Source organism: Paenibacillus sp. AK121 (assembly GCF_019042715.1).
Lineage (GTDB): Bacteria > Bacillota > Bacilli > Paenibacillales > Paenibacillaceae > Paenibacillus > Paenibacillus polymyxa_C.
In genome coordinates this window covers 346,029-461,371 of sequence record NZ_JAHPJM010000003.1, presented here as the reverse complement: position 1 = coordinate 461,371, position 115,343 = coordinate 346,029, and the positions used below count along the sequence as shown (strand labels likewise).

101 protein-coding genes, 1 pseudogene and 1 other annotated feature (2 of these 103 cut by a window edge) are annotated in these 115,343 nt (G+C 45.6%); of the genes and pseudogenes, 84 read left to right on the top strand and 18 right to left on the bottom strand.

All coding sequences use genetic code 11. The annotated features are described in order from the left end of the window. Nucleotides 1-906 carry the 3' portion of an acetate--CoA ligase gene (acsA, locus tag KSP24_RS08470; RefSeq protein ID WP_216974897.1) on the top strand. The gene continues 810 nt to the left of window position 1, outside the view, so 906 of the gene's 1,716 nt are visible here — the last part of the coding sequence; its start codon lies beyond the left edge, outside the window; the stop codon is at nucleotides 904-906. Between the two features lie 123 nt (nucleotides 907-1,029). Here the strand turns inward: acsA and KSP24_RS08465 are convergent. Beyond that, nucleotides 1,030-4,053, bottom strand: a pseudogene (locus KSP24_RS08465) (transglycosylase domain-containing protein). Between the two features lie 135 nt (nucleotides 4,054-4,188). Then, nucleotides 4,189-4,455, top strand: a binding site (T-box leader). 65 nt (nucleotides 4,456-4,520) lie between these two features. Between KSP24_RS08465 and tyrS the strand changes: the two are divergent. Continuing rightward, entirely contained in the window at nucleotides 4,521-5,774 is a 1,254-nt protein-coding gene (tyrS, locus tag KSP24_RS08460; protein WP_013371875.1) for a tyrosine--tRNA ligase, read from the top strand. A gap of 196 nt (nucleotides 5,775-5,970) precedes the next feature. Further along, entirely contained in the window at nucleotides 5,971-6,837 is an 867-nt protein-coding gene (locus tag KSP24_RS08455; RefSeq protein WP_025675462.1) for an AraC family transcriptional regulator, read from the top strand. A 76-nt stretch (nucleotides 6,838-6,913) separates the two neighbouring features. On the opposite strand, the gene rpsD is transcribed toward KSP24_RS08455, so the two are convergent. Then, nucleotides 6,914-7,513, bottom strand: a complete 600-nt coding sequence (gene rpsD, locus KSP24_RS08450) for a 30S ribosomal protein S4 (protein ID WP_013371873.1) — start codon at nucleotides 7,511-7,513, stop codon at nucleotides 6,914-6,916. Between the two features lie 435 nt (nucleotides 7,514-7,948). On the opposite strand from rpsD, the gene KSP24_RS08445 reads away from it, so the two are divergent. The 5 genes from KSP24_RS08445 to KSP24_RS08425 all read left to right on the top strand — a co-directional run bounded on the left by KSP24_RS08445 (nucleotide 7,949) and on the right by KSP24_RS08425 (nucleotide 12,882). Further along, the gene (locus tag KSP24_RS08445; RefSeq protein WP_216974896.1) at nucleotides 7,949-9,934 is read left to right on the top strand and encodes a sensor domain-containing diguanylate cyclase; all 1,986 of its coding nucleotides are present in this window, start codon (nucleotides 7,949-7,951) and stop codon (nucleotides 9,932-9,934) included. Nucleotides 9,935-10,103: 169 nt separating this feature from the next. Next, nucleotides 10,104-10,925: a hypothetical protein gene (locus KSP24_RS08440; protein WP_216974924.1), complete on the top strand. Its 822-nt coding sequence runs from the start codon at nucleotides 10,104-10,106 to the stop codon at nucleotides 10,923-10,925. A gap of 76 nt (nucleotides 10,926-11,001) precedes the next feature. Next, a complete protein-coding gene (locus tag KSP24_RS08435) occupies nucleotides 11,002-12,117 on the top strand; it encodes an aminopeptidase (protein ID WP_013371870.1) in 1,116 nt (371 codons plus the stop codon). 91 nt (nucleotides 12,118-12,208) lie between these two features. Next, on the top strand, nucleotides 12,209-12,451 hold the full coding sequence (locus KSP24_RS08430; RefSeq protein WP_013371869.1) for an HPr family phosphocarrier protein: 243 nt from the start codon (nucleotides 12,209-12,211) through the stop codon (nucleotides 12,449-12,451). Nucleotides 12,452-12,591: 140 nt separating this feature from the next. Further along, a complete protein-coding gene (locus KSP24_RS08425) occupies nucleotides 12,592-12,882 on the top strand; it encodes an Fpa/YlaN family protein (RefSeq protein ID WP_007431028.1) in 291 nt (96 codons plus the stop codon). Nucleotides 12,883-13,111: 229 nt separating this feature from the next. Here KSP24_RS08425 and cax read toward each other — a convergent pair whose 3' ends face one another. After that, nucleotides 13,112-14,182, bottom strand: a complete 1,071-nt coding sequence (cax, locus tag KSP24_RS08420) for a calcium/proton exchanger (protein WP_013371868.1) — start codon at nucleotides 14,180-14,182, stop codon at nucleotides 13,112-13,114. A 191-nt stretch (nucleotides 14,183-14,373) separates the two neighbouring features. Here cax and KSP24_RS08415 point away from each other — a divergent pair, with 191 nt between their 5' ends. Continuing rightward, entirely contained in the window at nucleotides 14,374-14,739 is a 366-nt protein-coding gene (locus KSP24_RS08415) for an Asp23/Gls24 family envelope stress response protein (protein ID WP_013310912.1), read from the top strand. Nucleotides 14,740-14,966: 227 nt separating this feature from the next. Here the strand turns inward: KSP24_RS08415 and ftsW are convergent, their stop codons facing one another. After that, a complete protein-coding gene (ftsW, locus tag KSP24_RS08410) occupies nucleotides 14,967-16,229 on the bottom strand; it encodes a putative lipid II flippase FtsW (protein ID WP_013371867.1) in 1,263 nt (420 codons plus the stop codon). Nucleotides 16,230-16,477: 248 nt separating this feature from the next. Between ftsW and KSP24_RS08405 the strand changes: the two genes are divergently transcribed. From KSP24_RS08405 to KSP24_RS08365, 9 genes are all read left to right on the top strand, one after another. After that, the gene (locus KSP24_RS08405; protein ID WP_040103402.1) at nucleotides 16,478-17,683 is read left to right on the top strand and encodes a M20 family metallopeptidase; all 1,206 of its coding nucleotides are present in this window, start codon (nucleotides 16,478-16,480) and stop codon (nucleotides 17,681-17,683) included. 84 nt (nucleotides 17,684-17,767) lie between these two features. After that, a complete protein-coding gene (locus KSP24_RS08400) occupies nucleotides 17,768-18,196 on the top strand; it encodes a CBS domain-containing protein (protein ID WP_013371865.1) in 429 nt (142 codons plus the stop codon). Nucleotides 18,197-18,355: 159 nt separating this feature from the next. Then, a complete protein-coding gene (locus KSP24_RS08395) occupies nucleotides 18,356-20,179 on the top strand; it encodes a DNA repair helicase XPB (protein WP_216974895.1) in 1,824 nt (607 codons plus the stop codon). 6 nt (nucleotides 20,180-20,185) lie between these two features. Further along, on the top strand, nucleotides 20,186-22,171 hold the full coding sequence (locus KSP24_RS08390) for a helicase-associated domain-containing protein (protein ID WP_216974894.1): 1,986 nt from the start codon (nucleotides 20,186-20,188) through the stop codon (nucleotides 22,169-22,171). A 107-nt stretch (nucleotides 22,172-22,278) separates the two neighbouring features. Further along, entirely contained in the window at nucleotides 22,279-22,719 is a 441-nt protein-coding gene (locus KSP24_RS08385) for a YlbF/YmcA family competence regulator (protein ID WP_013371862.1), read from the top strand. A 34-nt stretch (nucleotides 22,720-22,753) separates the two neighbouring features. Then, the gene (locus tag KSP24_RS08380) at nucleotides 22,754-23,014 is read left to right on the top strand and encodes a YlbG family protein (RefSeq protein WP_017427798.1); all 261 of its coding nucleotides are present in this window, start codon (nucleotides 22,754-22,756) and stop codon (nucleotides 23,012-23,014) included. Between the two features lie 227 nt (nucleotides 23,015-23,241). Next, nucleotides 23,242-23,679, top strand: a complete 438-nt coding sequence (locus KSP24_RS08375) for a hypothetical protein (RefSeq protein ID WP_013371860.1) — start codon at nucleotides 23,242-23,244, stop codon at nucleotides 23,677-23,679. A 202-nt stretch (nucleotides 23,680-23,881) separates the two neighbouring features. Beyond that, on the top strand, nucleotides 23,882-24,799 hold the full coding sequence (locus tag KSP24_RS08370; RefSeq protein WP_040103406.1) for a selenium metabolism-associated LysR family transcriptional regulator: 918 nt from the start codon (nucleotides 23,882-23,884) through the stop codon (nucleotides 24,797-24,799). Between the two features lie 35 nt (nucleotides 24,800-24,834). Next, complete coding sequence (locus KSP24_RS08365) at nucleotides 24,835-25,704, top strand: PHP domain-containing protein (protein ID WP_040103407.1); 870 nt, start codon at nucleotides 24,835-24,837, stop codon at nucleotides 25,702-25,704. A gap of 92 nt (nucleotides 25,705-25,796) precedes the next feature. Here KSP24_RS08365 and KSP24_RS08360 read toward each other — a convergent pair whose 3' ends face one another. After that, nucleotides 25,797-27,545, bottom strand: coding sequence for an Rqc2 family fibronectin-binding protein (locus KSP24_RS08360; RefSeq protein ID WP_216974893.1), 1,749 nt, complete (start codon nucleotides 27,543-27,545; stop codon nucleotides 25,797-25,799). A gap of 230 nt (nucleotides 27,546-27,775) precedes the next feature. Here KSP24_RS08360 and KSP24_RS08355 point away from each other — a divergent pair, with 230 nt between their 5' ends. The 19 genes from KSP24_RS08355 to spoVM all read left to right on the top strand — a co-directional run bounded on the left by KSP24_RS08355 (nucleotide 27,776) and on the right by spoVM (nucleotide 50,292). Next, entirely contained in the window at nucleotides 27,776-30,574 is a 2,799-nt protein-coding gene (locus tag KSP24_RS08355; protein WP_216974892.1) for a calcium-translocating P-type ATPase, SERCA-type, read from the top strand. A gap of 109 nt (nucleotides 30,575-30,683) precedes the next feature. Beyond that, nucleotides 30,684-31,514 carry a diaminopimelate epimerase gene (gene dapF / locus KSP24_RS08350; protein WP_216974891.1) on the top strand — a complete coding sequence of 277 codons (831 nt, stop codon included), beginning with the start codon at nucleotides 30,684-30,686 and terminating at the stop codon, nucleotides 31,512-31,514. A gap of 157 nt (nucleotides 31,515-31,671) precedes the next feature. Continuing rightward, nucleotides 31,672-32,697, top strand: coding sequence for a hypothetical protein (locus KSP24_RS08345; RefSeq protein WP_216974890.1), 1,026 nt, complete (start codon nucleotides 31,672-31,674; stop codon nucleotides 32,695-32,697). A gap of 156 nt (nucleotides 32,698-32,853) precedes the next feature. Next, on the top strand, nucleotides 32,854-34,740 hold the full coding sequence (locus tag KSP24_RS08340; RefSeq protein WP_064962881.1) for a bifunctional homocysteine S-methyltransferase/methylenetetrahydrofolate reductase: 1,887 nt from the start codon (nucleotides 32,854-32,856) through the stop codon (nucleotides 34,738-34,740). 35 nt (nucleotides 34,741-34,775) lie between these two features. Continuing rightward, a complete protein-coding gene (locus KSP24_RS08335; protein ID WP_216974889.1) occupies nucleotides 34,776-35,663 on the top strand; it encodes a YicC/YloC family endoribonuclease in 888 nt (295 codons plus the stop codon). Nucleotides 35,664-35,719: 56 nt separating this feature from the next. Next, on the top strand, nucleotides 35,720-35,980 hold the full coding sequence (gene remA / locus KSP24_RS08330) for an extracellular matrix/biofilm regulator RemA (RefSeq protein WP_005548256.1): 261 nt from the start codon (nucleotides 35,720-35,722) through the stop codon (nucleotides 35,978-35,980). 14 nt (nucleotides 35,981-35,994) lie between these two features. Further along, nucleotides 35,995-36,567, top strand: coding sequence for a guanylate kinase (gene gmk, locus KSP24_RS08325; RefSeq protein WP_013371851.1), 573 nt, complete (start codon nucleotides 35,995-35,997; stop codon nucleotides 36,565-36,567). Between the two features lie 121 nt (nucleotides 36,568-36,688). Next, nucleotides 36,689-36,892: a DNA-directed RNA polymerase subunit omega gene (gene rpoZ / locus KSP24_RS08320; protein WP_013371850.1), complete on the top strand. Its 204-nt coding sequence runs from the start codon at nucleotides 36,689-36,691 to the stop codon at nucleotides 36,890-36,892. Between the two features lie 90 nt (nucleotides 36,893-36,982). Continuing rightward, nucleotides 36,983-38,287 carry a bifunctional phosphopantothenoylcysteine decarboxylase/phosphopantothenate--cysteine ligase CoaBC gene (gene coaBC, locus KSP24_RS08315; protein WP_013371849.1) on the top strand — a complete coding sequence of 435 codons (1,305 nt, stop codon included), beginning with the start codon at nucleotides 36,983-36,985 and terminating at the stop codon, nucleotides 38,285-38,287. Beyond that, nucleotides 38,287-40,863: a primosomal protein N' gene (gene priA, locus KSP24_RS08310; protein WP_064962883.1), complete on the top strand. Its 2,577-nt coding sequence runs from the start codon at nucleotides 38,287-38,289 to the stop codon at nucleotides 40,861-40,863. The genes coaBC and priA overlap by 1 nt, the downstream gene beginning before the upstream one ends. 132 nt (nucleotides 40,864-40,995) lie before the next feature. Then, entirely contained in the window at nucleotides 40,996-41,493 is a 498-nt protein-coding gene (gene def, locus KSP24_RS08305) for a peptide deformylase (protein ID WP_058710374.1), read from the top strand. Between the two features lie 6 nt (nucleotides 41,494-41,499). Further along, nucleotides 41,500-42,459 (top strand): methionyl-tRNA formyltransferase, encoded by a 960-nt coding sequence (gene fmt / locus KSP24_RS08300; protein WP_216974888.1) that lies wholly within the window; start codon nucleotides 41,500-41,502, stop codon nucleotides 42,457-42,459. Further along, nucleotides 42,456-43,871 carry a 16S rRNA (cytosine(967)-C(5))-methyltransferase RsmB gene (gene rsmB, locus KSP24_RS08295; protein WP_216974887.1) on the top strand — a complete coding sequence of 472 codons (1,416 nt, stop codon included), beginning with the start codon at nucleotides 42,456-42,458 and terminating at the stop codon, nucleotides 43,869-43,871. Before fmt ends, rsmB begins: the two co-directional genes overlap by 4 nt. Before the next feature lie 186 nt (nucleotides 43,872-44,057). Beyond that, the gene (gene rlmN / locus KSP24_RS08290) at nucleotides 44,058-45,098 is read left to right on the top strand and encodes a dual-specificity RNA methyltransferase RlmN (RefSeq protein ID WP_025675760.1); all 1,041 of its coding nucleotides are present in this window, start codon (nucleotides 44,058-44,060) and stop codon (nucleotides 45,096-45,098) included. A 6-nt stretch (nucleotides 45,099-45,104) separates the two neighbouring features. Beyond that, complete coding sequence (locus KSP24_RS08285) at nucleotides 45,105-45,881, top strand: Stp1/IreP family PP2C-type Ser/Thr phosphatase (protein WP_016822348.1); 777 nt, start codon at nucleotides 45,105-45,107, stop codon at nucleotides 45,879-45,881. Beyond that, nucleotides 45,878-48,157, top strand: a complete 2,280-nt coding sequence (gene pknB / locus KSP24_RS08280) for a Stk1 family PASTA domain-containing Ser/Thr kinase (protein ID WP_216974886.1) — start codon at nucleotides 45,878-45,880, stop codon at nucleotides 48,155-48,157. Before KSP24_RS08285 ends, pknB begins: the two co-directional genes overlap by 4 nt. 73 nt (nucleotides 48,158-48,230) lie before the next feature. Beyond that, complete coding sequence (rsgA, locus tag KSP24_RS08275) at nucleotides 48,231-49,148, top strand: ribosome small subunit-dependent GTPase A (RefSeq protein ID WP_216974885.1); 918 nt, start codon at nucleotides 48,231-48,233, stop codon at nucleotides 49,146-49,148. 4 nt (nucleotides 49,149-49,152) lie between these two features. Next, nucleotides 49,153-49,821, top strand: coding sequence for a ribulose-phosphate 3-epimerase (gene rpe / locus KSP24_RS08270; RefSeq protein ID WP_013371840.1), 669 nt, complete (start codon nucleotides 49,153-49,155; stop codon nucleotides 49,819-49,821). 390 nt (nucleotides 49,822-50,211) lie between these two features. Beyond that, nucleotides 50,212-50,292 (top strand): stage V sporulation protein SpoVM, encoded by an 81-nt coding sequence (gene spoVM / locus KSP24_RS08265; RefSeq protein ID WP_010345573.1) that lies wholly within the window; start codon nucleotides 50,212-50,214, stop codon nucleotides 50,290-50,292. 222 nt (nucleotides 50,293-50,514) lie between these two features. Here the strand turns inward: spoVM and rpmB are convergent, their stop codons facing one another. Then, nucleotides 50,515-50,703: a 50S ribosomal protein L28 gene (gene rpmB, locus KSP24_RS08260; RefSeq protein WP_013310881.1), complete on the bottom strand. Its 189-nt coding sequence runs from the start codon at nucleotides 50,701-50,703 to the stop codon at nucleotides 50,515-50,517. A gap of 498 nt (nucleotides 50,704-51,201) precedes the next feature. On the opposite strand from rpmB, the gene KSP24_RS08255 reads away from it, so the two are divergent. The 4 genes from KSP24_RS08255 (at nucleotide 51,202) to KSP24_RS08240 (ending at nucleotide 56,350) form a co-directional block, all read left to right on the top strand. Continuing rightward, complete coding sequence (locus KSP24_RS08255) at nucleotides 51,202-52,986, top strand: DAK2 domain-containing protein (RefSeq protein WP_165079663.1); 1,785 nt, start codon at nucleotides 51,202-51,204, stop codon at nucleotides 52,984-52,986. A 48-nt stretch (nucleotides 52,987-53,034) separates the two neighbouring features. Continuing rightward, nucleotides 53,035-53,901: a DegV family protein gene (locus tag KSP24_RS08250; RefSeq protein ID WP_216974884.1), complete on the top strand. Its 867-nt coding sequence runs from the start codon at nucleotides 53,035-53,037 to the stop codon at nucleotides 53,899-53,901. 1 nt (nucleotide 53,902) lies between these two features. After that, nucleotides 53,903-55,951, top strand: a complete 2,049-nt coding sequence (gene recG, locus KSP24_RS08245; protein ID WP_064962888.1) for an ATP-dependent DNA helicase RecG — start codon at nucleotides 53,903-53,905, stop codon at nucleotides 55,949-55,951. A 111-nt stretch (nucleotides 55,952-56,062) separates the two neighbouring features. Next, on the top strand, nucleotides 56,063-56,350 hold the full coding sequence (locus tag KSP24_RS08240; RefSeq protein ID WP_013371835.1) for a stage VI sporulation protein F: 288 nt from the start codon (nucleotides 56,063-56,065) through the stop codon (nucleotides 56,348-56,350). Nucleotides 56,351-56,784: 434 nt separating this feature from the next. Here KSP24_RS08240 and KSP24_RS08235 read toward each other — a convergent pair whose 3' ends face one another. Next, nucleotides 56,785-58,149 carry an MFS transporter gene (locus KSP24_RS08235; protein ID WP_216974883.1) on the bottom strand — a complete coding sequence of 455 codons (1,365 nt, stop codon included), beginning with the start codon at nucleotides 58,147-58,149 and terminating at the stop codon, nucleotides 56,785-56,787. Between the two features lie 279 nt (nucleotides 58,150-58,428). Here KSP24_RS08235 and KSP24_RS08230 point away from each other — a divergent pair, with 279 nt between their 5' ends. Together KSP24_RS08230 and KSP24_RS08225 are read left to right on the top strand one after the other, a co-directional pair. After that, on the top strand, nucleotides 58,429-59,268 hold the full coding sequence (locus KSP24_RS08230) for an AraC family transcriptional regulator (RefSeq protein WP_013371832.1): 840 nt from the start codon (nucleotides 58,429-58,431) through the stop codon (nucleotides 59,266-59,268). A 136-nt stretch (nucleotides 59,269-59,404) separates the two neighbouring features. Beyond that, nucleotides 59,405-60,262 carry a GRP family sugar transporter gene (locus KSP24_RS08225; protein WP_216974882.1) on the top strand — a complete coding sequence of 286 codons (858 nt, stop codon included), beginning with the start codon at nucleotides 59,405-59,407 and terminating at the stop codon, nucleotides 60,260-60,262. A gap of 127 nt (nucleotides 60,263-60,389) precedes the next feature. On the opposite strand, the gene KSP24_RS08220 is transcribed toward KSP24_RS08225, so the two are convergent. Continuing rightward, nucleotides 60,390-61,694, bottom strand: coding sequence for a DNA polymerase IV (locus KSP24_RS08220; RefSeq protein WP_216974881.1), 1,305 nt, complete (start codon nucleotides 61,692-61,694; stop codon nucleotides 60,390-60,392). Nucleotides 61,695-61,874: 180 nt separating this feature from the next. On the opposite strand from KSP24_RS08220, the gene KSP24_RS08215 reads away from it, so the two are divergent. Beyond that, nucleotides 61,875-64,400, top strand: a complete 2,526-nt coding sequence (locus KSP24_RS08215) for a transglycosylase domain-containing protein (protein ID WP_216974880.1) — start codon at nucleotides 61,875-61,877, stop codon at nucleotides 64,398-64,400. A 175-nt stretch (nucleotides 64,401-64,575) separates the two neighbouring features. Here KSP24_RS08215 and KSP24_RS08210 read toward each other — a convergent pair whose 3' ends face one another. Next, nucleotides 64,576-64,989 (bottom strand): YhjD family protein, encoded by a 414-nt coding sequence (locus tag KSP24_RS08210; RefSeq protein WP_013371828.1) that lies wholly within the window; start codon nucleotides 64,987-64,989, stop codon nucleotides 64,576-64,578. A 304-nt stretch (nucleotides 64,990-65,293) separates the two neighbouring features. Between KSP24_RS08210 and KSP24_RS08205 the strand changes: the two genes are divergently transcribed. Together KSP24_RS08205 and KSP24_RS08200 are read left to right on the top strand one after the other, a co-directional pair. Beyond that, nucleotides 65,294-66,220, top strand: a complete 927-nt coding sequence (locus KSP24_RS08205; RefSeq protein ID WP_040103421.1) for a DMT family transporter — start codon at nucleotides 65,294-65,296, stop codon at nucleotides 66,218-66,220. Between the two features lie 420 nt (nucleotides 66,221-66,640). After that, nucleotides 66,641-67,345 carry a YitT family protein gene (locus KSP24_RS08200; RefSeq protein ID WP_058829783.1) on the top strand — a complete coding sequence of 235 codons (705 nt, stop codon included), beginning with the start codon at nucleotides 66,641-66,643 and terminating at the stop codon, nucleotides 67,343-67,345. A 208-nt stretch (nucleotides 67,346-67,553) separates the two neighbouring features. Here the strand turns inward: KSP24_RS08200 and KSP24_RS08195 are convergent, their stop codons facing one another. Beyond that, nucleotides 67,554-67,751 carry a DUF2188 domain-containing protein gene (locus KSP24_RS08195; RefSeq protein ID WP_013371825.1) on the bottom strand — a complete coding sequence of 66 codons (198 nt, stop codon included), beginning with the start codon at nucleotides 67,749-67,751 and terminating at the stop codon, nucleotides 67,554-67,556. 152 nt (nucleotides 67,752-67,903) lie between these two features. On the opposite strand from KSP24_RS08195, the gene KSP24_RS08190 reads away from it, so the two are divergent. Next, on the top strand, nucleotides 67,904-68,707 hold the full coding sequence (locus tag KSP24_RS08190; RefSeq protein WP_216974879.1) for a lipid II flippase Amj family protein: 804 nt from the start codon (nucleotides 67,904-67,906) through the stop codon (nucleotides 68,705-68,707). A 94-nt stretch (nucleotides 68,708-68,801) separates the two neighbouring features. On the opposite strand, the gene msrA is transcribed toward KSP24_RS08190, so the two are convergent. Together msrA and KSP24_RS08180 are read right to left on the bottom strand one after the other, a co-directional pair. After that, nucleotides 68,802-69,773 (bottom strand): peptide-methionine (S)-S-oxide reductase MsrA, encoded by a 972-nt coding sequence (msrA, locus tag KSP24_RS08185; RefSeq protein WP_013371823.1) that lies wholly within the window; start codon nucleotides 69,771-69,773, stop codon nucleotides 68,802-68,804. A 181-nt stretch (nucleotides 69,774-69,954) separates the two neighbouring features. Next, nucleotides 69,955-70,572 carry a TVP38/TMEM64 family protein gene (locus KSP24_RS08180; RefSeq protein WP_216974878.1) on the bottom strand — a complete coding sequence of 206 codons (618 nt, stop codon included), beginning with the start codon at nucleotides 70,570-70,572 and terminating at the stop codon, nucleotides 69,955-69,957. 353 nt (nucleotides 70,573-70,925) lie between these two features. Here KSP24_RS08180 and KSP24_RS08175 point away from each other — a divergent pair, with 353 nt between their 5' ends. The 5 genes from KSP24_RS08175 (at nucleotide 70,926) to KSP24_RS08160 (ending at nucleotide 75,284) form a co-directional block, all read left to right on the top strand. Beyond that, a complete protein-coding gene (locus KSP24_RS08175) occupies nucleotides 70,926-71,615 on the top strand; it encodes a TerC family protein (RefSeq protein ID WP_017427476.1) in 690 nt (229 codons plus the stop codon). 162 nt (nucleotides 71,616-71,777) lie between these two features. Continuing rightward, the gene (locus KSP24_RS08170; protein WP_216974877.1) at nucleotides 71,778-72,722 is read left to right on the top strand and encodes a Gfo/Idh/MocA family protein; all 945 of its coding nucleotides are present in this window, start codon (nucleotides 71,778-71,780) and stop codon (nucleotides 72,720-72,722) included. Nucleotides 72,723-72,777: 55 nt separating this feature from the next. Then, nucleotides 72,778-73,098: a hypothetical protein gene (locus tag KSP24_RS08165; protein WP_058711552.1), complete on the top strand. Its 321-nt coding sequence runs from the start codon at nucleotides 72,778-72,780 to the stop codon at nucleotides 73,096-73,098. Between the two features lie 98 nt (nucleotides 73,099-73,196). Further along, on the top strand, nucleotides 73,197-73,475 hold the full coding sequence (locus KSP24_RS25610; RefSeq protein WP_013371818.1) for a hypothetical protein: 279 nt from the start codon (nucleotides 73,197-73,199) through the stop codon (nucleotides 73,473-73,475). A gap of 324 nt (nucleotides 73,476-73,799) precedes the next feature. Further along, nucleotides 73,800-75,284, top strand: coding sequence for an alpha-N-arabinofuranosidase (locus tag KSP24_RS08160; RefSeq protein WP_216974876.1), 1,485 nt, complete (start codon nucleotides 73,800-73,802; stop codon nucleotides 75,282-75,284). A gap of 84 nt (nucleotides 75,285-75,368) precedes the next feature. Here the strand turns inward: KSP24_RS08160 and KSP24_RS08155 are convergent, their stop codons facing one another. Beyond that, complete coding sequence (locus KSP24_RS08155) at nucleotides 75,369-76,187, bottom strand: AraC family transcriptional regulator (RefSeq protein WP_016822319.1); 819 nt, start codon at nucleotides 76,185-76,187, stop codon at nucleotides 75,369-75,371. A 307-nt stretch (nucleotides 76,188-76,494) separates the two neighbouring features. Between KSP24_RS08155 and KSP24_RS25220 the strand changes: the two genes are divergently transcribed. The 7 genes from KSP24_RS25220 (at nucleotide 76,495) to KSP24_RS08120 (ending at nucleotide 82,375) form a co-directional block, all read left to right on the top strand. Continuing rightward, nucleotides 76,495-76,641 carry a hypothetical protein gene (locus tag KSP24_RS25220; RefSeq protein ID WP_233902221.1) on the top strand — a complete coding sequence of 49 codons (147 nt, stop codon included), beginning with the start codon at nucleotides 76,495-76,497 and terminating at the stop codon, nucleotides 76,639-76,641. 33 nt (nucleotides 76,642-76,674) lie between these two features. Beyond that, entirely contained in the window at nucleotides 76,675-77,442 is a 768-nt protein-coding gene (locus tag KSP24_RS08145; RefSeq protein ID WP_058711549.1) for a sugar phosphate isomerase/epimerase family protein, read from the top strand. Further along, nucleotides 77,435-78,517, top strand: a complete 1,083-nt coding sequence (locus tag KSP24_RS08140; protein ID WP_216974875.1) for a Gfo/Idh/MocA family protein — start codon at nucleotides 77,435-77,437, stop codon at nucleotides 78,515-78,517. Before KSP24_RS08145 ends, KSP24_RS08140 begins: the two co-directional genes overlap by 8 nt. Before the next feature lie 78 nt (nucleotides 78,518-78,595). Beyond that, nucleotides 78,596-79,564, top strand: a complete 969-nt coding sequence (locus KSP24_RS08135) for a sugar phosphate isomerase/epimerase family protein (protein WP_216974874.1) — start codon at nucleotides 78,596-78,598, stop codon at nucleotides 79,562-79,564. 19 nt (nucleotides 79,565-79,583) lie between these two features. Next, complete coding sequence (locus tag KSP24_RS08130) at nucleotides 79,584-80,315, top strand: ThuA domain-containing protein (protein ID WP_216974873.1); 732 nt, start codon at nucleotides 79,584-79,586, stop codon at nucleotides 80,313-80,315. A 242-nt stretch (nucleotides 80,316-80,557) separates the two neighbouring features. After that, nucleotides 80,558-80,902: a winged helix-turn-helix transcriptional regulator gene (locus KSP24_RS08125; RefSeq protein ID WP_013371810.1), complete on the top strand. Its 345-nt coding sequence runs from the start codon at nucleotides 80,558-80,560 to the stop codon at nucleotides 80,900-80,902. 705 nt (nucleotides 80,903-81,607) lie between these two features. Next, nucleotides 81,608-82,375 (top strand): DODA-type extradiol aromatic ring-opening family dioxygenase, encoded by a 768-nt coding sequence (locus tag KSP24_RS08120; RefSeq protein WP_216974872.1) that lies wholly within the window; start codon nucleotides 81,608-81,610, stop codon nucleotides 82,373-82,375. Nucleotides 82,376-82,520: 145 nt separating this feature from the next. On the opposite strand, the gene KSP24_RS08115 is transcribed toward KSP24_RS08120, so the two are convergent. Further along, on the bottom strand, nucleotides 82,521-83,237 hold the full coding sequence (locus KSP24_RS08115) for a Crp/Fnr family transcriptional regulator (protein ID WP_014599995.1): 717 nt from the start codon (nucleotides 83,235-83,237) through the stop codon (nucleotides 82,521-82,523). A 258-nt stretch (nucleotides 83,238-83,495) separates the two neighbouring features. Here KSP24_RS08115 and adhE point away from each other — a divergent pair, with 258 nt between their 5' ends. The 8 genes from adhE (at nucleotide 83,496) to KSP24_RS08075 (ending at nucleotide 96,315) form a co-directional block, all read left to right on the top strand. After that, nucleotides 83,496-86,108 (top strand): bifunctional acetaldehyde-CoA/alcohol dehydrogenase, encoded by a 2,613-nt coding sequence (gene adhE, locus KSP24_RS08110; protein WP_013371805.1) that lies wholly within the window; start codon nucleotides 83,496-83,498, stop codon nucleotides 86,106-86,108. A 327-nt stretch (nucleotides 86,109-86,435) separates the two neighbouring features. Then, nucleotides 86,436-88,697 (top strand): formate C-acetyltransferase, encoded by a 2,262-nt coding sequence (pflB, locus tag KSP24_RS08105; protein ID WP_013371804.1) that lies wholly within the window; start codon nucleotides 86,436-86,438, stop codon nucleotides 88,695-88,697. A gap of 65 nt (nucleotides 88,698-88,762) precedes the next feature. Then, on the top strand, nucleotides 88,763-89,521 hold the full coding sequence (gene pflA / locus KSP24_RS08100; protein ID WP_013371803.1) for a pyruvate formate-lyase-activating protein: 759 nt from the start codon (nucleotides 88,763-88,765) through the stop codon (nucleotides 89,519-89,521). Between the two features lie 217 nt (nucleotides 89,522-89,738). Beyond that, nucleotides 89,739-91,961 carry a copper amine oxidase N-terminal domain-containing protein gene (locus tag KSP24_RS08095; RefSeq protein ID WP_058711546.1) on the top strand — a complete coding sequence of 741 codons (2,223 nt, stop codon included), beginning with the start codon at nucleotides 89,739-89,741 and terminating at the stop codon, nucleotides 91,959-91,961. 255 nt (nucleotides 91,962-92,216) lie between these two features. Then, complete coding sequence (locus KSP24_RS08090) at nucleotides 92,217-92,708, top strand: Fur family transcriptional regulator (RefSeq protein WP_013371801.1); 492 nt, start codon at nucleotides 92,217-92,219, stop codon at nucleotides 92,706-92,708. A 1-nt stretch (nucleotide 92,709) separates the two neighbouring features. Continuing rightward, nucleotides 92,710-93,000 (top strand): membrane protein insertion efficiency factor YidD, encoded by a 291-nt coding sequence (gene yidD, locus KSP24_RS08085; protein ID WP_013371800.1) that lies wholly within the window; start codon nucleotides 92,710-92,712, stop codon nucleotides 92,998-93,000. A 411-nt stretch (nucleotides 93,001-93,411) separates the two neighbouring features. Then, nucleotides 93,412-95,430 (top strand): methionine--tRNA ligase, encoded by a 2,019-nt coding sequence (gene metG / locus KSP24_RS08080; protein WP_216974871.1) that lies wholly within the window; start codon nucleotides 93,412-93,414, stop codon nucleotides 95,428-95,430. Nucleotides 95,431-95,598: 168 nt separating this feature from the next. Next, the gene (locus KSP24_RS08075) at nucleotides 95,599-96,315 is read left to right on the top strand and encodes a cytochrome c biogenesis CcdA family protein (RefSeq protein WP_216974870.1); all 717 of its coding nucleotides are present in this window, start codon (nucleotides 95,599-95,601) and stop codon (nucleotides 96,313-96,315) included. Here the strand turns inward: KSP24_RS08075 and splB are convergent. Continuing rightward, a complete protein-coding gene (splB, locus tag KSP24_RS08070) occupies nucleotides 96,308-97,372 on the bottom strand; it encodes a spore photoproduct lyase (RefSeq protein WP_058829768.1) in 1,065 nt (354 codons plus the stop codon). The genes KSP24_RS08075 and splB overlap by 8 nt on opposite strands. A 252-nt stretch (nucleotides 97,373-97,624) precedes the next feature. Between splB and mntR the strand changes: the two genes are divergently transcribed. The 3 genes from mntR to KSP24_RS08055 all read left to right on the top strand — a co-directional run bounded on the left by mntR (nucleotide 97,625) and on the right by KSP24_RS08055 (nucleotide 101,024). Then, nucleotides 97,625-98,050: a transcriptional regulator MntR gene (gene mntR, locus KSP24_RS08065; RefSeq protein ID WP_007430946.1), complete on the top strand. Its 426-nt coding sequence runs from the start codon at nucleotides 97,625-97,627 to the stop codon at nucleotides 98,048-98,050. A 137-nt stretch (nucleotides 98,051-98,187) separates the two neighbouring features. Continuing rightward, a complete protein-coding gene (locus KSP24_RS08060; RefSeq protein WP_216974869.1) occupies nucleotides 98,188-99,939 on the top strand; it encodes a family 10 glycosylhydrolase in 1,752 nt (583 codons plus the stop codon). A 95-nt stretch (nucleotides 99,940-100,034) separates the two neighbouring features. Further along, nucleotides 100,035-101,024, top strand: a complete 990-nt coding sequence (locus KSP24_RS08055) for a patatin-like phospholipase family protein (RefSeq protein ID WP_090738829.1) — start codon at nucleotides 100,035-100,037, stop codon at nucleotides 101,022-101,024. Nucleotides 101,025-101,140: 116 nt separating this feature from the next. Here the strand turns inward: KSP24_RS08055 and KSP24_RS08050 are convergent, their stop codons facing one another. The 3 genes from KSP24_RS08050 to KSP24_RS08040 all read right to left on the bottom strand — a co-directional run bounded on the left by KSP24_RS08050 (nucleotide 101,141) and on the right by KSP24_RS08040 (nucleotide 103,734). Next, on the bottom strand, nucleotides 101,141-101,464 hold the full coding sequence (locus tag KSP24_RS08050; RefSeq protein ID WP_090738830.1) for a hypothetical protein: 324 nt from the start codon (nucleotides 101,462-101,464) through the stop codon (nucleotides 101,141-101,143). Nucleotides 101,465-101,468: 4 nt separating this feature from the next. Further along, nucleotides 101,469-102,461: a DUF1385 domain-containing protein gene (locus KSP24_RS08045; protein WP_090738831.1), complete on the bottom strand. Its 993-nt coding sequence runs from the start codon at nucleotides 102,459-102,461 to the stop codon at nucleotides 101,469-101,471. Between the two features lie 271 nt (nucleotides 102,462-102,732). Beyond that, nucleotides 102,733-103,734, bottom strand: coding sequence for an ABC transporter substrate-binding protein (locus tag KSP24_RS08040; RefSeq protein ID WP_216974868.1), 1,002 nt, complete (start codon nucleotides 103,732-103,734; stop codon nucleotides 102,733-102,735). A gap of 262 nt (nucleotides 103,735-103,996) precedes the next feature. Here KSP24_RS08040 and KSP24_RS08035 point away from each other — a divergent pair, with 262 nt between their 5' ends. From KSP24_RS08035 to accC, 14 genes are all read left to right on the top strand, one after another. Then, entirely contained in the window at nucleotides 103,997-104,587 is a 591-nt protein-coding gene (locus tag KSP24_RS08035; RefSeq protein ID WP_216974867.1) for a YqhR family membrane protein, read from the top strand. Nucleotides 104,588-104,661: 74 nt separating this feature from the next. Then, complete coding sequence (locus tag KSP24_RS08030) at nucleotides 104,662-105,735, top strand: M24 family metallopeptidase (RefSeq protein ID WP_040103444.1); 1,074 nt, start codon at nucleotides 104,662-104,664, stop codon at nucleotides 105,733-105,735. A gap of 33 nt (nucleotides 105,736-105,768) precedes the next feature. Then, entirely contained in the window at nucleotides 105,769-106,326 is a 558-nt protein-coding gene (gene efp, locus KSP24_RS08025; RefSeq protein ID WP_013371789.1) for an elongation factor P, read from the top strand. 194 nt (nucleotides 106,327-106,520) lie between these two features. Continuing rightward, a complete protein-coding gene (locus KSP24_RS08020; RefSeq protein ID WP_013371788.1) occupies nucleotides 106,521-107,774 on the top strand; it encodes an aspartate kinase in 1,254 nt (417 codons plus the stop codon). A 391-nt stretch (nucleotides 107,775-108,165) separates the two neighbouring features. Further along, nucleotides 108,166-109,161 carry a stage III sporulation protein AA gene (gene spoIIIAA, locus KSP24_RS08015; RefSeq protein WP_216974866.1) on the top strand — a complete coding sequence of 332 codons (996 nt, stop codon included), beginning with the start codon at nucleotides 108,166-108,168 and terminating at the stop codon, nucleotides 109,159-109,161. Next, on the top strand, nucleotides 109,154-109,672 hold the full coding sequence (gene spoIIIAB / locus KSP24_RS08010) for a stage III sporulation protein SpoIIIAB (RefSeq protein WP_013371786.1): 519 nt from the start codon (nucleotides 109,154-109,156) through the stop codon (nucleotides 109,670-109,672). Before spoIIIAA ends, spoIIIAB begins: the two co-directional genes overlap by 8 nt. 12 nt (nucleotides 109,673-109,684) lie before the next feature. After that, the gene (spoIIIAC, locus tag KSP24_RS08005; RefSeq protein ID WP_010345636.1) at nucleotides 109,685-109,888 is read left to right on the top strand and encodes a stage III sporulation protein AC; all 204 of its coding nucleotides are present in this window, start codon (nucleotides 109,685-109,687) and stop codon (nucleotides 109,886-109,888) included. Nucleotides 109,889-109,896: 8 nt separating this feature from the next. After that, nucleotides 109,897-110,286 carry a stage III sporulation protein AD gene (gene spoIIIAD, locus KSP24_RS08000; protein WP_013371785.1) on the top strand — a complete coding sequence of 130 codons (390 nt, stop codon included), beginning with the start codon at nucleotides 109,897-109,899 and terminating at the stop codon, nucleotides 110,284-110,286. A gap of 12 nt (nucleotides 110,287-110,298) precedes the next feature. After that, nucleotides 110,299-111,489: a stage III sporulation protein AE gene (spoIIIAE, locus tag KSP24_RS07995; protein WP_013371784.1), complete on the top strand. Its 1,191-nt coding sequence runs from the start codon at nucleotides 110,299-110,301 to the stop codon at nucleotides 111,487-111,489. Nucleotides 111,490-111,527: 38 nt separating this feature from the next. Next, nucleotides 111,528-112,295 carry a stage III sporulation protein AF gene (spoIIIAF, locus tag KSP24_RS07990; RefSeq protein ID WP_216974865.1) on the top strand — a complete coding sequence of 256 codons (768 nt, stop codon included), beginning with the start codon at nucleotides 111,528-111,530 and terminating at the stop codon, nucleotides 112,293-112,295. 16 nt (nucleotides 112,296-112,311) lie between these two features. Then, a complete protein-coding gene (gene spoIIIAG, locus KSP24_RS07985; RefSeq protein WP_013371782.1) occupies nucleotides 112,312-112,953 on the top strand; it encodes a stage III sporulation protein AG in 642 nt (213 codons plus the stop codon). Nucleotides 112,954-113,015: 62 nt separating this feature from the next. Further along, complete coding sequence (locus KSP24_RS07980) at nucleotides 113,016-113,837, top strand: SpoIIIAH-like family protein (protein WP_058711536.1); 822 nt, start codon at nucleotides 113,016-113,018, stop codon at nucleotides 113,835-113,837. Between the two features lie 138 nt (nucleotides 113,838-113,975). Continuing rightward, nucleotides 113,976-114,467 carry an acetyl-CoA carboxylase biotin carboxyl carrier protein gene (gene accB, locus KSP24_RS07975; RefSeq protein WP_040103447.1) on the top strand — a complete coding sequence of 164 codons (492 nt, stop codon included), beginning with the start codon at nucleotides 113,976-113,978 and terminating at the stop codon, nucleotides 114,465-114,467. A gap of 61 nt (nucleotides 114,468-114,528) precedes the next feature. Further along, on the top strand, nucleotides 114,529-115,343 hold the 5' portion of the coding sequence (gene accC / locus KSP24_RS07970) for an acetyl-CoA carboxylase biotin carboxylase subunit (RefSeq protein WP_013371779.1). 529 nt of this gene lie beyond the right edge of the window; 815 of the gene's 1,344 nt are visible here — the first part of the coding sequence; the start codon lies at nucleotides 114,529-114,531; its stop codon lies beyond the right edge, outside the window.

Below are 115,343 nucleotides of genomic sequence, written 5' to 3'. Positions count from 1 at the left end.
AATGGAGCAACAAATGTCATCCGTGGAGGCCGTTTCAGCCCAGAGGACTGGTACCGTACGATTGAACGTCACGAAGTGACGATTTGGTATAGTGCTCCTACGGCGTTTCGGATGTTGATGAGCGCAGGGGAGCAGGTAGTTTCCAACTATGATCTCAGCAGCTTGCGGCATGTATTATCCGTTGGGGAGCCACTGAATCCCGAGGTAGTGAGATGGGGCTGGCAAGTATACACACAGCGTATTCATGATACTTGGTGGATGACGGAAACAGGAGGCCAGTTGATCTGTAATTACCCAGAGCTGCCGATTAAACCAGGTTCGATGGGAAAGCCACTTCCAGGTATTCAAGCTGCTATTTTGGACGACAGAGGCCAGGTGTTGCCTCCTAATAGGATGGGACATTTGGCGATTCGTACACCATGGCCATCCATGATGAACCGTATATGGAACAACCCAAATAAGTTTCAGGAATATTTCCGCTTTCCCGGTTGGTATGTATCCGGTGATTCAGCTTACATGGATGAGGACGGATACTTCTGGTTTCAGGGAAGAATTGATGATGTTATCAACTCCTCCGGAGAGCGCATCGGTCCTTTTGAGGTTGAGAGCAAGCTTCTGGAGCATCCTGCTGTAGCGGAAGCTGGAGTCATTGGGAAACCAGATACTGTTCGAGGAGAGATCATTAAAGCATTTGTCGCCCTGCGTGATGGCTATACCGCGTCGGAAGCGTTACAACAGGACATTTACCGCTTCGTCAAGGAAGGGCTGTCTGCTCATGCTGCTCCGCGTGAAATTGAATTTAAGGAAAAGTTACCCAAAACCCGTTCCGGCAAAATTATGAGACGTGTGCTGAAAGCCTGGGAGCTTAACCTTCCTACAGGTGACCTGTCTACCATTGAGGATTGAATTGATGCATGTTTGCACTAAAAAGGGAGTCTCCATAGCCATTATAGCTATGAAGACTCCCTTTTTTATTAGGATGAACTCATTCATCTCACCCAAAATATTGCTTCTTGTTTTTGTCTTGAACTATGGACGAACGGCTCCAGAAGGAGCCGATTCCCCCATGGTATTCATGGAAGTAACACGGAACCAGCCTTTGGGCTTGCGGCCTGGTTTATACTCAAAGTTGGTGTTTGCGGTAGAGCCTATGTTTTTAAAAGGCTCCGCACCGCTTTCACTGTAATATACGTTATAGCCTGTTATAGCGTCCGCAGGCTTTCCTGCACTCCATTGGAGCACTACGGACGTGCCTGCCGCTTTAGCTTGGGGCTGTTCAGGAGCAGTAGGAACTTCTGTAGGCTGCGCACCTGTTTCATCTCCCTCGCCCGGAGCTTCTGGTGACTCAGAATCCGCAGGTGGTACTACAGGTGCTGTGTCTGCTTTGCTGCTTGGTCCAGACTCATGTCCTCCCACATCAACGGCGGTCACATAGTAACTTGCGCTGCTTCCACCAGGGCTGTCGGAGAATACCTTGGAGCCATCAGCCATGACAACCTTGCCAAGCCGCTCGAAGCTGCCTCCATCTGTAGAACGATATAGACGGTAACCTACAACATCACTGTTTCCGCTTGGGCTAAAGCTAATTATGGCCTTGCCGTCGCTATAGCTTACGCTGACGCTAGATGGAGCGTTAGGAGCTGCCCCATCGTCCCTGCGTGGATCAATCTGAGTAGGAGCTTCTTTATCTGCATCTTGAGGCAGATAGTAGGACAACGAATTATGCCGTCTCATCACTGTAAAGGCTTGCTGAAGCTCTTTAATCAATTCTGAGATTGGCTTTTCCCGTTTTCTAACGGTCCGTTCATACAACATATCATCTGGCGTACCATCACGTGGAATGTAATTTACACCCTGATAGGTAATATATTTCGCACGGGTAACGCCATTTTCACTGTTTTTGGGTAAATATTTACTGTTATAAATGTCTGAACCATAAGCGGATGCTGTCCGGCTTACAATACCGTCAGGTCTCTTGAAACTATCCGTTTGGAATAACTGAGAATCTTTAGCCGTTACTTCATTCATGATTAGAGCCCATAGACGACGAGCCCGCTCTTTTTGTGCTTTCGTTTCAAGCTTATTGACAGGTTGCTTGTATCCAACCCACACTCCCAGCGTGACGTCAGGTGTAAAGCCCTCGAACCACACATCGGTGTAGGATTGCGTAGTGCCTGTCTTACCGGCAATCGGAATCTTGCCGGATTGATTAAAGTTACGTCTCACCAGTTTGCCTGTGCCTTCCGATACGGCTGTACGTAACATATCCGTCATCAGGTAGGCAGTTTGTGGTGTGAAGGCTTGCACGGGATTAGGCTGATGCTTGTATACAATATTGCCTTGCGAATCCACGATCTTTTCGATCATGTAGGCATCATTAAACACACCGCCATTTGGGATAGCTCCATATGCATTGGTTAGTTCCTCAACGGTTACCCCGTGGGCCAAGCCGCCGAGTACACCAGTTTGGGCGTTGTTATCGCTTGGTTCCAAGGTGGTGATACCCAGTTTTTTAGCAAAAGCCCAAGCTTTATTGATCCCTACCTTTTCGTTAAACAGCTTGAGTGCTATCGTATTTAGCGATTGATTCAGTGCATAACGCGCTGTGACCAATCCTTAGTAGCGGTTGTTGGAATTTTTCGGGATGTGATATCCATTACTGCCATCCTTCAAAATAATAGGGGCATCATCCACAATCGTGCCAGGCTGTACGAGACCGCTGTCCAAAGCAGGCAGATAAGCAGCAATCGGTTTCATGGCTGAACCCGGCTGGCGTACCATCTGGGTAGCATAGTTCATTTGCTCCTTTTGGAAGTCTCGACCTTCCATCATGCCGAGAATGGCGCCGGTTTTATGCTGAATCAGAATGGCTGCCGCTTGCTCGTCACCTTTGGTTTTGCTAGTAGCAGAAAAGTTGTCCTTATTTTCTGCAATTTGACGCATGGATTTGTACACGCTCTTATCAATGGTGGTATATACCATGTAACCGCCTGTGCGAAGCTGCTGTTCGGCTTCTTTGAGCAAGTCGTTATCATCCTTGGTTTTGGTATCTGCACTGGCATTAGCTGCTTGACTCGGATTGGTGACAGACATGAGTGCCTGTGCAGCTTGCCGCTCTGTTTCCATCATAAGATATGGATAGGTGTTATAAGCCTTAACAGTACGTGGTGCGAGTGATTTTTTGATATCAAAAGCCATCGCTTCATCATATTGTGCTTTATCGATTTTGCTCTCCTCCAGCATTCGGCTGAGCACCAGGTGCTGGCGGTTAATCGCTCTTTTAAAGCCAGCTTCATTAAACTCGCCTTTACCGTTGTAAGCAGAATAAGAAGAAGGGAGTTGTGGCAGACCTGCCAGATAGGCAGCTTGGGCTACATTAAGCTTGCTCAAATCATTCTCATTAAAAATACCTTTGGCCGCTGCTTTAATACCAAAGACGTTGTAACCGCTTGATCCGTTACCAAAGGGTACCTTATTGAGATAGGCTGTAATTATTTGCTGCTTGCTCAGGAAGCGCTCCAGGCGCAGAGATAACAAAATTTCTTTGACCTTGCGGTCATCCGTACGATCAAGATTTAAAAAGACACGACGTGCAAGCTGCTGGGTAAGAGTACTCCCCCCAGTTTGTACGGATTCATGTAGTGCCTTTTGCTTCACAGCACGCAGCGTTCCCGACAAATCGACACCTTTATGCTCGTAAAAATGGTTATCTTCAATAGCAATGACTGCGTCAATGACGAGCTGAGGAATCTCCTTAAATGTAACAGGTCTTCGATCTTCCTCGGTCCGAAGCTGCCCGATGGGAGAGCCATCATTGAAATAAGCGAAGCCTGTAATTGCATTTTTATCTACTTCCTGTAGAATCGTAGATCTGGAACGCACGGGCTCGTTTTTTACAATAGAAGCAATATAGCCGGCGGCGGTTCCTCCTGCGAATAGTGCTCCCATAAAACCGATGATGACGACCCACTTTATGACACGGCCGAGCCTTCGCATGGTTCTCCGTAAGCGGGAAGGCTTTGGCTCTGATACATTGTTTTTTTCTTCAACCATTAAGTCTTCCTCCTTTATAACAGCCATTATTATAGCATAAAATTACAAAATGAACCCATATGCTAAAAAGCCTGTCTTTTGGTGTCGTTGACTACATAAAAACAGTGTGTTATAAATAGGTCAAAGTAAATATCGTGAAAAGCAGAGAAAGACTTCAGTAGAAGGCGGAATCACGTTGTGCAGAGAGCCGATGGGTGGTGTGAATCGGTAGCGTCCCTCCTTTGAATTACCGTCTGGAGCTGTCTGGATGAATGGAAGGCTTTTGCAGGTTTGCGAAGCTCATCATAGTAATCCGGTACCGGGTGTAGACCCGTTATAGGAATGAAGTGAAAGAAACGTTTGCTTTTGCATACGTTTCTTTAATTAGGGTGGTAACGCGAGCAGCTCCTTCTCGTCCCTTGGGATGAAAGGGGCTTTTTGGTTTGTTGAAATAGTAATTTTTGGATGAAAAATAGGAGGGATTCAGGATGAAGTGGGAAGAATTGAAGCCTGAGCAACAGGCAGAGGTAGAACGACAACTAGAAGTGATACGTCGTGGAGTAGCGGAAATTGTACCTGAGGATGAGCTGAAGCGTAAGGTTGTTAAATCGGTTGTTAGCGGCGAGCCACTCAAAATTAAGCTGGGTCTGGATCCGTCTGCGCCCGACATTCACATCGGACATACGGTTGTTATGCACAAACTGCGTCAGTTCCAGGAATTAGGTCATCAAGTGCAACTGATTATCGGAGATTTTACAGGCAGAATTGGTGATCCGACAGGTAAATCGGAGACCCGCAAGCAACTGACTGAGGAAGATGTACAGCGCAATGCACAAACATACAAGGAACAAATTTTTAAGATTCTCGATCCTGAAAAGACAAAGGTATACTACAATTCTGAATGGTTAGGCCCGATGTCTTTTGCGGATGTGGTAACCCTGTCTGCTAAAGTAACGGTTGCCCGTATGTTGGAGCGGGATGATTTTACAAAAAGATACCAAAACGGCTTGCCGATCAGCATCCATGAGTTCTTTTACCCGCTGATGCAGGGCATGGATTCTGTGGCTCTCCAAAGTGATATAGAATTGGGTGGTACAGATCAGAAGTTTAATCTGCTGATGGGTAGAACGCTGCAAAAAGAATACGGAGTGGAGCCGCAGGCAACTATTACATTACCACTGCTTGAGGGTCTTGATGGCGTTCAGAAGATGAGCAAAAGTTTGGGGAACTACATTGGTGTGGATGAGGAGCCAAACGAAATTTACGGTAAATCAATGTCCGTTCCTGACGAGCTGATGCTGAAATATTTTGAGCTTGCAACGGATATTACCAATGAGGAGCTGGCAGAGCTGGCGAAAGGTGTTAAGGAGGGTTCTGTGCATCCACGTGATGCCAAAATGAAACTGGCCGGAACATTAGTCCGCATGTACCACGGTGAAGAAGCGGCGGAAGCGGCCAAGCAGCATTTTGTGACCGTATTCCAACAACGTGCGCTTCCTGACGATATTGAAGAATTCACTTTGACAGCTGATCAGTTAGAAGAAGGCGGCATTCGTGTGATCCAGTTGCTGACTCATCTAGGCTTTGCAGCATCTAACGGTGAGGCCAAGCGTAGTATTCAGCAGGGGTCAGTTAAAATTAATGAAGAGAAGTGGACTGATGTGAACGAAGCATACAAGCCGCAAGAAGGCGACATTGTACAGGTGGGTAAACGGAAATTTGCTAAAATCAAGCTTGGATAATTAAAATACATTCACTAGCAGCGTTGAGATTAATTTTACATCTCAGTGCTGCTTTTTTTATTTCTGCCAAGTGAAAAGCCGTGGTAAACTTAGCACAAATAATCAAACAAGTAGGTAAAGAGTTATACATAATGAATACGTGGGTTACCCAATGTGGATGTAGGCTAGATAAATTACAAGTGCGGGGAAGGATTATATGGACTACTTTAAACGAATTCAGTGTGCGATTGAGTTTATTGAATTGAATCTCCGGGAGGATTTAAAAATTGCCGAGGTTGCTTCACAGGCATACTTTTCAGCTTTTCATTTCCAGCGGGTTTTTCAGGCCATTTCGGGTTTTACAGTGCAACAATATATAAGAAGGAGAAGATTGTCCGAGGCGGCTAAACGGCTAAAGCAATCCAATCAAAAGGTATTGGACATTGCTATTGAGTATCAGTATAACTCGCAAGAAGCTTTTACTCGCGCTTTTGAAAAAAGTTTTGGGATCACCCCTGGGAAATATCGTAACTGTGACATTGAGCTTTCTGGTCAAAGCAAAATCAATTTTTTGGATTACCAAAAAAACGCAACGGAGGAATTAGAGGTGAACAAGCCTGTAATATTGCAACTCGAAACGACCAAAATTGTAGGATATGAATATAAAACAAATCTGAATAATGAGCAGCACTATAAAGAAATCCCAGGATTTTATGAACACTTTGGCGCACATGAATATTTTATGTGTATTCCGAATAAAATCGCTCCGGGAATGTCATATGGGATTGCCTGTCGATTTGAAGATAACGGTGCATTTTCATTTGTGGTGGGTGAGGAAGTTGAAAAAGAGTCAAAAGAACTGGCAGAGGGTTTCATATATATGGAGATTCCAGCAGGCAAGTATGCTGAGTTTGACGCTTCAGGTTCAAAAGGACGAGTTCAGAATATACGAGACTTTATCTATGGCACATGGCTTCCTAATTCTAATTTTGAACGGAGGGAGGGGCCTGATTTTGAAATTACGGACGTGATGAATTCCTATCCTGATCATTTGAATATGAAAGTGTACATCCCCATTGAATAAAAATCTCAGGCTTAAATGTGGGGAATATAAAAAGCACCCGAATGAATTCGGGTGCTTTTTGGTGCTAATGCAAGGATTAGCGGTTGTAGAACTCGACGATTTGTTTTTCATCGATATCTTGGGACAATTCAGCACGCTCAGGCAAACGAATGTATTTACCTTCCAGAGCTGCGTCATTGTACTCCAGGTAAGCTACCAAGTGGTTACGGTTTTCCAAAGCTTCTTTGATGGAAGACAGGGAACGACTTCTTTCACGAAGACCGATCACGTCGCCAGGGCTTACTTGGTAAGAAGCGATGTCAACTTTTTTGCCGTTCACAGTAACGTGACCATGAGCTACCAATTGACGTGCGCCTGCACGGGAATTAGCAAAGCCAAGACGGAATACAAGGTTGTCCAGGCGGCTTTCCAGCAAGAACATAAAGTTTTCACCAGCGATACCGTGCATGTGTTGAGCTTTGTTGAACAGGGTACGGAATTGTTTTTCACCCAAACCGTACATGTGGCGCAGCTTTTGTTTTTCTTGAAGCTGCATACCGTAGTTACTGATTTTTCTCCGTTGGTTTGCACCATGTTGTCCCGGAGGGAAAGGGCGTTTCAATTCTTTACCTGTGCCGCTCAGGGAAATACCGAGACGACGGCTCAATTTAAATTTAGGACCAGTGTAACGTGCCATTATAGAGTTAACTCCTTCATAATTAAAATTTGAGTTGGGGCTCTCTTTGCGCTCCAATTTGTTCGGCGCTACCTAGAAGGTGAGACGCACTACTGACAGAAAAGTTCAGCCGCTGTCCTGTCAGCAACAAATAAGATGAGGGTGACACAAACTGTTACGCCCAAAATTTAAGATCCGCACAGTAGATAGTTCTGCCGTACAGTCTTTTTCAATAATATATATTATATGTTATAGTGGGTCAATGTCAAGTAGAGAAAAAGAATGAAAACGTCAAAATTTGTCGATAGGGCTTAAGAACTAAAAAGGTGGGACGAATTTCTGAAAAATGGATGCAAATTTCTAAAGTTGAGAGTAAAATAGATCATATTATGAGCTATAGTGGTGTATAGCCGCTGTCTTGGTACAGCTAATTTTGCTGTGAAGGAGCGCCTTAATATGTCGGAATTTTCAACAACGGATCAGCAAACGCTTGACAGTAAAACAGTGCAGGCTAGCGGTGCTCCGCTGTTTGATGATAAAGGATATACGTCTTTTGCCTGGCTCCAGAACATGGATATGACACCCTATGATTACCCCTATATTAATCAGCTTCTCGTCCAAGGATATCGGAATTGGTTACAGCAGAGCAATGGTATATCCTGGATCAGTGAAGAGTATACTGCTGTCTTTAATTTTACAGGTGTTCGGGTTGCTGGTAGGGAAGAGGATGATGACGAGGATTTAGAGTTGGTCGAGCGTTGTTGCATATCTAGAGAGAAGGAAGTGAGCCAGCGTAAACTTCGGGATGGGAGTCTTGCATTTGTATACATGGTTCCCATACTATGCCGCAATTACAAGAGAGAGCCTTTCGCCGCTCTTCGTTTTACACGGCCTGTTCAACATTTTGTCTCGAATCAGGATGCATTGTTAGTGGCTTCTTTGCATTTTAGATCCTGCTTTTACTCGAAGTTTGAGTATATATTTATGGAAGATATCCTAGGAATGCAGAATCGGAGCGAACGTGAAGGCAGACGCCGCTCTATTTTATTTCAGATTGTAAAACGGATGCATGACAAGATTGATGTGGAAGGTGTGCTGGATGAAGTATTTGGAAGTATCGCCTATTTGTTTCCCCATGTGGATATCACGTTGTATATGAGTCAGGATCGGCACAGTCGAAATCCTCAGGTCAAGCCTTTGTTGCTACATGAACGGGACGAGGATGTATGTGTCCGTGCATTTATGAAAGGGCAAATGGCTGTGAATGAGCCTGCCGGTCCACAAGATGAAATAACTGAAATCGGTATCCCGTTACGTGGCAAGCAGGGCGTATATGGTGTTTTCCATATGATTCTTCCGGCAGGTGCGGATAGTATGGAAAAAGTGGACGTAGAGCTGATTGCGATGATGGCAGATACAGCTGGCACCGCATTTGAAAATGCGAAGCTGCTGGAGCAATCGAATGTACTTATCCATGAATTACGGCTCATCAATGAGTTGGTTCAGCGTTTGAATCAGAGCCTGAAATTAAATGAAATATTTGAGTTTGCCGTGCAGGAATTATTAAAAATGTTCATGGCCGACTTTTGTTGTATTGTGCAGCTGGATCAGGATGGAAGTTGCTTTAGGGTGATGTCAAGCAATGTGGAAAGTTTAAAGCTGGAGAGTTACCCTCGTGAAGGTGGATTTGCTGGACTGATATGCAAAACGGGAGAACCCGTGATTGTGTCTGACTATAGAAAGGATGGGAAGATATCCTCTCGGTTTATGGATACGACGGACTCTCAGTCTTTGATGGCTGTGCCTATGAAGAACAGGGGGACTCCTAGAGGGGTTATATTATTGTCGAGCAAGCTTCCACATTTTTTTTCTTACGATAATTACAAGATGCTGCAAATGCTAGCTCCTCATATCGGACTGGCCGTAACCAATGCTATGCTTCATGCCGAGGTGCGGCGTCTGGCTAATATGGACATGTTAACAGGTTTGTATGTACGTCATTATGTAGACCGAATTATTCAGGAACATCAGGAAAAGGACTTCTGTGGCTCTCTTATTTTGGTTGATATTGATCAATTCAAGCAGGTGAATGATACGTATGGGCACCAGACGGGTGACGAAATTCTGAAAAGCGTTAGCAATATTGTTCGCTCGGCGACTCGTGATGAGGATGTATGTGCCAGATGGGGCGGAGAGGAGCTTGCCATTTATTTGCCGCAGTTGGGGGTTCAACAGGCACTGGGATATGCAGAAAAAATACGTAGCTGTGTACAGCATGAAACTAATCCTCAGGTGACTGTTTCTTGCGGGATTGCCGAATGGAACTGGCTGGACGAGCAAATCAGCATCGAATCTTTATTTTATAGGGCTGATATGGCCTTGTATGAAGCGAAAAATGAAGGACGTAATCGTATAGTTATTGATCATGTAGGCGATATGTAGAGAATATTCCTTAGGGAATGTTCTCTTTTTGTTTTGCATAACCGATTGTAGACAGGTAATCCTAAGCATAGCTATAACCTGGATGTTCTGAAACAGAATTTTTATCATGATTTATAGTCATGTTTAGGATAGGACGGATGATGGTATGCATTGGAGAAAGCAATGGGTAATGCGGGGCTGTATGTTTCTGATTATATGTGTGTTAAGCGGTTGTGCACTGGATCGGCAATATACTCCTGAGCAGATTTTTAGAAGAGCTGTTGCAGGAATGGCTGGCAGAGAGAGGATAACGTTTATCGGACAGACTGGAATCAGAACTGACGGCCTGCCTACGACTAAACAGTTTGAATATCGCGGGAAGCTAAAAAATCACGATGAACTAATCATGCACTGGGGATCTGCAGAGGCTTTGCGTAAGCAAGGCGACTATGTAGCACTGAAAGAAGATAAGTTTGAGCCTGGTGTTACACATGAACGGTTTCTTCGTCAAAATGGAAAATGGATTGCGCTGACATCTGGGGATACTTCTATGGTTCAAAATGGCATGTTAAATCGCTTCAATCCGATACAGGAGCTTGAGGAATTAAACACACTGAATAAGAGCATTCGTATGGAAAAGGGAGCTGCCCGGGGAACTTGGATGGTGAGGATTGAACCAGAACCTGCCTCAGCAAAGCGTTGGTTGAAAGAACGTTTAATGGAAGAAATGAATACGTTAAATCCTCAAATCAGGATATTAAAAACGCAGCATACAAAAACGAACCAAGAGCTGCAACAAAAGCTGAGTCAAGTATGGAAGCAGAGTTGTGAGGATATGAACAATCAGCTGGAGCATTCCAATGTGCGGACTGTGTACCATTTAACTATAGACCGCCAGACGGGTTTGCCTTTAAAGCTGTCGTCAGAATGCCGAATTTCCCGACAAGTTGCGAATGAAAAGCTGCACCAAGAGGCTCTGATAACCAGAGTTGCTTTTGAGGACTACAAGTAACGGAGCGGGCATGATACAATGGGATTTGAATTAACCGTTGTTCAAAAAGAGCGAAATAAAGAAGGAGAGACACTACATGAAAGATCCTAGAATACTTAAGCTGGCGGAAAATCTGGTAGGTTACTCTGTTGAAGTGCAGCCTGGAGAAAATGTATTGATCGAAATGATTGGTACAGAGCGTGACTTGCTTAACGCCATCATTCATGAAGTTGGTAAAAAAGGCGGAAATGTTTTTGTTCAGCTTACAGATCGTAAGGTGCAGAGCGCTATGCTTCGCAATGCAACAAAGGAAATGCTGGAAACTTGGGCTGAAATTGACCTCAACCGGATGAAACAAATGCACTGTTACATCGGAATTCGTGCAGGCGAAAATGTAAATGATCTGTCAGATGTACCGGAAGATAAAATGAAAATGTATAATTCCATTTATCAGCATGCGGTACATAGCGAACAACGAGTGAAACACACCAAATGGGTAGTGCTGCGTTATCCGAATGACAGCATGGCTCAATTGGCCAATATTAGCACTGAAGCATTCGAAGATTTTTATTTCGATGTATGTAACCTGGATTACGCGAAAATGGACAAGGCTCAAGATGCATTGGCAGACCTGATGAACCGGACAGACAAAGTACGAATCAGCGGTCCAGGTACTGACCTAAGCTTCTCTATCAAGCAAATCGGAGCCATTAAGTGTTCGGGTCAATGCAATATTCCGGATGGCGAAGTATATAGCGCGCCTGTACGTGATTCAGTTAACGGAACCATTAGCTATAATGCACAAACCCTATATAATGGAATTACCTTTGAGAATGTTAAATTCCGTTTTGAAAATGGTAAAATCGTGGAAGCGACAAGCAACGATACCAAGCGGTTAAATGATATTCTCGATTCCGATGAGGGAGCACGCTATATTGGCGAGTTTGCCATCGGGTTTAACCCACACATTTTACACCCAATGAAGGATATTCTGTTTGACGAGAAGATTGCTGGTAGCTTGCATTTTACACCAGGTCAAGCTTATGAAACGGCGGATAACGGTAACCGTTCTTCGATTCATTGGGATTTGGTATTGATCCAGCGTCCGGAATATGGTGGCGGTGAAATTTATTTTGATGATGTTTTAATCCGTAAGGACGGTATTTTTGTGCTGCCTGAGCTGGAGCCGTTAAATCCTGAAAACTTGAAATAACGATATCTGTTCTTGCTGAGAAAGCGATTTCAATGTATCATAATGAATGAGCATTGATATATGAAAATCCAGTAAAGCGAGGGATCTCACTATGTCCAACAATAATGCGGCGGTTGTTGAAATTGCACAGACGGCAAGCAAATTCACTTCTTCCATCGTCCTTCATTCCGAAAATAAGTATATTGATGTGAAAAGTATACTGGGCTTGTTTACGACCTTGGTCAGCAGTCACAGTTATGAGCTGCATGTTCACGGGCCTGACGCCGAGGAAGCCAAAAAAGCGATTATTGAGGTGTTCCAGAAGCACGGGCTGCACATTTCAGTAGCCACCTAACTTATTGAGGAAGCAAAAGCATCCCTACCTGTAACTGTAGGGATGCTTTTTTTGTCAGGTTCTTGTATTAGCCTGCAATTTGGTCTAATATTAAGGTTAGGACGTCTTGTACGACATTGAGACATAGGGGGGAAGAATCCATGACTTCATCTGATTTGCAGGAACAATTGAATATCAAGGCCATTAATCTGCTTCAGGAAGATGCAGATAAAATAAAGAAGCTTATTGAAGTACAGATGGAGAATCTGGCAACCCGTTATTGCCCTCTCTATGAGGAAGTGCTGGATACTCAGATGTACGGATTTTCCAAGGAAGTGGATTTTGCGGTTCGCGCCGGACTTCTTCCGGAAATGGTAGGTAAACAGCTGGTCAGTGAGCTGGAACGCAATCTGGCTATTCTATATGAGGCCATGAATAATAAGGCTAATTAGGAAGACGGTTGAATTGATGAGAGCATGCGAAATTTGAGAGCATGCTTTTTTTGATGCCATTTTTTAAAAAGAGGATGAGAGGTCGCTTTTTAGCGTTCACCTTTGCCCTTGAATTTTAACAGCTTACAGGATTATATTGTCTTAAAAATTCAAGGGCAATAGTGATCAGATGTTTAAATGAACGCGAAGCAGTCACTACAATTTAATCTACATTTTAAAACTTTGGAAGCTACACAAGGAAGAAGGATACACCTAACAATACATACACTACCAGCAGCATAAGTCCCTCATACCAGTTGGTTGAGCCGTCCTGGGTGATGGATTTGGCGATAAATACAGCGACGGCAATGGCTACCAATTCAATGGTTGTGAAAACAATATTCATCGTGTTTCCCATAAAGTAACTGACAAAAATCAGCACAGGGGCAACGAATAGGGCAATTTGCAAACTGCTGCCGACAGCAATTTCAACAGATGCACCGATTTTGTTCTTCATAGCCAGTAAAATGGCAGCGCTATGTTCGGCCGCATTACCAATAATAGCGACAAGAAATGCACCCACGAACAATTCGCTGAGTCCAAATTGAGTCGTAAATACTTCCAGTGTACCTACCAGCCATTCGCTGACAAAAGCGACCATAACGGTAGCGAGTACCAAATAGGCAATGGATTTATTTCTAGACCATACAGGGGCATGCTCATGCGGCAATTCTTCATCTTTTTGTTCGGTCACGTCAGCTAAATAGTCCTTATGCGTAATCATAGAAAAAATAAGCCAAGCAATATACGCGACAATAAGCGTGCCTGCAACGATAAGACTGAGTGTATCTGACTCGCTATCCGTGATCACATGCGTGTTCAGAAAGACAGCTGGAACGAACAAGGCAATAACAGCCACAATCATCAGGGAGCCACTTAATCCAGCCAGCGATATATTGAAATTTTGTACTTTATATTTCAAACCGCCAGCAAACAGACTCGCTCCGAGCACCAGCAGCAGATTGCCGATGATCGAACCGGTAAGACTGGCCTTTACCATATCGTAAAGACCTTCTTTGACGAGAAAAATGGCGATGATCAGTTCGGCTGCGTTACCAAAGGTGGCATTTAAGAATCCACCTAAACGTTGACCAGCATAATGAGCAACACTTTCAGTCGCCCTACCGAGAAAACCGGCTACGAATACAACAGAAATCGCACAAATGACAAATTGGGCTATGGCATTCCAATGTGTGTAATGAGCGACTGCACTAAGAGCAAATGTGGCTATAAGCAAAGCGGGAGATAACCATTTTTTCAATGAAGAGCACCTCGATATCAATAGTTGTGTACAAGTTTGGTGAATACTGTCACTTGTATGGATTTTCTAAATTAATATACCCAAAATGATATAGGTTGTAAACGAACGATGTTTTTATACGTAAGGTTTGCATTTGGAGTGGCTGAGGCTTTACAATACAAATAAAGGATGGATGAAGGGGGACATAGGTCATGGCAGAGCAAATTCAACAACTGGAAGCAGGAAACATCAAGATTTCCAACGATGTCGTAGGAAAAATTGCCGGGATGGCCGCATTAGAGACACCAGGCATTGCTGCAATGTCAGGCGGCTTATCGGAAGGCTGGGCCAAAAGGCTGAGCGGTAAAAATGTACAAAAGGGCGTATCAGTGGAGGTTGGACAACTGGAAGCTGCCATTGATCTACGTATTATCGTGCTCTACGAAACACCTATTCATGAGGTGTCCCGAATTCTTCAGCAAAATGTGCGAGAAGCCGTCGAAAGTATGACGGGATTGCGGGTCGTGGAAGTGAACGTAAAAGTGGAAGGTGTCGCCTTCAAGGACGATGCAGTGTAATAGACCCATCACATGCTAAATGGACATTTTTCACCAATGGTATAGATGCCGGGAATTCCCTGCGATAATCCGAATAAGTTACACGAAAACTGGTGGTTATAAAACGCCAGTTTTCGTTTTGTGAATCTGCTGGATAACATTTTGCATACGGACCTGTAGTTATATACATATACAAAAAAAGAACTTCCAATGCCACCGTGGTTAGTGGCCATATGGAAGTTCTTTTTTTAGCGGTAACGGTTGGTTCTACGAGTTTGAAAGCGAGTAGGGACTTCATTACGGACAGTTACCCCTGTAGTGCGTTCTTGCACTGCTTGTTTGGTGTTCTCACGAGAAATACTGAGCATGATGCCCATGGAGAACATCATAACAAGCAGGGAGGAACCACCAAAGCTAATAAACGGAAGGGTTACGCCAGTGATTGGAATCGTTTGGGTTACTCCGCCGATATTAATGAAGGCCTGAATGGCGATCAAACCCATGATGCCAGTGCCCACCAACGTTCCGAACGGATCATGGCAACGCAGAGCAATGAGCATGCCTCGCCAAATGAAATACAAATATAACATTAGGAAAATGGCTGTTCCGATAAATCCAAACTCTTCACCAATGACAGAAAAGATAAAATCATTAAATGAATTGGGCAAATAATGAAGCTTGATAATGCCTTTACCAAATCCTGATCCGTTTAAGCCGCCTTCGCCAATAGCTTGCAAAGACTGCACCAGATTGTATCCCGTTCCTTGTCTATACTTCTCAGGATCAAGAAAGGCTTGAAAGCGTCCGATTTTATAATCTTGCTTGGCAGCAGTAGCTTGTCCATTTGCGCTTTCGGAATCTCCTCCAAACAATGACCCAATACCAAATACGATGGAAGCGCCTAGCACGAGCAGGATGATTGATGCGGTAATGTGTTTGACGCTGGCTCCCCCGGCATAAATAATCAGGCCACTGGTGGCTACCAAAATAAAGCAGGAGCCTAAGTCCGGTTGAAGCATGATGAGTCCTGCGACAGAGCCTACAATGACAGTTACAGGTATGTAGCCAGTCCGCAAATCTCTAAATCGATCTCCTTTTTTCACAATCAGTGCGGATAAGTAAAGAATGATGGAGATTTTTGCAAGTTCCGTTGGCTGGAAGCCAATACTACCAAATCTGAGCCAGCTTTTTGCACCATTCAGAGAGCCTGTAAAAAGAACGATGATTAGCAGTAATATGGTTATGAAAAATAAAGGCACAAAAAGCTTTTTATATTTTTCCATCTTAATATTCATAGCTACCAACATAATGAAGAGTCCAAGTACAGCAAATGCGGACTGACGCTTCACAAAATATAAAGAGTCAAAATTGTATTCTTTATTCAGCAGAGCTACGCTGGAGCTGGAGCTAAATACCATGATTACACCGAATCCAACCAGCAACAAAGTGAGGATCAGCAATTGGAAATCCGGTGTCCCTCTTCTTCGAGTCTCCGGCTTCGTATTTCTCATATCAGCTTCCCCCGGTATTCGCCGCAAGGTACATTCCTCGCAGACGTTTATCATTTTATCGTTTATCCATTTTATCATAGTATGTTTGATAGGCTTCTGCAACCATCTGGAGCAACAGATATCACAACAATTCCATATCTGCTACAATAGGATAAAAATAAAGACTTGAGAGAAACGGCGCATACGTGGAAAAGCTGCATGATTTATCGGAAATTTGCCCGATGTTTTAAAAGGAGAGGTGGAACATAATGACACAACAGGCGATGGACCAAACCTGGTTCGATCAATTACAAGAAAACATGGTAGAGTGGCGTAGACATTTACATAAGAATCCCGAAATTTCTTTTCAGGAAAGTAAAACTGCCGCTTTTGTAGCAGATAAGCTAGAGAGCTGGGGATTAGATGTTCGTCGACAGGTAGGGGGACACGGTGTTGTAGGTACCATTCGTGGTGCCAAACCTGGACCTGTTGTTATGTTACGCGCCGATATGGACGCTCTTCCTATTCAGGATGAAAAGGAGTGTGAATATCGCTCCACCGTGGATGGGGCCATGCATGCTTGCGGACATGACGGACATACGTCCGTATTGCTTGGGACAGCTTACTATTACAGTCTGAACCGCGATGAGCTGGAAGGAGAAATCCGATTTTTGTTCCAACCTGCGGAAGAATTGTTGCCTGGAGGTGCGGTCAATGTAATCAAAGATGGTGTACTGGAAGGTGTGGAAGTTATTTATGGCATCCATTTATGGACACCATTCTCGGTCGGGACCGCTGCGAGTTGTGCAGGGCCGTTGATGGCGGCGGCCGACGATTTTTATATTGAAATTGCAGGTAAGGGTGGGCATGGTGGTATGCCCCAATCTACAAATGATAGTGTGGTGGCAGGCTCAGCTCTTGTTATGCAACTGCAGAGTATCGTAAGCCGTTCAGTCGACCCGTTAAGTCCTGCTGTGTTGACGGTGGGAACCATCGAAGGGGGCTCTGCGCAAAATATAATTGCGGAAACCTGTCGCTTGAGTGGAACCATTCGTACGTTTGATGAGCAGACCCGGACGGTCATGAAGGAGCGACTGCATGAGGTAACTGAGCTTACAGCAGCAACATATGGGACATCAGCAAAGATTCGTTACATTATGGGATACCCGCCAGTTGTTAATGATGCCCGAGAAGCAGCTCGCTTTTTTAAGGAAGCCAAGCCTGTGTTCGGCGAGGGGAATGTACAGGAAGCGCCGAAGTTGATGCCAGCAGAAGATTTTGCGTATTATTTGGAACGTGTACCAGGTTGTTTTATGTTCGTAGGGGCGGGTAATCCGGCCAAAGGAGCAATTTATCCGCACCACCATCCAAAATTTGATTTTGATGAGGATGCCATGATCAACGCAGTTCGTCTGTTTATTGCCATGTCTACCGGATATGCTGCTGAATGCAAAGAAGGGGCAATTAACGGCTAATACGAGCTAAATTGGGAACGGTCCAATCTGGAGTATGAGCTGAATGAAATGGGGTACCCTACTCTTGAAAAGGAGGGAGTACCCATGAAAAAGGTTCAGGAAGTTATGACTAAAAAATGTGTAACGGTTACCCCGCAAGACAATATTTACGAAATAGCGGTCAAAATGAAAGACAATGATACTGGCTTTATCCCAGTTGTGGAAAGCGAAGGCAGTGATAAGTTGATCGGTGTAGTAACAGACCGTGACCTTGTAATTCGCGGCTACGCAGCTAAAAATTCTGGTTCTGGTTCGGTGGATACGGTAATGACAACAGGTATTCGTACAGCCAGTGCTGACATGTCAGTGGACCAAGCAGCTGAACTGATGGCAGAGCAGCAAATCCGTCGTTTGCCCGTGACGGAAGGAGACCGTCTGATCGGGATTGTTTCGATCGGGGATTTGGCTGTTCGAAATATTTTTGCAGACAATGCTGGAGAGGCGCTTAGCCAAATTTCCGAGCAGGTTCACTAGAAGGATAATAAAGTAGGCACCAGTTTGGGACGGTTTTTATCCCGAGCTTCTGATCAGGAGTTCAACCCGAGTGTGGGTTGGACTCCTTGCTATTCCGGTTGATCTGCGAATAAACGGATAAGCTATTATTATAGAACTTTTGAGTGCCAGGAGGTAGTCATGAATCCAGATCATCCTTGTATTGTACAACGTGATTTTACCGTTTTGCTGGAAATGGGTTTGCCTGATTCGGAATGGGCTCGTTCACAGTTGCAGATTTATGCGGAGCTGGTAAAAAGTCCGTCCGCTTTTCATACATATCACATCACTCCATTGTCGCTCTGGAACGCAGCCGCTCTCGGGTGGAGTGCTGAGGACATTCAAAATAGTTTGCACTCTATGTCCCGTTGGGATACTCCGCGTGATTTGTTGAAGGATATTGAACAGCTTGTTTCTCGTTATGGGACGTTGACGCTGTCACGGGCGAGTGCAAAAGAAGAACAAACTTACGGCACAGATACGATTGACGCGCATCGTGATGAGCAAGAGTCAGACAGAGATACAAAGGCGAGGAAAGCCAACACATACACAATAGGTGATCACTTGATCTTGGCAGTAGAGACTCCAACTTTACTGGATGAGCTATTGAACAAGAAAGAGCTAAAACAGCTTGGTTTGCTTCGCACCAATGAGACAAGCGCATCCGTACCGCCCGAAAATCGTGGCTTGCTCAAGCAGGAATTAACTCGCTTGGGATATCCCGTTGTGGATACGGCAGGTTATCTTGAGGGGAATCTGCTTCGTTTTACCTTGGGGAAGGGACAAACGGAGTTGCAGCTTCGTGATTACCAGGTGAAAGCTGCTGATGCATTTGAAGGCACAGACGGCTTAGGGGGGAGTGGTGTACTAGTGCTCCCATGCGGAGCCGGAAAAACAGTGATCGGTATGGCAGTGATGAATCGACTTCAGTGCGAGGTGCTTATTTTAACTTCTAATACTATTTCTGTGCGGCAATGGATCGAGGAACTGAAGCAAAAGACAAATATTCCTGTCGATTCTATTGGGGAATACAGTGGTCAGAAAAAGGAGGTGCGACCGATAACGGTGGCAACCTACCAGATTTTGACGCATCGGCGCAACAAAGACGGAGAGTTTGAACATATGAAACTGCTGAGTGAGCGGAAGTGGGGACTCATTATATATGATGAGGTACATTTGCTGCCTGCGCCAGTATTTCGAGCCACGGCCGATATTCAGGCTACCCGTCGTTTGGGATTAACAGCTACGTTAGTTCGAGAGGACGGGTGTGAGCGGGATGTGTTCTCTTTAATTGGACCCAAACGGTACGATATGCCGTGGAAGGAACTGGAGCGACAGGGCTGGATTGCTCAGGTCGATTGTGTAGAACTGCGTTTGCCCATGACCGCTGACCTTTTGGAGCAAAGTATGCGTGCTGAAGGCAGACAGCAATACCGAATTGCAGCCGAAAATCCAGCTAAGATGGAGGCAGTACGTAGTTTGGTGGAGAAACACAAGGGGATACCAACACTTATTATTGGTCAATATTTAGACCAGTTACGTAAATTGGCTCAGGAGTTGGACGTCCCACTGATTACGGGTTCCATGACTCAGAGCGAGCGGGTGCGTTGGTTCGATGCGTTTCGCAAGGGTAATATTCAAACCTTATTAGTATCCAAGGTAGCAAACTTTGCAGTCGATTTGCCGGATGCAGCAGTAGCGATAGAGGTATCGGGCAGCTTTGGCTCCCGTCAGGAAGAGGCGCAGCGACTTGGCCGCATTTTACGACCAAAGCCAGGCGACAATAAAGCTTATTTTTATGCATTAGTGACGGAGAACAGTAAAGAGATGGATTTTGCAGCACGTCGTCAGCTGTTTCTGATTGAACAGGGCTATGAATATGCGATTCGCAGGTTTGATGGGACGATGGCTGGCAGAAGCCAGGAGGATGAGATTGAAGATGGCGGAAAGAAAAAGGAGGCCTAACCAAGGATGGACGTAACGAGTACGCAAGGCAACTGGAATGAGCTTTCAGCGGATGAGCTGCTGGTGCTTAGACGATGCTTTGTCCGGTATGCGGCACAGCCTATGAAGGAAGAGGAGCCTATGCAGCTTACCCAAGGTGCCTTAAGCGGAGTCGAAACAAAACTGGCACTGCATGGGCTTCGCTCTCGGGGGTGGCTGGAGGCAGTCACCAAATCGTGGGGCGAACGGATTTTATATATTCCGGTTGATCGGCTACCCGCTCTGCACGATATGTTGTTAGAGCAAACTCCAATAAACAGGATACATACGGATCATCCAATAACGGTACATGAAGCAATGACAGGACTGGAGTCAGAGTTACTGCATGTGTTGTCACGTATTGCGATACAGGGAGTTCCTTTGACGGCCAAAGGAACCATACATAAACGGTCATTGCAAAAATTGAATGAACTGACCCCCTTTCGTCCGGAGGACCTGGAGGGACTTGGGTTGCATTATGCGCATGCCGAGCTATATCCAGTACAAACGGTGGTAATGGTCGATTTACTACTCAGTTTGGGGCTGTTAGTGAAAGAAACAGTGTCTTTTCGCATTCAGGAGGCGGAACTGGCGACATGGATTCGTTTGTCTGCTGGGCAAATGCGCAAGCATATTTTTGACGCCCTCATGGAGAGGTACGGCAAGGCTGAAGCGCCTATGCAGCATTTTCGCTATATGCTGTGTGCCGTCTCGCAGTATGGAGGAACAGATGAATGGATATCTATTCAGTATCTGCTGCAATGGATGCTTCAGGTAGGATTAATACCGCAGAATAGTTTAAGTAGAGATGATTCTACGAACAGTGCCTTTATAGATATTGTTCCTACAATCACAAATCTCAAAGGGCTTGCGGACGAGACGGTATCTGATTTTAATTTCAATGGATCTTTTACGGAAGATATAATGGGTTGGTTGAAGGCCCTGACGGCTTTTGGAATGGGGGATTGGGGTCAGACTACATCAGGCGAAATCTGTTTTCGCTGGAATGTCTCTGTGACAGATCTGCTTCGTCCCTATCATGACGAGGATACACATCAAGAACAAGGTGCCTTTTATGTGCAGCCTGATTTTGAAATACTGGTGCCGCCAGATGTCGCATATGATGTGCGCTGGCGATTGGAATGCTGCTGTGAACGTGTGACAGGAGACCGGATGGTAGTGTATCGGATTACCAGAGAGAGTATTACAGAGGCAATCGAGCTGGGCATGGAGGCCAAGGAGATTCCTGCTCTTTTGGACAAGTACAGTCGGACAGGGGTCCCAGAACATGTACGGCTGGCAGTAGAGCAGTGGGCAGGCAATGTGGGACGAACGGCTTTTGCGACGGTAACACTTTTGCGATGCGGTACTCAGGAGGATGCGGACATGGTTGCGCGTCATCCTGCACTTGAAGGACTACTGGAGCGACTCGGCGACAAAGATTTTATGATCCCGGTACACTCTGCTGACAAAATACGAAAAGCGCTTGCTGCAATTGGATTAAGTCCGCGTCTTGAGCCGAAAAATGCGGATGAGCCAGCTCACCATTATCCACTTTTGACGGAGACAGAGAACCTAGATGCAGGCCGTTCCCTATTTTCACAAGAGGGAAGAGCTGGTCTGGTTTACACAGGGCGCACGTTGCATTTTTATGAACAAGAGCACACCCTGCCTGACCCGTCTGGCTATTTTCCAGAAAGGTCTACAGTACCCTCTTCATGGACAAAAGAATGGAGGAGTTACCATACGTCCACTTCCAGGCAGTTGATGGAGCAAGCGATCCGTTGGCAGGCGGCGGTGGGATTGCGAATCAGTGGGAAAGAGGTTAAATGGATACCGGAATCGGTGGTTTCCGGCGATCCCTGGAGTGTCACAGGCTGGTACGCCTCAGGAATGGATGAGGAAACGCCTTCTCGTGCGACCTTGCAGCCAAGTGATTGGTCCGATATGAGGCTGTTGGTTCCTTTTACATAGTCGTGTCAGGAAGTGCATGAAATTCCTTCTTCTCAAAAGAAGGATGTGGTATGATAAATGAGTCTACTTTTATTGGGTAGAACTTTATATAAAGTGAGATGACATTCATGAGCGTAGCCGAATTGAACACGGTCAATATGGCAGAAGTGCTTATTAACGCCTATGAATTGGGCGATATGGTCAACCGGTCCTTTGAGGTATCGGATTATTTATATTGGAAGCAGCGTGTGGAATTGAACCCGTCTATTCAGGCGTGTGTACGCAAGCTGGATGCCAAAAAGGAGCTTTTCGCTGAAACGGAGCGTTTTGGGCATTTTCATCCCAACTATCATGAAGCAAAGGACGCAGTGCAGGCCGTTGAACTGGAGCTGGAACAATTTGAGGCTGTTAAGGAGTTCAAGCGGGCCGAAAAGGCGTTGGATGATATGCTTCATGCCATGTCTGAAACGATTGCATATTCCGTGTCCGAAACCATTAAGGTGCCGAGCAACGACCCAAATGTGAAAAAGGGCGGATGCGGCAGCGGAGGGAAATGCTCCTGCGGATAGGCCATAGGAATGATACGGAGGGGAGATGAAGCGAATGTTTGCCGAGCGGACAGGGTACATCATTTGGGTAAGCGATATCAAGGCTGCCCGCAATCTGGAGAAATACGGAAATGTCCACTATATTTCAAAGCGTATGCATTATGTAGTTATATATATGAATGCGGATCGGGCAGAGGACACCGTTAAAAATATTCGCAGACTTTCCTATGTACGTAAGGTTGAGCGCTCTTTCCGAAATGAGATTAGGACGGAGTACAACGACGATAAGGAAAAGATGAAAGAATATGAAATATAAGCTTTGATTGTCTATACATTCAAATTTCTTGAAAAAGGTCAGCCTACGGGCTGACTTTTTTTGTGAAGCCAGGACTTTTCATACTAATCTTAATGCTGTTAGACCTAAAAATTCTTTAAAAAACACCCATAAACTTCAATTTTGTAACTTGTAGTCCCGGGTCTGTTGAGGTAACATATGAATATATTGGTAGATATAAAGACCTATCTGGTGGGGAGAGTGATCCCGTGCGTGACAAGGCAATGCAGCGATGGAGTACATACGAACCGTTCTACGTGGAGATGGGCGATAAGAAAGTCGCCGATATCGTGATTACAAATCATGCGAAAACACGTTATTTAGATCGGGTAGAGCAGAAACAGTCCGAGACGAATCATATCGCCGCCTGGCTTTGGGAGTGCCTGAAGCAAAACAGGATGGAGTCCTACTATCATAATGAAGAGGATGTATATTTAATTGATGGTGATCTGGTCGTTGTCGCCGAATTTGGTGAGTTGCCAGGTGAGATGGACATTGCGGGGAATCCGCTTCATAAGATGATTATTATTACCTTTTTGGGTCGGATGTCAGAGACTATCGAATTAAGGGACTTGAAGTCCTACTATTCATGGTTGCGCCATTCACGGCGCATGACACTGATGAAAAGCACTCGTAAGCAAAAATAGACGGTGATTTGACGGACGGTTCCATTAGAAAGCGGGCACATTGACACCGTCGAGTTTGAGTAGAAGTATGCAGTTATCAGCTGCATGCTTTTTTATTTTGCAAGCATATAACTCCCCATTTCGGTAAGTTTACTCGGAAATTGTTCGCCAGATGTTTTTCTTATGTTAAAATAGGGAGATCAGAGGGGAGAGGGCTGTCAGTATGAACTTTCATCAGCTGCACATTTTTTATACCGTAGCGGAGCGCGGAAGCTTCTCGGCGGCGGCGCAAGCGCTGCATATGACGCAACCTGCGGTGACGATGCAAATTCAGTCTTTGGAAGATTATTTTGGCACGAAGCTGCTGCACCGATCGACTAAAAAAATTGAGCTTTCGGAGGCAGGAGCGACATTACTGCCTTTTGCAAAAAGAAGTATGCAACTGATCAGGGAAGCTGACGAAGCGATGTCTGCTTTTACTCACATGCTGGAGGGAAGATTGCATATAGGTGCCAGTCTAACGATTGGTGAATATATTGTGCCAAGAATGCTGGGACCGTTTGGTCAGGAGTACCCTCACATACGCATGGCAATGAATGTAATGAATACGACTCAAATTATGGATGATATACTAAAGCACCAGTTGAATTTAGGGCTGATTGAGGCCCCGGTTCAACACCCGGATATTGTGGTAGAATCTGTGATGCAGGACGAACTGAAGCTGATTGTTCCTTCGGGGCATGTGCTGGCCAAGGCCAAAAAAGTAGTTTTAGAAGATGTATTCAAGCATCCCTTTGTAGCCAGAGAAAAAGGTTCTGGTACACGCCAAGTCATAGAAGACGGTCTGAAAAATCGTGGTGCGGATGCCTCTCGACTTGATATTGTAATGGAGATGGGCAGCACTGGAGCGGTCAAATCAGCGGTAGAGGCAGGACTGGGGATTACTATGCTGTCACCTTCTTCAGTCAAACATGAGGTTGCGCTCGGGTTATTGAAAATTGTAAATATTTCAGATATTACCTTCAAACGAGAATTTTATGCAATTCATTTGAAATCAGCGTTGTTGCCGATCCCGGTAGTAACTTTTCTGTCTTACTTGCGTCGTCATGATCAGGGAATGGACGTATTCGAGGACTCGTAGGACAAGCTTTAGAGATGAAGAGGAGGAGAATCTACATGAAGGAACAGAATAATTTGCAACGATATGATCTACATACACACACCCAAGCATCTGACGGTATGCAATCACCTGCTGATAATGTGCGCTGGGCGAAGGAAAAAGGGCTGGCCGGTGTGGCTATTACAGATCATGATACGGTGGCCGGTTTGGAGGAAGCCTTGGAGGAGGGAAGACGCATTGGGATGACCGTGGTGCCGGGTGTGGAAATCAGTACACGTGCTGGTGGCAAAGATATTCATATATTAGGTTATTTTATGGATTACCGTAATAAAATGTTTTTGGAACGGTTGGAAAAGCTGAGACAGGCGCGGGATACCCGTAATGATTTGATTTTGAGTCAATTGCGTAGCTTGGGCGTGGAAATCACGCTAGATGAGGTGGTGGCTACAATGGGCAGACCACTAGCGCCGGATGAAAGTATTGGACGTCCGCATATGGCAGATACCCTGGTTCAAAAAGGTTACGCGAAAGACATGCGGGATGCGTTTGATCGTTACTTGGCAGAAGGTGCGCCCGGATACGTGTCTGTACCCCGTGTAGAGCCTGCGGAGGCTATAAGCTGGATTCGTGAAGCAGGAGGAGTGCCTGTAGTGGCCCACCCTGGCTTGTATGGAAATGACGAACTGGTGTGCTCCATTATAGAGGCAGCGAAGCCTGTAGGGTTGGAGGTGCGCCATTCGGATCATGATGCTGAGGCCGAGAGACGATATACTGCAATGGCGCTGCATTATGGGCTTATCGCAACGGGCGGCTCGGATTTTCACGGTGCACGCCAAGGTATGATTTTCCACGGCGATCTGGGTAGCCGTAGTGTGGGCGGTCAGGTCGTCGAGGAGTTGAGAAAGGCTGCTGTTGGACAAAAGTAATGAAAAAGCCCCTTGCCTACCGCATGGAACACAGAAGTGTATCGTGCAAAGGACAAAGGGCTTTTTATGTGGATTCCATATGCTAGTGGGACCTAGCCGTTTTTGATGCGGTTCGGCAGCTTTTTGACCAGTTCCTCATCAGGTGTGATAAAGAGCGTACGCTGATGATCGTAGATGACAAAGCCGGGCTTTGCTCCGCTGGGCTTGCGTACATGTCGAATCAAGGTGGCGTCTACAGGTACGCTGCTGGACTGCTTGGCTTGGCTGAAATAGGCAGCCAGCTGAGCTGCTTCCTCCAACGTCGCGTCTCCGAATTTCTCGGCACGAATAACGACGTGTGACCCTGGAATATCCTTTGTATGCAACCACGTGTCATTGGGTCCGGCCAGTCGGTTGGTCACATATTCATTCTGCAAGTTATTTTTGCCAACCAGTAGCTCGATGCCTTCGGATGATGTATATACGTGCAAGGTCGGACGGTCATTTTTCTTCTTTTTCTTTCCTTTTTTAACCCGATCTCTAAGATAGCCCTGCTGAACCAGTTCTTCACGTATTTCCTCAATGTCGTTGATAGAGGCATGGGCTAGCTGCTGAAGAAGATTGTCCATATAACGAATTTCTTCGTGTGTCTTCTCGAGTTGTTCGTCTATGACAGCCAGGCTATTTTTATATTTGTTGTACTTTTTAAAATAACGCTGTGCATTATCTGAAGGGTTGAGCAGCGGGTCCAATGGAATGGTGATCGCACTCTGTTCCTCATCATAAAAGTTAGTGAGTGTTACTTCCTTGTCACCCTTTTTTACCTCATGCAGTGAAGCGAACAGCAGCTCTCCGTAAATCCGAAATTGATCGGCATCTTCTGCTTCGGCCAAATCTTGATGGAGATGATCGAGTTTTTTTACGTTTTTGCTCCGCTCGTTTTGCAGAAACCGCAGTAGGTCGCTAACCTTTTGCTTAACCGTGTCCCTTTCTGCCTTTTCGCCGAAAAAGTCCTCCATACACTCACTGATGGTAGCGTATTCCTTACGTTCTCCTTGGATCAACGTCAGTGGGATGGCTGAAAATATTACTTTATCTTGTGCGTTCAGTCCAGATACCGGCTGAAAATGATGATTCCGCACGTCATCCATGATGTCACTGAATGCCCTCCACAGTCGACGATCCTTGTCACCAGAAGCTTCTTCACTAGATGCTCGGATTAGTATCTCTTCAGCAATGAGGGGACTAAGTCCGGTAAAAGTGTTCACGATCCAGCGTTTGGGAGCTTCTTCCGCCTCAATGGCTGCTTGATACGAGGAAAAGAAGGCTGCTTCTTCGACTTCTAGTGGATCTAGCTTGTTTTGTTCAGGAGGCTCTGTGTATTGAAAGCCTGGCATAACGACCCGATAGCTGCTGATAGAGGGTGTGACATGATGAATGCCATCCAGCATCACACCTGTTTCCGGGTCAAGCAAAATAATGTTGCTATGTCTACCCATTACTTCAATAATAATGCGCTTAAATGAAATATCCCCCAGTTCATCACGCTGACGTATATCCATATGAATTATGCGCTCCATGCCCACCTGCGTAATGTTCTCAATAATGCCTCCTTCGCAATGTTTGCGAAGAAGCATACAAAACATGGGAGCTTCTGTCGGATTGAGAAAGCTTTGCTCTGTAAAATGTACGCGCGGAAATGTCGGGTTAGCCGACAGCAACAGTTTTACACTCCCACCTTGTGCCCGCAGGTTCAGCACGATATCGCGTTCGTTTGGCTGATGTATTTTATTAATGCGCCCACCCCGGATGGCTTGCAGTTCGTGTACGATAGCGCGGGTTACGATTCCGTCCAATGCCATAATGTATGTTCTCCTTTGAAGCAAATGTATTTTCGCCTTCCTTCTATGATACATAACTTTGGGACAAAACTTAAGCGGCTTTGTGATATTTCGAGTCCTGTCCGAATAGATTGAATCAAGAAAGTCTGTCCAGCATATCAGCAATCGTGGCACAAAAATATAATAACGGGCAGCCATCCTACGCACAACCGACGGAAACGGACTATCTGACCGGGAGGGAATTGGGGAGAATGGAACAAGCACACTGGCACCAATTAAGCAATGAACAGCTTTCAACAAGTCTGGAAGTCGACCCGAAGCAGGGTCTTTCGGAGGAGCAGATTGCGGAACGAAGAGAAAGGACGGGATGGAATGAGCTGAGCGAGGGCAAGCGTGTTTCGGCAATTTTGCTGCTGCTCAACCAGTTCAAGGATTTTATGATGCTTGTATTGATGGGAGCGACCCTGATATCTGGCCTACTCGGTGAGTATTTGGACGCGATTACCATTATTGCTATCGTTGTGCTAAATGGAATTCTCGGCTTTGTGCAGGAATTCAGAGCTGAACGTTCATTGCGAGCTTTAAGACAGCTTTCTGCTCCAACCGCCAAAGTGCTGCGAGGAGGTAAACGAGTACATGTTCAGGCCAGAGAGCTGGTTGTAGGCGATATCGTGCTGCTGGAAAGTGGTGATCGTATCCCTGCAGATGTAAGGTGGTTGAGTACAAACGGCTGTGATGTCGAGGAGTCTGCCCTGACAGGTGAATCGGTTCCGGTGAGTAAGCATTGCCGCCCTATTCATGCCGCCGAAGTACCTCTTGGGGACCAAAAGAACATCGGTTTTATGGGCACTATGATGACCAGAGGCACTGCACAAGGTGTGGTCATTCGCACAGGCATGACTACCGAAATGGGGAAGATCGCAGACTTGATCGAAAATACGGAGTCGCAAGAGACACCGTTACAGCACAGACTGGAACAATTGGGAAAAATCTTGATTATCGTAGCGTTGGCGCTAACCGTGCTCGTGGTCGTAGCGGGCATTTTGCATGGTCAGCCAGCCATGAACATGTTTTTGGCCGGCGTGAGCTTGGCTGTGGCAGCTATACCAGAAGGATTGCCTGCGATTGTAACCATTGCCCTCGCTTTGGGTGTACAGCGCATGATCAAACGCAAGGCCATTGTGCGCAAGCTGCCTTCCGTTGAGACGCTCGGCTGTGCGTCTGTCATTTGCTCTGACAAAACGGGCACACTGACCCAAAATAAAATGACAGTCACCAAGCTGTGGCTGGATGGTCGTTTCTGGGGAGTTACCGGAGAAGGTTATGATCCACACGGTCATATTATGGACAGGGATCTTCCGGCCGACCTAAAGAACGGACAATCCTTGCGTAGATTGCTGCAAGCCAGTGTACTTTGTAATAATGCGGAGATTGTTCAAGCTGACATAGATGAGCTGCGTTCGAAAAAGAAAACCAAAGAGCCGACGCCTTCCGCTGTTTGGGAGCTGAAAGGTGATCCGACAGAAGGAGCGCTGGTCACGTTAGCTGCCAAGGGCGGAGTCACGCGACAAGGATTGTATGAACTGTACACACGGGAGCGAGAATTCCCTTTTGACTCGGATCGGAAGCGGATGTCGGTACTCGTACGCCACCAGGGAGGACATATTGTATTTGCCAAAGGAGCGCCGGACGTGCTACTGGGTCAGTGCTCTTACATTTTATGGGAAGGGAATGTCGTTCCGCTAACGGGTACGCTGCGCCAAAAGGTATTGGCAGCCAACGAAGGTATGGCATCAGAGGCGCTGCGTGTACTTGGTGTCGCTTACCGTGACATCCGCTCGCATGAACGTGTCTCTACGGTTGAGGAGGCTGAAGAACAGCTGGTTTTTATCGGCCTGACCGGCATGATTGATCCGCCACGCCGCGAGGTTCGCGAGGCCATCGGCAAGTGCCGTCGTGCTGGCATTCGCACCGTGATGATTACGGGTGATCATGGCACAACTGCGGAAGCCATTGCACAGCAGCTGGGTATTCTCCAACGCGGCTCACATGTGTTGACGGGACAGCAACTGTCTCTCATGGATGATGCGGCGTTGGATAACGTTGTGGATACCGTCTCCGTGTATGCGCGGGTGTCGCCGGAACACAAGCTGAGAATCGTCAAGTCGCTGCAAAGACGCGGACATGTCGTAGCTATGACCGGAGATGGCGTCAATGACGCACCAGCGATCAAGGCATCGGATATCGGTATTGCCATGGGCATTACAGGAACAGACGTGACTAAAGAAGCGGCTGCACTTGTACTGAGTGACGATAATTTCTCAACGATTGTAGCGGCAATTGAGGAAGGCCGAAATATTTACGAGAATATCCGTAAATTCATCCGTTATTTACTCGCCTCCAATGTTGGTGAAATTTTGACGATGTTCTTTGCCATGATGGCTGGGCTGCCGCTGCCTTTGCTGCCTATTCAGATTTTATGGGTAAATCTGGTGACTGACGGTTTGCCGGCGATGGCTCTGGGTGTGGATCAGCCGGAAAAGGATCTTATGGAGCATAAGCCTCGTGGTGCAAAGGAAAATATTTTTGCTCGTCGACTGGGCTGGAAAATCATTAGTCGCGGTCTGTTGATCGGCTTATGTACACTTGCGGCCTTTTGGCTGACATTACGGATTGCTCCGAATGATGCAGGGCAATTGATCAAAGCACAGTCGGTTGCATTTGCTACGTTAGTGCTGGCGCAGTTAATTCATGTATTTGATTGCCGCAGCTCCCGTTCCGTTTTCCACCGTAATCCGTTTCAAAATAGTTATCTCGTGCTTGCCGTACTGTCCTCCATTGTACTGATGCTGGTTGTAATGTATGTGCCTGTGCTGCAGCCTATTTTCAAAACGGTACCCCTTGGTTTACGTGAATGGGCATTATCTATTGTCGCAGCTGGAATTCCAACGTTCCTGATGGGAGCGGGAAGTGTATGGGGCGGTCGACGTAACCGTCGGCACGGCGGAAATACACACTTTTCAGCAGGACGTACAAAGTTTTCAGCCTAGAATTTGAGTCATGCATATCGCATCGCTTTCCCGCTTTTGCCCTGTATGATATTATGGGATCAAAGCTTCAAGAGGAGCATGAGATCAGCAGCAACGGCGGGGGGAAGCTATGGAATTCACTAAAATGAATGGTCTGGGTAATGATTTTATCGTTTGGTACGGGTATCAGGAATTGCCGTCTGACGCCTCGGAATTAGCTGTTCGGCTATGTGATCGACATTTTGGTATTGGTGCCGATGGATTGGTATATATATTGCCGTCTGACAAGGCAGATTTTCGCATGCGTATCATTAACTCGGACGGCTCGGAGGCCGAGCAATGCGGTAACGCTATTCGTTGTGCTGCCAAATACGTGTATGACCGTAAGCATATCAACCGTGAACAGATTACGATCGAGACGCTGGGTGCAGGTGTGCAGCAGGTTGAACTGACTGTAGAAAACGGAGCTGTACGAATGGTGAAGGTAGATATGGGAGAGCCAATTCTGGAAGGGTTGAAAATTCCAACTACACTCGATCTGACTAACGTAATTGATGAGCCCATTGAAGCTGGAGGAAGTGATTTTCGCTTTACGGCTGTATCTATGGGAAATCCGCACTGTGTCATTTATGTTGAGGACGCGCCTAGCTTTGATCTGGAGGCCTGGGGACCGAAGCTGGAGTGTCATCCATTGTTCCCTAAAAAAACAAATGTTGAGTTCGCCACGGTACGAAGTCGGAAGCATATAGATATGAGGGTATGGGAGAGGGGAGCTGGACCTACGCTAGCCTGCGGAACCGGAGCCTGTGCTACGCTTGTTGCTTCTGTACTAAATGGATACAGCGACCGCCGCGCCATGGTAAGCCTAAAAGGCGGCGATCTGGATATCGAATGGAGCGAGGATGATAATCACATTTATATGACAGGGCCGGCTGAGATTGTGTTCGAAGGTCGTATATAGAGTGAGGGTGAAGAAGACCTTAGCAGGTCTTCTTTTTTTGCCCTTTTATGCCGCTGTTTACTGGGAAAATGGTGAACAGGGCGATATTCTGTCTTTTTTTGACGTCTGAACGATGTATAATATAGAAAATGAGAAAACGATAAGGAGGCCGTTCATAGTGCGGAAATTTCGTTGGGTATCAGCAATTGCAATCCTCATTCTTATAGCCACCGCGCTTCCGGTTCAAGCGGCGACTATTCCTGCTGCCACAGAAACGACGGACAAGCAGGTTGGTTCGCTAACTCCGACAGTCGTAAGCCGTTTAGAAAAAGCAGTACAAGAACTTATCGGTTCAAAAACTGCATTTCAATTTGACGATGTAACGGATATGGGGAAAACCTGGATTGTCGAGGGTGAATTGGAAGATGGAACAGCTACGTTACAGACTGAATATAATAAAGAGAAAAATAGAGTAGATTCTACAACCATACGATATAAAATAAGTAGTTTGGGAAAGGCGATGAACGCGCCACTCAAGGCAAAAGTATTAAACAGCGCCAAAGCGTTTGACAGCAAGCGCCCCTTGCAATTTGAAGCATTCTGGCGAGTCAAATCCCCTTATCAGTCCAACAAGCCTTCAAATTACTGGGTATTCTGGGGGGCAGGAGAAAAAGCTTCCTCATTGTATGTTGATGTGGATCAAGGTAATGCTATTACCGTCAATGCGGACTATGCACTGAAGCAGGTGGATCCTGTGTTACTGAACCGTGCAATGAACACGTTTAAGCGAGTGAGTGGACAGCGAATCACAGTGCAGCATGTCTCACGGTACAAGGATGAGAAAAAGGGGCTTTCTTATTGGTCGTTCGAGGATGCAAGCGAGGCGAATGAAGTCAAAATTGGTGCGGTAACCGGCAAAGTACTGGCTGTGTCCACCCCTGGGATGGACTGGGATGATGACGCAGATTTCAAAAAATCTTTTGCAAGTCCAAAATATACTGCCGCCGAAGCATTGAAGTTGGTCAAGCCTAAGGTTCAGTTGTTGTTTAATATCAATGTGTCCGGCTATAAAGTGAAAGTTCAAGGAAATCAATATACGTTCTCCAAGCAGCAAAAGGGGACGGATTCTATTGTGGCTAAAGTAAATAAAAAAGGGACCTTTTACGAGTTTTCTCTCCATTCTTCTGATGGGAAAATGCAATGAAAATGTAGTGGGAAATAGAAAATGATCAATCAAGTTGCTTCACTCCTGATATCATATTGTCGGGACGTGAGGCGGCTTTTTTTGTTTTTGGCTTATGTTTGTAGTCTCTTTATGTTACATTAGTATGAAAATAAAGAGCGGGGTGGAGCAGAGGACATGAAACCGGATTTGCGTACTGTGCTGAATCGTGAAATTATTGTCGGAGACGGCGCTATGGGGACTTTTTTGTCCCAGCTAGGATTTCCAGTGAATACGTCTTACGAAGAACTGAACATTACTTCGCCTGGCGTCATATCAGACGTGCATGGTCAGTATTTAAATGCAGGAGCACGATTGCTGGAGACCAATACATTCTCTGCAAATGATTATAAATTAGCCCGCTTTGGATTGGAATCTAAGGTAGAAGAAATCAATCGTGCTGGTGTGAGGATTGCCAGGGCTGCGGCTGGACCCGAACACTATGTAGTAGGTGCGGTCGGTTCCATATGCGGAGGCAAACGTCTCAGCATATCCAAGCTAGAGCTGTCAAGAAACTACGAGCAGCAGATTGATGCTCTTCTGTCCGAAGGGGTTGACGGCATTTTATGCGAAACGTTTTATTCACTGGACGAAATGCGCATTGCGCTTCACAGTGTACGTAAATACAGTGACATTCCGGTAATTTGTCAATTTGCGGTTGACCAAGTTGGTCGTACCCAAGATGGGTTTTTAGTGGCACAAGCCTTTTCAACACTGCGTAGTGAAGGAGCTGACATCCTCGGGTTTAACTGTCACTCCGGTCCGCAGGGAATTATGAGTGTAATGGAGCAACTGGACGGTCCCTTGTCTGTACCACTGTCTGTATATCCGAATGCGGGATTGGCAGATTATGTGGACGGTCACTATGTATACGGTGCATCACCTGAATATTTCGGAGAATGTGCTACGTCCTTTGTAGATCTCGGTACGAGACTGATTGGTGGTTGCTGCGGAACGACACCAGACCATATTGCTGCTATTTCCAAAGCTTTAAACAATTTGCAACCACCCCCGTTGGCTCCAAAAGAAACCTTTTCGACGGAAGTCATTCATGTGGTGGAGCAGACAGCAGATGAAGGGGGACGAGGAAATGGCAGACATACCAGCGAACCCAACATTGTGGATCTGGTTAAGGAACGGCATACGGTTATTGTAGAGCTGGACCCTCCGCGAGATCTCGACATTACCCGGTTTATGCAAGGTGCGCATGCCTTGAAGAAAGCCGGAGCCGATGCACTTACACTTGCTGACAATTCGCTCGCAGTCACTCGTATGAGCAATATGGCGCTTGGGCATCTGGTTAGTATTGAAACAGGCTTGCGTCCATTAATTCATATCGCATGTCGTGACCGTAATCTGATTGGTACGCAATCCCACATGATGGGTTTTGACGCACTGGGTATTGACCATGTACTGGCGGTCACTGGAGATCCAGCGCGATTCGGTGATTTACCAGGCGCCAGTTCGGTGTATGATATGACATCGTTTGAAATCATACGCATGATCAAGCAACTAAATGATGGTGTCGCATTTTCTGGTAAGCCACTCAAGCAGAAAGCTAATTTTGTGGTGGGAGCTGCTTTTAATCCAAATGTTAAGCATTTGGGGAAAGCCGTACAGCGGTTGGAAAAGAAAATTGCCTCCGGGGCCGATTATATTATGACCCAGCCTGTTTACGATCCCGAGCTGATTACAGCCATCGCAGAACAGACACGGCATTTGGAGATACCGATTTTTATCGGTATTATGCCGCTGGCTAGTGGCCGCAATGCAGAATACTTGCACAATGAAGTCCCAGGCATTCAGCTATCCGATGAGGTGCGTGCACGCATGTCGGGGCTGGAAGGCCCGGAAGGACGAGCTATGGGCGTGTCTATTGCCAAGGAGCTGCTTGATACGGCCATGGAACATTTTAATGGGATCTATTTCATGACTCCTTTCATGTTCTATGAAATGACAGCTGAGCTGACTTCATATGTGTGGCAAAAATCAGGCCGAGCACAGGCCCCCTTGTTTCGACTATAATAATCAATTACAATAGTATAATGGATGTGATGCCGATGTCATTGAGTATGACCGGATACGGTCAAGCCATCCTTCATCATGAGGGGTATAAAGTGCGCTTGGAATTGAAATCGGTCAATCACCGCTATTGCGAAGTGATGATGAGAATTCCACGTGAATGGACTCGTTATGAAGATGGCTTGAGAAGAACGGTTCAACAGCAGATTAAACGCGGTCGTATCGATGTTTTCATCCACAGGGAACGTGATGAAGAACAGATACCCGCCGCACGGTTGAATGACACTGTCGTGCAGGCTTACCTGCGTGCAGCGGAGCAGCTGGCGGATCGTTATGGCGTGAAAGGAACGTTAGGTATAAGTGATATCCTTGCTTTGCCTGATGTTCTGGGTGAGCCTGGAGAGGCTTGCAATGGAGACGAAGAGGAATGGGAAGAGCATTTACAGCGAGCTTTGAACGAAGCTTTGCAAGGATTGCTGGAGATGAGAAGGCGAGAAGGTGGGCATTTGGCACAAGATGTGGAATCTCGTATCTTACGTCTGGAATCCTTTCATCATGAAATGACGGTGTTGGCTCCTCATGTTGTGAGCGACTACCGTAACAGGCTGAAGCACAGGCTTAAAGAGCTTCAGGACGGTTCATTTACGCTTGATGAACATAAATTCGGAATGGAGATTGCGTTATTCGCGGATCGCAGCAATATTGATGAGGAGCTTACCCGGCTTCAAAGTCATTTTGGACAGTGCAAAAGGTTGCTGCTGTCGGACGAGCCGGCCGGTCGCAAATTAGATTTTTTAATCCAGGAAATGAACAGGGAAGTCAACACGATCGGCTCTAAGGCTAATCATCTCACATTAGTTAATTTGGTCGTTGAGATGAAAGCAGAGCTCGAAAAAATTCGTGAGCAGGCTGCAAATATTGAGTAGCTACCTGGTAGCGGCACGGCTGCAATAGTCACATGTATAGGGGGAAAGACCTGAATATGGCAATCAAATTGATCAATATTGGCTTTGGCAATATCGTGTCGGCCAACCGAATAATCTCCATCGTCAGTCCGGAGTCTGCTCCGATCAAGCGGATTATACAGGAAGCCAGGGACCGTCATATGTTAATTGATGCTACCTATGGCCGCCGGACACGGGCTGTTATTATTACAGACAGTGATCATGTAATCCTGTCTGCGGTGCAGCCGGAGACGGTCGCTCATCGCCTATCCACTAAAGATGATGACAATGACGAATAAAAATGGAGTGTACTATGGCTAAGGGATTATTATTTGTAATATCCGGACCTTCGGGGGTCGGTAAAGGGACGGTAGGCAATGCATTGCGCGAAAAGCTACCTGAGATAACGTATTCCGTTTCTGCTACAACTCGAACACCTCGTTCGGGCGAGCAGGATGGAGTGACCTATTTTTTCAAAACGCGTGAAGAATTTTTAGGCATGATTGAACGAGATGAATTGCTGGAGTACGCAGAGTATGTAGGTAACTACTATGGCACTCCACGTGATTTTGTAGACCAGACGCTTGCGCAGGGTAAAGATATCTTTCTGGAAATTGAAGTTCAGGGCGCGCTAAAGGTTAAAGAAAAATTCCCGGAAGGCATATTCATTTTCTTGCTTCCGCCTTCACTGGATGAATTGAAGGATAGAATTCGGGGACGTGGCACAGAAACTCAAGCAACCATTGATCACCGTATGTCGGTAGCTGTGGACGAGATGAACCTGTTACGTCACTATGATTATGCGGTTGTCAATGATGAGATTGATTTCGCTTGTAAACGAATAGAATCCATTATTATCGCCGAACATTGTAAGGTTCGACCTTAATCGAGGGCTTTACATATGCCAAGCGTACCAAAAGAGAAATAATACTGTATAAGCTGAGCTTGAAGGTGTACACTGGAGTTCAGCTTATACAGCTTAAAACTACATGAAGAGGTGTCTATTCGTGCTGTATCCTTCCATTGATGAAATGATGAAAAAGGTAGATAGTAAATATTCGCTGGTTGTAGCGGCATCACGCCGTGCTAGACAGTTGCGTGAGGGCGAGAAGACGAGCTTGAAGAGTCCTAAATCTCACAAACAGGTTGGAGTAGCTCTGGAAGAGATCTATGCAGATCATCTTTTGCTTGAAAGCGGCGAAGAAGAATAAGAATTATAGACAATCATTATAACCAGGCGCAATGCCAATTCCTTTGACAACCGCAAGGTTGTTATTTTTTTCGGTCAGGGGGAGTTAACGATGTTGAAGGGGAAAGTTATTATTCTTGGTATAACCGGTGGAATTGCTGCTTATAAAGGGGCTGCGCTCTGCAGTAAGTTGACGCAAAAGGGAGCCGATGTTCATGTGATTATGACGGCTTCTGCCAAGGAGTTTATTACCGAACTTACACTGCAGTCACTCTCTCGCAATCCGGTGTACAGTGATACATTTGATGAAAGAGAGCCGTCCATCGTATCTCATATTCATCTGGCGGATGCGGCTGATTTGGTGCTAGTTGCTCCTGCAACAGCGAATATCATCGGAAAAATGGCGCATGGTCTTGCTGATGATATGTTATCGACAACGTTACTGGCCACGACAGCACCTATTATGGTGGCCCCTGCGATGAACGTACATATGTACACTCATCCGGCAGTCATGCAAAATATGGAGACACTGGTATCACGTGGTGTGAAGATGATTGAGCCTGGGGAAGGATTACTGGCTTGCGGTTACGTTGGCAAAGGACGTTTGGAAGAGCCAGAAACTATTGTGCAAACGATTGAGCGCTTTTTTGATCAGCAGGCTCTGGAACCTGAAGCCGCAATCAAATCTGAATCACGGTGGTTTGGAGAAGAATCTACAGAGAATCAAGTAACTGAGCCACTTGTAAATAAGAATGAACTAGCGCTTTCAGGAAAAAAAGTCATTGTCACGGCTGGAGGCACGATCGAGCGAATTGATCCTGTCCGTTATATTACGAATGATTCATCCGGTAAAATGGGCTTTGCTATTGCGAAAGTGGCTCAAGAGATGGGTGCAGAGGTGCATTTGATTGCTGCCAATACCAGCGCGGAACCGCCTTCAGGTATTTCGCTTGAAAGAGTGCAGTCAGCTGAAGATATGTACCAGGCTGTGCTAAAACAATGGGAAACGAGTGACATGGTCGTTATGGCTGCTGCTGTGGCAGATTATCGACCACGTGAGGTGGCACAGACTAAGATCAAGAAAAAAGATAGTGTATTTACATTAGAGTTAGTGAAGAACGTCGATATTTTGGAATCACTCGGACGCAGCAAGAAACATCAATTTTTAATTGGCTTTGCAGCAGAAACGGGAAATTTGGAGACGTATGCAATAGATAAATTAGAACGTAAAAATTGTGATTTGCTTGCGGCAAACGATGTAACTACAGATGGTGCTGGTTTTGGTGTTGATACGAATGCTGTTCAAATATATGACCGAAGCGGGATGGTAGAGCAGATCCCTGTACAGTCAAAGGAAGAAGTTGCGCGTAAATTGCTTACTCTAGCCGCGGGACGCATGGGTGGGGTGTTGCATTAATGGAAACAGGCAATTTAGTTGCCAAGGTTATTGTCGATGTACCTGCCAAAGATACAGATCGTACCTTCGATTATCTGATACCGGATTCCATGAAACCTTGGATTGAGCCAGGTAGTCGGGTAGCTGTGCCTTTTGGCAAACGGACGGTGCAGGCTTTTGTTATCTCGGTAGTTCCAGCTGAGGAGCCGCCGAAATACAGGATGAGGGCGATTCAGGAGTTGCTAGATCTGGTACCGCCCTTATCTCCCGATTTGGTTGAATTGGGCAAATGGATGAGCGAACGTTATGCTTGTAATCAGATTATGGCACTGCAAGTGATGATTCCTACCGCGCTTAAGGGCAAGGCGGAACGTTATATCTCAATTGCCGAACAGCATGAGTCTACGAATCCACAGCGGTCTATGCTGTCTAATCAGGAGGATGAGATCGAATGGGCCCTTCTGACTGACGACGGTATGAGTGATCCGGCGGAGCGTCAGATTGTCAGCTTCATTCAGAATAAGGAGCAAGTCCCGTTGCAGCAACTCAGTAGACGCTTCCCCGAGGAGGCGGAGGTTATTAAATCGCTGTTACGCCGCGGAGTGCTTCATGAAAGTCAGGTTATTAAAGATAAGCTTGGCAAAAAGACGATGAAAGCTGTTGATTTGGCTATCAGCATAGATGAGGCATCCATGGCACTGGAGCAATTTTCTGCCAAGGCGCAGCGTCAGCGGGAGGTACTTGCTTTTTTGCTGGAACGTAGCGAGTTTCTGCCTCTGCCGCTGAAGGAAGTAATGACCTCGCTAGGTGTATCGGCTGCCACGGTTAAGGCACTGGAAGATAAGGGCTATGTGTTACAGGAAGACGTTGAAGTCTTTCGCGATCCCTATCGGGGCAGACACTTCAAGCCTACAGATCCTCTTCCGCTTACGGCAGAGCAGCAGTCGGTGTATGAACGGATTGTTCGTCAGCTGGACATGCGTGAGCAAGGAGCTTATTTGCTGCATGGAGTCACAGGGAGCGGTAAGACGGAAATCTATCTGCAGACTATTCAGCGCTGTATCGAGCAGAATCGCCAGGCCATTGTGCTCGTACCTGAAATATCATTAACCCCACAAATGGTCGAACGTTTCAAAGGTCGTTTTGGCGACCAGGTCGCAGTGATGCACAGTAGGTTGTCGGGGGGAGAACGGTACGATGAGTGGCGCAAAATACGCGAAGGCCGTGTGAAAGTGGCGATTGGTGCTCGCTCGGCGGTATTTGCCCCTTTTCGTGAGCTAGGGCTCATTATTATGGATGAGGAGCACGAAACATCCTATAAGCAGGAAGAGACGCCCAAATACCATGCGCGTGATGTAGCCATTCGCAGAGCACACCAGCACGGGGCTGTCGTTATTCTCGGTTCAGCTACACCATCATTGGAAAGCTATTATGCTGCCCGCTCCCAAAGCAACGACGAATTCGCGCCGTTGCTGCTTGAAATGCCGACCCGCGCATTAGGGAACACGTTACCCGAAGTCCATATCATGGACATGCGTGAGGAGCTACGGGCCGGCAACCGCTCCATGTTCAGCCGTGCGTTGCATAATGGAATCGCAGAGCGATTAGAGCGTAAGGAGCAGACGGTATTGCTGTTGAACCGGCGTGGTCACTCCACGTTCGTCATGTGCCGGAGCTGCGGCTATGTGGCAGGATGTCCGGATTGTGATATTTCGCTTACCTATCATCAGCGGTCGAACAATTTACGTTGTCATTATTGCGGCTATTCCGAGCCTGTACCTCAGACTTGCCCGGAGTGCGGTAGTGAGCATATTCGTTACTTCGGTACAGGTACGCAGCGAGTGGAAGAAGAGTTGGCTAAGCTATTCCCCGGCATACGTGTTGTCCGAATGGATGTCGATACCACAACTGAAAAAAACGCTCATGAAAAGCTGCTCAAGCAATTTCGTGATAAAAAAGCAGACGTACTGCTGGGTACTCAAATGGTAGCCAAAGGGCTGGACTTTCCCGATGTAACGCTGGTAGGTGTCATTACTGCGGATTCCGCTCTTAATTTACCGGATTTTCGGGCTGCGGAAAAGACATTTCAGCTGTTAACACAAGTAGCCGGGCGTGCTGGAAGGCATCAATTGCCGGGGGAAGTATTCGTACAATCCTACACTCCAGAGCATTATTCGGTGGTTCACGCAAGTCGTCATGATTATGCATCTTTTGTGAGAGAAGAGTTGAAACATCGTCGCAATCTGCACTACCCGCCATATTGCCGACTAATTTTAGTGACCTTTTCTCATGAACAGCTCCCGGTGCTGGTCCGACTGGCTGAAAATTATTCAGCGACACTACAAGGACGAGCCAGACAACGGGGCTGGTTCGGGAATATGGACCGGCTTACATCGGATGTGCTGGACATTTTGGGGCCAGTAGCTTCACCCATTTCGAGAATCAAGAATAGATACCGATTTCAATGTATGATAAAATGGCGTGGAAATATCGACGCGATTGGTTTGGCTCAGCAAGTGGCTGATGAAATGGCCGAATCTGCACAGGCACAAAAGTTGCTGATTAGTTTGGATGTTGATCCGCAAATGCTTATGTAGAGTGTTAACACTAAAGTTATTAGTACAATTAATGCGGACAAGCCGTCCGTACATAGGATAATGTAGCAGTCGCTTTTGTGATGAATACAGTAAAGCCTAAATGAAGGAAAAAGAGGAAGGTGTTCTGTTGTCATGTCAATTAGAATTATAGTGTTGGAGCCGGATGACGTATTGCATAAAGTAGCAAAGGAAGTTACAAAAATTACGCCTAATGTGCAAAAGCTGCTGGACGATATGGCTGATACGATGTATGAAGCAGAAGGAGTAGGTCTTGCTGCTCCACAAGTAGGTATTTTGAAGCGACTCATCGTTGTAGATGCTGGAGACGAGCATGGCTTGATTAAAATGATCAATCCAGAAATTGTGGCCGAAGAAGGAGAACAATTGGGACCTGAAGGCTGTCTGAGTATTCCAGGGTTGAACGGAGATGTACGTCGTGCCGAGAAGGTTACAGTCAAGGGACTGGATCGCGAGGGCAAGGCTATTACCGTTACAGCGACAGGATTGCTTTCTCGTGCTTTTCAGCACGAAATTGATCATCTAAATGGAGTATTGTTCACGGATATTGCAGAAAAAGTATATGAGGTTGCTCTGGAACAGCCAGGACCGAACCGTCAGGCAGGGGAGTGAGGTTCGATGAGTCAAGACATTCGTATTATCTTTATGGGTACACCTGAATTTGCAGTCCCATCGCTGAATATGTTGCTGGACAACGGATATAACGTGGTCGGTGTAATTACTCAGCCAGATAAACCACAAGGACGGAAAAAAATATTGACGCCTACACCAGTCAAGGAAGCGGCTGAAAAGCGCGGATTACCTGTGCTGCAACCGACCCGCCTGCGGCAGCCGGAAGCAGTGGCTCAGGTGGCAGAGTTGCGTCCCGACCTGATCGTCACCGCAGCTTACGGTCAAATTTTGCCTAAGTCCGTATTAGACTTGCCTCGTTTCGGCTGTCTGAATGTGCATGGTTCGTTACTTCCCCGATATCGGGGAGGTGCACCGATCCAGCGTGCGATTATTAACGGTGAAACAGTGACGGGTGTAACGCTAATGTATATGGCGGAAGGGCTGGACACCGGCGATATGATATCGCGGGTTGAGGTGGCTATAGAGCCGGAGGATACATCGGGCACAATTTTTGAGAAGCTAAGCGTAGCCGGAGCGAGACTTTTGCAGGACGAGCTGCCCAAGTTGCTGGCAGGGCAATCAGACCGTATACCGCAAAATGAGGATGAGGCTACCTATGCCCCTAACCTGAACCGTGATGATGAGCGCATTACATGGAGTGATAATGCGCAGCAAATATACAACCGGATTCGCGGTCTGGTTCCTTTTTCTGGCGCGTTTACACTTTGGGAGAACAATGTTTTTAAAATATGGGCTGCGGAGCAGCCTTCCATAAATAATGAAGCGAGTGGCTCAAATGCTCCAGCACCCGGCACGGTTCTTCAATTAACCGCTCGTGGCATTGAGGTGCAGACAGGTGAAGGCACCCTCTGGCTGACCCAGGTTCAACCGGCAGGCAAGAAGGTTATGGAAGCCGGAACCTTTGCGCGCGGTGGACAGATGAAGCCCGGCACGGTGCTCGGATGAGCGGGGGACACTCCCGTCAGGGAGACCAACGCAAGGGAGTGGGGACCAGATCAGGCAAGACTCGCAAACAGACGGCGCGGGAAGTTGCACTTGATGTGCTGACCGGTGTGGAGCAAGAGGGCGCGTATAGCAATCTTGAGCTCAATCGCCGGCTTCAGCAGGCAGGTTTATCTGCAAGTGACGTTGGTTTGACGACGGAACTTGTATACGGTACAGTGGCACGCCGAAATACACTGGATTATTTTTTGAATAAATTTGTTCAAAAAGGAACGGCCAAGCTTCAGCCTTGGGTACGTTCATTGCTGCGGATGAGCGTGTATCAGCTGGTGTATCTGGATCGAGTTCCGGATCATGCAGTTGTTAGTGAAGCAGTGACCATTGCCAAACGGCGCGGGCATCAGGGGATTTCCGGTATGGTCAATGGCGTACTTCGCAGCATGCTGCGTGAGCCGGACAAGCTGCGCATTCCTGACGATTTGTCAGCAGAGGAACGGATTTCTCTAGAACATTCCCATCCACAGTGGCTAGTTAAGCGCTGGATCAAGCAATACGGTGCCGATACAGCTGAGGCTATCTGCAAGGCTAATAACGAGCCCCCTGCGGTCAGTGTACGAGTGAATACGACGATGACCAGTCGTGATAAGCTGCTGGACGAGATGGTTGCAAAAGGGATTGATGCCGTTCCTTCGCCCGTTAGCCCCTATGGGATTGTTGTTCGTAGCGGCGGAAATATGGCGCTTACCTCGTGGTATACGGACGGATTGTTGTCTGTACAGGATGAAAGCTCCATGCTTGTTGCCGAAGCGGTCGCTCCTGAGCCTGGCATGACAGTGCTGGATTGCTGCGCAGCTCCAGGCGGCAAAACAGCTCATATGGCTGAGCTGATGAAGGATCGCGGCCGGATCGTTGCGAATGATCTGCATGCCCATAAGCATCAATTAATCCGTGAGCAAGCGAGTCGGCTTGGTCTGGATGCTGTTGAGACGGTTACCGGTGATGCGTTGGACTTAAAGGAACGATATGCTCCGGCTTCTTTTGACCGTATTTTGCTGGATGCACCATGCTCCGGTTTTGGGGTAATTCGCCGTAAACCTGATCTGCGTTGGAGCAAAACTGCGGAGGATGTTCGCGATATTACTCAACTGCAGCACGAGTTGCTGGATAGTGTGGCCGGACTGTTGAAGCCGGGTGGTATTCTGGTATACAGCACTTGCACGATTGAGCCTGATGAAAATGAAGGACAATTGGCTCGGTTTTTAAGCGAACATCCAGAGTATGAGTTGGCAAAGGATCATTCTTTTCCAGACGTGAATCACGAAATGGATGGTATACAGAAAGGCTCAGTACAGCTGTTACCGCAGCATTTTCACAGTGACGGATTTTATATCGCGCGTCTGCGCCGGGTAAAGTAGATCGGAAGAGAATTCCAGGTAGCTGCCCACCAGTATTTCCACAATCCGCCGGACACTTCCGGCGGTTTTTTGCATGAAGATGAAAAATTTTTACCCCCTCAGGGATTTGTGCTAAAATAGGAAGAATGAAAAACACTGTCTGCGATTAAACAGAACTTAATGAAGAAGGAACGGGTGCAAATATTGATGAAACCTTTTATATACGATTTAACACTGGAAGAGCTTCAGGACTGGGCCAAAAATAATGGTGAGCCTGCCTTTCGGGGAGGACAAATTTTTGACTGGCTGTATGTAAAGCGGGTCAATAATTTCAGTGAGATGACGAATTTGTCCAAGGCGCTGAGAGAAAAGCTGGAGGAGCAATTCAGTTTTGTGACGCTTCACGAAATTACAAAGTTGGAATCGAAAGATGGTACTGTTAAATTTCTGTTTGGTTTACATGATGACCATGCTATTGAGACGGTTATCATGAGACACAATTACGGAAACAGTATTTGTGTAACGACTCAAGTAGGTTGCCGGATTGGCTGTACTTTTTGTGCTTCGACGCTTGGGGGTCTCAAAAGAAACCTGACGGCTGGCGAAATTACTGCACAGGTGGTGCAGGCTCAGAAAATTCTGGATAAAACGAATGAACGAGTGAGCAGTATCGTAATTATGGGCTCGGGTGAGCCTTTTGAGAACTATGAAGCGACAATGACGTTTTTACGTACAATGATTCATGAAAAAGGCCTGAATATTGGTCAACGTCATATTACGGTCTCAACCAGCGGCATTGTGCCCAATATTTATAAATTTGCTGACGAGGATACACAAATTAATCTGGCAATATCCATTCATGCGCCTAATGATGCGCTGCGTTCGAAGCTAATGCCTGTAAATCGGCGTTATCCTTTTAAGGATGTTATGGATTCTCTTCGTTATTATCTTGCTAAGACGGGGCGGAGAATTTCATTCGAATATGCCTTGATCGGTGGAGTGAACGACCAGGCAGAACATGCTGAAGAGCTTGCGGATGTGTTGAAGGACATGCTGTGTCACGTCAATTTGATTCCAGTCAACCATGTGCCTGAGCGCAAGTATGTGCGCACATCGCGCAGTGATATTTTTAATTTTCAACGTATTCTTGCCGAAAAAGGCGTCAATGTGACGATCCGGCGTGAACAGGGTCACGATATTGCCGCTGCTTGCGGTCAGTTGCGTGCAAAGCATATGGAGTTGGGGTGAAACCATTTGATCAAAACAGTTCATGTCAGCCATGTCGGACGTGTGCGTTCGGTAAATGAGGATTCTGCCTGGATCAGGCACTTGGAGCAAGGCTATATTCTTGGAATTGTTGCCGATGGTATGGGGGGGCATCTGGCCGGTGATACGGCCAGCCGCCTTGCGGTAGAGACACTTGCCGCTGATTTGGCGACGCTGGAGAGCGGGTTATCCGCACATTCTTTGACGGCGGCGCTCAGCGACGCTATTTTGCATGCCAATGAAGTCATCTTCCAAACGGCTGCGCGCGATGACCAGTATCATAATATGGGAACGACGGTTGTTGCCGTTTTGCTCAACGATGCATCTGGAATTATCGGACATATCGGTGACAGTCGCGCCTATGTCATATCCAAAGGTACGGTACGTCAGCTTACAGAAGACCATACTTTGGTTAATGAGTTGTTCAAAAACGGTCAGATCAGTAAGGAAGAGCGGGAGAACCATCCCCGTCGCAATGTGCTGACACGGGCATTGGGAACTGATTCCGAGGTGAAGGTGGACATTGACACCATTACGCTGGAAAAAGGCGATGTGCTATTACTATGCAGTGACGGATTAAGCAATTTGGTAACAGAAGAACAGATCAGTAAGGTAGTAGGTGCCGCAGAAAATCCTTTGGAGGAACGTGCGGATCGTCTGCTACACCTGGCGTTGCTTGCCGGTGGAGACGATAACATTACTGTAGCTTTGTTTGAATTGCCCGACAACACGGTTTCATTGAGTGAAAAGGGGTGTGAAGCATGATCGGGCACCTGCTTGGGGGAAGATACGAAATTATTGAGCGCATCGGTGGCGGCGGTATGGCGCTGGTTTATAAGGCTCAAGACATTTTGCTGAATCGCAATGTCGCGGTTAAAGTGTTGCGTCAGCAATTTGTTCATGATGAGGAATTTATTCGCCGGTTTCGGCGCGAGGCACAGTCAGCAGCCTCACTTTCTCATTCGAACGTGGTCAGTATTTATGATGTCGGCCAAGAGGATGAAATCCATTATATTGTAATGGAATGCGTTGAAGGCAAAAATTTGAATGAGATTATTAAAGAACGTGCGCCATTACAAGTGGATGAAGCAGTGCGGATTGCTTCCCAGATTTGTGATGCGCTGGAACATGCCCACCAAAATCAGATTATTCACCGAGACATTAAGCCTCATAATATCTTAATTGGACGTAATGGACGGGTTAAGGTAACCGATTTTGGGATTGCTCGAGCTGTTACGTCAACGACAATTACCCAGACAGGTTCTGTTGTGGGTTCTGTTCATTATTTTTCACCTGAGCATGCAAAGGGTGTCATTACCGGTGAAAAATCGGACTTATATTCTTTAGGTATTGTCTTATATCAAATGCTAACGGCACAGCTTCCTTTTCTGGGAGAAAGCCCAATTAGTGTGGCACTCAAGCATTTGCAAGAGGAATTTGAGGAACCGCGTAAAATTAACCCGTTGATTCCACAAAGTGTAGAAAATGTCATTTTAAAATCGATGCGCAAAAATCCGGAGGAACGTTATCAATCGGCAGACGAAATGCTAAGAGATTTGGAAACCTGTCTGCTACCGGGGCGGCGCAATGAATCTAAGCTGGAGTTTACACATTTGGATGATGAGGACCAAACACGGGTTATCCCAGCTATTAAGCCTCAACAACTAGGTGTGTCTTCCAGTGGTGACGATGTGCCTGTCCAACCTCGTGAGTCTGAACAGCTTCCGAGCAAGCAATCGTCCAAGAAAAATAGAAAAAAAACGATCTTCTGGGTAACACTAGTGTTGGTGCTACTTTTGTGCATGGGCGGCGTGGTGTACTATGTGCAAAGTGTGCTTGTCGTGGCTGATGTGAAAGTACCAAGTGTACTGACACAAACAGAAGACCAAGCGAAGGTCACTCTAAGTAAAGCAGGACTAGTCATTGACGATCCAATCCAGCATGAATATAAAGAGGGGATTGCACCAGGAGTTGTTTTTTATCAAAGCTACCCTGAAGGCTCTTTAGTCAAGGAAGGAACGGAGATTAGTCTGAAAGTCGGAATTGCCAAGCCGCTCACCCCGATGCCAGATGTCAAAGGGCAAAGTTACGAGAATGCTGTCAAGCTACTGACCGCCCAGCAAATTAAGGAAACGCAGATTCAGCAAAATGAGCAGTTCAGTGATCAGGCTGAAGGAACCGTCCTTAGTCAGACACCCGCTGCAAATGAGCCATTTGATAAGGATTCGGTTCAGGTAGTGCTCACAGTCAGCAAAGGCGCTGCCACTGTTAAAATGCCGAATCTAGTAGGAATGACGCAGAACCAGGCGGAAAATGAGGTCAAAAAGGCGGGGCTGAAGGTAGGCTCAATTAAAGAGGAATTTAGCTATGAGCAGGATAAAGGAAAAGTAACCAAACAATGGCCGTCTGAGGCGGGCAGTGATTTGCCTCCAAATACGGAAATTACGTTTTATGTAAGTACGGGTTATCCGCCAGAAGCAATTACATTACCGTTTAATGTACCTGTGGCGCCGAAGGAAGAGGGCAAGAACAGTAAAATTCGTATCACTTATACAGATGCACGTGGAGAAAATCAGGAGTGGGGCAGCCGTACGATTAATACGACACAGACGTTTACGATCAACCTGCTGATGGCCCCTAACAAAGACAGTGTCGTCTCCGTATTTAGAGATGGTGCTTTTGTTGACACGTATCCTGTTTCTTATATTGATGCAAAAAATGGAACGGTGACGATGCCTCAAATTGCTCCACCTGCAGGAACATCACCGACTGATTCATCTGGTGGTACTTCCTCGCAGAATGGAAATGGAAACGGTGAGGAAGGAAATAGCGGGGAATCTTCTAATGATAACGGTAATGGTGGAGGCGACTCTAACAACCAGGAGGGAACAGAAGGTGATGGTGACCCTTCTGCTTTTGCCCCAGGAACCGATTCCGCAGGAGTTACGCGCAGTGAGTTAGCGGTTAGCAAAAAGAACAACCTTGGTCACGGTTCCTACAAAAAGAAGGACAAAGTGATCGAGGCTGTGCAGCATCAGTAAACTTACTAGAGAAAGAAGCTTAACCTGTTCCACACAATGAAACTTGAACATTATGAAGGAGGACATCTTACACATGCCTGAAGGTCTGATCGTCAAGGCGCTTAGCGGATATTATTATGTCTCCAGCCTGGATCAGGATGGGCGTCCGGTATCCGGCGAAGCTACGGTACAATGCAGAGCACGTGGCCTTTTCAAGAAAAAAGAGATTACGCCCCTTGTCGGTGATCGGGTCGTTTACGAACTGACTGAAAACGGGGAAGGTATGGTCAAGGAGATTAGAAAGCGTACGACGGAGCTAATTCGCCCTCCTGTGGCTAATACCACGCTGGCTGTGTTGCTGTTTTCCCTGCGTGAGCCGGATTTAAACCTGCCTTTACTGGACAAATTTTTAATCCATATTGAGCACGCCGGGCTGGATACGATTATCTGTCTGACCAAGCGCGATTTGTATGAAGGCAGTCCTTCAGAGGATGATACGGTGCTGAAGGTTCAGGAAATGTACCGGAAGATCGGTTACGAGGTGCTGGTAACCAGCGCCCGTACCGGAGAGGGGACGGCTGAGCTCAAGAAGCTGTTGGCCGGCCAAATCAGCGTGTTTTCCGGTCAGTCAGGTGTAGGAAAGTCCTCCATGCTAAATGCTTTGGAGCCCGGGTTAACGCTGGAGACGAGCGCCATCAGCAATAAGCTGGGACGAGGAAGACATACGACTCGTCATGTGGAGCTGATTCCATTAGACAACGGTGGGTTTGTAGCAGATACACCAGGGTTTAGCCAACTGGATTTTTTGGAGCTGGGTGTGGATGAGTTATCGCCTTGTTTTCGAGAATTCCAACAATATGCAGAAGGATGCAAATTTCGAGGTTGTACGCATATTCACGAACCTGGCTGTAAAGTAAGAGGGGCCTTGGAAGAAGGACATATTTCACAAGGACGATATGATAGCTATCTGCAATTTTATCAGGAATTAAAAGAAAAAAAGCGGAGGTATTGAGCATATGTTAAAAATAGCACCGTCGATTTTATCCGCTGATTTTGCTCGTTTGGGCAGTGAAGTCGCGGAAGTCCAAGCAGCGGGGGCAGATTGGATTCATGTTGATGTTATGGATGGTCATTTTGTATCCAATATTACACTGGGCCCCCCTATCGTTCAGGCTATTCGGCCGCATACAACTCTCCCACTGGATGTTCATCTGATGATTGAGCAGCCTGAACGTTATATCGGTGATTTCGTGAAGGCAGGAGCCAATATCATCACGGTTCATGCGGAGGCCTGTGTTCATTTGCATGGTGTCATTCACTTGATCAAGCAGCAAGGCGCTCTGGCAGGAGTGGCTCTCAATCCGGGGACATCACCATACGCGATCAAGGAAGTGCTGCCCAATGTGGATATGATTCTTGTAATGACGGTTAACCCTGGTTTTGGAGGCCAGTCCTTCATTCCAGAGACGTTGAATAAAATCAGACAAATCCGTGCTTGGTTGAACGAATTGGGTCGTCCAGACGTACATATCGAGGTGGACGGAGGTATTGCGGAAGAGACGGCACCAGCCGTATTTGAAGCAGGTGCTGACGTATTAGTGGCAGGTAGTGCAGTATACGGCAGAGCGGACCGTGCAGCGGCTATTACTGCTATTCGGGATAGTGTCGCTCATTTGTCCAAGTGAAGCTAACTGAAGCACTGTGGATGACCTTAGCGAGTATGATGACCGGTTTGACCCTCAGTTGTTTCTCGCTAGTGAAGACACCTTGGAATGCCATTCTTTCACTTTTGGCTGTTCTTATTGTCCTGTTTTATTTTCGTAAAAATGAACGGCGTGGTTTGCGCATCGGTTTTGTGGTGTGCAGTGTGCTTTATTATATCTTGTTTATTTTTATACTCTCAGCATATCTCTATGTTCACGGACTTGTCTGATGGTATAGCCTGGGATGGTTGTGCATAAATATGGTTACATGAGCGGGATTCTCATGTAGCCTTTTTTTGTGGGGCAACAACCCTTGACAGGTTGCATAAACTACAGAGAACGGATGCAGGAGGATGATGGGGAGGGTGAGGCATGAAGTTTTACACAATCAAGCTGCCAAAATTTCTGGGTGGATTCGTCAAAGCCATTTTGAATACATTCCAGAAGAACTGAAATCAAAGTAACGTTAACACAGGATGTAGGATGAAGGCTAAAGGTACACAGGAGGCACGCTTCCCGGGCACAGCAGATTGATAGCTCGGCAGTAAACGACAGAAACGCGCGGGAAGGTGCCTGACATTTTGTCCTCTTGAATCAGTGGGATATTATTCGAATAATCAAAAAAGCACCCGTTTAAAACGAGGTGCCTTTTGTTTATAACGATATTTTTTACGACTACACGCGAGTCACTTTACCGGCTTTCAATGCACGAGTGCTGACATAAACGCGTTTCGGTTTACCGTTAACGAGAATGCGAACTTTTTGTACGTTGACGCCCCAAGTACGGCGATTACGGTTGTTAGCGTGAGATACGTGGTTACCGCTGCCAGGCTTTTTGCCTGTTACAGAACATTTACGAGACATGATTCCACCTCCTATTCTGAAAATAACCAAACTCCATATGGAATGGGTCGCTCTTCAGGCCGACTGGGTCAGCCGGACTTTATAAGTCACTAACCTGAACAAAACAATACTTAAATATAATATCATAGTCAAAAAAGCTCCGTCAACTGATTCAAAAACTTTATTTATTTCTCTTTCGCATTATAGTACAATATGGGATAGCTATTGCTGCGACTATTTTGTTTTTTAATGGAATGTGAATTCTTATTCCAGTCATGCCGGGCAGTTCAGAGGCGGGACCATAATCATTATTCCGGCCAATGATTTTTTGTTGGGTAGTTGACTGGTTTTTCATATTATATGAGCTGTAGAAAGAAACCAGAGGATGGTTACGGAAGCTTACGAAAGGGTGACATTCGTATTCGTCGTCTGGCTTTAGTATAATTCAATTAAACCTTGAACAAGTGTTGTGAAGATGGATTGTAAAACAATTGTATTAAGCTAGGAAGGGGAATTCTCTTGAGTAATCGTTCTTTGAATGGAACAGACTTTACCGCGATGGTTTTAGCCGGGGCGGAACAATTACAGCAGCATGCGGAGCATGTCAATTCACTAAATGTATTCCCGGTGCCAGATGGTGATACGGGAACCAATATGAATCTGACGATGAGCGCGGGCGTAACGGAATTGAAGAGAGGAGATTCTTCCTCCATCGGTGTCATGTCCGGCATCTTATCCAAAGGCTTGCTGATGGGGGCCCGCGGCAATTCAGGGGTTATCCTGTCTCAGTTGTTCCGTGGCTTCAGCCGTTACGCTGCCCCATACGAGGAATTGAATACCCTTCAGTTCGCATCGGCATTGCAGAGCGGGGTGGATGCGGCCTACAAGGCGGTGGTTAAGCCGGTGGAGGGTACAATTCTTACCGTAGCGAAGGAAGCGGCCAGACATGCTGTGTTTTTCTCGCGCCGGACGAACGACATCACAGAACTGATGGAAGAAGTGCTTGCCAAAGCAAAGGAAACACTTGCCATGACGCAGGACATGCTCCCTGTACTGAAGCAAGTAGGGGTTGTAGACTCGGGTGGACAAGGGCTTGTGTATATTTATGAAGGGTTTATGCAGCATCTTGGAAGCGGATTGGTGACATCTCCAACTTCAAAAGGCGATAGTGTACGTCCGGTTTTTGCTCCTTATGTATCGGAGAGACCTACTTCTGCGCCTGTTGCTCCGTCCCCAGATGCGCCGATTTCTGCGCAGGCGAAGCTCGAAACGGAGAATATTGAATTTTTGTATGATATGGAGTTTTTTATTAATCGACAATTGGGCGAAGCGCAAGGTACAAATTTTGATGAGGAAGCTTTCCGGAAAGCGTTGTCAGTAGACGGTGATTCGATTATCGTTATTTCGGACGATGATGTTATCAAGGTTCATGTGCATTCTAAGGCTCCAGGTGAAGTCTTGAATCTTGCGCTGCGTTATGGGGAAATTACGCAGATTCGAATTTTGAATATGCGCGAGCAGCATCGTGATTTGCTGTCTGCAGGTATGGATGGTGCTCCTGAGCCTGAGTGGTTTGCTGAAATACCAACAGAGCCTGCACGTGAGGAGGAGCCATCTGAGCCCCCAGCTCATGAGCTGGCACCCTTTGGCTTTATAGCTGTGGCTTCTGGTGAAGGGATTGCTGATATTTTTAGAAGCTTGGGTGTTGATGTTGTCCTTTCGGGTGGTCAGACAATGAATCCGAGCACAGAGGACTTCGTTAATGCGGCTCGCTCGATTGCGGCTCAACATATTTTTATTCTGCCGAATAATTCCAATATAATCTTGGCGGCTGAACAAGCGCGTGAATTGCTAGAGGTGGAACGTTTGGTGTCGGTTATTCCGAGCAAAACAATTCCTCAGGGCATTGCAGCAGCATTTGCTTACCAAGAGGAAGAAGCCTTTGAGGTAAACCAAGATAATATGCGGGACGCAGTTACCCGTGTGAAGTCTGGACAAGTGACCTATGCGGTACGGGATACGACACTTGATGATCTGCATATTACAGCGGGCCACTACATTGGTATTCAGGATTCTAAAATTGTGGCGACTGAGGAGCAATTAATGGCAACATCCCGTCTTTTGCTGGCGAAAATGCTGGTGAATGGCGATGAAATTGTTACGATTCTTACAGGTTCGGATGCAAAACAAGAAGAGACAGATCAGCTTGTTGCGTGGCTTGAAGAAAATTATTCGGATGTTGAAGTGGAAGTTCATGAAGGTGGTCAGCCGATTTATCCTTATCTGTTCTCAGTGGAAACCTGATGTGCTTTAGCACGCCCATGGTAGTCCACTACAAAGGAGGTCTGACTGATGAGAACTATCATTTTGACGGATAGCACGGCTGATATTCCACAGGAAATAGCAGATCGTCTCGGCATAGTCATTGTACCATTGACAGTGATGTTCGGTAGCACAGCTTACCTGGATGGTATTGAGATGTCAGCTGCACAGTTTTACAGCGAACTGGTACGGGCTGATGAACTGCCTACAACGTCACAGCCATCACCAGCCCGTTTTTTGGAGACGTATACGGAGCTGTTGGAGCAATACCCCGAGAGCCAGATTATCTCGATCCATTTATCCTCCGGTGTGAGCGGAACGTACCAGTCCGCTCTGCTGGGCAAATCCATGTTGGAGAAGCATGAAGATAGAGTGACCGTTATGGATTCCAAGTCGGCCTCGTACGGATACGGTATGCTCGTGGTTTATGCTGCAGAGCTGGCGGCCGCCGGGCAATCCCCGACTGAAATTATTCAGGGTGTGGAACGTCTTGGGGAACGCCGTTGTTTGTATTTCCTGGTGGATAAACTGGAATACTTGCAAAAAGGCGGACGTATTGGCAAGGCTGCGGCTATGGTTGGTACGTTGCTTAACATTAAGCCAATTCTTTCGATTGACAAAGAAGGTATTATTTATTCGGCTGATAAGGCGAGAGGGAATAAAAAAGCGACAGTACGAATTATTGAACTGCTGGAGCGGGATTTAAAAGGCCAAAAAATTAATATTGCTGTGGGTCATACGGCAGATCGCTCGGCGGCAGAAGCGTTCGTGGCTCAGCTGGCAGAGCATTTTGAGCTGGGCGATCAAATATATACTGAACTTGGCGCTGTGATCGGAACTCATGTGGGACCAGGAACGATTGGTATTTTTGCATGGCCGGCCGGAGATGAGAGGTAATATGCTGCAATTGGATCAAATACCATTAAAACAAATACACGGCGTGAGTGCTCTCAAAGAGGGAGAGCTTCACGCTTTTGGCATTTCTAACGTGCAAGATATGCTGGAATATTATCCGTTTCGGTATGAAGATTACCGGCTGCGCTCGCTAAGCGAAGTGAAGGACGGAGATAAGATTACAGTACAGGCGAAAATTATGGGCATTCCGGTGCTTCAGCGTTACGGACGCAAATCAAGATTGACTTGTAAATTGATGGCTGAGGATTGGATGTTTACTGCAACATGGTTTAATCGGCATTTTTTGAAGGATCAGCTAACATCAGGTCGTGAAATTGTGGTGACTGGTAAATGGGATCTCAAGCGCATGCAGATGACTGTTGCAGACTCTGAGTTCCCTGATAAAGGAGTGGCCCGTTCAGGGACACTTCAACCGGTGTACTCTATAGGTGGAAAGATTACGCAGAGCTGGATGCGAAAAACAATGAATCAGACGCTCCAGCAGTTTGGTGAAATGATTCCCGAGATATTGCCAGATCTGCTGGTACGCAAGTATAGTATGATGCCACGCAAGCAGGCCATTGCAGGTATTCACCAACCTCAGGACAATCGAGAGGGACAAGAGGCTCGGCGACGAATGGTGTATGAGGAGCTATTTTTATTCCAGCTGAAAATGCAGGCATTCCGGGCGTTAAATCGTGGTCGAGCGGACGGGGTGGTGCATACGGTGGATAACGCCACGATCCGTGAATTTGTGAGGGCTTTGCCTTTTGAATTAACGGATGCACAGAAGAAGGTTGAGCTTGAAATACTGCATGATCTACGCTCACCTTATTGTATGAACCGTCTGCTTCAAGGGGATGTTGGGTCGGGGAAAACAGTGGTTGCTGCCATCGGTTTATTTGCAACAGTACGTTCTGGTTTTCAGGGAGCACTGATGGTGCCAACCGAAATATTGGCCGAGCAGCATATGCGGTCGCTTCACAAGCTGTTTGAACCCTTTGGAATCAGCGTGGGATTACTGACAGGAAGTACAACTGGGAAGAAGCGTAAGGAGTTGCTTGCCGCTCTTCAAATGGGTCTGCTGGATATTGTGGTGGGCACGCATGCCCTTATTCAGGAGGATGTGTATTTCCGCCAGCTTGGACTAGTTGTGACGGATGAGCAGCACAGGTTCGGAGTCAACCAGCGTAGTGTACTGCGCCGCAAGGGCTACAATCCCGATGTGCTGACCATGACGGCCACACCGATCCCGCGTACGCTGGCGATTACTGCTTTTGGTGATATGGATGTTTCTACGATATCAGAGCGGCCCAAGGGACGTATTCCAATTTCTACGTATTGGGTGAAGCACGAACTGATGGATCGAGTGCTCGGTTTTATTTCTCGTGAGGTAGATCAGGGACGGCAGGCTTATCTGATTTGTCCGTTGATTGAAGAGTCAGAGAAGCTGGACGTACAGAATGCCATCGATCTGCATATCCAAATGCAGCAGGCTTTTCCACATTATCGCGTTGGGCTGTTGCACGGACGAATGACTCCTGCAGAAAAGGAAGAAGTTATGCGTTCCTTCTATGCAAATGAGGTTCAGCTACTTGTTTCAACCACGGTTGTAGAGGTGGGGGTAGATGTGCCCAATGCGACGCTAATGATCATTATGGATGCAGATCGCTTTGGATTGTCCCAGTTGCATCAGTTACGTGGACGTGTTGGAAGGGGCGCACATGCCTCATACTGTGTACTCATCGCTGATCCTAAGTCGGAGGTTGGTCAGGAACGGATGAAGGTTATGACCGATACGGATGATGGTTTTGAGGTTGCTAGACGTGATCTGGATTTGAGAGGGCCGGGGGACTTTTTTGGCACCAAGCAGAGCGGGTTGCCCGAGTTTCGGTTAGCAGATATGGTAGCGGACTTTGAGGTGCTGGAAAAGGCACGTGAGGATGCAACGGATCTGATCAAAGACTCCTCTTTTTGGACATCTCCGCAGTATGAAGCACTTCGCGGTTATTTGCAAAAAGAGCAGATTTTCCAAGGGGATCTTATCGACTGACCCATGATGAATGATGAGGATGCTCTAAACGTTTTTAACAGATAGGCACAATGGACAGGCTGGCCGTCATATATTTGGGAATGACCGAATGATATGGGAGGTGTGGCAACATTGAGCTATCAGCAATATGGAATTAGTCCGCAACTGGTGGAGCGGATTAAGTTGAAAATGAAAAATCGTGTGCTCAAGGAGCGGGTTAAGCAGCAGATTGAGGGCGTGACCAAAGCAGATCTGCAAAACAAAGCTAAGGTGCGCCATCTTGTGAAAACCACTTCTGCTATTTTAAACGAGCGATTGACGGCTACACAGGAGGAGCAACTGACCGCCTTCGTATTGGCACAAAAAATTGATCCGTCCAATACGTTCCATCTGATCAAGCTATGGGGGATGTTCCGTTGATTGCTGTTCGAAGGGGGGCTTCAAAGCACTTTCTATGTTTTATGTGAAGCATAGATAAAAAGGATTGCCTGATGTTTAGGCGATCCTTTTTGACTTTATTTTAGGTTTTTGTATTTCATTCCCCGGGCAATAGGCAGTGATCTTAGTGTGAAATTCTATTTGTAATGACCGCTAATTTTGATAGAACATTCCATGGTCTGTGCACCTGGACGTACCGTTGTTCGGTGCTGAAGGCGCTCCCTGCCCCAGGCGCCTGACAATTGAATTCGCCGCACGGGGCGGTAGCTGCGTTCGATAAAACGGTCAAATTGGTCTAGGTATGCAGTTCAGCTTCTGTTTAGACTTGGATAAGTTCATATGGAAGACTCCTTTAATGATGTGTTTATGAAAAGGTTTGTTCGACCCTCAACCTTACCTGAAGGATCAGAATCCGGTTACTGTACGGATGGTTCACCTTGTTCCCGTCTTGCCCGAACCTCCTGGACAATTTTTCTGTTCATTGTTTCCGTCAGCTCATAATTTTTCATTGGAAATACGGAGAGAAATGTCAAACCCCCCGGAATAATTGTAAATAGTAGTGTGAGCCAAATAAGAGTTGTATTTGTTTGGACTATATTGGGCTGGTAACCCGCCAACGCTAGCGCATAACCACCCACGGCGCTGCCGATTGCGGCCGCCAATTTGGCCCGAAAAACGTTAGCTGAGAAAACCATCCCCTCTGATCTGTTTCCTGTTTTCCACTCTCCATAATCGACGCAATCTGCTAGCATTGTGGACATGACAACATAGTTCAGCCCCACGCCAAAAGAAATGATACAGCTGAGAATAAAGACAAGTAAAATAGAGTTTCCGCAGAAGAAAAGGGTTATCATGGATATGGAGGTGATTAGCACCCCAGCTATGCTAGTGCCTTTTTTGCCGATCCACTTGGCAATGAACGGAACTGCGACGTTGCCTGCGATTTGAAAGCCCACGGTTAGTCCCATAAACAGTGGAATGAATGCTTCGGCACCTAGGTTGTATTTGAAATAATACAGAGTAAACGCATTACGGATGTTGGCAGTCATTTCGATAATAAAAAACGAGATGATCAACAGCCGCAAAGGTCGGTTTTCAATGAAGAAAAGGCGTAGTACTCCTTTTAACGTTTGTTTTTCATGTCGAGGCACTACGTGTTTTTCTTTTACGCCAAACACCGTAAACATCATGCAGACGAAAAACAGACCACAAAGTACAGCAACGGCTCCAGCCCATCCGTTGAAGAAATGGACGAGGGGAAACGCTACGACATTGACCGTCCATAAGCCAGCACTTGCAACCGTACGAGGGACAGTCACGACCTTGGTTCGTTCTGCAGCATCTTTGGTTATGGCGGCGGACAGTGACCAATACGGAATGTCCAATATGGAATAGCTAATGCTCCAAGCGATATAGGTAACATAGGCATAAACCAGCTTCCCGGCGGAAGAAAGGTCCGGACTGAGGAAAAGCGCCAAGGTGGTGAGTGTTACCAAGAAAGCCCCGATGAACATGTAAGGCCTAAATTTCCCCCAACGCGTATTCGTGTTGTCGACTGCAATGCCAATAAAGATGTCAACGACCGCGTCAATCACCCGTGCCACCATCAGCAATGTTCCGACTGCAAGCGCATTCAATCCGAAGCTGTCAGTATAGAAGAACATGAGATAAACGGCGGTTAAATTGTAAATAACATTCATCCCATAACTACTCAGTGAGTAAGAGATAAGTGTTTTTAAACTGACTTTGTCGTTATTTTTTGCAGCTGCAGAAGTAAGCATATTTTAACCCCTTTCAAAAATTGACGATTATAACAGCCTGTTATGATATTTTGTTATGAGGACTTGTAAGCGTTATCTTGAGATACAGAATAACAAAAGCTGTGGAAGGAGTACATGATTTTTCTAAAGTAGAAGATAGTAAAAACAAAGATTATTGTATACATTTACAGATCAAGGTTTCATTTTAGGTCTTAGAATATGCTTCTTAATTTATGCTATATTTGTTACGAGGACACCGTCCTTGGTTAACTATAAAATTCTGAAGCATGGAGGTTAGGGATGGGTGACAATATGATTCAATTTGTAGATACACGTACCAGTTCAAAGCATAAAAATATTACAGATTTAATTCTGTATAATTGTGGATCGGAGCCTTGTTCTCCCAACCAGGATTTCGGACCTATCGCCAGGGATTTCAATCTTATTCACTTTGTATTAAAGGGTAGAGGCAAGCTGGTATTAGATAAGGAAACATATAACATAGAGAAGGGACAGGCTTTTTTAATCCCTGCCAATAAGGCCGCTTATTATCAAGCTGATGAGTACGAGCCATGGGAGTACAGCTGGGTAGGGTTTATGGGGATCAAATCCGAAATGTACTTGCAGAATATCTCTCTTGTTCAGGATAATCCGTATGTGGTAAGTATCGGAGACATCACTTTTTTTCATTCGACTATTCTTGAAATGCTTCGTATAGGGAATAATACACTTTCTTCATCCTTGGCTATTCAGGGCTATTTGTGCCATATTCTTGCCAAGTTGGTGCATGAATCAGGTGAAACGATGCCTGTGAAAGAAGAGCTTCCCTATTCAGTTCAAGCTATCAACTATATGGAGAAAAACTACAACGGTGGCATTCAAATTAGTGAGGTGGCAGAGTATCTCGGACTTCACCCCAATTACTTGACCTCTGTTTTTAAGCAGGAAATAGGTGAAACACCGAAGCAGTATTTAATGAACATTCGGATTAAAAAGGCATGCGAGCTGTTACAGGATACCAGTTACTCTATTCAAGTAATCTCCAATTCTGTCGGTTACTCGGATCAACTGACCTTTTCGCGGGCATTTAAAAATATGATGGGCATTTCCCCCAGCGCTTATCGTGAAAAAATTCTTTGATTTTACTATATATATCTTCTAAAAATACTGGTGCTTGAGGTAGGGTTGTTTTGATATCGTAAAGCTGTTGGTTTTTCCTGCATGGTATTTTAAAGGATTGCACGGAAGAACTCACTTTACGAGAGGGGAACTGCATGTGGATACACTCATTGCCTTTATTCCAGCCATAGGCTGGGGATTCATGCCAATACTGGCGCAACTGACAAAAGCCAGTCCTCGCGAGCAACTGATGGGGACGGTCATCGGTGCCGTATTGTTCGCACTGTGCCTGTATTCGTACTCACCTGTTAACTTTCAAGTCACACCATTTATTGTGAGCTTTGTCTCTGGTGTGTTTTGGTCCGTAGGACAGTTGCTTCAATTTCAAGTTTTCCAGAAAGTAAGCGTTTCAACGGCCATTCCTATTATTTGCGGGCTGCAACTCATGGGAACGACGCTTTTTGCAGCACTAATCTTGGGCGAATGGACGACTAGGTACCAAATTGGTATTGGATCAGCAGCGCTTATATTTATTTTGTGTGGCATCTTGCTGACGAGCTATCAGGGGAGATCAAGTGGTTTGTCCAAGCCCTTGCCCCTTCAAATTCTTGTCATGTTGGTTTGTTCAGGTATAGCCTTAACCTTGTATGTTATTATTAATCAAATCTTTCATGTCTCCGGTCTGTCGGTCATCTTACCGCAATCACTTGGCATGTTGTGTTCAGCGCTTTTAATGAACTGTAAGGGAGGGCAGAAGCTCCATCTGGTTCAGGTGCTGCGCAATTTGTCTACGGGTTTGTCGTGGAGCGTAGCGAATTTGGCGCTATTTATTTCGAATGGGCTTATTGGGGTCGCTGCCAGTTTTCCCATCTCTCAGGCGAGTATCGCCATCTCCTGCGTTGGCAGTATTCTGATTTTCAGGGAAAAGAAGAGCCCGGGGGAATGGCTTCGTCTATTGGCTGGCATTATGGTAATCATGGTCGGAGTGGGATTGATTAGCCTGGTCAAGCTCTGAGAATATTCAGAATTAAGAACTGTACATGCAGTACGGCTACAGATGGTTAGGGTATATGAGTCGATGATTAAATAGATTTGTGTGATCCAGAATCCTTTCAGGTTGTACAGTAAATCTATTTAATGTCTTACTTATAATGCCCCCCAATCTTCCTGGATCTTTCCAGGGCCTGGCCGACATGAGTGAGGGAGGAGGCTCTTACGATCGCCGTATTGCCGTAGCGCTCCTTAATGCTGTCGGTGGCTTTCTCTAGGGAGCGTGCCCGTTTCTCATCTTCAAAAAAGGAAACCTGGTACGTTTCCGCATCCATTAGACTGCTTAGGCTAACGCCCAATCGCCTTACCGGCATGCGATCCCAAAATTTATAGAAAATTTCCTTGGCGGCTTTGTAAATTTTATTCGTGTTGTTAGTCGGATCGGGCAGCTTCATCTGGCGCGAAAACCCGGTCGGCGACTCAAACGGGCTGCACATGCAACTGACAGTAACGACATACCCCATATACCCTTTGCGCCGGCTGTCTTGACATACTTCCTCGGTGAGCTCGAGCAGAACGGTTTCCACTTCCGCAGGCTGGAGATAGTCTCGGGGAAGAGTCATCATATGACCGATGGATTTAGGAGGTGTCTCAAATGTTTCCGGCTTAACCGGGCTATGATCGATCCCGTTAGCAGTTCGCCATATCACCTCTGCCTGTATGTTGGACTGTTTGCCGAAATGAGAGCGGAATCTGTCCTGAAGCCGGGGTAAGGGAGTACGGGCGATGTCCCCAATGGTATACAGTCCAAGCCTCTCCAAATGTCGTTCCATACGCGAACCGATACCGAACATAAGACGTACTGGTTGGGGCCACAGCAAAGTTGCAATGTCAGACGCAGGCAACAAGAAAATGCCGCTGTCATTTTTTTTAGCCCATATATCTGTTGCGGTTTTAGCCAGCATTTTATTGGGACCGATACCAATTCGAATCCATACTCCTGTTTGTGCGAGCACTTTCTGCTGAATTTCACTTGCAATGCTCATCGGATCTCCGAACAGGGAGAGACTTCCGCTCATATCTAGAAATTGTTCATCAATGCTGAAAACCTCAACCAAATCCGTATATTCATTATAAATTTCTGTTATTTTTAATGAGACATCGATATAATGCTGCATGCGCGGGCGTACAATGATAAGGTCAGGACATTTTTTTACAGCTTCTCCCAGACGTTCTGCAGTGGATATACCAAGTTTTTTTGCCAGCGGACACGCAGCTAAAATAATGCCTGAACGAAGTGCAGGGTCACCGGCCACAACGAGCGGCTTATGTTGGTAAGTGGGATTATCCGCTTTTTCGACGCTGGTGTAAAAGCTTTGACAGTCCGCTAGAAATATGGTTCTACTTCCACGCTCCTTCACAATGTTGGTCTCCTTCCCTGATATGTAATTGATCATATTCCAAAATATTCTTGAACGTATACTCTTATAGTAGTATTATATACAGAACAAGTGTTCCTAATACAAATGTATTTTTTGGAACATTACAGTTTACGGGAAACCTAGCATGGCGTATCATATTATCTTGAACAAAAACAAGTGGAAATGAATGAATATTGAGGGGAGAAAACCATTTTTATGAACCCAAAACGTCGACCATCATCTCAAAAACGCAGTAGGTGGCGCATTTTTGGCAGAGTTTTGCTGATTAATATCAAGTGGTTCTCGCTTGCGGGTGTACTTGGAGTGCTGTTTGCCGGAGGTCTTATATCCGGTTATGTGGCGGCACTGGTTCATGATGAACCTGTACGATCACGTCAATTGATATATGAAAAGGTAAATGAGAATGCTCTGACCAGCTTTGTATTTTTTAATGATCAGGTAACTCCGGTTGGAAGAATGCGCATGGAGGAGGACCGACAGCTCGTTGACCTGAAGGATGTTCCTCAGTCCATTGTGGATGCCCTCATTTCAACGGAAGACAGCCAATTTTATGAGCACGATGGTGTAGATTTAAAGGGGACGGCTCGTGCTGTCAAGCAGAAGCTTTTGAATGAAAACCGCCAAACTGGCGGCAGCACACTGACACAGCAGGTAGCCCGAAGAGTTTTCCTGAGTCTGGATAAAACGGACAGCCGAAAGGTGAAGGAAATGCTGCTGGCACTACGTATGGAGCGTTTTATGGGCAAAGACAAAATATTGACGGCTTACTTAAATAAAATGCCTTTTGGTAATGGTTCCGCTGGTTACAATTTGTATGGAATCAAGTCTGCTTCGTTAGGGATTTTCAATGTAAGTGACCTACATAAGCTTCATATTGCTCAAGCGGCTTATTTGGCAGGTCTTCCACAGCTGCCATCTGTTTATTCCGCTTTTGATGGTAAAGGGAATTTTGATGAAGAAGGTTTCAATAAAGCGATGGAGCGCCAACGCGTTGTGTTGGGAAGAATGCTGGCAACAGGCAAACTCACGCTGTCCGAATATAACGAGGCGCTTCAATTTGATGTGAGAGCGACTCTTGCACCGCATCGCGAAAAAAGCTATAACACATTCCCTTATTTGATGCTGGAAACAGAGCGGGAGGCCGCACAGTTGTTAGCACTCCAGCAAAATCCGAATCTCACGGCAGCCGAGATTTCTAAGCCTGAGCATGCTGAACTTCTTCAAAATACGCGAGAAGAGTTGCAACGATCCGGCTATCGAATTTATACAACGATAAATAAAAAAATTTATAGCAATATGCGGCAGATTGCAGCCAATCCACAAAATTTTTCTCCATATAGTAAGAAGAAGGGGCTAGAACAGATTGCAGCAATCATGATTGATCATAAGACAGGGGCTATCCTCGGTATGATCGAGGGCCGGGATTTTAATACCGAGCAAATGAACTATGCAACTCAAATGACACGTCAGCCCGGTTCTGCCATGAAGCCTATTGCTGCTTACTTACCTGCTTTGGAGAAGGGCTACACTCAGCCCGCCGGTCTTATTGATGATTCACAAATCATATTGAAAGACGGACGTAAGGGTTATCATATTCCTAAAAATTATAACAGAAGGTATGGAGGGCTTATGACAGCCCGTGAAGCACTCAATCGGTCAATCAACATCCCTGCACTGAGGCTGTTTTTATATGAAGTTAAAATTCCAAACGCTTGGAATTTTGTGCGTTCTCTTGGAATTACAACGATTCAACCACAGGATGAACATGCTCAAACAGGAGTGCTAGGTGGACTTAGTAAGGGGGTATCCGTCGAAGAACTGACCGCAGCATATGGGACAATTCCCAATATGGGCGTGTATAATGCCCCTCACTTGATCAGTAAAATTACAGATGCCAACGGTAAGATTGTATATGAATTTAAACCACAGACAAAGCGTGTATATTCACAGCAAACCGCATTTTTGATGACGGATATGCTCAGAACCGTTATATCAGACCCGAGAGGAACTGGCAAACGTCTGCAAAAAGCTTTTAAAAGCTACGGTACCATTGATATCGCGGGTAAAACGGGTACGACACAGAACTTTGGTGATGTGTGGTTTATGGGATACACACCTGACGTTACGCTAGGCGTCTGGGCTGGTTATCGCCAACAGGTTAATACATTATCTCAAGAAGGTCACACCAGAGCACAGTCTGTGTGGGCACTGATCATGAATGAGGCGGTCAAGGACCAGCCTGAGCTTTTTAAGAATAAGCATTTTATACAGCCGGAAGGCGTTGTGAAAGTTACGGTATCTAGTCTTACAGGTAAACTGCCAGGGCGTTATTCCCGCCAATCGGGTCACCTCGTGACTGACTGGTTTAACCAAAAGTATGTGCCGACCGAAGTCGGAAGAGAACAGCTTCCACGTTCTGCTAGACCAGTAGTTCCGTCCAAACCAGAGGTCAAGAAAGAAGATGTCCCTGAGGTTAAGGTGCCTGCAACAGATCAAGAGGAGGTTCCACCAGAGGAAACAGCTCCTGCTGTTCCTGACACAGATGCAGAGATCGAACCGCTTGATGAGAATAACGATGTGCCATCAACAGATACATCGCAACCTTCTATTGAAAACGAACCGGAGACACCTTCTGAATCAGAGAACCAGAGTGGTGCTCCAAAAACTCAGCCTGACGAGGTTATCTATCCTGAGCCAACGGCTGATCAATCCAACAACTAAGCAACACGGCGATCAGTCTGTTGTAATTATGAGTAGAGCCAGCATTTTATGCGGCTCTGCTCTTTTTTTTCATATTTTAGATTTCTCCTTTTTGAAAATACGAGCCAAATTATTTGCTATGTAACCAATGGGCTTTAAAATCTTCTCTTTGTTTAGGCAAGTAGGCAAGGCGAGATTATAAGGGGGCATAGTCTTGGGTCAGATCAATTCCCAGGTAGTATCCGAGTTTACGCCGAACCTCACTGCGGGCAAAGGATGAAAGCATGAAAAATCGCCTTTGGTAACCGCGGCATACATACAAAACCTCTACGCCTTCATGATTTCGGATTTCGCTGTATATTTTCACTCCCTGTCTTTTCATTCGCGCTTTTGTTTCTGCTAATTGAACAGTTATGCGCTGTTGTACTTCAGTCAGGCTACGAATATACAAATCGGGCATTTTTAGAGGAGAGATATTCATAATACGAATGTCTCGTTCCAACACATCTAGCACAAGAGTTAGAAGTACACACATCTTGATCAGTCCTGCGTCTTCTTCAGAAGGCAAAGGAGCTTTATGCTTGTTATCAAGTACCTTTTTGTTTGTCATAAATATCTCCTTTACTTGGAGTAAAATTACAATATATAATAAGTATATAGAACACACGTTCTGTATATACCTCATCATAGAGATTTTTCTATTGCCAAAGCAATCATCAATTATTGGAAAAGGGGCAGGGAGCCCTACTTCCATGTGCCATTGCCTAAAGGTTCTTTCGTATATGACCGATGACAGTCAAACAGAGTTTGTGTTAAGCTGATGGATAAAAAACCTTACATAGAAGGGGATAGTGTTCTGCTAGCGGTCATTTTTACTATTTAACTTAAGAAAGTAGAGAAAGAAGGTTTACATATTGTCACGTTCGTTATATGTAGCTTTATTATTGTTGAGCCTTATTTGGGGCGGTTCCTTTATGTTTATTAAGGTGTTATTGCTACATCAAGTAGGACCGTGGACCATTGTATTTCTGCGCTCCAGCTTTGGTCTTATTTTTATCGTCTTATTAATGCTTCTTATGCGTAAGCCGTTTAAAATCAAAAGCATTCCGTGGAAATCGGTTATTCTGGTAGCATGTGTAAATATGGTTTTACCATGGACGTTGATTGGTTTTAGTGAAACCAGAATAGCTAGCAGCATGGCTTCTGTATTAAATGCCACTACGCCAATATGGACGATGTTGGTGGGTCTTGTCTTCTTCGGAGCTGTATTTCATCGCCTGCAGTGGTTAGGAATGGGTCTCGCTTTTATAGGAATTGTTATTTTATTAGGTATTAATCCTGCATCTATGATTTCTGTTGATCCTGTAGGTTTTGGATGTATGCTGCTTGCGACTCTCTGCTACGGATTTGGAACACAGCTCTCCAAACGTTTTCTCTCCAATCTTTCTATGTATCAGGCTACCTTTGCGACACTGTTTGGTGCGGCAGCAGGGGGTGGTATTATGATGGCAATAGTAGACAGACCAGATTTGTCGATCGTTTCTGTTCCGGGAGTATTGGGTTCCCTAATAGGACTAGGAGTTTTGGGTTCAGGGGTAGCATATATCTTGTTCAACTATATGATTTTGCGCGGGAGTGCGGAATTCGCTTCTTCGGTAACGTATTTTGTACCAGTGAGTGCCATCGTATGGGGCTTTTTACTTCTGAATGAGCATATCGGCTGGAACGTGCTGACCGGGCTGGTTCTTATACTCGGGGGCGTCTTTATGGCCAATCAGCGCAGAACAGCCAAACTAAGGGTAATAGCTCCAAGTGAAAATAAAACACACTCAGGTCATTAAGTGTGTATTCGCCAAACCTTTGGTATAATGCGTCAACTCGCACATACAATAAAGCATGCTCACACATAAAATAAAATATGGTGCAGCAAAAAAGCAAGCTGTTTAGCAGGTGACAAGGTGTGGTATAATAAATTATAGAATTATATGCACCACAGAAATGTCGGAGTTTTATTCCACAAAAGAAAGGATCAGGATACCATGTGTCCCCGAAGGATACTTCCCCAAAGGACGATTTGGAAACGATTTGATCTGTCTTATACTTAGCTTTTCCGCGGAGTAACGTCAAGTTGCGAAAGCCAACTCTGCGGAAGAGGGGATTGTACATGCGAAGGACCAAGTCCTCCAGGCACATCTTACCAGGTTGCTTCCGTAAGAGTGGGTTCATCCACATCAAACTTACGAGAAACCGAGGGAGCCTGTATGAGGAAAACTTACGAATTTATCGTGAACAATGGAGCACTGAGACAGATTGCTGTCATGTTGCTCGGAACATGCATTTTAGCTTTTACGTACTATCACATTAATGCCCAGAATCATTTATCAGAGGGCGGATTTGCAGGCTTAGCTTTGCTGGGTCATTATGCGTTTGGCATATCTCCAGCATGGAGTATGCTGATGCTTGATGTTCCCGTCATATTGCTAGCATGGGTACTGAAGGGCAAAAGATTTATGATGCTAGCATTAATCGGAGCCGTCGCCTTTTCACTGTTTTATGCAGGATTTGAGAAATATTCGACTCTGGTTATAGACCTGCATGGAAATCTGCTAATAGCAGCTCTACTTTGTGGGGTGCTCACAGGTTTAGGAGCCGGAATCGTACTGCGATTCGGTGGAGCAACCGGGGGCGATGATATTTTGTCGCTGCTAATCAGCGAGTGGCGCGGATGGAAAATCGGCAACGTGTTTATCGTCAGTGACATCATCGTACTGGGATTATCGCTGTTGTATCTGCCTGTGAAGGAAACAATGTTTACAATACTGGCTGTGTGGCTTGCCGGAAAAATAATTACATGGACGACCACGTTCCAATTGCACCGACCTGTGAAAAAGGTACTGCCAGCGGCTATTCCCGCTAAAAAGGTAGTTGCCAAAACAGTGCCGGTCGTCCACAGCCTTCGTCAATAAGGAAAGGGTGTTACGTCAGGAGAGAAATCTTCTTACGTAACACCCTTTCGCTGTATTTAGCTTCATCAGAAAGGCTTTAAAGTAGAATGGATACGCCCGTTCTGTTTATGAATATTTGCAGGAATCTATTGCTATTCTACAAATCTTTGAGCTTCGTCCACCGATTCATTTTTGTATTTAAAGGTTGAAATGGGCTGTTCGTCTCTCTTCATTGATTGCTCGGCGATTCTCGTGCGGCTGGATGATTATCGTTCCATTCCTCAGCTTGAGCAGTGGCAATCGCAATCGCACGCCCTTCTTCATAGCCTTCGCGGAGTAGAGCGTTAGCGATATCAACGGCTTTTTCTCGCACACGGGGTTCTAGATTTTTCATGGATGGCGGGTAATCATGTTTGTTCCAAGGCATGGTTGCACACTCCTTTTTAGCAGGTGATGTATTATGTATTACCCGTTGTCGGCTTAGACTAACAAAAATTAGAGTAATGAATATATTGTAAAATTTATCTTAAGAAAAAGCGTATAATGGTGTGCAGAATACCAGAAAAAGGAGTGAAACATTTGCTTGCCTGGGGTTTCGTTTTTTTACTAACCATCATCATTCATACTACCGATAGCTTGTCCTATGCTCTTCGGCTTGGTGGTTTGCGAGCACGTCGGATTGGATTGGCATTAACCGTGGCCGGAATGCTGCTGTTGGTTTCACGTACCTCCAATATGGCACAGGGACCTTTACTTGGAGGGATGGTCGATCAGGCTAAAGAGGCAGCACAATTGGGCGGAACGGATATGAGACTGGAACTGTATATGCACGGGGTACTGCTGGCCGCCACCGTTGGAACTATGCTTGCTATATTACTGTATCCAACAGTGGTACGCATGTCAGCCAGATGGATTGTACATTTGGAGCATACTGGATCTATACCGGCTCTAATGCGCCATTTAATAAAGCGAAATCGCTGGAAGCATGCAGGCTACTACATAAAGCGCCCTAGCTGGTCCATGTTTACCTCCCTAATCAGTGGAGTGATCCCCAAGCGTCTAATTATTTTAAATATTGCCGTTACCGCAATTTATACAACCGGAGTGGTATCTGCCTTGTATGCGTCATTCCTATGGCCCGCTCAAGGTACGGCAATGTCAATGTCGTCAGGCTTAATCAATGGTGTCGCGACGGTATTGTTGACCTTGTTAATTGATCCAAGATTGGCGGTGTTGTCAGAAAAAACGTTACGAGGGGAGCTGCCCCTAATCCGAATGAACAGCGTGTACGGATGGATGATCATCTCGCGTTTGGCAGGAACTTTATTAGCTCAGCTATTGCTGGTACCGCTAGCCATTTGGCTTGGGTGGGTGATGAGCTAGATCAGTAGATGCGCTACCATATCAAAAAAAAGGCTGACCCGTGATCATCGAATACAGATAGATTCCGGGTCAGCCTCGTTATTTTTACGGCTACTTACTTTTCAAATAATGACTTATAGGCTCCATATCCTTCACGCTCCAAGTCTTCCTGAGGCACAAAGCGGAGCGCGGCAGAATTGATGCAATAACGCAAACCCTCTGGACCTGGACCATCATCGAATACGTGCCCTAAATGGGAATCTGCTTCGCGACTTCGGACCTCGGTACGAATCATGAAATGGCTGAGATCGGTCTTTTCTTTGACATTGTAACTGCGCAACGGACGGGTAAAGCTAGGCCAGCCGCAACCCGCATCATATTTGTCCAGTGAACTAAACAAAGGTTCTCCTGATACGATATCCACGTAAATGCCTTCAGCTTCATGATCCCAAAACTCATTTTGAAATGGGCGCTCGGTTGCGTTTTTTTGTGTTACTTCGTATTGAATAGGCGTCAGCCGATCTTTAAGATCGGATTTATCAATCTTGGCAGACCAATTTTGCTCAATAAAATCTTCACGTCCTGAGCCTTTGCGATAGCGTTTGTAGTGAGCGGGGTTCTTCTTATGATAGTCCTGATGATATTCTTCTGCTTCATAAAAAGTTGCCGCAGGCAGGATAGATGTAGCAATGGGCTTGTCAAAACGGCCACTTTGAGCGAGAGCTTCTTTGGAAGCCTCTGCCTTGATGCGTTGTTCATCATTATGATAGAAAATAGCCGTTTGGTAGGATGAACCTCTATCGTGGAACTGTCCACCTTCATCCGTTGGATCAATCTGTTGCCAAAATAGCTCCAACAGTTTTTCATATGGGAACACTTGAGGGTCGAATGTAATTTGTACGGCTTCCACATGTCCCGTTGTTTCAGAGCATACCTCTTCATAGGTAGGATTTTCGGTATGTCCCCCTGTATATCCAGATCTAACCTTCAAAATACCGGGCATTTCCTCAAAAGGGGAGACCATGCACCAGAAGCAGCCACCCGCAAAAGTTGCCTTTTCTACCGTATTTGGATTGTTGGTGCTCATATTTTATCACTCCAATCTGAGAATGTTTAATTAGTTGTTATTTAAATAGCTTACAATTAAATTATATACGGGATTTTTGCAAAATCCAACGAAACACCAGAAAGTACTCAGTTGCGTAGCTGTAGTGTGTCCCAAAAACTGCAATGAAACATTCTACAGAAGCGGCACAAACTCATTAGTGTTATATTTTGTTGACGCGCCTAACTCTTTTTCTGTAAAGTACAAACCCTCCACCTACCAGTGCAGTATATAGCAGCAAAATAAGCAAACCCGTGATTGGGTGTTCCGCAAAGGTACCGCCTGCATAAGCATACACTGCAATTGCGGGAAGTTTGCCGATCGCTGTACCTAGCATAAAGCTCCAAAATGGAAACCCTGCTACTCCGGCATATACATTTACAGCTGCCTGAGGAATGACTGGAATCAGGCGAGCCAGTAGCACAGCAATAAAAGGATCTTTCTCCATGACCTGATTGAAGCGCTCCAGTACGGGAACACGCTCCAAATATGCACGTCCTTTGTCACGGAACAGGGTACGTACAGCACTGTAAACGACCAACGCAGCCAAAGTAGTGCCAAGCCAGCAAATCAAAGCACCTTGCCAGGCTCCTGCTGCATAAGCAATGGAAGCGATAATCAGCTTGTAAGGGATAAACGGAATTAACGCGAATAAAAATGCGAGCAATAGCAGAACCGGAAAGGAGGTTTGCTTGTTTGCCCAGGCGAGCCAATCATATCTGTAGATAAACGCGATGCAGAGCAGCGAAACATAAGCCGCGGGGAGTAACCATTTTTTCATTTATATACCTCTTTCAATATCCCTGTTCGGCTTATTGCTTATACAGAAAAAAATAGGGTTCACATTCCCAAAAATGTATGCTATACTGCCACTAACAGAATAGTTCCCAAAGGGGAGTAGCTCAGCGAGTAAAGTCGTCATTACGGGATTCTTAATCCCCGGCTTTATTGGCAACGTAATGTTGTAAGCGAGACCTTTGCCAGGATTTTAGGAATCCGGGTAAATGGTCTTTTTTTGATGCCAAAATTGGGTCAAGCGCCGTTTCCGGATTCCGCGAAATGGCGCTTTTTTTTAGTATAAAGCGCTGAACTATGTACAGTATAACAAATAAACAAAGAAGGTGGGAGAAACGTATGGATTTTTTGTCAATTGAGTTTTTAACCGCATTATTGTCCATTATTATCATTGATCTGGTGCTAGCTGGTGACAATGCGATCGTAATTGGCTTGGCAGCGCGGAATGTTGATAAGGCCAATCAAAAGAAGGTCATTATCTGGGGAACGGTCGGAGCAGTCGTCATTCGTGTGATTGCTACAGTGCTGGTCACATACTTACTGCAAATATATGGATTGCGGTTGGTTGGGGGGCTGGCCCTTATCTATATCGCCTATAAGTTGTTGGTCGAAGAGAAAAAACATGAAATTTCAGCTACAAATCAGATGTGGGCAGCGATTCGCACCATTATTATTGCGGATACCATGATGGGACTCGATAATGTGCTTGCTGTTGCGGGAGCCGCTCATGGAAATATGCTACTGGTTATTCTAGGTCTGGCAATCTCCGTTCCGATCATGGTGTGGGGAAGCACGATTATTCTGAAACTGACAGAACGTTACCCAGTAGTGATCACGATTGGAGCCGCAGTATTAGCGTATACCGCTGCTAAAATGGTGGTGGCCGAGCCATTAATTGCACACTGGTTCGCAAATGGAGTCGTTAAATACGGTTTTGAAGTCTTGATTGTAGTTCTGGTTGTAGCCATCGGGATGCGTGTTAAAAAAGTAAAAAGTGAGAAAACAAAAAAAGAAGCGTTGCACGCATAAGCTAACTTATATTGAAGTAATCTGGCTGAAGCTGGATACTCAAGTCTTAGAGGCTGTTCCTCAGATCCATCTGGGTCAGGAGCAGTCTCTTTTCTTTGCTTGTCAGCGGACTTCCATGTAAACTAGACAACAGATGAAATGAGTGATTAGAGGTGGAACGATATGGACAAGCCAATCAAGACAAGAATAGCTATTGCAGGATTAGGTGGAATCGCTCGTAAAGTGTATCTGCCGTTACTGGCTGCACACCAAGGCGTAGACATTGTAGGAGTGATGAACCGTTCACAGGAGCCGGTCAGTTCTACTATGGAGCAGTATAGACTACCAAGAGGAACGACGGACGTGAAGGAAATGCTGGCATGGGAGCCGGAAGCTGTATTTATACATGCGGCCACCGAAGCTCATTTTGACCTAGTTATGGCGTGTATTGAAAAAGGGATAGCGGTGTACGTGGATAAACCATTGTCCTATGATGTTCGTCAGAATTTGGAAATGACTGCTTTCGCGGAAGCACAGGCTGTACTGCTGGCGGTAGGTTTTAATCGACGTTTTGCTCCGCACTATATGGCTGCAAAAGCTTGGCTAGAGGAAGTGGGCGGTTTCAGTCAATGTGCGGCGATTAAACACCGAACTGGATATGATCGTAGATCGGCGACACAGACGGTTTATGATGATTTAATTCATATGCTTGATTTGCTACTGTGGCTGGGTGGCGATAATTATGAGCTACTGCAAAGTAGTCTGGATACAACAAGTGAAGGATATATGGACGCTGCGTTCGGGACTTTGCGTTTGGGAAATGCCGCCGGTACATACAGTATGAGCAGACAGGCAGGAGCTGACATAGAGAAGCTGGAGCTTCACGGGGCAGGACGGTCTGTTGAAGTCACGAATATGGAACAGGCTATTTTCATGCAAAAAAATAATTTATCACGAACGCAAACTTTTGGAAGCTGGGAGACAATATTGGAAAGACGTGGATTCGCCGGGGTGGTGAATCATTTTCTGGAGCATATTCATCGTCCGGAGGAGTGTGCTATACAAGCTGGAAAAGTGTTGGAAAGCCATATGCTAGCGGAAGAACTGATTAGTGGTTTGAGTGATTAATATCGAACCATGATGATCCAGACATCAAGAATTAGGTTGAAGGAGAAATGTATCAATGGAAGAAGACAACCGCGGTAAACAGGTAGAAGAAGCCATCATTGAAAATTATAAGCAAGAAGAAGATATGATGATCCTTGTGTTTGCTCAATGGTGCATCAATAACGACTTGGAGCCAGAGGAATTATATCGTGCAGCGTATCCGCAGCAGGATAGCAACGAGCGTCTGCTGCGAATACGCAAGCTGACTGTATCGCGCGAAGAAGCAGGTGATATTCCGCTGGATACGGTATTAGGGGTGCTGTCCATGTTCGGAAATGAGGACTTGGCGATGGTCGTATCCGAGGCGGCCGCCCAGCTCCCGTCGGAACGGAAATAAGTCCACCTATAATAAAGCATCTGGCAAAGTCATTCGTGGCATCGTGGAAATAAACTGTTTTTACTGAGGATATTGTTGATCGGGAGGGTAAGCTGACGATGGAAGATATACCTGTGCCCAGTACTTGTAAAGGCTGTGAAAGAGATATCGCTTTATCGGAAGAGCAAATTACCAGAATTCTTAACAATATGAGACCCAAAATGGATTGTGTAAACGATGAAGTATACAAAGCCAGACTGTTGGCCTGTGCACAATGCGATGAGTTAATGTCCGGTCACACATGTGGCATTAGTGGAAGTATTGTTCGTATACGTGCCTTGGCAGTAACTCAAAATTGTCCCAGCTACCATGGTTCACGTTGGCAAGGATCAGCTTGAGAAATGCAAAGCCCAGACTCAATTAAATCTGAGATTACAGGCTAAAGTAGTCATCCCCTGGTCTGCCTTAATGGCAGACCTTTTTGGTTTGCTTGGACTTTGTTGTTAGCAATTGACAAATTGTAGACAATAAAATATATTAAACACGTAAAATGTTTTTGTTTAATTATTAATATTTATATTAATAAAAGGATTGTTAGGTGTGACAATGTGTAATATTAGAGTTCGAAAAGAGAACGGTAGTGTGAGTGTAATTTATGCGATTATGAAAGCGTAATCATTTTTGTGATGCTTCAACAATTTTAATGTTTGGGAGGTTTTGTGGTGAAGGGTTCTATTATTGTAAATACCGATTGGGAACAGGGCGTTATTAATAAAAATATTTATGGGCAATTTGCCGAGCATCTTGGACGATGCATTTATGAAGGTTTATGGGTGGGACAGGACTCTCCAATCCCTAACACTGACGGAATTCGAAATGATGTGGTGGAAGCGCTCAAACAGCTGAACATTCCTGTGCTGCGTTGGCCAGGGGGCTGTTTTGCCGATGAATATCATTGGAAAGATGGGATCGGACCGAAAGAAAACCGCAAAAGAATGGTAAATACGCACTGGGGCGGTGTGGTTGAAAATAACCATTTTGGTACACATGAGTTTTTCCAATTGTGTGAGCTATTGAATGCAGAGCCGTATATCTGTGGGAATGTAGGCAGTGGTACAGTGCAGGAAATGTCGGAGTGGGTAGAGTACATGACCTTTGACGGGGAGTCCCCTATGGCTGCATGGCGTCAGGAAAACGGTCGTGAGAAACCATGGAAGCTCAAATATTTTGGAGTTGGTAACGAAAACTGGGGTTGTGGCGGTAACATGCGCCCGGAATATTATGCTGACCTGTATCGCCGCTATCAGACATATGTCCGTAACTATGGAGAGAATCGCATTTATCGAATAGCTGGTGGGGCGAATGTGGATGATTATCGTTGGACCGAAGTACTGATGCGCGAAGCCGGGCACCTTATGGACGGTTTGAGTCTACACAACTACACAATACCGGGGAGTTGGGAAGGGAAACGACACGCAGTCGGTTTTGATGAAGCAGAATGGTTTGAGACGATGAAAAAATCATTGCACATGGATGAATTGATTACTCGCCACTCTGCCATTATGGACCAATATGATCCTGACAAACGGGTTGGGCTGATCGTCGATGAATGGGGAACTTGGTTCCTGACCGAACCAGGTACCAATCCTGGCTTCCTGTATCAGCAAAATACGATGCGGGATGCGCTGGTAGCCGGACTACACCTGCACATATTCCATAATCATCATGATCGTGTGCAGATGACGAATATTGCTCAAATGGTCAACGTTTTGCAAGCGATGGTTCTAACTGAAGGCCCTGCTATGCTGTTGACCCCGACATACCATGTATTTGAAATGTTCAAAGTGCATCAGGATGCACAAGCACTGGCTATTCATGCGAAGGTAGGCAATTATAAGTATGATGGAGACTCCATCCCACAAGTAAGTGTGTCCGCCTCTAAGGCTCAAGATGGCTTTATTCATATAAGCTTATGCAATGTCCATCCGGGCGAATCGGCAAATTTGAGCCTTGAGCTAAGAGGGATCGAAGAGGTTAAGAAGATCAATGGTGTTGTCTTAGCCAGTGACGATATGCAGGCACATAATACATTTGATCAGCCAGAGCGTGTGAAAAAGGAAGCCTTTACATCTTATCAGCTGCAAGGTCAGCATTTGGATGTTACACTGCCACCGATGTCGGTTGTGATGCTGACAATCGTTCCTTAAAAAATTAGATTGTGGTATGTAAGCAGCACCCGTTAAATGATTTGTTAGAAAAAAGAGAGCGTTCAGGGGAACGCTCTCTTTTTTCTACAATTGCTCGCGGTGTATCATTCTGAATTCCTTGGGCGACATACCAAAGCGGGAACGAAATACACGGTGAAAGTATGTGTAGTTTGCAAATCCTGACGATTCGGCGGCTTGTTCCAGTGACATGGGACTGAAAATGATACGCTCCCTTGCCATGTTGAGCCTGACGTCCAGTGTGTACTGCATAATGCTCGTATCGAACGTTTCCTTAAACAGGTGTACCGCTCGGGATACGCTGATCCCGACGTGCGAAGACACGTCATCCAGCTTAAAATTAGATGATGCATTTTCTTCAATATAATTTTTTATCTGATAAGCAAGATAGTTATGATGAGTAGCAGTGGGCTGCTCGGATAGTATACGGTCAAACTCCAAACATAAAATGCGTATGTAATAGCTTGATATTTCCGGGTAAGGATTAGAAATACGTCGCTGCTCCAACACGAGCTGACGAAATAGGCCAAGCAGGGCTTCTGTGAGCTGAACCTTAATTCGGTTGGGACGTTTGTGATGATTCCACCACTCATCTACCCAGGGGCCACCGAAAAAAATGTGATAATCCCCACTTTCTACAACCTGCTCTCCCATGGGGTTCAACTCACTGTGAATATCCAGTTCATAAGGCTCGGTCGGATTGAACAGCAGCAGATCACCTGCCTCAATCCGTGTCATTTTCCCGTCAATGCGTGCTTGACAGCGTCCATCTGTTTGCAGACGGAATAAATAATTTTTGATTCCATCAGGCTGGTTCGAATAAAAGGGCTTACGGTGGAAGGAATAGCCTGCGGTAAGAACCTGGCAAGGCTCAATGATAGACATGATGATGACTCCTTTTGGGCATATGGCTGTTTCAAATATTGACCAGATTGTTCATGTTTTAATCATATTATTCATTTTAAACGAAAGCAAAATAGAATACCATGTGAACTGTAAAGCTTACATGTTAGATGAGAAAGTACATGTTAGAGGCCAAGGAGTGTGAAGACGTAAAACGAATAAGGCCGGGATTATCAGCTGTGGTAACACTAGCTCGGTATATCTTAAAATTCTCCAAACCAACCCGCCCTTTGAAGTAGTGACCTTTGGTGATCTATTGAATGGAAGGGCCAAGGAGAGGGTCGATAAATTGAGTGTTGTAAACGTATACAAAGTGGATAGATCGATGCTTCGGCCTGAGATGGAGTTTGCATTTTATCTGCCGGTACCTGGCTGCCAGGCACTGCAGATGTGCGATACCAGAGGCGGGCAAGCAGGTGTAATGGAACAGATATAACGAAAATTCATCCTAACGAAGAGGTGAAGGGGATTGACTAAAGTAGGATTACAATTATACACAGTTAGGGAAGAGCTTGAACAGGATTTTGAAGGCACATTGCGCAAGGTAGCTGAGCTGGGCTATAAAGGGGTTGAGTTTCATAGCTTCTTTGGGCGTAGTGCCAAGGATGTCAGGGCGCTTTTGGATGAACTAAATCTGGAAGTTGTCGGAACTCATATACAATACAGCCGCTTGCTGCATCATTTGGATGAGGAAATTGCATATCACAAAGAATTGGGTAACAAGTACCTCATTGTTCCTTATTTAACCGAAGAAGAGCGGGAGTGGGATGACCTTTTTGTTAATCTGAATCGTATTGGTAAAAAAGTAAAGGAGCATGGGTTGATACTGGCTTATCACAATCATGATTTTGAGCTAACAGAGAAAATCAATGATCGCCCGGTATTCGATGCTTTATATGATGCGGTTCCCGATGATTTGTTACAGGTCGAAATGGATACTTGTTGGGTATACTATGGGGGCTATGATCCAGTGGAATACATCGGACGATATCGTGGACGCCTGCCTATCATTCACTTAAAGGATATGGCACGCGACGAGCAGCAAAAAGCAGTTACTGTAGAGTTAGGCCAAGGAGAAGTGCAGCTTCAGACCATTACAGATGCCGCTATTGAAGCAGGTGTGGATTGGGTTGTTGTGGAACAGGATTTCAGCTCAAATCCTCCAATCGAAAGCATTGAAACCAGTATGAAGTGGCTCCAACAATACGCAGCTCAGGGAGGAAATATTCATGTCTAAAACACTTAAGATCGGGATTATCGGTTGTGGGGGCATTGCTAACGGTAAACACTTACCGAGTCTTGCCAAGCAAAAGAGAGCAGAAATCATAGCTTTCTGTGACATTATACAGGAACGTGCTGAAGAGGCTGCTGAAAAGTATGGTGTTGAAGGATCACAAGTTTACAGTGATTACCGTCAGCTGCTAGAAAATAAAGACATTGAAGTTGTACATGTATGTACCCCTAACGACTCGCACTCGGAAATTACGGTAGCGGCGCTTGAGGCAGGTAAGCATGTGCTATGTGAAAAGCCGATGGCTAAAACTGCTGAGCAGGCACGGGAAATGCTTGATGCGGCCAACCGTACAGGCAAAAAGCTATCCATTGCTTATCAAAATCGTTATCGTGATGACAGTCTGTATCTGAAGCAATTGGTCGAGCAAGGAGAGCTTGGTGAGATTTATCTTGGTAAAGCCATTGCTCTACGCCGCCGTGCGGTTCCCACCTGGGGAGTGTTCTTGGATGAAGAGAAACAGGGTGGTGGCCCGCTGATTGATATCGGCACACACGCACTTGATTTGACACTCTGGCTGATGGATAATTACAAGCCTAAAAGTGTACTAGGTTCAACCTTCCATAAGCTGGGAGATCGAAAAAATGCAGCCAATGCTTTTGGACCGTGGGACCCAGAGGAATTTAAAGTAGAGGACTCAGCTTTTGGGTTCATCACCATGCAAAATGGAGCTACGATTGTATTGGAATCCAGCTGGGCATTAAATGTTGTAGAGTTTGGTGAAGCCAAGACGTTGTTATGCGGTACCGAAGGCGGAGCAGATATGCAGGATGGATTGCGCATTAACGGAGAAAAGAACAGCCGCTTGTTTGACACTAAAATAGATCTGAATGCAGGAGGAGTGGCCTTTTACTCCGGTGAAACGGAAAATGAGGCAGACCGTGAAGCCCGTCTGTGGATCGAATCTATTTTGGATGACAAAGAACTCCTTGTGAAGCCGGAGCAGGCACTGGTGGTTACTGAAATTTTGGAAGCCATCTATGAATCGGCCCGTACAGGAAAAGCAGTTTATTTTGACTAAGCCTTGTAATGATCCCGAATAGACAATCACTATAATGAAAGCAGCTTTTTTCACATATGATACAGGGAGGGATTTCTTTTGAAACTTGGAGTATTTATGGTGTTGTTCGGTGGACGTTCATTGGAGGAGGCGCTGGATTATGTGGCTTCTCAGGGACTGGATGCTGTAGAAATCGGAACAGGTGGCAACCCGGGAGATAAGCATTGCAAGCCTGATGAGTTGCTAGAGAACGATACGGCGCTCAAAAATTTTAAAAAGGCAGTAGAATCCCGGGGATTAACGATTAGCGCGCTTAGCTGTCATGGTAATCCGCTTCATCCACAAAAGCATTTGGCACAGGCAGATCATGACACATTTCTTAAAACCGTCCGATTGGCAGAAAAGCTGGAAGTTCCTGTTGTGAACACTTTCTCAGGATGTCCAGGTGATCACGAGGATGCGAAGTATCCAAACTGGCCTGTGGCTCCGTGGCCTAATGATTTCCAGGAAGTGCTGAAGTGGCAATGGGTGAATAAAATTATTCCTTACTGGACTGAAACGGGTAAATTTGCAGCAGATCACCATGTTAAAATAGGGCTGGAGTTACATGGGGGCTTCTCCGTTCATACACCAGCAACCTTGCTTCGTTTGCGTGAAGCGGCAGGAGAGGTCATTGGTGCTAATCTGGATCCGAGCCATATGTGGTGGCAGGGAATTGATCCCGTACAGGCGGTTCAAATTTTAGGCCGAGAGGGAGCCATTCACCATTTCCATGCCAAGGATACGACGATTGATCCGATCAATGTTAATAAATACGGACTTACCGATATGCAGGAGTATACGAATATGTTAGATCGAGCATGGCAGTTCCGTACTGTGGGCTATGGTCATGATGTAAAAACCTGGGCAGATATTATCAGTGCTCTGCGTCTGGTGGGATACGATTATGTAGTAAGTATTGAGCATGAAGACGGTCTGATGTCCGTGGAAGAAGGCTTTACTAAAGCTGTCCATAATCTTCGCCAGGTCCTGATTGAAGAACCGTTGAGCGAGATGTGGTGGGTCTAACCTAATAGGGGGAACTGTGATGATTAACGTCACCATTTGGAATGAATTTTTGAACGAAAAGTTAAATGAAGAAGCCAAACGGATTTATCCTAACGGCATACACCAGGCATTGGCTGACGGCTTGGCAGATGAAGGTTTTGCCATTCGAACAGCTACTTTGCGTGATAATGCCGAACATGGTTTGGAAGAAGAAATCCTCAATTCCACAGATGTGCTGCTGTGGTGGGGACATAAAGCCCACGATCAGGTGAGCGATGAAGTTACAGCGCGTGTCGTCAAGCGTGTGCAGGAAGGAATGGGCCTCATCGTATTGCACTCAGGCCATTTCGCCAAGCCATTTAAAGCTCTGATGGGCACTAGTTGTGATTTAAAATGGAGAGTTGCAGGCGAGCAGGAGATTATTTGGTCAGTAAATCCGTCACATCCTATTGCGGAAGGAATAGACGGCAAAATTCTCTTAGAGCAGGAAGAGATGTATGGCGAGTTCTTTGATATTCCTGCGCCGGATGAACTAGTCTTTATCAGTAACTTTGAAGGCGGCGAAGTATTTAGGACTGGATGCACCTTCCATCGAGGCAGTGGTAAAATATTTTATTTCCGACCAGGGCATGAGACCTATCCGACGTATTACCAGCCTGATATTTTGAAGGTCATTGCTAACAGCATCCGTTGGGCTTCACCGACAAGTAATAAAAAACCAGTATATGGTAGAAGTGAACCGGTAAGGCCGCTTGGTGGAGTGTTGGTATAGTTACAATTATCACATATTGATGAATTATATAAATAACAGGTTTAAAGGCGGAACCTCTGGGGATTCCGCCTTTTTGTATTTAACGAATTAGACATATACCTGCCCATTGGTTTGTTGTATAATCAGTTTTGGTCATGGCAACTTTATCAGCACAGGTATTAAATTTAAGAAAGTGTTTTCTTTCGGGATAAAGTATGCTAAAATGATATATACTAACAAAAGGAAAGCTTTATCAAACCGAAATGCAAAAGAAGGTGAAAAATTTGGAGAGTCAACCGCAATTTACAAAAATGTGTCCGCGTTTTGAAACCGCCTTTTCATGTCTGGGTAAGCGCTGGAATGGATTGATTATTCAATCCATGATGAGCGGTCCCAAGCGGTTTAAGGATATTTCCAATCTGATTCCCACAATGAGTGACAAAATGTTATCAGAACGGATGAAGGATCTGGAAAATGAAGGGATTCTTACACGCCATGTATATCCGGAAACTCCTGTCCGCATTGAATATGAGCTAACCACCAAAGGTCGTGCACTTCAGCCGGTTATGGAGCAGATTCAATTTTGGGCTGAGGAATGGATTAGATGATCACCAAACTCATTAAGTGTTTCTCATAGCAAAACAGCCTCTTCCTAGGAAAAGGCTGTTTTTTTATTTTGTGGTAGGCAGTACGGCTTAATAGCTTTTAGCGCGCCCTGCTACTGAGAATACTCCGGCTGTTGTACGGCGAGGGATGCGGGATTGAATATCCAGTGCGGCTGAACGAAATGTGCCTAAACACGAGTGGCAAAGTCTTCCTGCATAAATGGGAGAACGGCAGGACTCGCAAGGATAATCAAGCTGACTGTATGTGGAGGGGAATTTACCTGCTCTTACCCAATCTGTGAGCAAATCCATAGGTGTGCCAGTCACATCACTGAGTTGGCGGGTATGAGTTGAAGGATGCTTCCATAGATAGTTAGAACAGCGGTCAAAGAATATATTTTCTTCTTGAATACAAGTATTACACAGGTTTCTAAGATTTTGACGGAAAACGGAACCGCATTTTGGGCAATTCGAAGTATGTATCTCCATAGAAACCAGTCCTTTGTATCGGGATATAATAATATTTTTAAATTTATTAGTTACATATTACTATGACTTTATACCTATATCAATCTTTATTTAAAGAATTGCTGATCTTTAAGTATATGCTGGCATCTATATTGACATTACTATATTACTTATGTATTATTGCTTACATAAAGTTACTAAGTGAATAAAATAAATTGTTTGCGATAAGGGGATTTTTTAATGGTACCATCTTTATTTTTAGCCCACGGATCACCTATGCTTGGTATTGAACAGACGGACTACACTGCATTTCTAGAGCAGTTGGGGAAAAGCGTTCACCCTAAGGCGATTGTTATCTTTACAGCTCACTGGGAGACGCAAGTGTTAACGATTAGTTCAATGGATGACATATACGATACAATTTATGATTTTGGAGGCTTCCCACCCGAACTGTACGAAGTGAAGTATCCAGCACATGGTTCTGTTGAACTAGCTAATAAGTTGAAAAAGTTATATGAACAAAAGGGCATCGATGTACAAACTGATCGGGTGAGGGGACTGGATCATGGTTCATGGACATTGTTGCATCGTATGTATCCTGAGGCAGACATTCCGGTAGTTCAGATTTCCGTAAATCCGTACCTCTCGCCCAAAGCACAATTTGCCATTGGTGACGTGTTGCGTGAGTTGGGAGAACAAGATATTCTGGTCATTGGCAGTGGCGTGACTGTCCATAATCTGCGTATTGTCAAATGGGGAGAAACGAAAACGGAGCCTTGGGCAATTGATTTTGATGACTGGATTATCGAAAAAGTGCAAAGCGGAGATATAGAAGCTTTGGATCACTATGAAAGCGAAGCGCCATATGCTCGTCAGGCCGTACCTAGAGCAGAACACTTTGTACCGTTGTTTATTGCAATGGGTAGTGGCAATCCTGCAAACGAAGCTAAGGTCATCCATAGAAGCTATGAGATGGGAAATTTAAGTTATCTATGCTTTCAGTTTTAAAGCGTGTAGGGCAGAAGAAGGTCGAGTTATGTGCTTTGTTACTGTCCCGTCCGTTCTCTAAAAAATGGGGAGTGGAATAAAATTAGGGAGTGTTATAAGCTAATAATGGCTTACAGCACTCCCTTTTACATTAAAAAACAATTTATTATATCCGGCAAATCTCACGTGGGCACAATTCACAATGACATACACCTTGCAGCATTTCCAAATCCTTGACAACAATCATACCATTATCGTATTCTACTGCATTTTTCTTACGCAGATCACTGAGCATCCGATTTACGCTTTCCCGGGTAGCACCGATCATATTTGATAAGTCAGTATGAGTAATCTTTTTATGAATCAAGATATAGTCGCCGTGAGGCTCACCATAGGTGTTGCATAGTCGGATGAGTGTGGAACATAGAGCGCCAGGCTTGCCGTACATCATCAAATCGCGGAACTTGGTCTGAGTAATGCGATGATGCGATCCCATCCATTTCATAAAGTCAATCGCAAAATCACAATGCTGGCAAATAAGCAGCTCCAAATCTGTATGATCGATTACGCCAATATCACTGTCCTCCAGAACCTCAGCAGAAAAGGAATGCTTGGTGCCGAAGAAAGGATCAGCTTGACCAACAAGATCGCCGCTTTGATACATATATAGAATAAGTTCCTTACCCTCATCCGTTGTTTTGGTTACCTTTACGCGTCCGCGCTTAATATAAAACAGCTTATCCGCTGTATCTCCTTCCCAGAACAAATGCGAGCTTTCTGGCATAACTCGATCTTTCATCATCACTTGCAACCGGTTGAAGCTGGCCTCCGAGAAGCAACAGGTGTTGCCGCGGGCTTCCATTACATTTGTAGGGTTTCTCATCGTCCATTTCCCCTTTGTATCCTATGTTTTTTATCTGCAACTTGATCAATTCAAATTCATTATATACCTGTGCAATGAGTTTTTGGGGCAAGAAGAGGGGGTAAAAGTGGCAGAATTCCAAACTTTGTGATTTAATTCACTTCATAAAATAAAATTTTAAATAGATTGTGAAAAAAATCACAAAATATCTTGAAAAGCTGTGTTACGATCAGTGCGTGAACAAGAGATAGTACACGAGATAACAGGAGGATGAGGGAAATGGCTGTTAAAAACGAGGTTATCCAAAAAGAGCAAAGCGCAGAGCAGTATATTCAAACGCTGATTGACCGGGCGAACCGGGCACAGCAAGCTTTCATGAGTATGAATCAGGAGCAGATTGACGGAATCGTACAAGCTATGGCACTCGCAGGGATGGATAAGCACATGCACCTAGCGAAGTTGGCTGTTGAAGAAACAGGACGCGGTGTGTACGAGGACAAAATCACCAAAAACATGTTTGCAACAGAATATATCTATCACAGCATCAAAAATGAGAAGACCGTTGGTGTCATTGAAGATAATGATTTCGATAGCTTCCAAAAGATTGCAGAGCCAGTCGGTATCATCATGGGGATTACTCCAGTAACAAACCCGACTTCGACTACGATGTTCAAAGCGTTAATTGCCATTAAAACACGTAACCCAATCATTTTCGGCTTCCATCCATCTGCTCAATCGTGTAGTGCGGAAGCAGCCCGCGTATTGCTTGAAGCAGCTGTTAAACATGGTGCTCCAGCGGATTGCATCCAATGGATTGAAGCACCTTCGATGGATAAAACAAATGTACTGATGAACCACCCTGATGTGGCATTGATTTTGGCAACTGGCGGATCAGGCATGGTTAAGGCAGCTTATAGCTGTGGTAAACCTGCACTTGGCGTAGGTCCTGGTAACGTACCTTGCTTTATTGAAAAAACAGCCGATATCAAACAGGCCGTGAACGACCTTATCCTTTCTAAATCTTTTGATAACGGTATGATTTGTGCTTCGGAACAAGCCGTAATTATCGAAGAGCCTATCTTCGAGCAAGTGAAGAAATTGATGATTGCTAATGGTTGCTACTTTGTAAATAAAGAAGAAGCAGCTAAGCTCACTCAAGGGGCTATGAATGTAGAAAAATGTGCAGTGAACCCGGCCATCGTCGGACAGTCTGCTGTAAAAATAGCTGAAATGAGCGGCATTACAGTACCGGCAGGAACAAAAATTTTGGTCGCTGAAATTGAAGGAGTAGGAACCAAATTCCCATTATCTGCGGAAAAATTGAGTCCGGTATTGGCTTGCTACAAAGTGAAAAATGCAGAGCAAGGTATCCAACGTGCTGCTGAAGTTGTAGAGTTCGGCGGTATGGGTCACTCGTCAGCTATCCATTCGCAAGATGAGGACGTTATCGCTCGCTTTGCAAACCGTTTGCAAACAGGTCGTATCATTGTAAATGCACCTTCCACACATGGTGCAATCGGTGATATTTACAACACCAACCTTCCTTCGTTGACACTTGGTTGCGGTTCGTACGGTCGTAACTCGACTTCGTCGAACGTATCTGCAGTTAACTTGATTAATGTGAAAAGGGTGGCGAAACGGACGGTGAATATGCAATGGTTCAAAGTACCTTCCAAAATTTATTTTGAGAAAAATTCGACACAGTATCTTGCTAAAATGCCTGATATCACACGTGTAGCCATTATCACTGACCCTATGATGGTGAAACTCGGATATGTGGACCGCGTCATTCATTATTTGCACCAGCGCCAAACACCAGTTGCGATTGAAGTGTTCTCTGAAGTTGAGCCAGATCCATCGACAGTTACGGTAGAGCGTGGTACTGAAATGATGAGACGTTTCCAACCGGATTGCATCATCGCACTCGGCGGCGGTTCGCCAATGGATGCTGCTAAAGGCATGTGGATGTTCTATGAATATCCGGATACTGATTTCAATAACTTGAAGCAAAAATTCATGGATATTCGTAAACGGATTTACAAGTACCCACGTCTGGGTCAAAAAGCACAATTTGTAGCTATCCCTACAACCTCGGGTACAGGTTCGGAAGTCACATCGTTTGCAGTAATTACAGACAAAAACCTGGGCAACACGAAGTATCCGCTGGCTGACTATGAGTTGACTCCTGATGTGGCAATTATTGACCCTGTGTTTGTATATTCGCTGCCTAAAACAGCTGTAGCCGATACAGGTATGGACGTTCTGACACATGCTATCGAGGCTTACGTGTCTGTAATGGCCAATGATTACACAGATGGTCTGGCAATTAAAGCCATTCAACTGGTATTCCAATACCTGGAGCAATCGGCTCTGATCGGCGACAAGTTGGCTCGCGAAAAAATGCATAATGCTTCTACACTTGCAGGTATGGCGTTTGCTAATGCATTCTTGGGTATTAACCACAGTCTTGCACATAAATGGGGCGGACAATACCATACGGCGCATGGCCGCACGAATGCTATCTTGCTGCCGCACGTTATTCGCTACAATGCGAAAAAACCGACAAAATTTGCTTCGTTCCCTAAATATTCGCACTTTGTTGCAGATGAGCGCTATGCAGAAATTGCACGCATACTGGGACTGCCTGCACGTACCACTGAAGAAGGGGTTAACAGCTTAATTGACGCGATCCGTAAGTTGAACAAAACACTCGGTATCGAGGAATCGTTCCAACAACTCGGATTCGATCCAAAAGACTTTGAATCACGTGTAGATTATCTGGCTGACCGCGCTTTTGAGGATCAATGTACAACTGCAAATCCAAAGCTGCCGCTGGTTACTGAATTGGCTGATGTATACCGCAATGCCTTCTACGGACGCTTTGATCAATAATATAATAGTATGAAGAGGCTTGTAACAAAGCATTTTCCTATACAATACCAATGCAGGCTCTCTATATAGAGGGCCTCTTGGTTTGGGAAGGGAGGTGAGCGGCGAGGCTGAAGGTATAGGCGTGAAGCTAGGGAAAATAAAGTGATAAAAATCACTCGTATTGTGATTTATGTCACATACTACACTCTATCATTATTCTACAATAAGAGTGTAAGAAAGGTCCCGACACTGAGCGTAAGGCATCGGTGAAAAGGCCGGGCTCAAGAAATAGTTTAAACGTGAAAAAAATCACAAGTCCGGAAGACCAAACAATTTGGAGGGATTTACATGTCGGTGATTGAGAGAGAATTACAAGAGCAACAATCTGGCTGGAGAGGTTTTAAAAAAGGAAAATGGACTAGAGAAGTTAACGTCAACGATTTTATTGAAACCAATATCTCACCTTATGTTGGCAATGAAGAATTTTTGGTTGGTCCTACCGCCAATACAACTGCATTGTGGGAAATTGTATCTGATCTTACTAAAAAAGAGTTGGCAAACGGCGGCGTGCTTGATGTAGACGTAAATACGCCATCCACCATTATTTCACATAAACCGGGCTATTTGGACCGGGACAAAGAACAAATTGTCGGTGTACAAACAGATGCTCCATTCAAACGTTCTTTGCAGCCGTTTGGTGGAATTCGGATGATGATCGACGCTTGCAAAGCCTATGGTTTTGAAGTGCCACAAAGCATTGTTGACATTTTCACTCATATTCGTAAAACACACAACCAAGGTGTATTTGACGCTTATACTGATGAAATGAGAGCAGCTCGTAAAGCTGGCATCATTACTGGTTTGCCAGATGCATATGGTCGTGGTCGTATAATCGGTGACTATCGTCGCGTAGCTCTGTATGGTGCAGACTTCTTGATCCAAGATAAAAAACTTCAATTGAAAAGCCTTGAAGTTGATTCCATGGAAGAAGACGTAATCCGTCTACGTGAAGAAATTTCTGAACAAATTCGTGCTTTGAATGAATTGAAACAAATGGCTGCTGAGCACGGTTTTGATATTTCTAAACCTGCTAACAATGCAAAAGAAGCTTTCCAATGGGTATATTTTGGATATCTCGCAGCGATTAAAGAACAAAATGGTGCAGCAATGTCCTTGGGACGTGTATCTTCATTCCTTGATATCTATACTCAACGTGATCTTGAGGAAGGTACGATGAACGAAGAACAAGCTCAGGAACTGGTCGATCATTTTGTTATGAAACTGCGTATTGTTAAGTTCCTGCGTACACCTGACTACAATGAACTGTTCAGTGGTGACCCAACTTGGGTAACAGAATCCATTGGTGGTATGTCTGTCACTGGAGAAACTCGTGTTACCAAAAACAGCTTCCGCTTCTTGCACACACTGTACAACTTAGGACCTGCTCCAGAGCCTAACTTGACTGTACTGTGGTCAGAAAAACTGCCTGAGGGCTTTAAAAAATATTGTGCAAAAGTTTCTATTGAAACTAGCTCCATTCAATATGAAAATGACGATTTGATGCGTCCAATCTACGGCGATGATTATGGTATTGCTTGTTGTGTATCCGCCATGAGAATTGGTAAACAAATGCAATTCTTTGGTGCTCGTGCCAACTTGGCAAAAGCTCTGCTGTATGCCATTAACGGTGGTAAGGATGAAAAATCCGGCGTTCAAGTAGGACCTGAGTTCCCAGCCATTACAAGCGAAGTGCTGGATTACGAAGAAGTGTTGAGCCGTTTCAAACCTATGATGGAATGGCTGGCAAAACTGTACATGAACACTTTGAATGTTATTCACTATATGCATGATAAATATAGCTACGAACGCATTGAAATGGCGTTGCATGACCGTGATATTCTTCGTACCATGGCTTGTGGTATTGCGGGTCTGTCAGTTGCTACCGACTCCTTGAGCGCCATTAAATATGCAAAAGTTAAACCAATTCGTAACGAAAAAGGAATTGCTGTTGACTTTGAAATCGAAGGCGAATACCCTTGCTACGGTAACAACGATGACCGCGTAGATACTATCGCTGTAGAACTGGTAGAAAGCTTCATGAGCATGATCCGCAAACATAAAGCTTATCGTAATGCGGTTCCTACTCAATCAGTACTGACTATTACTTCCAACGTGGTATATGGTAAGAAAACAGGTACAACACCTGATGGACGTAAAGCAGGCGAACCGTTCGCACCAGGTGCAAACCCGATGCATGGTCGTGATAAAAAAGGTGCTCTGGCATCTCTGAGTTCCGTAGCCAAATTGCCTTATGAACACAGCTTAGATGGTATTTCGAATACCTTCTCTATCGTGCCTAAAGCACTGGGTAAAGAAGAAGAAACACGCAAAACAAACCTTGTTTCGATGATGGATGGCTATTTTGGAAGCCACGCACATCATCTGAATGTCAATGTGTTTGCTCGTGAACAACTTTTGGATGCAATGGAGCACCCAGAAAACTATCCACAACTTACGATTCGTGTTTCCGGCTATGCCGTTAACTTTATCAAGCTGACTCGTGAGCAACAATTGGATGTTATTAACCGTACTTTCCACGGTACAATGTAAATAAGTTTTACGTATCAAATAATACACTGACGCACGCATAGCGGATGCGGGAAGGATGATGCAACATGTTGAAAGGTCACATACACTCATTGGAAACCTTCGGGACCGTCGATGGTCCCGGCATCCGCTTCGTGCTCTTTATGCAAGGATGCTTGTTAAAATGTCAATATTGCCATAATCCGGACACTTGGGCCTTGAATGAAGGTAACCCGATGACGTTAGAAGAAGTATTGGCTGAGATTGAGCCATATTTAGCCTATTACCGTTCTTCAGGAGGCGGATTAACCGTATCCGGTGGAGAACCGACATTGCAAGCTCATTTTGTAGCAGAGCTGTTCAAAGAAGTGAAACGTCGCTGGAATTTGCACACGACATTGGACAGTAACGGCTTTAATGATGCAGGTCGTATCCATGATCTGCTGGACGTAACGGATTTGGTACTACTAGATATTAAGCACATCGATAACGACAAGCATATTAAGCTTACAGGCAAGTCTAACGACCGTATGTTAAGTACGGCCCGATGGTTGTCTGAGCAAGGGCGCAAGATGTGGATTAGACACGTATTTGTACCGGGTATTCATGATGACGAGCAAGATCTACTAAATTTGGGACGGTTCATTGGAACGTTGAACGGAGTCGAAAAATTCGAAATTTTACCTTACCATCAAATGGGTGTTTACAAATGGGAAATGCTCGGTAAGGCGTATCCGCTGGAGGGAGTTCCGTCCCCTACAGATGAAGAAGTTCAACGCGCTTATCGACTCATTGAAGAGGGTCGTCTGGAGACTGCAGGAACGAATACTGCCTGTCGTCCATCATAATGTAAATGGATCAGAACTACTTTCAGGTTATGAAGCCGCCGCCACATCAGATCAGATGGACGGCGGTTTTTTGTTGTTGAATTTTTGCATTCACAGGAGAATGTTCCCTTTTTTTCATGATCGTCAAAATTTCCAGAAACTTTTTAGCAACTGTCGCGTCTAATAGTATGACTTTTCACGGGAATGATAATAATTTGGGGATAGAAGGAGACAGACAATGAATTTCAAGAAATGGACCATGCTCACCGCCCTGGCGGTAGCTCAGGTGGCTGCAGTAGCCCCTGTAGGAGCAGAAGCAGCATCAACAACTGTTCAATCCACCGATTCGGTTAGCGCACAGCAGGCTCAGACCAATGTTGCTGATTCCGGCGTTCAGAATAGTATCGGAGATCAAGATGGAACAAGCACACAAAATAATACGGTAACACCTAATAACACAGGTGTATCCAATGATCCATTGACTGGTCTGCCTACAGATACTACTAACGGATCGAACGTAACCAATGATGTATACGGTGGAGACGGAACGATTACCAATCCTGGTGGAGCTCCAACATCCATGAATGCGAATCAACTGATTTTGTATTTGAACAGTGCTAAAATGGAACAAAACGGACAGGTATATACAGCAACTCAGCCGATGACAGTCAAAGACGGAGTTTCCTATGTAGCTATCCGTTCTCTTGTCAGTCGTGTCGGATTGCAGTTTAGCTATGACACTGCCACTAAAGAAACCGTAATCACCCAAGGAACGAATGTTCTACGCTTCAAAACAGACAGCAAGGTTTATACGGTTAATGGTGAAGCTAGACAAATGAAGGGGCCGGCTTTCCAGCAAAAGAACGTATTTATGGTGCCGTTGACCTCGATTACACAGGCCTTAAATATTCCTTATACCGTGAATAATACAACTAAACAAGTTATCATGGATTTGAATCAGAAACCAAAAGCTTCTTTTACGGTTCAACAAAAGGATATCTACGCGGGTGAAACCCAAGTTACGTATTTGACCAAGGAATCTTCTCCTACAGGTCTTCCGATTGTAAATCAACGTTGGGAAGGGAAGCAGGACGTATTTCAGGAGCCGGGTACATATGTAGTTACCTATTCCGTTCTTGACTCTGCTGGGAACTGGAGTGATCCTTACTCAGTAACAATTACAGTAAGACCACCAAACCAGCCGCCAGTGGCTCTGTTTACAACAGATAAAAAAGAGTACAAGATGGGTGAAAAAATCACCATTACCGACCTGAGTACTGACGATGAGAATGCTATCACTAAGCGTGATTGGGAGAACAAGAAACTTGCCTTCTTCCAACCAGGTGATGTAACAATTAAACTGACCGTGACTGATAAGCATGGCGCAACAGGTACCAAAAGTGAAACAATTAAAATTACAAATGAACTGCTGTACAACGAAGATGATTTCAATAAAATTTTCACGCCATATGGCGATAAATACAGTGTAGATGGCAGTCAGGTGCCTGCTATGGCCACTATTCCAGTGACAAGCACTTCTTCACCACGTCTTCTGATTCGTGCTAACAGCCCAGAGCGTGTGTTCCAGGATGGTATCGTGTATCAGGAAACAGGCTCAGGCAGTACGCGTATTCTTGTCCATCATGTCAATGAAACAGGTCGAGATGTGAAGATGTACGTGATTGCGACGAACAACAATCTTGCTCCAACCAACATAAATGTTGAAAATTCCGGTTTTGCTGGACCATCTGAATTTGCCACAGCTGCGGGTAAAGTTTCGATTCAACGGTATTTTCAATCTATGCTGGACGGAAGCAAACGTTCCAGCACGGTTCTGAACCCAGGCGAAAGCCGTGTTATTTTGGAAGATTTGAACGCGCAAAAAATCAAGCAAAAACAAGTTATTTCTTTGTTATCTGATTTGTATACGGATCAACCTATTCAATATACGGTGGTTGTGCTGGATGCAAATGTAGATCCGTTGACTGCGTTGCCTACTCTGGCAAAACTGCCTAAGGACGGTATACATAACCGTGGAACGTACGCAAATTCGGATATTTCACTCAATTATACCGAAGAGGTTGGTAAAACAGCTCAACGTATCGTTCTTGGTGATAATAAGGTAGACCCGAACCTGATTGGTACCGACGGTCTGGACGGTTCTTCTGCTTCCAATGCCGGTAACTTTGGTGTTGTATATAAGGTTAAGTTGGACCATGTAGCGCCATATTCACTGATTACGTTTAACCCGCGGGGAGGCGAATATTCCGGCTATGCGATGGTTAACAATCAGGTTGTGGGTATACCGACAAATGGTTCTGTATGGGCTCCGAATGAAATGAGTGTACTGTATCGTACAGGTCATATTGAGGAAAGTGTAGAGATGTATTTCACTGCAGCTGCTGGTAGTAATCTTCCAGTTTCCGTAGTAGTTATGCCTTTACCAGCTATTAAAAATTAATTTGAAATAACCGGTGCTGTTTACCGGCTTAGACCACTTGAGTCTCATCATTCACCGTTTTAAAAGTCGATGTCACTTGCAGAATATAGGCGTTCTCCCGTTGCGAACTTGGTTGCAGCACTGGAGAACGTCTTTTTCTTATGAGTAGCACGAATATCTCTTATAATATTGACTTTAATCGTGGTATAATGAATAGATGCAAGCCTAAGCCTGCATCAGAAAACCTGAAACTATAGACAGGGGAGGGTGAAACGCATGCTGACAAAGGATGAGATTATCGCAACGATGTCCGCTCAAGGGCTGCGTATTACAGATCAGCGCAAGACGTTGGCCACGTTATTTTCCGAGAATGAAGGGTATCTGTCCCCCAAAGACGTTTATGAATATATGGGTAAGAAGTACAGCGGACTTAGCTTTGATACAGTTTATCGCAATCTGCGTGTAATGCAGGAATTGGGTGTACTGGAGCAGGTATCTTTTGAGGATGGAATGAAGTTCAAGGTGAGCTGTAATGAACATCACCACCACCACCATATGATTTGCTTGAGTTGTCAGAAAACATTGCCGATTTCTTTTTGTCCAATGCAAATGACAGATCCGACAGATCAATTCCAAATCGTTGAGCATAAGTTTGAAATTTTTGGTTATTGCAAAGACTGCCAGCAGAAGAATGGGCATACTGAAAGTAATTCGGATGGGGGTTTCAGACAGACGAGCAGTCACACTCACAGCCACGGAGGCTACTGAAATGAAAATCACCACACGTAGAGTGGTACAGGCTCCGATTCAGTTTTATCGTGCATACATTTCACCATTAAAACCTGCTACCTGCAGGTTCTATCCGACGTGTTCGGCGTACGCGCTGGAGGCGGTAGAAGTGCATGGTGCACTCAAAGGCTCATGGCTGGCTGCAAAGCGTATAGCTAAATGCCATCCATTTCATCCCGGCGGCGTAGATTTGGTCCCTCCTGCAAAAAAAGGGGTAGATAAGTCTGACAAAGATCGTTTGGCTACCCATACCGAGAAGGGTCTGACTTGACAGCGCCGTGCCGATTTGGTTATATTTTGGTTAATATTGTTTTCCTGTGAAGGGATGAGTAAGGTAAGTCGTCCAGTACAGAGAGCCGGAGTTAGCTGAAAACCGGTCTGGAGTGAAGCCTGAATATGGTCCTGGAGGAACCTTTTTCGAGCGTATTTGCCATAGTGAAGCTGTGTTCAAGAGGCAATCGTAAGGAGGAGGCGTGATCCAGCGTTAATGGGCGGTCAGATGTGACCGGTGAAGCCTGTATTCTGCGAGGGTACAGGGAATTTGGGTGGTAACGCGTGAGGTGACTCTCGTCCCATAGGGACGGGGGTCTTTTTTGTGCCAATTTGTGTCTAATTCATGAATTGGAGTACCTATCATGGTAGCAAATCTTTTGCAGCCGTGAACAAAACAGGAGGAACATACATGTCTAGTGAGAACACATTTTACATTACAACACCGATCTATTATCCCAGTGACAAGCTCCATATAGGTCATGCCTACACGACGGTAGCGGGTGATGCGATGGCTCGCTATAAGAGGCTACGGGGCTATGAGGTTCGTTATTTGACAGGAACGGATGAGCATGGTCAGAAGATTGAGCAAAAGGCAAGTGCAGCTGGGAAAACGCCGCAACGTTTCGTAGATGACATTGTGGCAGGTATCCAAGACCTGTGGCGGAAGCTTGACATTTCCAATGACGATTTTATCCGTACTACGGAGGAACGTCATAAGGCTGTCGTACAGGAAATCTTTGATCGTTTATTAAAACAAGGCGATATTTACAAGGGAGAATATGAAGGTTGGTACAGCATTCCTGACGAGACTTACTACACAGAAACTCAACTCGTTGACGTAGTGAAGGACGCTGAAGGCAATGTCACTGGAGGTAAGAGCCCAGATAGTGGACACCCTGTAGAACTAGTCAAGGAAGAGAGCTACTTTTTCCGCATGAGCAAGTATGCTGATCGGTTGCTGCAATTTTATGAAGAGAACCCGCAGTTTATCCAACCGGAATCCCGGAAAAAAGAAATGATTAACAACTTCATCAAGCCGGGGCTAGAGGATCTGGCTGTTTCCCGTACAACGTTTGATTGGGGAGTTAAGGTTAAGGGGGACCCGAAGCATGTCGTATACGTGTGGATTGACGCACTTTCCAACTACATCACAGCCTTGGGGTATGGCTCTTCTAATACTGAGCTGTACGATAAATTTTGGCCAGCAAATGTGCATATCGTAGGTAAAGAGATTGTACGATTCCACACGATATATTGGCCAATCATGCTGATGGCACTGGATCTTCCGTTGCCTAAAAAAGTATTTGCACATGGTTGGTTACTCATGAAAGATGGTAAAATGTCGAAATCTAAAGGCAATGTGGTAGACCCGGTAACGTTGATTGACCGTTATGGTCTGGATCAACTTCGGTACTACTTGCTGCGCGAGGTGCCATTTGGAGCGGATGGAACATTCACACCTGAAAGTTTTGTAGATCGTGTAAATTCAGATTTGGCCAATGATCTGGGCAACTTGTTGAATCGTACTGTAGCGATGGTAGACAAATATTTTGACGGTAAAGTTCCCGCTTATGAAGCCAATGTTACCTCATTCGACGCAGCTTTGGTAGATATGGCGACATCGACTTATAGTAAAGTTGAAGAAGCTATGGAAAATATGGAATTTTCCGTGGCTTTAACGGCGATTAGCCAATTTATTAGCCGCAGCAACAAGTATATTGACGAGACTCAACCGTGGAATCTGGCTAAGGATGAGGCAAAACGTAGCGAATTGGCATCTGTTATGGTGCATTTGGTAGAAAGCTTGCGTATTGCTTCCATTTTACTTCAGCCTTTCTTGACATGTGCGCCTCACCAAATTTGGGAACAACTCGGTATTCGTCAAGGAGAGCTGACTACATGGGATAGCGGTAAGCAATTTGGGCGTATTCCAGAAGGAACGCAGTTGGTTAAAGGGAATCCGATCTTCCCTCGTCTGGACTCTGAGCAAGAGGTTGCTTTTATTGTAGAAGCAATGACTGGAGGTAAGAAACCGGAGGAAGCTGCGACACAAGCTCAACCGCTGAATGCATCTGAGTCGAGCCAGGAAGCACCAGAGGCGAAAGAAGAGATTGGCATTGAGGATTTTGCCAAGGTAGAGCTGCGCGTTGCTCAGGTTGTCGCCTGTGAGCCTGTGAAGAAGGCTGATAAACTGTTAAAGCTACAGCTCGATCTCGGCTATGAGCAGCGGCAGGTGGTGTCGGGAATTGCGAAATTTTATACCCCTGAAGATATCATTGGGCGTAAGGTGATTTGTGTGACCAATCTTAAGCCAGTAAAACTTCGGGGTGAGCTGTCGCAGGGTATGATTTTGGCAGCATCACATGGGGATCAGCTTACATTGGCCACTGTACCGGAAGGTATGCCGAATGGTGCGATTGTAAAATAAGAGGCTAAGTAAAATAAAAGAACGTAAAAAGCGTATGCTTGGGGTTATTCTCCCCAGGCATACGCTTTTTGGCTTGCATCATATTTTTCTCTGTTTATACGTATGTTTTAGTAGGCAGGGCTTGTATCTGCTCTGCGTGTTCACTAAGACAGGTGGGAGGAAATAATGATGTCAGATGTCAACGCCGGGTTGGCCATCGTTGCCGGACTGGTTTCTTTTTTTTCACCGTGCTGCTTGCCACTATATCCATCATATTTATCGTATATAACAGGAATGTCGGCACGTGAACTGGCTGAAGGACGGCACAAGGCAGAAATTCGCTATCGTACGATGGGGCACACACTTGCTTTTGTATTAGGCTTTTCGGTTGTTTTCTATTCACTGGGGGCAAGTGTCGGGTTGCTCGGAGAATGGTTTGCCAATTATGGGGATACGCTAAGAATCGTAGCAGGGCTGCTTATTATACTCATGGGTCTGGTATCTCTTGGTTTCGTCCGTCCATTGTTTCTAATGAGAGAGCATAAGCTGCGCTGGACATGGAAGCCTGCCGGATACGCCGGTTCCTTTGTAATCGGAATTGGGTTTGCGGCAGGCTGGTCCCCCTGTATCGGTCCTATGCTAACAGCTATTATCGCTTTGGCGGCAGTAGAGCATCACATGTGGTTCAAGTTGATTACTGGCTACGCGCTTGGTTTTGCGATTCCGTTTTTTGTATTGGCTTTGCTGGCAGGCTCTGTTAAGTTATCGTTCCGTTATACTTCCATACTTCTCCAAATGGGTGGCATGTTACTTGTGATCACCGGCGTTTTGTTGGTAACGGATCATATGACAGATGTAACGCTTTTTTTACAACGGATTACCCCGGATTGGATGCTAGTTATGTGAAATATTCAATACGACTTAAAGGAAAATGTTCAAAAATGCGTTCAGTAATAAATTCCCGCAGTGCATTTTGCTGTTCATCAGGATAAACATATTTATTCTGTCCCCAGCGGCCCCATTTTTTCTTACGTTTCTCTATGTCCATTTCCAGTTTGGTTTTCGGGTAACGCTTCTCGATAACCGCTTTGGATGTTTTGGTAAAGCGATGCTGAATTAGTTCGAATGTCAGATCCTTTGTAGCATGTTGGGGCAAGGTTTCTCCCAATCTACGCAGAAGCTCTCCGTAACCTGCTTCCCAGCCGTCATACCAAATGATGGGTGCAATGATGAATCCCAGCGGATAACCAGCCCGTGCGATTTTGCCCGCTGCTTCAATACGTTCCTCGAAGCGAGAAGTTGCAGGTTCAAACTGTTTAATAACATAATCGGAATTAATACTAAAGCGGATGCGAGTATGACCATTATGTTTAATATCCAGCAATGGATCCACATGATGATATTTAGTAACAAAACGAAGTCGGCCAAATTCCTCATCTGCCATGAAACGAATCAAGTCTCCAAGCGATCCGGTGATATGCTCCAAACCAACCGGATCAGAGGTACAAGCTGCTTCAAAACGAGTAATTTCAGGCACTCGCTCCTCAATATAGCCTTTAGCTGCTGATATGATATCGTCAGTGTTGACATAGATGCGAATATACGGTTTCGCTCCCAAGGTTGTTTGTAAATAACAGTAGTGACAGTGCCCCATGCAGCCGGTCGAAATAGGAATGGCATATTCGGCAGAGGGTTTGGATTGGTCAAAAGTTAATGTTTTACGGATTCCGACAACCAGTGTCTTTTTTGCCATTCGGTACTTTTCAACTTCAGTTTCACCTGGTAAATTGGTAATTCGGTTGTGAGAGGTCGTCATACGATACGGAATATCCTTAGCTTTGACCCAATCCATAATACGCTGGCCTTTGGGATAATTTAGTGCGTCTGGCTCAAAAAACACCAGATCAGGCATGAATGGCTTGGTTCCTCTGGTTTGGACAGGAGTACGCTCAAGCGTAGACATGGCTAACGCTCCTTTCGAAATAAATCCTCTGTGCTCTGGTGTCCAACTCTAAAGTATCTCCGCAGAAAGCAACGAGACAGGGGCGACAACATTAGTGTACCCTGCTTAAATTGAACAAATCGTGGCAATAGATGTGAGTGGAGGGACGAGACTTGCCAATGGGCGATGATAACATGTATCATTACATAGTAGGTTTAATGCAGGAAATGAAGGCGGTAAGCGCCCGTTCAATAACAGAAAAGAGGGAAACAAGTGCCAACGCCAAGCATGGAAGATTATTTGGAGCGCATTTACCAACTGATCGATGAGAAGGGATATGCTCGTGTCTCGGATATCGCAGAAGGTTTGGAAGTGCATCCTTCGTCCGTCACCAAGATGATTCAGAAGTTGGATAAGGACGATTATCTTGTATATGAGAAGTATCGGGGACTGATTTTGACACCAAAAGGGAAAAAAGTTGGCAAACGGTTGGTTGACCGCCACCAGCTACTAGAGCAATTTCTGGATATGATTGGGGTTGACAAGGACCTGATATATAAAGATGTGGAAGGTATTGAACACCATTTGAGCTGGGATTCCATCACCCGTATCGAGACATTGGTTGAATATTTCCGCCGGGATGAAGATCGCTTGCGCCAGCTTCATGACATACACAAGGAATTAAGTGGAGATTCCTAAAAGCATCTGTCCTTACGGACGATGCTTTTTTTATTTGTCCTGACCGCAACAAATATCCGGTTAATAGCGTCTATCCATTATATAGCAGGACAAGATAGGGGTTAAAATTAACAGGGGTAGCGGAGGATTATAAAGATATGAATCGGAAGAAAATAGGGCTCATGGCTGCGGGTCTACTCTTAGCAGTACAGACTGCCATCGTGCCTGGAGTTCAAGCGGCACCAACTGGTGAGATTGAGATTATATTGGACGGACAGTCCCTGCAAAGTGATGCGTCACCGTACATTGTACAGGGAGCGAATGTCACGATGGTTCCTTTGCGAGTGATTAGTGAGGGATTAGGCGCTCAGGTTAACTGGTCGGCATCGTCTGGTACGGTAACGATTACAGCACAGAACAAAAATATATCTATGGAAAATGGTGCACAAAGCGCTACTGTGAATGGTAAGTCGGTTCGATTGGACGCATCTGCGCGTATGTCAAGTGGGAGAGTCATGGTACCGTTGCGTTTTGTTGGGGAAGAGTTGGGCTTAAAGGTAGACTGGCAAGCCTCAGAACGGGTCATTACATTAAGCAGTGGTAAAGAAGGGACCTATACTGGTGGGAACACTTCTTCTGTGGGCAGCGGCAGCTTAACCTCGGATACGTCAGCATCTGGCAATCAGGAGAGTGTAAGTACAGATCAGGGAGCCAAAGCCAATAATGATGGACAGGACGCTGTCAATTCACCGTCCACCTCTACTAAGGAGGACAGTTCTGGTTCCTCACAGGGGAATATGGCTCAGGTAAAGGCTACAACCTCTATGCGTGGAGCATGGATTTCCACCATTAATGGAGATTGGCCTTCTTCGGGTGCCCGAAACAGCTCCGAGAAGCAAAAGCAGGAGTTTACAAAAATGCTCGATGATTTGCAGGGCATGGGCATTAACGCGGTATTCGTTCAGGTTCGTGCCAGCGGAGATGCGCTTTATCCGTCTGATCTTGTGCCATGGAGCAAGTATTTAACAAATACCCAGGGTAAAAATCCAGGCTATGATCCGTTGAAATTTATGATTAGCGAATCACACAAGCGGGGGATGGAATTTCATGCCTGGTTTAATCCGTTCCGTGCGAATTCTACAGGAACAACTAGCGGTTTGGCAGCAAACCATGTAGCTAATCAGCACCCGGATTGGATTGTTAAGAATGGTAGCCAGTTGTACATCAATCCTGGAATTCCTGCTGCACGTCAGCATGTCATTGCTGCGATTATGGAAGTCGTAAACGGATACGATATTGACGGTGTCCATTTGGACGATTATTTTTATCCTTACAGCGGGACTTTTGATGATGATGCAACCTTCAAAGCATATAACGCCAACAAAATCTCTAATAAAGGTGACTGGCGGAGAGATAATGTGAATAGTTTTGTTCGCGATTTGGGCAAAAGCATTCATACCAGCAAGTCGAAAGTTCAATTCGGGATTAGTCCTTTTGGGGTGTGGCGCAACAAGTCTCAGGACATAACGGGTTCAGACACCAAGGCAGGCGTTACTGCATATGACACGACATTTGCGGATGTAAGAACCTGGATTAATAAAGAATGGATTGATTATGTAGCTCCACAAATTTACTGGAGTATCGGCTTCCCAGCGGCTGGATATGACAAGCTTGTCGCATGGTGGTCCAATGAGGTCAAAAATTCAGATGTTAAGCTGTATATCGGTCATTCTCCTTATAAAATCGGCACCCCTGAAAAAGGGTGGCAATCAGCTCAAGAGTTAATTAAGCAGCTTGAACTGAACGAGAATTATAAACAGGTTAAAGGGGATATTTATTTTAGTGCACAGCATTTGCGCAAAAATCCATACGGACTCATTCAACTTCTTCAAAATTATTATCAATTATGATATAAATTGGATCATTTAGGTTCTATATGGACCTCCGTTCTCATAGATAAGCAGTAGAACTGCTTACTCCCAAGAGAACGGAGGTTTTTTGATCTATGCTGATCAATGCTGTGTTCCAGGGTGGAGGGGTTAAGGGAATATCGCTGGCGGGTGCAGTTAAGGCTGCCGAGGATCATGATATTGTATTCAATCGTTTGGCAGGTACATCATCAGGTGCTATTGTAGCTGCTTTATTGGCTGCGGGATATACGGCGGATGAAATGAAAGCCGTAATTGAGAAAACCCCCTTGGTCAAGTTGTTACGACGTTCTCCAGTATTCAACATTAAGTGGGTTGGGCCAGCAGCACGTATCTTTCTTAAAAAAGGGCTCTACTCAGGGGAGGCACTGGAGCATTGGGTACGCGAGCTGTTACGAGCTAAAGGAGTGCGTACGTTCGCGGATCTACCTCCTGGCAAGCTGCGCATTATTGCATCAGACATTACGAATGGACGCATTTTGGTGCTTCCTGAAGACATCAAACGTTTTGGTATAAACCCCTCTTCGCTGGAGGTAGCCAAGGCCATTCGGATGAGCACCAGTATCCCTTATTTTTTTGATCCTGTTATGTTAAGACTTGATTCTGCACTTGCCAAGGGAAAAACCTTTTCCCAGCAATTTGTATTTGTAGTTGACGGGGCCTTGCTCAGTAATTTGCCTTTGTGGCTTTTTGATGAGCCTGTAAATGAACGTGAGGCCAAAACGATTCCAACGGTAGGTTTTCAAATGGTGGGCAAAACAGGGACGGAGACGAAGGTTTCTTATATACGGGGCCCACTGACGATGCTACAAGCTATTTTTGATACAATGCTATCGGCACATGATGAAAGGTATATTGAGCAGGAGAATCGATATCGGACCATTAAAATTCCAACTTTGGGTATCCGAACAGCACAATTCAGCATTTCACCCGAACAAAGTGATTTGTTATACGCTTCAGGTATGCAGGCAGGAGAAGCTTTTTTCCACAAATGGAGCATCACTTCTTACCAGCAGCAGTATAGTAAGTATCAATTGATGAAAGATACCATGTATGCCATGAAGTAGATACCATTTACTGGAGGTTAGAGTTGAGTTTAAAGAAAGAAAAAAGGAGCCTATTCCCGGTCATTTCAAAACACGGGTGATGGCTCCTTTGTGCTACATTTTAAAGGAAATGATTATTAATGGTACTTTGGCTGTTCCTCTTCATTTTTACCCTTGGACCCTTCAATCACATGAAAAGGATATGTTTTGCGTTTGTTTGTAGTCTGCTGCTTACGTGCACTGGCTGTTTTGGTCATCGTGCGCACAGAGGGCTTAATTTTGGGAGTTCGCTTGCGTTGTCCAGGCTGGTATTTGTACAGCAGAAATATAACTGCAAAAATAAAAACAGGGATTAGTAAACTAATGAGAAAGCCCCAGCTACCTTTCCATAGCATATCTATAATTCCATATGCGCCCAAAGCAAGGGTAAGCCAGAAAATAACGGCATGTCTGTACATCATTCACTCATCCTTTCACAGGATCAAGGACCGGACTGTTGAGGGTCTCCTTTACAGGTACATTTTCCAACTCAGCATCCAATTCAAGCATACGCTTAAATGAGGCAATCGATACCTCCACTTGATCATCGGTCGGTTCTTTGGTGGTAAGCAACTGCAGCCATAGGCCGGGGTAACCTAGATAACGAAGCACTGGAATTTCCCGAAGTGCATTGGTCAGCTTGAGGAATTCAAAAGAAAGCCCCAATACGATCGGAAGCAGTAAAAGACGTTGCCCCATGCGCTCCCACAGATTATCGTAGGTAAACAGGGAATAGACAAGTACCCCGATAATCACGGTGAGCATAATAAAGCTGCTGCCGCAGCGGTAATGCAGTCGACTATATTTTTGTACGTTGGCTGGAGTTAGTTCTTCCCCTGCTTCAAATGCAGTAATCACTTTATGCTCCGCGCCGTGATATTGAAACAATCGCTTGATTAACGGAGTCTGGGAAATACCCCATAAATAAGCCAGCAGCAAAATCAGCTTAATAGCTCCTTCAGCGAGATTATGCAAAATCTGGTTGTGAAACAAACCGCCAAACAGGAAAGTCTCCACAACAACTGGAACGAGGGTTAATACAATTTTGCCAAAGAGGAAGGACAATATACCGACCGCAGCCACGCCGATCATCATGCTCAGGCTCCAACGGGATTCCTCTTTTTTCTTTTGTTCAGCGCGTTCTTCTGGATCTACTTCATCATCAGCATACGCATCGGCTGAATAGTTCAAATGCTTGGTACCCTTGGCACTGGAGTCGATGATGCTGACAATCCCCCGCAATAACGGAATTCTGCGGAATTTGGACACCCAGGATTGCTCCTTGCGTGGTACTTCCAAATATGTGATTTCGCCAGATTTGCGGCGAACTGCCGTGACATTGACACGCTTGCCGCCGAACATGACACCTTCAATGACTGCCTGACCGCCGTAGCTCACAGGCTTGGATGCTTGTGACAACCGTCTCACCTCTCTTAATACATGCTTTTTTGTATATTGTATCGAATTTGGAAGGGAATATCTAGTTAGACGAAAATGGGATGTGGTGACCTGCTAAATTTATCATTTGAAAAGGGTAATTAGTCATAACGGAGAAGATGGAAATCCTTGTAGTGTGTGAGGGAGACTCATACCATAGGTTTAAAAAAGCATTTATGAGAGCGGTCAAACTGCCCCCATAAATGCTTATTATCGTCAGTTATAAATCCAGACGGAATCGTCAACATGAAATTTATTGCGTGATTGCCCCTACAACTCCATCAACCAGTCCCTTTGACGAGACCGGGCCGCCAAACGTCCATGTTGTACTGGCCAACGGATAAGTACGTTTTTCTTTGACGAATTTCAAACCGTTCCAAACAGAATTATTTTTCATAGATGAGCCGAAAACGTTATCGTGCGGCTGCACAATATAGATAAAGTTACTGTCCTGAACAGCTGACAGAGCTTCAATGCCTACAGTTGAAAAGCCATATGATTCAACCTTGCTCGGTTTCCAATCGTTGACCAAACCGATCTTCGCCAATGTTCCCACGACGACTGAATTATCTGAAAACATACGCAGGCTGGCTGCATTTTGCGAAGTGAAAGCCTGTGTCAGTATAAAATGAAAATCCGACTTGTCTGCAGCGGCGAGCTTTTGTTTGGCTTCGGCATAATGCTGATCCAGATCGGCAAGCACCTGCTTAGCTTTATCCTCTTTTCCAAGAGCGACTGAGATACTATTAAAAATCTCTACCATCTTATCATAGTCGTAGCCGTTACCATCGTTCAGATTATATTCAATCGTCGGTGCGATGGCCTTGAGTTGCTCATAGATTGCTTCATTCCCATCAAAGTTGGAGATGATGAGATCCGGCTTTAATGCAGCAATCGCCTCCAAATTAGGCTCGTTGCGTGTACCGACATCGACCACGTTACTGTCCAGAGATGCCTCTGGAGTCACATACACCTTATAGTTGGCATTGTCCGCATTACCAACCGGCTGCACGCCCAATGCAATCAAATCCTCCGTGAATGTCCATTCCAGTACTACGACACGCTGAGCGGGCTTGTCAAGCGTGAGCTCACCACGGTTATGCTTTACTGTCACAGGACCGGTCGCTGCTTCAGTAGGTTTGCTACCCGACGTAGCTGTCTGGCCTTTATTCGCTACATTGTCAGTTGCTCCACAACCTGCCAGTGTGAGCATAAAAGTCAGTAACAATAAGAATCCGATAAATCCCTTTTTCATAGATTGCGTTCTCCTGTATAAACGTATTATAAAATGATAATGATTATCATTTTCATCATTATATTATGAAACAGGATTGAATTTTTGTCAATGAAAAGAATACAAAATCCATTCAATTTCATTGTTAAAATCCCCCCCACTGGAGCATACTACCTCTCAAAATGGATAGGCACGAATTTGGTGGAAGTACACATGCTTTTCCTTATAACAATGAGTCTTTACCATGAGAAAATTTATGCATTTTGAAAGGAGATCCAACCACATGAGTGAAACTTACTCTATACCGAAAATAGGTCATGACCAGGAACAGTCTCGCGAATCTCAAGATCAACGTAATCATAATGACAACAGTAGTAGAGGTAGACAACAGTCAGGCAAAGTACATACACCGCTCATTCCCTTTGCACTTGAGCTGGGTTTTTTTGCGGGTTTGCTCTGGGGATTGCTGCGCTGGCTGTTTTATACGCTGCACTTTACAGTAGTGGCGCCTGGCTTTCTGGCAGAGCCGTTTTTTAAGCATTCGTTCATGAACACCATGGCAGGTCATTTGGTAGGGCTGCTGTTTTTTATTGCATTGTCCATTGTAGCGTCATTGGTGTACACTTTGATTTTGCGCAGGTTTAATGGCCCTATACCCGGTATTATATACGGTCTGATTTGGTGGGTTGTTTTATTTGTGTTAACAGGTCCTAAGTTAGGGATGATGAACCCCCCTCATCGGTTAACATGGAATTCCATATATACGGAAGTTTGTGTATTTATACTGTGGGGACTATTTATCGGATATACCGTTGCAGTCGAGTATACGGATGAAAGAATGCGCGAGCCTGAGAAGGCTGGGGGCAGAACGTAACAAAAACTTCTCAAGCGCCTATCCCCTGTGTTAAAATAGCATTTGGTTATTTGACAGAGGGGAGCGGAATGAAGATGAAGAATGACCGGGTGCTAAAGTTGCGGCAGGCGCTGGGCGAGCATAATCTGCGGGCTATGCTGATTACTAGCCCTGTCAATCGTCGATATTTGACAGGCTTCACAGGTTCAGCGGGTTATGTGCTGATTACAGAATCCCATAGTTATTTGCTGACTGACTTTCGTTATATGACACAAGCGACCGAACAAGCCCAAGGCTTTACGGTAGTGCAGCACGCTGCGCAGGTCATGGAAACAGTAAAAGAATTGCTGTCCTCCCATCAGATTAGCGAAACAGGCTTTGAGCAGGATGATGTAACTGTTGCGACACATAAAGCTTACAGCGAAGATTTGTCACCTATTAAGCTGGTTCCGGTATCGGGCATTGTGGAAAAGCTGCGGGTGTACAAGGATGCGGAAGAGCTGGAAGTGATGCAACGGGCAGCGGATTTGGCAGATGCTACATTTGCACACATTTTACCTTACATCAAACCAGGAGTCAGCGAGCGTGAGCTGGATCTGGAAATGGAATTCTTCATGCGCAAGCAGGGAGCTACTTCTTCTTCATTTGACACGATTGTGGCATCCGGAGTTCGTTCGGCATTGCCTCATGGAGTAGCCAGTGCAAAGTTAGTACAAGCAGGTGAGCTGATTACGTTTGATTTTGGTGCGTTGCTGGATGGCTATTGCTCCGATTTGACCCGTACAGTGGCTACACAAGGGGATTTGGCGCCTCAGTTGCGCGAGATCTATGATATTGTACTTAAGGCGCAGCTTCATGCACTCGAACATATTAAGCCGGGCATGACAGGCCGTGAAGCGGATGCGTTGACCCGGGATATTATTGCGAGCCATGGCTATGGAGACAATTTCGGACACAGTACAGGTCATGGTCTGGGTCTTGAAGTGCATGAATCTACACGTCTGTCGAAGGCAAGTGATGATATTCTGGAGCCGGGCATGGTTGTAACGGTCGAACCAGGTATCTATGTGCCTGGATTGGGCGGTGTACGGATCGAGGATGATATCGTTATTACAGATAGCGGCATCAAAGTATTAACGCATTCGAGCAAAGAATTTACAGTCGTTTAATAACGATAACAGTCCTGTAGGAGGGGTATTTTAGTGATTAACGTTAATGATTTTAAAACAGGTTTGACCGTTGAGGTAGACGGAGATATTTTTACAGTTCTGGATTTTCAACACGTAAAACCAGGTAAAGGCGCAGCATTCGTACGCTCCAAGTTGAAAAACCTGCGTAACGGTAATACGGTTGAACGTACATTCCGTGCGGGTGAAACAATTGGCCGGGCGCAAATCGAAAATCGTGGTGTATCTTATCTGTATGCTAGTGCAGACGATCACACATTCATGGACAACGAAACATATGATCAATTTACATTGTCCAGCGATCAACTGAAATGGGAGCTTAACTTCCTGAAAGAAAACATGAATGTAAACATCATAAGCTACAACGGAGAAATCCTGGGTATCAACCTGCCTACCAGCGTGGAGCTCAAAGTAATTGAAACAGAACCAGGTATTAAAGGGAATACAGCTACAGGTGCAACCAAAAATGCCAAACTGGAAACAGGCTTGAATGTTCAAGTTCCTCTGTTTATTAACCAAGATGACGTATTGTTAATTGATACTCGTGACGGCAAATACATGTCTCGCGCATAGAATTTACAGTTTCTGGTATCCTCTGTCCTTGTTAAGGGCAGGGGATATTTTTATATTAGGAATATTAAAAAACATTGGCTCCACACAGCACTTTCGTATTATACTGTACTAAAGTTATGCCGCAGGATGTCACGTTCAAATCGTTTGGTGCCATCTCAAGGTTACATACTGTGAGTCTGAGGGAGTGAATATCGTTGTCTTTGTATGTCATGAAATTCGGAGGCAGTTCCGTCGGTGACACGGAGCGCATGAAACGCGTGGCAAAACGCGTCGTTGAGAAACAGAGTGAAGGGCATCAATGTGTAGTGGTCGTTTCCGCAATGGGAGACACGACAGACGAATTGATTGACCAGGCTAAATTATTAAATGAGCAGTTGCCTGCACGTGAGCTGGATATGTTGATGACGACAGGCGAGCAAATTTCAATCGCATTGTTGTCGATGGCTATTCAGCAGCTGGGTCATGAAGCGGTATCGTTTACAGGATGGCAAGCTGGCTTCCGTACTGAATCTGACTTTGGTCGGGCACGGATTACGGATATTCAACCTCAGCGTGTGCTGGATGCACTGAGCAGCAACAAGATTGTTGTTGTAGCTGGTTTCCAGGGGATGTCTGCAGATGGAGATATTACTACGCTGGGACGTGGTGGTTCTGATACGACGGCCGTTGCGCTGGCGGCGGCGATTCAAGCGGATGCCTGTGAAATTTACACGGATGTGGACGGCATATATTCAACAGATCCACGAATCGTGAAGGTGGCACGTAAGCTAAAAGAAATTTCTTATGATGAGATGCTGGAATTAGCCAATTTAGGTGCGGCTGTTTTACATCCCCGTGCGGTAGAGTATGCCAAACATAACCGGGTACCGTTGATTGTGCGGTCCAGTTTTAACCATAATGAAGGAACAGTCGTAAAGGAGGATGCAGTAATGGAGCAAGGCGTTGTAGTCAGTGGAATTGCATATGATAAAAATGTAGCAAGAATCAGTATTTTGGGCGTTGCAGATATCCCTGGTGTACTGGCAAAAGTTTTCGGAACACTGGCAGCAGCCAAAATTGATGTAGACATTATTGTGCAGAGCGGGGTTGAAGCTGGAAAAGCAGATTTCTCCTTTACAGTAGCTCTGACGGATCGTGAAGCTGCCCTTAAGACACTGGAAGGTATTCGCGGAGAGCTTCCATACCGTGAAGTAACGTCTGAGGAAAATCTGGTAAAGGTATCCATTGTAGGTGCGGGAATGGTTAGCCACCCGGGTGTTGCAGCGCAAATGTTTGCCGTGCTGGCCGAGCAAGGCGTTAGCATTAAAATGGTAAGCACATCCGAAATCAAGGTATCGTGTGTAATTGAAGCTGGAAAGCTTCATGAGGTTATTCAAGCGTTGCATACAGCTTATAATCTGGATACCGAGGAGCAAGCGTTTGTGGGCGGACCTAAAGACCGTCGTTAATAACATCAAATGATTTAGGGAAACGCTATGACGGGGAAAGGTCGATATATTATACGCTCCCTAGTTATAGATGGATAAATCATAGAATACAGCAGTAGGTTAAGAGGTTGTTCCATCAGTGAGAGTCAGACTGTGGAGCAGCCTCTTTTTGCTCTAAATCTAGCGTTTTTATTTAAGGGTATCCCTTAGCCGCCAAGGCTTAGAGGGAGCCTTTTTTTATTATATAAAGCAGGGAAAGGGGCTTGAATGAGCGGGGGAAAGGTCCGCTGAGCGTGGATAGGAGTGAGCAAATGTTCGACTGAATTTTCAATATATTTTCGGCATAAAAAGCGAGAGTCAGCCATAGACTTGTCTTAAAGAAAAAGGACAACTGTGAGGGGGCGGCACTGGTATGGAATGGCTGGAGTTATTTCCGGAACCGTTGCACGGTATACTCGGAAGGCTTCCAGAAACCGTATTTAAGCAACTGGAAGAAATCCGGATCCGGGAAGGAAGGCCGCTGGAAGTTAATGCGAATGGTGATCATCATTTTGTAACGACTGCTGGTCGGCTGACTTTGAATCCTGTTGAAGCCTATAAGCCTAACCGCGAGGATACCCACCGATTACTGGATTTTATCAGTAATCATTCCCTGTACACCATGGAAGAGGAGCTTCGCAAAGGGTTTATTACGATCCCTGGCGGTCATCGTATTGGCTTGGCAGGGAGAACCGTGCTCAACCGAGGGCGAGTAGAGCATTTGCGAGATATAAGCAGCTTTAATGTACGAATTGCTCGGGCCATTCCTGGCATAGCTGATCGGATATTGCCTTATGTAGCGGATCGAAAATCTGGAATGATACGGCATACGCTCATCTTGTCACCGCCTCAGCATGGCAAGACGACGTTGCTTAGGGACTTGGCTCGGCAACTGAGTTACGGAGGGATGAAAAGCAACGGAGGGCGACGAAATGGACTTAAGGTGGGCATTATAGATGAACGCTCTGAGATTGCTGGCAGTCACAAGGGCATCCCCGGTTTTGATGTCGGACCTCGCACCGATATATTGGACGGATGCCCGAAAGCAGAGGGCATGATGATGATGATTCGCTCGATGTCACCGGATGTCCTGATTGTTGATGAAATCGGGCGGCCAGAAGATGCAGAGGCGGTGCGTGAAGCACTTCACGCAGGCATCGCAGTCATTGCTTCCGCACATGGTCGCGATGTGGCTGAAATGGCGAGCCGATCTGCCTTTGCTGGATTAGCTACAGGACAGGAGCTGTTCCAGCTCTACGTCATGCTGGAACGGACGAGCCGGGGTGTCTCTTTTCGCCTGGCAGATGCCAAGCAGCGCAGGCTGACACTGCCTGGGGAAGGGCAGAACGGGGGCATCTCCTATGCTTAAGTTGCTGGGAGCTGTCTTGGTTATACTAGCCACCACACTGGCAGGCTGGCAGCGGGCAAGGCAATTTGCCATGAGGCCGCGGCAAATCAGAGAGTTAATTCTCGCACTGCAAAGACTGACCACCGAGGTTTCTTACGGGGTGTCTCCGTTACCAGATGCTTTCGCCAAGACAGGAGAGCCCTTGCGAGAGCCGCTGCGCTCTCTGTTTCAGCAAGCCTCACGCTGGATGCACCCCTCGTTTGGCCTGACCGCCAGAGAAAGCTTGCATAAAGCGATTGAAGTCTCGTGGAGCCGTTCCTCTATGAAGCAGGCCGAGAAGGAAGCGATGCGTCAGCTTGCTTACAGCCTTGGAACCAGCGACCGTGAGGACCAGATCAAGCACATTGCGCTGACCATCCAGCAGTTATCCCATGAAGAAGCGCAGGCGCAGGCAGATCAGGTGAGATACGAGCGTATGAGCAGAAGCCTGGGACTGCTGATCGGAGCATTGATCGTCATTTTGATCTATTAGCGGGGTGCTCGAATGAATTTAGAAGTGAACGCAATTTTCCAGATTGCCGGAATTGGCATTATTATCGCTATGATTCATACCGTACTAAAGCAAATGGGCAAGGAAGACATGGCCCATTGGGTGACGGTCATCGGTTTCGTTGTAGTGCTGTTCATGGTGGTGCGAATGCTGGATAACCTTCTGCAAGAGATCAAATCTATTTTTCTTTTTCAGTAGGTGAACACATGGAAATTATTCAAGTGGTGGGCTTCGCCCTCGTTGCCACAGTCCTCATCTTAGTTATCAAGGAACAGAAGCCGATGTTTGCCTTTTTGATTGCAACAGCTGCGGGAATCGTCATTTTTTTGCTGCTGATTGGCAAGATCGGATCTGTGGTTGCCGTGCTGGAGCGACTGGCCAGGTCTTCAGGCATGGACATGATTTATTTTAAAACCGTATTAAAAATAATCGGTATCGCTTATATTGCTGAATTTGGAGCACAGATCGTACGGGATGCGGGACAAGACGGTATTGCTTCCAAGATAGAGCTTACTGGAAAGGTACTCATCATGGTACTCGCAATCCCGATTATCAGCATTATTATTGATACCATTCTGAAGCTGATGCCCGCCTGAGGGGGTGATGCCATGAAAAGGCTGGGGGGCATGCCGAATCTCAAAGTTATTGTGATTTTGCTGCTATGTCTCTGGTGCGCCTCGGCTGCGGTCCTCTTCGCAGATACACCTACAAACGAATGGATCAGACAACAGGCGGAGCAAATGCCCAAAGATGATGTTGAACATTATTGGGACGGACTCATGAAGCAATACGGCGGATTTTTCCCTGACCAGAAAACGCCTTCTTTCATGGACATGCTGCTTCCGGGTGGTGAAGGATTCACCATAAAAGGTGTGTTGATGGCTATAGCTGATTTTTTCATCCATGAAATCCGGGTGAATGCCAAGCTGCTCGTCACCATCGTCATGCTCAGCATTATGAGTATGGTGCTGGAAACGCTGCAAAGCGCTTTTGAAAGCAAGCAGGTCAGCAAAGTTGCCTACGCTATCGTGTACATGGTCATTATCATTTTGGCGATTAATAGCTTTAGTGTAGCGATTGGTTATGCCAAAGAAGCAATTGACAGCATGATTCATTTCATGATGGCGATGTTGCCCTTGCTGTTTACCATGTTGGCCTCGATGGGTAACGTTGTCACAGTTTCGGTGACCCACCCGCTGATTGTATTTATGATCAACACGGTCGGAACAGTCATTCATACGCTTGTTTTCCCGCTGCTTTTCTTCTCGGCTGTGCTGTACTTGGTCAACTCGCTCACGGGCAAATACAAGCTGACCCAGTTAGCTGACCTACTGCGGAACGCTGGTGTTGCCGTGCTGGGAGTGCTTCTGACTATTTTTCTAGGAGTCATTTCGGTACAGGGATTAACCTCTTCGGTTACTGACGGATTAACAATCCGTACAGCTAAATATATTACAGGTAGCTTTGTTCCAGTGGTAGGCAAGGCGCTGGCAGATGCAACTGATACGGTCATTTCGGCATCACTGCTCGTTAAAAATGCCATCGGTCTTGTGGGAGTCATCATTATTTTGTTCCTGTGCGCTTTTCCTGCTCTCAAGATTCTGACACTAGCTCTCATTTATAAAGTGACCGCAGCAATCATGCAGCCTTTGGGAGATACGCCTATTGTGGAATGTTTGGATGCCATCGGCAAGAGTATGATTTATGTTTTTGCGGCACTGGCGGCAGTGGGATTAATGTCCTTCCTTGCGATTACCGTCATGCTCGCAGCAGGCAATATGACGGTCATGATGAGGTGAATACATGCACATAATCCAACGAGAGGGAGGCGAGTGACGTGACCTGGCTGGGAGGCTGGCTCAAGGAACTAGTGCTAATCGTGCTGCTGGCTTCTTTTGTCGATATGATCTTACCGAGCCGATCTATGGAAAGGTATGTCAAACTCGTACTCAGCCTGCTTGTTTTGCTGACATTGCTATCTCCGATTGTGCGCTTGCTGAGCAGCAGTCCCTCAGAGGTTCTGGGGCGAGCATTGGATCTGCAACGCCAGGCAGAGACAGGTAACAGGGAACCGACATTGGAGGAAATCTTAGCCAAAGGCAACAAGCTAAAGCAACAGCAGGAACAAAGCTCCTTGCAATGGGCAGGCAAAGAGGTAGCTAAGGAAATGAAAGGGCAATTGGAGCAGTACACTGGGTTAGCAATTCAGTCGGTCCAGGTGACCCTTGCGCAGATTCAGCAGAAAGAATCGGGGCTAGAGGCAGGAACGGGTGTTCAGTCAGTAGTGGTCAAATTGGCGGAGCAGAAGGCAGAAAAAGAAAAAAACACAAACGTCCCGCCGGATACAGATATCAAGCCGGTTATCGTGGAGCCTGTAGCTGAAAAGACAGTGAATATTCGTGTAGAGCCGACACAGTCAAAAACCTCTAATCATAATGAAGGAACGCGAGAAGATGATCGTAGTCCTGACGAAACCACAGAGGATGGCAAACCTGCGGATCAGAAAGCTTTTGGCTTAATCACAGGCATTCTACGTGAAAAATGGGGGATCGACAGCACACATGTTCAGGTGATTAATTCGCAGGAAGGAACACATGAATGGTAACAGGAGGTGAACCGAAATGGGTAAATGGAGGAAAAAGCTGGAGCAATGGATGGGTGGAGGGGGAGACGGAGCGAAAAAGTTCAATTCATTTCGTTGGCTACTTATTCTTGGCCTTATCGGTGTAGCGATCATGCTCTTTAATTCATTCGTTAATGTGAAAAAAGTCGACCCGGAAAACGTAGGGAGAGAACCGCCTGGCGTAATGAAAAATGAACCTGCGTTAGAAACAACGGTAGGTGAGGACAGTTCCTTTGCCGGAATCGAGAAGGCTTTTGAGGACAATATGAAACAGATGCTGGAGCAGATTGTTGGCGTAGGAACCGTCGATGTCATGGTTACGGTAGACTCTACCGAAGAAGTGATCGTTCAACGGAATGTGAAGGACATGCAGGAAGAAAATAACGAGACGGACGCCAATGGTGGACAAAGGCACACTACTCAATATACACGCGATGGTGAGATTGTCACCTATGAATCATCGGGCGGTCAGCACACTCCGATTGTTACCAAAAAAGTAAAACCACAGGTAAGGGGAGTGCTTGTGGTGGCTATGGGGGCAGAAAACCCTACCGTGAAGCAACTCATTGTAGATGCTGTGCAGAAGGGACTGAACGTACCTTCATACAAAATATCAGTCGTTCCGCGTAAGCAGGGATAATATGGAATTTAAGAACAAAGAAGTTAATATTGCAAACCACTTATGAATATGGAGGACAGAACATGAATAATAAAAGACAAACCGTTTGGCTGGTGTCCATGCTGAGTTTAATGGTGGTACTGTCTGCATATTATTTGTTTACGGAGGACTCTAGTCCGGCGAATCCGCCCGTGGCAGACAGCGAGCAGGTGAGCAAGGTTAAACAGGATGCTGCCCAGGAAGCAACGTCAAAGGCAGAAGAACAAATGAACGAACTGAAAGTAAATGAAGTGGTAACCAATGGAGAAGTAACTGACGGAACAGCAGGGACTTCCACAAAGGACACGGCTTCTACAACTGATCCAGCAACAGAATCATCAAAAGCCGGTAAAGACACAGCCGCCGCCCCTGCTACTGAATCGACTGCATCCGATCAAAACACAACTACAGCTAAGACAGACACGACAGCTAAAAGTGATGACAAAGCAGCTTCTAGCGCCAAAACCGACAAGCAGGTACTTGATCAAGTAGCAAACGAACAAGCAGCCCAACCAACAGCGGCAGCTGTGATTGACAACTATTTGCTGGAGCGGGATGTGGAAAATCAAAAGAAAAATGACGAGCTGACTACGGCAATGAATGATAGTACACCTCAGAAAGCTGCAGAGGCGCAAAAGGAATTACATGTACTTGAAGATAAACAGGCCAAAATTACCGGTATCGAAGAAGAGCTACAGCAGCAATTCGCCAATGCAGTCGTCCGCGAGGAAGATGCTGATAAATACAAAGTAGTGGTTCTGAGTGAAAAATTGGATGCTAAGCAAGCGGTAACGATTGTCGATAAAGTCATGAAGGAATTAAACGTTACGCAGGACAAGATCAGTGTCCAGTATGTTACACAATAAGACAAAAAACGCGAAAAAGCCCGGATTTCTGCACAATCCCGGGCTCTTTCTATTTTTAATGATTGTGATATAATACATAAAGCTGTTTCAAAAATGTTATCAGCAACCGGCAAAATGCTGAAGGAGTGATTAATAGAGATGTTTAAATTAAGCGAGATTAAGGAATTGATCAAGCTGGTGGATGAAACGTCTGTGCATGAGCTTGAAATTGAAAATGAAGGAACTCGCCTCATGATCCGTAAACCGGGCAAAAGCGAGATCGTTACGGTACAGGCTCCTGTAACAGCACCTGCTTATACAATGGCGCCACAAGCTGCAATTCCGAATCCACAAGCACAGTCCGATGTTGGACATGCAACTGCTGGGGAACCGAAGGAATATGCAAGCAATCTACATAAAATCGTATCTCCGATGGTGGGCACTTTCTATAGTTCTTCATCCCCGGATACGGCCCCGTATGTGAGTATCGGCAGTAAAGTAGGCGATAAAACAACGGTATGTATTATTGAAGCGATGAAGTTGATGAACGAGTTGGAAGCTGAAGTAAAGGGCGAAATTGTAGAAATTTTGGCCGAAAACGGACAGTTGGTTGAGTATGGCCAGCCATTGTTCCTTGTGAAACCGGAGTAAAAAGCTTGTTTGTCCCTTTTTATGAGGGTTCGGCAAGACTGCTCCCAGGGAGGATAAAGTCATGACATTTCAAAAAGTATTGATCGCGAACCGTGGAGAAATTGCAGTTCGTATCATTCGCGCTTGCCGCGAAATGAATATTTCGACAGTTGCCGTTTATTCGGAAGCTGACAAGGATTCGTTACATGTGCGTCTCGCAGATGAGGCTTACTGTATCGGACCGACGTTGTCTAAGGACAGCTACCTTAATTTTACGAACCTGATGAGTGTTGCTACATTAACTGAATGTGATGCCATTCATCCAGGTTACGGATTTTTGGCGGAAAATGCAGACTTCGCTGAAATTTGCGAATCGTGCAATATTACGTTTATCGGACCTTCTCCTGAAGCAATTAACAAAATGGGAGACAAGGCTGTAGCCAAGCAGACCATGAAGGATGCCGGGGTTCCGGTTATTCCAGGTTCAGACGGACTGGTTGAGGATGTGCAGGATGCAATCAGCATCGCACGCGATATCGGATATCCGGTCATTATCAAGGCCACAGCAGGTGGTGGTGGTAAAGGTATTCGTATCGCCGAAGATGAGGATAACCTTATTCAACAAATCACTACTGCTCAGCAGGAAGCGCAAAAGGCCTTTGGCAATGCGGGTGTGTATCTGGAAAAATATTTGACCGGTATGAAACACGTGGAAATACAGATCATCGCGGACAAGCATGGTAATGTTGCCTATTTGGGCGAACGGGACTGCTCTGTACAGCGTCGTCGTCAGAAGTTGTTGGAGGAAGCACCATGTCCAGTACTTTCGCAGGATGTTCGTGAAGAAATGGGACAGGCAGCTGTTCGTGCAGCTTTGGCCGTTCAATACTCTGGCGC

Coding starts and splice junctions, on each gene's coding strand:
- KSP24_RS08210 (WP_013371828.1), bottom strand. CDS start 64,989: ATGACAAACAAAAAGGTACTTGATAACAAGCATAAAGCTCCTTTGCCT.
- KSP24_RS08440 (WP_216974924.1), top strand. CDS start 10,104: ATGCGGGGCTGTATGTTTCTGATTATATGTGTGTTAAGCGGTTGTGCA.
- KSP24_RS08435 (WP_013371870.1), top strand. CDS start 11,002: ATGAAAGATCCTAGAATACTTAAGCTGGCGGAAAATCTGGTAGGTTAC.
- priA (WP_064962883.1), top strand. CDS start 38,287: ATGGAAACAGGCAATTTAGTTGCCAAGGTTATTGTCGATGTACCTGCC.
- KSP24_RS08090 (WP_013371801.1), top strand. CDS start 92,217: ATGCTGACAAAGGATGAGATTATCGCAACGATGTCCGCTCAAGGGCTG.
- spoIIIAC (WP_010345636.1), top strand. CDS start 109,685: ATGAATTTAGAAGTGAACGCAATTTTCCAGATTGCCGGAATTGGCATT.
- KSP24_RS08340 (WP_064962881.1), top strand. CDS start 32,854: ATGAAACCGGATTTGCGTACTGTGCTGAATCGTGAAATTATTGTCGGA.
- KSP24_RS08360 (WP_216974893.1), bottom strand. CDS start 27,545: ATGGCATTGGACGGAATCGTAACCCGCGCTATCGTACACGAACTGCAA.
- adhE (WP_013371805.1), top strand. CDS start 83,496: ATGGCTGTTAAAAACGAGGTTATCCAAAAAGAGCAAAGCGCAGAGCAG.
- KSP24_RS08180 (WP_216974878.1), bottom strand. CDS start 70,572: ATGAAAAAATGGTTACTCCCCGCGGCTTATGTTTCGCTGCTCTGCATC.
- pflA (WP_013371803.1), top strand. CDS start 88,763: ATGTTGAAAGGTCACATACACTCATTGGAAACCTTCGGGACCGTCGAT.
- KSP24_RS08095 (WP_058711546.1), top strand. CDS start 89,739: ATGAATTTCAAGAAATGGACCATGCTCACCGCCCTGGCGGTAGCTCAG.
- KSP24_RS08155 (WP_016822319.1), bottom strand. CDS start 76,187: ATGTCTATCATTGAGCCTTGCCAGGTTCTTACCGCAGGCTATTCCTTC.
- rpmB (WP_013310881.1), bottom strand. CDS start 50,703: ATGTCTCGTAAATGTTCTGTAACAGGCAAAAAGCCTGGCAGCGGTAAC.
- KSP24_RS08370 (WP_040103406.1), top strand. CDS start 23,882: ATGAACTTTCATCAGCTGCACATTTTTTATACCGTAGCGGAGCGCGGA.
- KSP24_RS08035 (WP_216974867.1), top strand. CDS start 103,997: ATGAGTGAAACTTACTCTATACCGAAAATAGGTCATGACCAGGAACAG.
- spoIIIAD (WP_013371785.1), top strand. CDS start 109,897: ATGGAAATTATTCAAGTGGTGGGCTTCGCCCTCGTTGCCACAGTCCTC.
- KSP24_RS08060 (WP_216974869.1), top strand. CDS start 98,188: ATGAATCGGAAGAAAATAGGGCTCATGGCTGCGGGTCTACTCTTAGCA.
- KSP24_RS08355 (WP_216974892.1), top strand. CDS start 27,776: ATGGAACAAGCACACTGGCACCAATTAAGCAATGAACAGCTTTCAACA.
- rpsD (WP_013371873.1), bottom strand. CDS start 7,513: ATGGCACGTTACACTGGTCCTAAATTTAAATTGAGCCGTCGTCTCGGT.
- rpe (WP_013371840.1), top strand. CDS start 49,153: ATGTTAAAAATAGCACCGTCGATTTTATCCGCTGATTTTGCTCGTTTG.
- coaBC (WP_013371849.1), top strand. CDS start 36,983: ATGTTGAAGGGGAAAGTTATTATTCTTGGTATAACCGGTGGAATTGCT.
- KSP24_RS08445 (WP_216974896.1), top strand. CDS start 7,949: ATGTCGGAATTTTCAACAACGGATCAGCAAACGCTTGACAGTAAAACA.
- KSP24_RS08415 (WP_013310912.1), top strand. CDS start 14,374: ATGGCAGAGCAAATTCAACAACTGGAAGCAGGAAACATCAAGATTTCC.
- KSP24_RS08405 (WP_040103402.1), top strand. CDS start 16,478: ATGACACAACAGGCGATGGACCAAACCTGGTTCGATCAATTACAAGAA.
- KSP24_RS08400 (WP_013371865.1), top strand. CDS start 17,768: ATGAAAAAGGTTCAGGAAGTTATGACTAAAAAATGTGTAACGGTTACC.
- KSP24_RS08220 (WP_216974881.1), bottom strand. CDS start 61,694: ATGATCAATTACATATCAGGGAAGGAGACCAACATTGTGAAGGAGCGT.
- KSP24_RS08250 (WP_216974884.1), top strand. CDS start 53,035: ATGAGAACTATCATTTTGACGGATAGCACGGCTGATATTCCACAGGAA.
- remA (WP_005548256.1), top strand. CDS start 35,720: ATGGCAATCAAATTGATCAATATTGGCTTTGGCAATATCGTGTCGGCC.
- KSP24_RS08130 (WP_216974873.1), top strand. CDS start 79,584: ATGATTAACGTCACCATTTGGAATGAATTTTTGAACGAAAAGTTAAAT.
- tyrS (WP_013371875.1), top strand. CDS start 4,521: ATGAAGTGGGAAGAATTGAAGCCTGAGCAACAGGCAGAGGTAGAACGA.
- yidD (WP_013371800.1), top strand. CDS start 92,710: ATGAAAATCACCACACGTAGAGTGGTACAGGCTCCGATTCAGTTTTAT.
- KSP24_RS08140 (WP_216974875.1), top strand. CDS start 77,435: ATGTCTAAAACACTTAAGATCGGGATTATCGGTTGTGGGGGCATTGCT.
- KSP24_RS07980 (WP_058711536.1), top strand. CDS start 113,016: ATGAATAATAAAAGACAAACCGTTTGGCTGGTGTCCATGCTGAGTTTA.
- msrA (WP_013371823.1), bottom strand. CDS start 69,773: ATGAGCACCAACAATCCAAATACGGTAGAAAAGGCAACTTTTGCGGGT.
- spoIIIAB (WP_013371786.1), top strand. CDS start 109,154: ATGCTTAAGTTGCTGGGAGCTGTCTTGGTTATACTAGCCACCACACTG.
- KSP24_RS08175 (WP_017427476.1), top strand. CDS start 70,926: ATGGATTTTTTGTCAATTGAGTTTTTAACCGCATTATTGTCCATTATT.
- dapF (WP_216974891.1), top strand. CDS start 30,684: ATGGAATTCACTAAAATGAATGGTCTGGGTAATGATTTTATCGTTTGG.
- KSP24_RS08165 (WP_058711552.1), top strand. CDS start 72,778: ATGGAAGAAGACAACCGCGGTAAACAGGTAGAAGAAGCCATCATTGAA.
- metG (WP_216974871.1), top strand. CDS start 93,412: ATGTCTAGTGAGAACACATTTTACATTACAACACCGATCTATTATCCC.
- KSP24_RS08040 (WP_216974868.1), bottom strand. CDS start 103,734: ATGAAAAAGGGATTTATCGGATTCTTATTGTTACTGACTTTTATGCTC.
- KSP24_RS08230 (WP_013371832.1), top strand. CDS start 58,429: ATGGGTGACAATATGATTCAATTTGTAGATACACGTACCAGTTCAAAG.
- splB (WP_058829768.1), bottom strand. CDS start 97,372: ATGTCTACGCTTGAGCGTACTCCTGTCCAAACCAGAGGAACCAAGCCA.
- KSP24_RS25610 (WP_013371818.1), top strand. CDS start 73,197: ATGGAAGATATACCTGTGCCCAGTACTTGTAAAGGCTGTGAAAGAGAT.
- rsmB (WP_216974887.1), top strand. CDS start 42,456: ATGAGCGGGGGACACTCCCGTCAGGGAGACCAACGCAAGGGAGTGGGG.
- KSP24_RS08365 (WP_040103407.1), top strand. CDS start 24,835: ATGAAGGAACAGAATAATTTGCAACGATATGATCTACATACACACACC.
- recG (WP_064962888.1), top strand. CDS start 53,903: ATGCTGCAATTGGATCAAATACCATTAAAACAAATACACGGCGTGAGT.
- KSP24_RS08395 (WP_216974895.1), top strand. CDS start 18,356: ATGAATCCAGATCATCCTTGTATTGTACAACGTGATTTTACCGTTTTG.
- KSP24_RS08380 (WP_017427798.1), top strand. CDS start 22,754: ATGTTTGCCGAGCGGACAGGGTACATCATTTGGGTAAGCGATATCAAG.
- def (WP_058710374.1), top strand. CDS start 40,996: ATGTCAATTAGAATTATAGTGTTGGAGCCGGATGACGTATTGCATAAA.
- KSP24_RS08390 (WP_216974894.1), top strand. CDS start 20,186: ATGGACGTAACGAGTACGCAAGGCAACTGGAATGAGCTTTCAGCGGAT.
- KSP24_RS08075 (WP_216974870.1), top strand. CDS start 95,599: ATGTCAGATGTCAACGCCGGGTTGGCCATCGTTGCCGGACTGGTTTCT.
- KSP24_RS08455 (WP_025675462.1), top strand. CDS start 5,971: ATGGACTACTTTAAACGAATTCAGTGTGCGATTGAGTTTATTGAATTG.
- gmk (WP_013371851.1), top strand. CDS start 35,995: ATGGCTAAGGGATTATTATTTGTAATATCCGGACCTTCGGGGGTCGGT.
- rlmN (WP_025675760.1), top strand. CDS start 44,058: ATGAAACCTTTTATATACGATTTAACACTGGAAGAGCTTCAGGACTGG.
- KSP24_RS08170 (WP_216974877.1), top strand. CDS start 71,778: ATGGACAAGCCAATCAAGACAAGAATAGCTATTGCAGGATTAGGTGGA.
- rsgA (WP_216974885.1), top strand. CDS start 48,231: ATGCCTGAAGGTCTGATCGTCAAGGCGCTTAGCGGATATTATTATGTC.
- spoVM (WP_010345573.1), top strand. CDS start 50,212: ATGAAGTTTTACACAATCAAGCTGCCAAAATTTCTGGGTGGATTCGTC.
- KSP24_RS08200 (WP_058829783.1), top strand. CDS start 66,641: ATGAGGAAAACTTACGAATTTATCGTGAACAATGGAGCACTGAGACAG.
- spoIIIAE (WP_013371784.1), top strand. CDS start 110,299: ATGAAAAGGCTGGGGGGCATGCCGAATCTCAAAGTTATTGTGATTTTG.
- KSP24_RS08125 (WP_013371810.1), top strand. CDS start 80,558: ATGCAAAAGAAGGTGAAAAATTTGGAGAGTCAACCGCAATTTACAAAA.
- fmt (WP_216974888.1), top strand. CDS start 41,500: ATGAGTCAAGACATTCGTATTATCTTTATGGGTACACCTGAATTTGCA.
- KSP24_RS08195 (WP_013371825.1), bottom strand. CDS start 67,751: ATGCCTTGGAACAAACATGATTACCCGCCATCCATGAAAAATCTAGAA.
- KSP24_RS08055 (WP_090738829.1), top strand. CDS start 100,035: ATGCTGATCAATGCTGTGTTCCAGGGTGGAGGGGTTAAGGGAATATCG.
- spoIIIAA (WP_216974866.1), top strand. CDS start 108,166: ATGGAATGGCTGGAGTTATTTCCGGAACCGTTGCACGGTATACTCGGA.
- KSP24_RS08115 (WP_014599995.1), bottom strand. CDS start 83,237: ATGAGAAACCCTACAAATGTAATGGAAGCCCGCGGCAACACCTGTTGC.
- KSP24_RS08385 (WP_013371862.1), top strand. CDS start 22,279: ATGAGCGTAGCCGAATTGAACACGGTCAATATGGCAGAAGTGCTTATT.
- KSP24_RS08425 (WP_007431028.1), top strand. CDS start 12,592: ATGACTTCATCTGATTTGCAGGAACAATTGAATATCAAGGCCATTAAT.
- KSP24_RS08430 (WP_013371869.1), top strand. CDS start 12,209: ATGTCCAACAATAATGCGGCGGTTGTTGAAATTGCACAGACGGCAAGC.
- spoIIIAG (WP_013371782.1), top strand. CDS start 112,312: ATGGGTAAATGGAGGAAAAAGCTGGAGCAATGGATGGGTGGAGGGGGA.
- KSP24_RS08050 (WP_090738830.1), bottom strand. CDS start 101,464: ATGATGTACAGACATGCCGTTATTTTCTGGCTTACCCTTGCTTTGGGC.
- accB (WP_040103447.1), top strand. CDS start 113,976: ATGTTTAAATTAAGCGAGATTAAGGAATTGATCAAGCTGGTGGATGAA.
- pknB (WP_216974886.1), top strand. CDS start 45,878: ATGATCGGGCACCTGCTTGGGGGAAGATACGAAATTATTGAGCGCATC.
- ftsW (WP_013371867.1), bottom strand. CDS start 16,229: ATGAGAAATACGAAGCCGGAGACTCGAAGAAGAGGGACACCGGATTTC.
- KSP24_RS08335 (WP_216974889.1), top strand. CDS start 34,776: ATGTCATTGAGTATGACCGGATACGGTCAAGCCATCCTTCATCATGAG.
- KSP24_RS08235 (WP_216974883.1), bottom strand. CDS start 58,149: ATGCTTACTTCTGCAGCTGCAAAAAATAACGACAAAGTCAGTTTAAAA.
- KSP24_RS08120 (WP_216974872.1), top strand. CDS start 81,608: ATGGTACCATCTTTATTTTTAGCCCACGGATCACCTATGCTTGGTATT.
- KSP24_RS08030 (WP_040103444.1), top strand. CDS start 104,662: ATGAAGAATGACCGGGTGCTAAAGTTGCGGCAGGCGCTGGGCGAGCAT.
- pflB (WP_013371804.1), top strand. CDS start 86,436: ATGTCGGTGATTGAGAGAGAATTACAAGAGCAACAATCTGGCTGGAGA.
- KSP24_RS08215 (WP_216974880.1), top strand. CDS start 61,875: ATGAACCCAAAACGTCGACCATCATCTCAAAAACGCAGTAGGTGGCGC.